Origin of the sequence: Butyricicoccus sp. OF27-2pH9A, assembly GCF_027693185.1 — a bacterium.
GTDB classification, from domain to species: domain Bacteria; phylum Bacillota; class Clostridia; order Oscillospirales; family Butyricicoccaceae; genus Agathobaculum; species Agathobaculum butyriciproducens.
Genome location: NZ_JAQEXK010000005.1, coordinates 1 through 114,694, shown reverse-complemented (window position 1 = coordinate 114,694; position 114,694 = coordinate 1). Strand labels below are relative to the sequence as shown.

The following is a 114,694-nucleotide window of genomic DNA, read 5'->3' as shown; positions in this document are numbered from 1 at the left end:
CCTCGTATGGTTATTCCGGCGATTCGTCGCGGTCGGGGAACAAAGTATCCGGCTACTGCACTTTCAATTATGCAGGCGGGAAAAAACTCACTATGTCTATAACCTGTGATAAGAACGGTAAAATCAGCTATGACTGATAAAAAGGAAACCATCCGCCCATTGGACGGATGGTTTTTCTAATATTAACAACTGATTTTCCAATTCCCCTCAACCTGCCGCAGATGCAACGTAAACTGCGACACCTGCGTCATACCCGTCCGCTGGTCAAGATACTGCACCGCCACATTCGCCGTCACAGCATCGCCGTTCTTGGTAAAGACCGGATTCACCAGCCCCGCAAACACATAGCTGTCGTTCCCAATCACCGGCAGCGCACCACCGCTGACATAATAAGAAAGCTCCTGTTCCGTCGCCGTTGGGTACAGCGTGAAAAACGTGGTCAAAAACTCTGTGATCTCCGTAGTTTCTTCCGCGGATACCGTACCGTCCGGCTCGGCAGTTTCAGGAACGTAGCCGGACTTTTGGGGCTTGCCCGTGATTGTAGGGCTCTGGATGATGACCATATCGCCCGCATCGTCCACATACACGGAAACCTCATAAACAGACGTTATAACACTGCTTTCCTCCCCGTTTATGACATTTTGCGACACAGAATAGACAATTTTATACACTTTATCCCCAATTTCTTCCACAGACCAAATCTGCACATCTTCCACTTTAGAAGATACCGGCACATCACTGCGCACCGTGTCCACGTTCAGGGTCAGCAGCTCGTCCGTGAGATAATATTTCAGATTTTCCGTGCGCTGCTCTATTGAAGCCGCAGACTGTTCCCATGAGTAATACACCTTGGCGAAATTGGTCACAAAGCTCTCTATTGCATTCGTGTCCGTGACTTCCTCCTGCACTACCGTCGTTTCATGGACGGTATGCGTATCCACCGCTGTAAAATCCTTATACACCGCGAAAGCAAACGCGCAGATAAGCAGCGCCCACAGCGCGATCACCACCGGCCGCCGCGTCCCAATGCTGAGGACACGCGGTTTTTTCTGTTTCTCCTGACTTTTGTTTCTATTCTGGAACATATCATTTTCCTGCCTTTCGTCATTCATTGTCCTACCCGTCCGGCACAGACCAGATGCGCCTGCCAATAGGCGCTGGTCAAATCTGCAAACCCGATCGGGTTTCCTGCGTGGTACATCCGGTTATCGCCCACATAAATCCCAACGTGCGTGATATAATCGCCGCAGTTATACGTCCCCTGAAAGAACACCAGATCGCCGGGCTGGGCGTCCCCGAACGGGATGTGCCGGGTCACGTCATACTGCGCCTGTGCGGTGCGCGGCAGCGTGATACCCGCCACGCCATAACACCATTGCGTCAGGCCGGAGCAGTCAAAGGATGTTGTCGGGGACGCACCGCCGTAGACATATTCCCAGCCCTGGTATTTCAGTGCTTCATTCATGATCGCATTTACGGTCTCGTTATCAAACTGTGCGGCATACAAATACTCCGATACCAGCCGGACATAGAACATATTGCCGTAGTTGTAGCGCCAGCCGCCGTTTTCCGCGATGGATATTTCATTCTTGTAGGTAACACGCACCCCGCCGGACTTTTCCTCTGCAAACGCCTGCGCCAGTTCGAAGCTGTACTTGCCGCCGTGCGACGCTACATAATCCAGAAACCCGCCGCCGTAGTTGTACGCCTGTATCACGCTGTCCAGATCGCAGCCGAGCCGGTCCGCCTTGGCAAGCAGCTCCGAGAAATACTCACAGCCCTGCCGGATTGAGCTTTCTGTATCCAGAGAATTTGGCGGCAGGCCCATAGATTCTGACGACTGCATCACGTCCTCCAGCGTACCGCCGGATTCCACCTGCATGATCGCAAGCAGGACATCGACGTACTCGGAAATGCCGTACTGCGCCGCGTACCGCTCCACCATCGGCCTGTGCGCCAGCACCTCGGCAGACAGGTTTGCGCCGCCATAGTAAATGCCGCCCCTGCCGCCGTCCTCGTCTGATGCAAACAGGAGGGCAACCAACAGGAGCAGGCAGAAAAAGGCGGCAAACAGCCCTGCAAGGGGCAGCGCAAGATATTTCAGTTTCATCTGCCGCCGCCCCCGTCCTTCGTGCTGTCTGTACGGCTGGTATTGCTATCCCCCCTGTTTTTCGGAGAGGAAGCATTTTTCCGCTGTGCCTTTCCCGCCTTCCCTTTTGCGGAAGCCCGCTTTGATACAACCGAACCCTTCACCGCAGGCCGCGAAACCGCCGGTTTGTCCTGTTCCCGCGCGGCATGGTTTTCCTGCATAGGCATAACAGGCTTGCCCTCTGCGTCCTGCCGCACAGCCGGACGGTTTACTGCATCCGTCCTCCGGATCCCGACATGGACGGGCTGCTTTGCCGCTTCTGTCTGCGGCGCGGCCTGTTGGACTGTACTTACCGGCTGTGCTGCCAGCGGACGCTTGTGCGGCGCTGGATTGCTTGACGCATTACCTGTAGATGATACGAGTTTCGGCGCTGCCACCGCTGCCGGACGCTCATGCGGCTGTGTCTCTGTACTGTGTACCGGGCTGACAGGGCGCTCCTGCTGTGGCGGGGCAGGCTGTTTTGCCGCTGTCCGCTGCCCTTCCTCCTGCACCGGCTTTGCCGCTGGAGCTGCTACGGCCGGCCTTGCGTGTATGGACGACTGCTCCGCCTGTTTCATATTTTTCCTATCCGAAATATCATAGTTGTGAGAAACCGGGACTGCCATCGGGCGCGCATTGCTTTCTGTCGCCCTGTGCGCACTGTCCGGCGCTGCACTATCCGAATCTGCTGCCTGCCGCGGCATATCCGTTTCGGACTGTCCGGATACTTGCCGCGCTGCGCCAAGCAGATAAACCGCAGGGGCATCCGGTCTGCGGTTCTCTGCATCAGCCGAAACGGCTTTATCCGCATAGCCCTCTGTATGGGATACCCCACCAGACGTAATCTCCTTTGCAGATGTTTCCGGTAAACTGTGTACAGCACCCGGCTGTGATGCCCCGCTGCTTCCACCGTTCGGCCGGTTACTGCGGTACCGGTATGCTCCCCCTGATGCGCTGCTGGAACGGCTGTTCTGCGCACTGCCGCCATCATTCGGTCTGCTGGCCGTCGCCGCGCGCATGGTACGGTTGAGCCTGTGAAGCTGATGGTGCAGGAACATCCGCGGGCGGTGCATGATATACCTGCCCATGCCGCGGGCACCGTCGTCATGGAGGGAGAATATGCTGAGCAGGTCGCCCAGCTTGAAATAGATCCCCGCGAACACGACCACCTGCAAAAACGCAATGATAAAAAACGGATAGCCGCTTGCAATGCGGTACAGCATCGTGGAAATGCTGAAAGCCACCGTGATGACAAGCGTAATACCCGCCCGCGCCAGGATCGTATTGAACAGCTTGATTACCGCGCGCCTGCTGCTGCCCTCGAACGTCGGCGCCATGCTGAGCACAAACGACACCGGCAGGAACATCGCATAGATGATGAAAAGCACCTGCGAGAAGATCATCATGCCGGTAAGCAGGAACACGAACACCGAAATGCCGATATTAAACAGGAACAGGAAAAACACTGTGCCGAGCCGGTTCACCGTTTTCGTAACCGTGAGGTTTGTATTCCCGTTGTCCTCGATCTCGGCCTTGACTGCGTTTTCCCGATCCTCGCCATTGTTTTCACTGGGGCTCGCGGATAGGATGTTATCAATGCGTTCTTCGCCTACCGCGTCCGTGTCCGTATCGCCGAATTGCAGAAGCAGCCACGGCTGCTTTACCTGGATGGAAAACAGGCTGTCCCGTATCAAATCCACACTGTCCGCGCCGCTGTTCTCCGCGTCCGGCAGGACGATCTTTGTCCCAACCGAAAGGCTCGCTGTGCTGACGTCCTCGGAAAACTCGTTCAGGCGCTTCACACAGTCCGGCGCATAGGCGATCAGCGCACCGGACAGCACGAAGATCATCACCATGTTCATCACCGCGCGTACGGCCTTTGTGGTTTCCCTTTTTATCAGACCAACATAAGCCACATACGCGCCAACAATCAGGATAATCAGCAGGAGGAATCCCGCATAAAACCCATCCGAAGAAAGTCCGCTGGGCGAAATGCCTGCGATAGACTGAATGTTCCGGCCGATCTCGTCCGCCGCATCTGAAATAAAATCCAGCCCGTATGCTTCCTGCACCAGATAGCCGGATGCGTTGGAAAGATACAGGTTGATCGTCCAGATAAAGTTGGTGATGCAGTACAGGCCGTACATGACCTGCTTGCCGATGCCGTCTATCCAGTTCCACGGCAGCCAATCCCACCCGTTGTCAACGTAGAAGTCAAGCTGGTAATTTTCCAGCGGGTAGCGGCTGTACTCGTGCGCCGCATCCACACTATCATCCACCAGCCCCACCGCGCCCGCAGACGGGCAAAAAGCAGTAAACAGCAAAACAGCGATTGCCGTTATCATCAGCAAGGCAACCGCTGTACGCTTTATCTGTCTGAAATTATATCTCCCGTACGTCATACTGCCACCCCGGCTTTCATCGGCGGCTTTGTGTCAAACCCATGCAGGAAATCCGCAAACACCGGATGGAACTGCACGACGCCCACATGCCCGTATAAGTCCTGCATCAGACATTGTCCGTTTTCGAGGTTCCGCAGCCGCTTCTGGTTACCCTCGTCCTCAGGGTCAAGGCCGAAAAATTCCAGCGTCTTTTTGATCTCCACAATGTCCGTACTGCGGAACGCGAATTTCAGACCGATATTGTTTTTCAGACTTTCGTCCGCGAGGTCTGCCGCGTTCTGCGTGACGAAATACACCGCTGCATTCATGGCGCGGCCTGCACGTACCAGCTTGTTTGCCAGCGTCTTGCCCTGCGCCACGTTCAGGAACGACCATGCTTCATCCAAATCCACGATCTTGAACACGCTCCTGTCCGTATGGATGAAATCCAGCGCAAAGGTGCTGATAACAATGAGCATGGCGACAGACAAAAGCTCCATCGTCGTAAATTCCTCAAACGAAGTACCCTTGTCCGGCAGCACCAGATCGGCCACCTGTATGATATTGAGCTGCTTTTCAAGGCTGATGGACTTTTTGATGTTCCCATCCGAAAACAGCAGGTGCGCAAAGTCGTAGTCCGTGAAGCTCTCAATATGGTCTGCGATACTCACCGCAAGCGGTGAACCCTCTTTGCGTAATTCCTCAATGACACAGAACAGGCCGCGCCGTTTGCTGTTCGTGACCGTGCGCACCGCCCGCCGCAGGATGGGGAAGTGGTTGCCATCCCGCGAGGAAATGCCGGTTAAAAACGTGAGAATATCTATCGCAAGACTTTCCGCGTCCTTGGGGCGGCGCATGATGACATAGGGGTCCAGCATCCCACGGTTGCGCTCGTCCGAGGTCAGGTTGACAATATTGATCTCGTCCGCGATCTCAGGGAAATCACGCTTCCAGTTCCCGCGCTCCGCTTTCGGGTCTACGATCAGCGCCCGCGCGCCGTACAGCACCGCGTAATACACCAGCAGGTTATTGGCAAAGCTCTTGCCGCCGCCGAGCGAGCCGAGGAACGCCGCAGACAGCGCGTTTGTGACCGAGCCTTTCACGCCCTGGCTGGCCAACGCGGGCTGCAAATACACATTCCGGCCGGTGTCCACGCCATAGGCAAGATAGATACCGTCCTTTTCCCCGAGCATCTGCGCCGCGCCGAAACCGAGACCCGCAAGGAAATCACTCGTAACATACTGGATATAGTCGTTCATATACCGCTTACTTGCCGGGATAAACTCATGGTGCAGGCCGATCATATCACCCACCGGGCGCACCAGCTTGACGTTCATATCGTCGTAGAAATCCCGTACCGCATTGCACCGCCGCTTGAGTTCTTCCTCGTCCGGCGCGGTGACGCGCACCACATAGGACAGCTTGTACATGGCTTCCTTGCTTTGCCCCAGTTCGGTTTCCAGCTCATTCACACTGTCCAGTGCTTCCGCAATTGATGTGCTGGTCTCGTCCCCGCTTTCCCACGCATGGTTGTCCAAATCCTTTAATTCCTTTTTCTTATTGCGGACAGTGGACAGGGCTTTCTTGTTGGTGATGATCTCAACATTCATGCTGGTATCGACGGGGAACGTGAATTGCTGCTGCTGATAATAGAAAATCTCGGACGACGGGAAATCCAGCTCCCCGACCACATCCGAGATCGTGAAATAAGCAGTATACGCCTCACAGTCATCATGCGATATGCGCAGGTACCGCCCGTATTCTTCCATCAGGCAGCGCGTGGGCTTGATCAGGTCGTACCGCTTGACAAGCGTTTCACCCTTTAATTTCTTTTTGGGCAAATGAAATTCATAGTCCTCATACGCGGTGCCGCTTTTCCCGTACAGGTGTTCCAGCAGATAGCCGAAATCATCCTTATCCAACCGCCGCACCTTAAACCGGCGCGAAATCTTGCTTTCCAGCAGCTTTTCCATCTTCTGATAGCGCAGTATTTCATCATTCGGCATGGATGCGAAATCACCCATCAGGGTATGGTTCACATCCCGCAGGAAACCGGAAAAGATATTTGCCGCCTGACGGCCGATATTCCCGCTGTCCTGCTCGTTCAGCAGCAGCTTGAAGCCGATATAGAACCGGTAGTCCACCTGATTTTCCCCGATCATGGAGACAAGGGCTTCCGTCTGTCCGTCTATGCGGCGCAGCGCCGCTTCCCGCAGGTTGCCGGAAGCATACGCCTTGGAACGCTCCTGCGCCGCACGGATGCTGGATTCCGTGCTGATCTGCAGGGCGTGTATCTTGCCGTCCCTGTTCTGGGCGATAAGCTGACGGAACGCATCGTGTACCGCTTCTTTCTGTTCCACACTTAAAAACGAGTAGTTGTATGGGATAAGCTCATAGTATGCGAAGCATTCCCCGTCATGGTTCCAGACAAGGTTGTTTTCGATATATTTAATCGGATACTGCATCTATTATCACGCTCCTAACCGCCGTAATGGGCTGTCCTGTTTTCTCCTTGCGGAATTTTACTGCCTTGCCTGCAAAGGTCTGTTTAGGGCGCAGCAGGTAGGCCGTATACGACTTGACAAAGCTGAACGGCTTCTTGCCGTCCCACGTTTTTTGGCTCATAAACCATGTGACGCCGACGGGGATACCGAAATACTTGAGCAGCGCACCGTCTATCATGGAGAGCGGCGGCAGTCCGCCCAGCGCCAGCACCGCAAACTCGCAGGCGACAAACCAAGCCATTTGCGAAAAGGTGATGGGGAACGGCAGGCGCATATCATTGATCGCGTATATGACTTTCTCAACAGACCAGATACTGCTGTAACTTCGTATTTTCTTCACATCATTGCACCTCTTTCTATTTCCGTCTGCGGTACTCATGCCAGCCGCAGGTATAGAATATTTCTTTGCGGTTTACCCAGCGGGCAAACCGCTTTTGTTCTGCTGTCGGCTCACACCCGCCGTCATAGTCCCGGTACGGCTGTGCGAATGGCTGGATGCCTAATGCTTTCAAGACAAGCGCGCGGTGATACGCTTCCTCTACATCCTGCACCAGCATATACGACCACAGGCGGTGTGTACCGATACCGGCTTCCCGCAGATAGGCGACGGCCTGCGCGATCACAGGCAGCATATCAGACGTATCACAGGACAGCCGCACATACTTCACCCAATGCAGCTTAGCGAGCATTGCGGCGATCTCCGGTGTAATAAGCCGGGTGTCTAACCCTTGGTTGAAATCCACTTTCACATCCGCATGGCCCATTTCCTCTATCTGTTGCAAACCGTGCTCGTGCGCCAGCACATTATTGTCCAAAAAAATGATCGTCCGGCTGTCCGGACGCTTGATCTCCTGCCATGTCGCGGCAGGGCGGATGCCGCCCTCTTTGCGCGGGACGATACACCACGGGCAGGAACGGATACAGCCGCGCGTAAGGAAACCGACAGCATACGGGTAACGCGGGTAAATCGAGTAGTCCGGCGGCATGGCTTCTATTTCCTCCGGCAGGCTGCCGTAATCCCTGTACCCGGTACCGCCCCTGATGATCTCATCCGACTGCATGACCGTATCGTTATCCGGTGAAAAGGTAAACACCTTGCTCATATAGATGCGGTCATAGGGCAGCATCCCGTCCCACCACTCGACCATATCACCCAGTGCCTTGTGCCATGCAGAAATCCGCATCAACGCAAGGTTCGGGAAACCGTTGTGCCCGTCCACATCGACAAGGCCGATACGGCGGGCATCTTTAGTATGATTCATTTGTTCTAACTCCTGTTTTCCAAAAATATATGGGTAAGGGGGCGAGGAACGAGGCCCACGCCGCCTGCGTCTTTCCTCGCCCCCTGCGCCCGGTTATGGATAACTGCCATGCAGTTACCCACAGCCGGACACACCCCCACACCATTCTCACAGCGGCGGGCGAAAGAGAAAACGGTTAAACTGCGATCTCAAACACACCATTCCGCGTTTCAACAAACGTACCCTCCATAGATAAGTCGCGCCCATACGCTTCATAGTCAAAGTAGTATATCAGGTGGTCTGGTACGGAGATATAACCTTCCTCCACCATTTGACGCGCTACATCCGCCATATCTTCGCAGCCGGGGTAATAGATAATGTCGTCCTGATGGTCGCACAAATCCTCAATACTGCTGAAATAGCCTTGCAGTTCACGTAAATTATCCTGGATATACTCCGGCAAATCCTCCACCATTTCACACAGGCGGTTGACTTCCTCAATAGGCGTGTACTCGTCTATCTCAAAGGGCAGCTCGTAGTCGTGGATGGCGTATTCCTCGTAAAATTCGTTCAGGCCGATGCGCTCCGCCATTTCGTCATAGTCTATGGGCGGTTCAAACCAGTCGCCGACAAGCTCGCCCTCGTTGTATTTGCCGAGGTTCGCTACATATACCCGCATTTCTTCCATAATCCATTCTCACCTCCACCATGCAGGCATAAAAACGGCCGGTCTCACATTGAAACCAGCCGTTACATCAAACTCAAAAGCCCATGAGATAAGGGACAGACACACCGAAATACACTGCGAGCCTGTCCCATACTTCCTGATCTCTCGGTATACTGCTTCCATTTTCATAGTTTGTAAGCATACTCTGTGATACGCCTACCAGTACCGCAAGTCGTTTTACTGTGATACCACGCGCCCTGCGCAGCATCTTGATACGGTTTTGACGATAGCGCACATCCACACCCCATTCCTTATGCGCCGATGATCTGATTGAACAGCGTGAGCAGAACGTCTTTCACGCCTGCCGCATTGAATACAAGGCCGACCGCGATCAGCGACACGACCAGAAAACCAATGAGCTTGGAAAACTCGCGCTTAAAGCCGAGATAAATACCAATCACCACGATCGCCATAAGCACAAGAGACTGGGCGTTCGTAAGAAACCAGTTGTAAAGGTTGACGCCGAAATTCATAGGCTAATATTCCTCCATTCCGCTTGTAATTAAACTTTTGCTTGCATTTTATTCTGTAATTACAACATCCCCGATTTCCTGAAGCTGCTGTTCAATGATCTTGCGGTGCTTATCTGCCAGCTCGGTTGCCGCAAGCATTTCTTCCATGATATTTGTCCCGCATTTGCGGTCTAACTCCAGCAGCATCTTCCACGACGGCGCGACCTGATGGGACAGCCAGTTCAGCGTTTTTTCAAGGCTGTACGGCTCAGGGTCAGTCGTCAGTTTGAGCCGGTCACGATGTTCCCCAATAAACACCGACCACATATGATTCAGCGGCCAATCTTCGGGCGGCTTACGGCTATCCCTATCCACGAACCGGACATACCGGTTGATGATGCCGAATGCAGTATCTTCGGGGCTTTCGTTAGACACCAGATCATAAACCGCATAGAAAGCACGGTCGTTTTTGAGCCGGATTTCAAACCGGTTTTTGACTTCCGCATCTTCAACGGGGATTCCTTTTTTCACAAGCTGTTCATATGCCTTTTCGTAAATGCAGAAATACAAGTCAGACTGCATCGAGCCGATATACAGCGTCGCACCCATGCTTTCCTTGTTTTCCTCCCGCAGATGTGCAAGCCCGCCCGTGCGGTACGCCTTGAAACTGCGGAATACCGAGATACATTCCCCGCGGTCGCATTTATCACACAGATAGGGGATATCCAAAATCCCCGCCCGATCATTGATTGCAAGGTCTATCCGCTTGAAAACCGCTTTTTCATCGAGAAACATCCGGAACAATTCAATCCAGCTTCTTTTCTGTCCATCCAGATAGGCTTCAAATTGGCGGCAGCCCTTGCCTTTAAGCTCAAGCAGCACACCTTTTTCCTCCATCGGTGAAGTCATGACCGCAATATCGCCCAGCACATACATACTGGAATAGGAATAAAGCCCGTGATCTTCCTGCGCCATATAGTTCATTTTGAGCCGCAGCACATCTTCAATAATATGCCTTGCGTCCATCGTAGGGAAGCGCACCCGCACATAGTCGATCATCAGGTTAAGCGGGTCTGGGTACAGGGTCTTGAGCGCCGCGGCGAGCCTTTTCCTTGTCTTGTCTGTCACCGGCAGCTTTCCGGTTTCCAGACGGCACAGGTATTCACGCGAAATACCTGCAACAGCGGCAACCGCCTTGCGCGAAATACCGTTGCGTTCCCGTTCTTCACGGAAATGCCAAATCCATTCGTTGTTTTCCATGAGATGGTCTCCTTTCTGCGTCATGTGACATTGACGCCCGTTTTTGACATAACCCTTAAAAGCCCAAAATCCAGACGGCATCAGGGTTTCTACTTTGTAAAGCGGCTGGCCATTGGCGATTTGTACCCCCCTGTTAGATACAGGGGGTTCAGGCACGCGGGCGCGGCTTCGCCGCGCCCGCCATCCGCCCTTGCCGCGCTGGCGGCTTTCGCGCTGCACACCGCGCGCGGCAGGGCGGGGCGTGCAGACAGAAATGCTATACATGGTATGTCACTTGCAGGAGTATGCCGGAAAAGGAAAGTTCGACATGCTCATCCGCTGGACGGTAACTGTCCTGCATACAGAACTCCCACACTGCCGCATCCTCAAACCCCAGCCAGACCATTTCGGAAACTTTTTTCTGCTCCGGATTATCCCGCATCTTCGCTTCAAGGAAACGCACAGCAGCGTCAATACTGCTTTCGACCTTCTGCATCCGTCCGTCTGCTTCCCGCATGACCTGATTAAATTCCGGTACGGTGAGATCAGATGCCGAACCTCCTACGAACTGCAATTCATCCAGCTCGTTTACATGAAACCATGTTGCTATCTTGTCCTCATTGTATGGAAACAGCACCATTCCCGTAATATTTTCGTCCCTATCCTTTGTTGTAACGAAGCGTTCTACTTTGTCATTCACTGCAAATCCTCCATTATATCCCTATCTGAACACACTTGCTTTAGTCCAGCCGCCAGTGTGCCGATCTCCCTTAGGAAGTCATACCCTTTGGGTACGACCGGCGTATAAAACTCGGTAATGACACCCTTACCGGTATCTGCATAGCCGCACCCCTTGACGTTCTTGAAGAAAAACTCTTTCTTCACTTCACCGAACATCATGCTGTATCCCAGCTCGGACATACGCCCCAGCGCGACACGGAAGTTAAACTGGTCACGGATACCGTCACCGAGATACTTTGCATCCGGGCGCTGGCAGGCGAGGATCAGGAAGAATCCCACCTGCCGTCCCAGCATGACAATCTGCTTGAGCTTGTTTAATACGTCCTCACGTTCGCGCGTGTTCAGCATTTCCATGAACGCGACGTATTCGTCGAATATCAAAAAGTGCGGTTCCAAGCTGAGATAGGCGTAGTTCTCGCCGGTCTTATAGCCCTGCATGGATTTCATGCTTTCGCTTCGCTGCATCATCCTGTCGCAAAACCGGCTGACACCGGCAGCAATATCCTCCTTGCGGTAATACACCTCCGGCATCACAGTAGACAGGTCTGCCAGATCAGCATTTTTCGGGTCTAAAATATGCAGCACAGCATCGGTCTGTAAAAGCGCCTGGATGATCGTCAGGATGAAATACGTCTTGCCGCCGCCCGTACCGCCTGCGATCAGCATGTGCGGGAGCGTGTCATACTCCCACCAGACGTTCTTCATCAGCCGTAGACGCCCGCCCTCGGCTTTCGCTTCGGCAATCGGGATACGGTTTGCCACCATGTCATAAAGCAGGGTATATTCCACATACCCGTCCCGCAGCTCGCGGCTGACCAGCTCGCAGTACAGGCCGCTTTCCAGCTTGGTTTCCAGATGAAGCAGCGGTTCCTGATATTTCCCCATCGTGATTTCCACTTGAAAATGCAAAAGCCCGTTTTCCATGCGGTAATACATCCGTGGAAAACGGGCTATCTTCGTTTTTGTATCCGGACTGGGTAAATCCTTGAAAAAGCCGTCCTGCTTTGTCCGTTCGGCCTGCTCGTACCACTGATTTTCGAGCACCATGCGCGCCAGCTTTTGACGGTGCATGAGCTGCCGCACGACATCCGGGAATAGACGGTACAGCAGGACAAGCACTGTCCCAGCAACCGCCGCCGACACAATACTACTGAGCAGCAGATACGGCATATGCCAACCAAAGCCGCCGACGCCCAGCATGAACAGCCTGCGCCAGTCTGTTTGCAGGATGGTTTTCAAGTTGAGTAAAGCGAAAGCCGCAAGGAACACCGGAAGCACCACACAACAGGCAGACCGGAACACCAAATCCCTATCTGCCGGACGGATACGCTTGCCGCGATACCGGAAAAGCTTCATATCACTTACGCTTTCTTCTCCGGCGGGTTGTCCTTGCGCGGCTGGGCGGGCTGCCCGCTGTTCGGCGCAGAAGCCGGTTCGGGCTTGACCAATACGATATCCTCCGCCTTGATATACCAGTCTACATCTGCGTTGTCGCCGAACGTCGCGTGCGCCACAGCGCCGAATTTCGCGCCCACGAGGTCTACCACCGCATTATACGGATAGTCCCGGACCGGGACGCTGGCCGGGATACTCACCTGGATCATGCGGCCCTGCGTTTTGCTTTTCAGATCGTAGGTACGTTCTTTTACCACATCCGACCGCGTACCGTCCTCATTCTGCACATAGACCTCACGGCGCATGGAAGAAAAGCGCAGCTCACCCAGCGTAGGGACATGTCTCCCTGTAAATCCATTTCCGAATCTTGCCATAAACAATACCCGTCCTTTCTTCCTTACGCCTTGATGATATCATCCGCGTGGATAATAAAATCTATATAACCATTCCCGTTGATCGCGTAACCTTCCGCCGTCACCCACGGGTTGACAAGCTGCACCGGCTCCATATAGTCAAAATGTTTTTCGCCCGCCTGCGCCGGGATCACGACTTCGATATCGTCCGCACGCTGTACATCCGAAAACAGCTTGTACCGCCGCTGGACAACAACTTCCTGCCGCCCGACACGCTTTTTATCTTCACGGCTGGCCTGTTCCGGCCCGCCAAATTCCAGATTGCCAAGGTCTTTTTCCTTGTCCGGGACTACAAACAGTAAATTCATAATGTTACCTCCAAACTGCTGTTATGGTTTATTCTGTCATTACTTCTGCGATACCCGCCATGATATACTCCGCGCAGGGCAGGGCGATCGCGTTGCCGAGCGCAAAGCAGCGGGCATGGTTGCTGATGGGTTCATCCTTGCAGCCGTATGCCGTCCAGCCCTCGGGCAGGCCCATGAGCCGTTCACATTCCAAGGGCGTAAGGTCACGGATAAAACCGTCCTGCTCTTTTCCCTCATACCAGAATGCGAAGGGCTGACCTACACTGGCAAGCAAAGTTGGGAAGGGTTCGCCGTTTCTGCCGAAACACGTGCGGAAACCTTTTTGATCGCCCTGCTTTGCCATTGACCGCATCCGCCGGAGCTGGAAGGGACGCACGACGGGTACCTGCCGCCCTGCTTGAGCAGCAGGTATTCGATCTCCGCGGGCGGCGGGCAGCCTGCTTTCGCCGCAAGGCGCAGGATACGGGAGCATACTGCGGGGCTTAAATAATACTTCTGCGGCACGTTCTCCTGCAAAATCCGCCACGACGAACACCCGCCGCCTACGCTGCGAAAGAGCGGGTTCTCCCCAATACTGGGCGTCCATGAGCCGCCAAGCGGTATCAGCCCGTCCCCCTCGCACCATTCCGGCGTGCGCCCAGATACCACTATCAGGCATTGGAATCTCGGTACCTGTGAATGCGTGGAGCACGGCTGCAAAATCCAGCCGGTCATTTGACACAAAAGCTCCCGCGACGTTCTCCCAGACAGCGAAAGCTGGATACCGGTTATCTGTTGCATTCCTCATTTCCTCAATAATACGCATGGCCTGATAGAACAGGCCGGATTTACTGCCTGCCAGACCGGTACGGTTGCCGATCTGCGACAGATTTTGGCACGGCGAGCCGAACGTGACCACATCCACGGGCGGTATTTTGCCGCCGTCTATCTGCGTAATATCGCCCAGATGCAGCATTTCAGGGAAATGCCGCTTGGTGATGGATACCGGCGCTCTGGCGATCTCGCTGGCCCACACGGGGACAATGCCACAGCGGGACGCGGCGAGAGGGAACACGCCGATGCCGTCAAAGAGACTGCCGAGTTTAAGTGCGGACACGGCCGGACCTCTTGCGCCCCCGCGCCCGCACGCCGTCCATGCTGTTCCACTTTGGGGATTTCCCACGGATGCGGGAGAAGCAGTCACAGCGTTCGTCCGGGTCCAAATTCGCCCCGCAGTAGGGGCAGGTGTGATAGTACATAAGCTGTCCTCCTTTTGATGGTTGGTTGATGGCCTGCACAGATCCCGGCGGCGGGCGGGCATGGTGAGTGACGATCTCAGGGCATAAAAATAACCGCCCGGACAGGGCGGTTCGGTGGATTGTTCGGTTGTTCATAAACTTATTCTTTCTACATAATATTTTTGTCACACATGATTCACCTTGACAAAAAAGGCAATCTAAGATATCCTTTTATTAGAAAAAGCAGAATACAGAATTTTAACATAATTTCTAACATCAAAAGATATTTCAAAGGAGATTTGCTACATGGGTATGATTATTGAGTTTAATTGGTTTATGGTTGTCGCTAATGAAAATAAAATACTTGAAGAGCAAGAAAACCTATTCTATACAATAAAGAGTGAAAAACGCATTTATCCAATAGGTTTCCAAATTCCATTAATCGTTAAAGAACAGGGTTGCATCGGCATGATAAAAGTTTTAAAAACTGTTATTAATGAAAAAGAAACAAGGATTTATTTCAATAAAACTGAGTCTTTTGATATGAAGAGTGCAGTAGCCACTCATTACTATGAAAGATATTTAGATTTCAAAAAACGTGAGAAAGAAATAAATCCTTGATTCATATCACCATAATTATTATATCTGTGGCACCCTAATCTAAGTTTTTATGGTATATCATTGAGCTATGATATAAATTCCATAAAATTGAAGATCGGGGTGTCGTATTTTTAGATATGATGATGGAGGTCATTATGCTAGGAATGCGAGGATTTTATATCACTAAGGCCGAATATGATTCAATACGAAAAAATCTGGTATCTAACAACAATCAACTGATAAAAATTGCATTACAGAATCTTATTACTAAGTTAGAATATGGTCAACGTATGAATAATGTCTGTTCAAAAGATTTATGTGCAGTACTATATGATGTTGTTCAGAACGATGATTATAAAATCAGGAAATGGGCATATCACCTCATTGTTTACAAACAAAATCGTGCATTGGTAAATCGTTGCATTCATAACTTGAAATCTGGATTCGAAAAAGATGCAGAAAATATTAGTTGGATATTGGCGATTGTGTCAAGATCTTATAACTCGGATATGCTTCACGAGTTATATAAAAAATGTCCAGATACAAAAATATCACAGCAAACATATACTTTATGCTCTACCTTGTTTTCTTCAAATTCAAATATGCTTAACGCTCAAGAAATCAATCATATTGTTGATGGGGAAGATTTTCTGTCTAAAATGTGGTTAACCAAAGTTTTTGGCTGTAATTATAATCGACAAAAAAAGAGAGATTATTCGAATTTGATCAACGCTAACGTGATGAATTCTTTGTTGCAAGATACCAGCATTCAAAGATATGCTTTATGGGCCTTTTCTACTTTAGAAAAAGTCAATGTAAAAGTAATTGAAATCAATCCATATGATGCAAAAAAATTACCATCTAAAAGTCTAGCATGGTACTATACAGGATTATTTAAAGATGAAAATTATATTCAAGAAAATGTGGATCATATTATAAATATTCTTGAAGACTTTCTGATTTACCCTCAAGTTGTGCAAATGGGTATATTAAGAGGCATTTGTAGTGCACATTATCCATTAGGGGAAATGTTATATCCAATAGCAAGTGCATTTTTAGAATTAGATGAGAACGATGATAAACAGTTACCCTTGGTGATACTATTTATTCAAATTCTAATTGATCATGAAAAAGAAAGCGGGGAAATCACCAAAATATTGAAAGATTATAGCGATTCAACAACTTGTGATGAATTGAGAAGATTATTATGGTATCGTGAAGGGATAATCACGGAGGAATCTAATATGGGAATAGTTATCAACGGGAATGTTGGAAATATTCAAAATAATGAAGGAATATCAATGGCAAACCAAAATAATATTTTATTTTATACAGAATCCGATTCGACATTAAATCCGCAGTCTATTCAGCAAGATGTAAATCAAATAAAAGAAAAAGTCGTTGCCGGTGAATTTGATGGATATTTTGAAGGCGAAAACGATGAGTTAGAGGCGCTTTTTGAAAAAGTGCAATATGGATTTAATTCGGCAAAACGTAGCAACGTAGTTAAGGAAAAAGAGGTTCTGGAACTACTATCTAAAGTAGAAGTCGATTTAAGAGAATTGGCACATGAAAGTAAAACGGACAAGAAAAAATCACGATTCTCTGATATGCTATCAAAGGTTTCACAAATTTGCTCGATATCCGTCAACGCACCAAAGCTGTGGCCCTTGTTAAAAGATGCAGTGGATTTTATCAAACAGTTTTTGCATATTTTGGAAATTTAATCAATTTTTACACAGGGAGACTAGAGCCTTAAATCTTTATTTTAATGCAAACTCGCCCATCCCCATCTTAGATATACGGACGAGATCATCTAAAAAATGACATCAATTTCGTTAAAATAGTGTCATTTCATGTTAGCTGCTGCTGCCACCTGGATTTTGACACCACAAATGACACCAGAGATTTCGGCTACTATAATTTTGAAACGGCCTGAAACGGTGCTTTTCGTAGATCCTTTACACTGCATTATTGAAACTTCTGATTTCAAAATTACAGACTGTAAGCATTTTAAAGGGGAAATGCTATACTTTTGTTCTACCTTTGAACTTTTCGTATAATTGAAGGGAAACTGCTTTTGAAAAACTGCGGTTTCCACCCTCTTATGAATCACCCCTTTCCCTTGGAGGGCACGGTGGTGATGGGAGAACTGAGACTATAAAGGAACGGCAGAGAATTTTTTCTACTGTAGGGGAGCACAGTGTGCTCCCATTTCTTTACCTATTCGCAGTGTCAGATACCGTTCTGCTACACATAAGATTAAGTCCACGCAGAGGGCGGCATGACAGTGCCGCCCAATTTTTTTTGTGCGTTATACCGCCCGGCACCTGCGAAGATAAATTGTATCGAACGCTTAATCCGCAGGTGCCGTACGTTACAACATGCCAAAGTGTTGCGCGACACTGTTATGTCGCGCCTGCGTTGACTTAATCTTATGTGTAGCAGAACGGTATCTGATACTGCGAACAGGTTACGAAAAACATGGAAGAAAAAATCCTCTGCCGTACTCCTTTTCGGAGCGATCACATGTCGGCAATCTGCGCCAGGCTATCCAAGGGAAAGGTAGGAGTCCAAAGAGGAAGGAAAACCGCAGGTTGTCCTTCCTTTTTGCCCCCGCGGCGGGCGCCGCGACGCTCCCGCCGTCCGCAGACGGCGAATCCCCCGCTGAGGTTCAGCGAAAAACTCCCCGCCCGTCAGGGGCGAACCCGCCTGCGGCAGTTCGCGTGCCCCGGTCAGCCGATGCAGAAAAAGAGCCGCCCGTCAGGGTCGAACCCGCCTGCGGCAGTTCGCGTGCCCCGCTCAGCCGATGCAGAAAAAGGAGCTGCCCGTCAGGGGCGAACCCGCCTGCGGCAGTTCGTGTGCCCTGGTCACCTTGTGTCGAGAAAAGAAAAGCACCGCAGAATTGCTTCCACAGTGCTCAAAGTATGCACTTTTACTCAAATCGCAGCAGCGTATCGACATCCTTACGCGCCGGCGCCTGCGGTTCCTGTGCCGGATGACCGAGTGCGATGAGCGCGGCCACTTCCTGACCCTCGGGGATTTCCACGACCTTGGCAACCTCAGCGGGATCGTAAACGCCCATGATGACCGTGCCGAGACCGAGCGCATGCGCGGACAGGCAGAAGGTCTGTGCGGCGATGCCCGCATCAAAGGACTGCCAGTGAGTGGCAAGCGGGGTACTGAACGAGCCGTCGCGCTCGTAGCCGGAGCGACCCTTGATCATGGTCAGCACGACCAGTGCCGGTGCACCGTGCGTGGTCTTCTGGTTGAAGGCGAAGTCCAGCATGCAGTCGTCCGCCAGCTTGTCCTTCTTTTCCTTGTCGGTCACAACGATGTAGCGCGCGATCTGCGTATTCTTCCAGCTCGGCGCAAAGGCAGCAGCTTCAACGACCTGACGAACCTCGTCCTCGGTCACAGGTTGCTCGGTGAACTTGCGGATGCTTCGGCGGGTTTTGATACATTCCAGTGCTTCCATGAGAATATCTTCCTTTTTAGAGTATGTTTGACTTTATTATAGCAGAGCGGAAAAGCAAGTGCAAGTTAATTATCCGCCATTACCTTAATATAGTAGCGGCGATGGCGCGGACCGTCGAACTCGCAGAAATACACGCCCTGCCAGATGCCGAGGATGGGCTTGCCGTCCTCGATGAGCACGGTCTGGCTCGGGCCGACATAGCTGCACTTGAGGTGCGCGGTCGAATTGCCCTCGGCATGCCGGAACTCGCGCCGGTCGGGAAACGCCTCGCGCAGACCGAGCAGCAGATCGTGCTGCACATCCGGGTCGGCGTTTTCGTTGATGGTGATACCGGCGGTCGTATGCGGGCAGTACACCACGGCAAGGCCGCTCTGCACGCCGCTTTCGCGGATGACTTCACGCAATCTGGCGGTGATATTGTACATGCCCTCGTGATCGGTCGAGATGGAAAATTCTCTGGTTTTCATGCTCATTCTCCTCGGCTTTCGTGCAGATAGGTCGCTTCCAGATCGGAAAGGTGCAGCTTTACGGCAAGCGGGTACTTCTCGAACGCATGCGCGAGTGCGAAGCTGCCGCCCTTGACCGACTCGTCAAAGCCGCCCATGTGCCAGCGCACGGCGATCGCTTCCTCGGTGCGCAGCCGCATGAACCGCTCGATCAGGAATACGGATTTTTCGCCGTGACCATACGGAAACTGGTCGTCTACTGCGTAAACCGGCACCTTTTCCCACTCGCCGCGGTCGTTTTTGCGGTTGCGGAGCTCGGTCTTGTAGAAACCGGCCTTGCACAGATCGTGCAGGAGCGAAACGATGGTGTAGCTTTCCAGATCGTCGGTTTCGGGATTGAAATGCTTGGAGATCAGCACGTTGTACACGTTGAGCGAGTGGTCGAGCAGACCGCCCTCATACGCAGCATGGAATCGCGTGGACGCGGGAGCCGTGAAGAAATCCGTGCCCTCAAGCCACGCAAGCAGCTTTTCCGCGCCCGGACGATGGATGTTTTTGTTGTAGGTTTCGATGAAAATCTCTTTATTTGACATGTTGTTCCTCCATTCGGGTGCGGGCAAGCCGCAGAAGCATATCCCGTCGATTGTCGGTCTGACCGTCTATCACGGCATCCAGCAGGGCGTGCAGCATTTCACCGACCGGTCTGCCGCGCAGACCGAGCGCCTGTAAATCGGCTCCGTTTACGGCAAGCTGCCGCAGCGAGAAGCATTGCTCCTGCGCGAGCACGCGGTTCAGCAGCGCTTCGGTCTCAAACAGCTGCGCCACATAGTCGCGGCTGGTGCCCTGACCGACCGCATCGCCTTTTTTGATCGCCAGCAGGTCGCGGAACCGCGCCTCTCCGATGCGCGACAGGCTGCGCCGCACCAGCTTTTCGTTGTCACCGAGCGGTGTGTCGTGCCGCTCGACCAGCAGGAGAATGCGCTCGCTGTCCTCGGTCGAAAACCGCAGGCGCGGCAAGAGCTCGCGCGACAGCGCAAGGCTCGCCCTGGGATGTCCCCGGAAATGCCCGATGCCTTGCTCGTCCACGGTCTTGCAGGCGGGCTTTCCGCTGTCGTGCAGCAGCATCGCCCACCGGAGCACCGGCTCGGCCGGCACCTGACCGACCGCGCGCACGGTGTGCTCCCACACATCGTACAGGTGGTGCGGATTCTGCTGCTGACAGCCCAGCATGGGCGCGAGCTCGGGCAGGGCAGAGGTGATAAGGTCGGCGTAAGTCATCAGTGTGCGCTGCACATAGCGGCCGCACAGCAGACCGGTCAGCTCCTCGCGGATGCGCTCGGCGGCAATGCAGTGCAGGCGATGCACCTGCCGCCGCATGGCAGCGGCGGTTTCCGGCTCGATGGCAAAACCCAGCTTGGACGCGAACCGCAGTCCGCGCAGGATGCGCAGCACGTCCTCCTGAAATCGGGTGTCTGCATCACCGACAGCACGTAGAATGCCGTTTTTGAGGTCGGTTTGCCCGCCAAACGGGTCGCACAGACCGCGTTCCGGGTGCCACGCCATTGCACCGACTGTAAAATCCCGGCGTGCCAGATCCTCACGGATGTCGGTGACAAAGCGCACGCCGTCCGGATGCCGTCCGTCCGAGTAGCCGCCCTCCGTGCGGTAGGTGGTAATCTCGAGCGGGCCGCCGTCCGTGAGCACGGTCAGCGTGCCGTGCCTGAGTCCGGTGGTGAGCACACGCGCGTCCGCGAACACAGCCTGCATCTGAGCCGGAGACGCGGACGTACACAAGTCCCAGTCGTGCGGCTCTGCGCCGCGCAGGCTGTCGCGCACGCAGCCGCCGACCGCCCACGCCTCAAATCCGGCACGCTCTAATTGCCGGATGGCGTGCGCCGCGTGTTCGGGCAGCTGCATCACTTTTTGTCCTGCTTTAGCTTGTACGAGCTGCCGTCCGGATTGATAACCACTGTGTTATCCAGCTGTGCCTTCAGGCTCTTGCGGAAATCGGCAACGTACTCCGCGCGGAGCTCCTGCTGCTCCTTCTTTTCTGCGTCGGTCAGTCCTTCGGTCTTGGCCTTTTTGGCAAGCGCGTTGATGCGTGCAATTTTTTCGTCAGTCATATTGCAAAATCTCCTTGATTATCCTTGTGCTATCTTTATATTATATCAAATTTCTATCCGGAATTAAAGTCTTTTGCGCACCCGCAGCAGGCGTTTCCGGTTATACCGCTGAATCCATGCGAACGGCAGGTTCGCCAGCTGAATCGCAAGCGCAATGACCGCATACCGGATGAGCCACGCCGTCCGGTCGGCGCTCAGCAGACAAAACCCGAGCGATACCCAGCCGAGCACACCGATCACATAATGAATCACCTCCGCGCGGCAGGTGATGAACAGAAAACGGTCGAGGTATGCCGTATCCCGCCCGGATTTGAGGTGCCGCTTGTCAAATTCGGGATTGAACTGCGGCAGCCGGTCCTTCCATTTCGGCAGACCGATTTTGCGGAAAACCCGCATTTCCCAGTCGGAAACCGTGAAAAAGCGCCGGTTCGGGTCGAACCACCGTGTCTGCACGTCCTTCGGCAGAGCGCACACTGCGCCAGCCGTACCGAAATGCAGTCCGACCCAGAACGCTGTATTCAGCAGGGTAATGAGCAGATCCTTCATGCGGTTTGCCTCCCTTCGTACTGCCTCTATCATACCATGATACCGCCGTTTGTTCAACCGAACCGCCTTGACCGACAGGCTTCTGCATGCTACAATAAGTGGAGATTCTTCTACGTTAAATCATAGTAAAGAGGTAGTCTATATGAAAATCGAAACAAAATGCCTGCATGAAGGCTACAAGCCGGAAAACGGCGGTCCGGGCGTCATGCCGATCGTGCAGTCCACCACTTACCGCTTTGACTCGACCGCAAAGATCGCGTCCCTGTTCGATATGCCGACAGAGTGCATCTACTCGCGCTTTGCCAACCCGACCTGCGATGCGGTAGAGAAGAAGATCGCATCCCTCGAGGGCGGCGTCGGCGCGATGCTGACTTCCTCGGGTCAGGCGGCATCCCTGCTGTCCATCCTCAATCTGTGCTCGGCAGGCGACAGCTTCATCGCGGCTTCCACCATCTACGGCGGCACGATCAACCTGTTCGGCGTAACGCTCAAAAAGCTCGGCATCGAGTGCATCTGGGCGGACGCAGAGGCGAGCGAGGAGGAAGTGCAGAAGCTGTTCAAGCCCAACACCAAGGCGGTGTTCGGTGAGACGCTTGCAAATCCGGCTCTGACCGTGTTCGACATTGAAAAGTGGGCGAACATCGCGCACAAGAACAACGTGCCGCTCATCGTGGACAACACGTTCGCAACGCCGGTGCTGTGCCGACCGATCGAATGGGGCGCGGATATTGTCATCCACTCCACCACCAAGTACATGGACGGCCATGCCGTACAGGGCGGCGGCGTGATCGTGGACGGCGGCAAGTTTGACTGGGCGGCATCGGGCAAGTTCCCGGATTTCACCGAGCCGGACGAAAGCTACCACGGCGTGGTCTACACCCGCGAGTTCGGCGCGATGGCGTACATCATCAAGGCGCGTATGCAGCTGATGCGCGACTTCGGCTGCTATCCGGCGGCGCACTCGGCGTTCCTGCTCAACCTCGGTCTGGAGACCCTTCCGGTGCGTATGCGTCAGTACTGCGAGAACGCGCTGACCGTTGCCAAGTTCCTCGAGTCGAGCGACAAGATCGCATCCGTCCGCTATCCGGCACTGCCGGGCAACGAGCACTACGAGCGTGCGCAGAAGTACCTGCCGATGGGCACCTCGGGCGTTATGTCCATCGACATCAAGGGCGGTCGCGCTCCGGCGATGAAGTTCATGGACAGCCTCAAGCTGGCGTGCAATGAGGTTCATGTTGCCGACATCCGCACCTGCGTGCTGCATCCGGCGTCCGAAACCCACCGTCAGCTGACCGACGAGCAGCTGGTTGCCGCAGGCATTGAGCCGGGCATGGTGCGTATTTCGGTCGGTCTGGAGAATGTTGAGGACATTATCGCTGACCTCAAGCAGGCGCTCGACACCCTCGATTAAGACGATTTCATCGTCTTAATCGAAGAGAACGTACCGAACACGTTCGGATACGTCCCATACGAACATCGGCGCGTCGCACGGCGGCACACCGATGTTCTTTCTTGTATAAAAAGTCAGGCGCATGTCCTGACTTTTTATGAATTTCTGCGAAATTCTATTAAATGCGCGCTACGCGCAAAAAGAAAGGTTAAACTATGCGTATTCGCTCTATTGAGGCATCCGACCGCGAATTTTTTATCGACCGCTGCCATGCGTTCTATAAAACGCCTGCCTGCGACCACGAAATCCCGCAGCAGAACGCCGAACGCACGTTTGAGCTGCTCCTGCACGGCACGCCGTATGCGGACTGCCTGATTGCCGAGGACGAGAACGGACAGCCGTGCGCGTACTGTCTGCTGGCGCTCACCTGGTCGAATGAGGCGGGCGGTCTGTGCGTCTGGCTGGAGGAAATCATGGTGGATGACGAGCAGCGCGGCAAGGGCATCGGCAGCAGGATTATTGCCGCGGTGCACGAAAAGTACAACACAGCCGCGCGTTATCGTCTGGAGGTAACGGAAAGCAACGTGCGGGCAAGTGCCCTCTATCACATGCTCGGCTTTGAGGATTTGGAGTACAGGCAGATGATACTGGACACGCCGCCGCTCGGCTAAGCAGATCGTTGGTATTTTTGTCACAAACTTGTTACAAATTACCTCTTGATTTTGTGCACTAAGCGCACTATAATAAAGACATCAAAAGGAAGGAAGGTGGGTCCGATGGACAGTGAAATCCAGCAGTACGCGGGAGATATCCTTGCACATCCGCGTTTTCAGCAGCTTCGCACGTTCTGTCACCACGGACTGGACAACTCTGTGTATGACCATTCCGTTGCGGTAGCGGAAGCAGCCTGTCAGATCGCCCGCCTGATGCGTCTGTCGGAGAGCGAAACGACTTCGGTTGTCCGTGCCGCGCTGCTGCATGACTTTTTCGGCTATGACTGGCACGGCGAGCGCTTTCGTCGTTATCTGAGCCATTTTTCCGGCGTGCACCGCATTGCCCACATGCACGGGTTCATTCACGGCCACATCGCAGCCGACCGCGCCAAGCATACCTTCGGTCTGTCCGAGCGGGAGTGCGAAGCCATCGCACGGCACATGTTTCCGCTGGCGGCCATGCCGCGCACAAGAATCGCGTGGATCGTCACCGTGGCGGATAAAGCCGTGGCATCCAAGGAAATGACCGCCGCTGTCGGTGGTTACGTCTCGCACGCGTACCATAAAATTTTCGCATAAAAAAGCACCCGATCTCCATTGTGTCTGTTGGAGATCGGGTTTTTGTTATTCGTAGATGGAGTCGATCATTTCCTTTACCTCATCTACCGAAAGCGGTGCAGAAATCAGCACTTCATATTGGTCAATCATGGCAACCGCGTTGATTTGTTCCAGATTGTGCATGATGTACCATGTGGCGTTTGGTTTTTTATATTCGATAACCGGACGGCTATCCTTTTCGATGCCACCGGCACTGCCGTTTAGTGGAACTTCAATGAGTACCAAAATATTAGGACCGTTAGGGTCGGTGGGTTTTGTATAAGAACCGACAAAAGTTACTCGATCGGAGAGATAATCTTTTGTGATTTGAATTTGGGGTATGGAATACGCAGAAGGAATTTTAGTAGGTGCCATTTTCTGTTTTACACCGAATTCCGCTAAAGCGGTTTTCAAATCCGCATTGGTGATATCGAAATACTCCATAACGTGCATTTCATTCCAAGTGGACTCGGTTTTCTCTAAGTTGGTATCGGACAAATCCGTATCCGGTAAATCTTCATATCCGGGTTCAGGTACCTGTGGGTCAGCAGGCAGAGGATTTGCCTCTGAGCCGAGCGGGGCATTCGGGTCGTATTCCACCGTGTCGGTCGCATGCTCATAATTCACCGATGTACCATCCGGAAAATGCGTATAGCCATCCTCGGTGGTCTCAAAATCGTCATGTCCACTCTGGAAAAAGCCGAACGTCTCGGAATCCCACATCGCCGCATAGTCGAACGGATTGTGTCCGGTAGCCAGTGCAAATACGGTTCCTGCGGCGAAAACAGCCGCCGCGACAACAAAAACGCGGTAGCACAGCCGCCGCCCGCGGTGCGGCTTGACGAAAAATTCCTTATGGTCGGCCTTGAACTTTTTGAGTGACGCTTCTGTGTCGATTTCCGGCGCGTCCGTCTGCGTCTGCAAATACTGCTCGAGTGCAGGCAGAGCCGCATCACCGTTTTCGCAAACCGCGTCCATCAGCCGGAACAGCTCGTCAATCTGCTTAGAATCCTGCATTGTCGTCACTCCTTTCCATAAGTTCGGCGCAGTGCCGCCGTGCGCGGCTGTACTGGCTGCGGCAGGCGGTCTCGGAAATGCCGAGTTTTTCCGAAATGGTGGAATAGTCCATGTCCTCAGCGAGCCGCAGGGTAAGAATGCGCTGTTCGGACGCGGATAAGCCCTTTGGCAGCATACCGGAAAACGGTATCAGCTCGGGTTCGGCGGTACGCAGAATGTTTTCCTCAAGCGGCGTGGCCGCGTGTCTGCACTGCATGCGGTATTCACTGATGGCATTGTTTTTCAGCACGCGGAACAGCCATTTGACCGGCTGCTCGTGCTCCATCACGCTGTTTATCCTTGCCAGCAGGATGAAAAAGGTGTCGGCCACAATGTCCTCGGCAATATCGCGGCTACCGACAATGGGCAGAACGGTCTGCACCATCATCGAGTAATATTTTGTATATAATTCCTCGAAAAAGAGGATTTGCTTCTGTGTCAATTTGGTTCCCCCTCGGGTTGGAAATGATACCATTCAATTATACAACGCCTGAGCGGGATTTTCTGTGGCAAATTTTTTGAAAAAAATTCGTAGCGGTTTGTTGTCACAAAACGGCGCTCCCGGTCGTTATAATAGTATCAGGAAAATAGATTGACAGAATATGATTTTTGTTGTATACCATAGGTATGGATAGAAAAAACTGTATTTTATTATGTGGAGGGGCAATTATGACTAAGTTCAAGAAAATCGTAAGCGGCACACTCGCGGGCTGCCTGATGGCGTCCGCACTGATGATGAGCGCAGGCGCAGCAAATGTGCAGACCTATATACCGTCGGGTACGGTGCAGGCAGCTGCACAGAATACGGCGCAGACCCGCACCGCCGTAAAAATCAATCCGCAGAGCGCGGACATCTATGTAGAGGGCATTCCGGCTGCTTTCCCGAGCGAGGACGGCAAGACGGTTTACACGGCGCTGAGCTACAACGGCTCGACCTATATGCCGCTGCGCACGGTTGGCCGCTGGATGGGCAAAAATATCTCGTGGGACAGTGCATCGCGCACGGTATTCCTGTCGGGTACTACGGAAAAGTCGTATCCGTGTGCGGATGATGACGCGTACCACAAAGAAGACGTGAAATATGTCGGTGCGACCGGCACGGCTACGCTCGATAAGGGCGTGAAGGTGCTCGTGGACGGCAAACAGCAGACCTTCAAAAACCAGAAGGGCGAGACGATTTATCCGCTCTTCTACGCAAACTCCATCTATCTGCCGCTGCGCAACATCGGTGAGCTGACCGGCATGGATGTAACGTGGTACAGCGCCAAGGCGGAGAACGACGTGAATGCCATCTTCCTGCGCATGCCGCTTTCGGACAGCAAACGCGCCGAAATGGAAGCCTACGCGACGAACCTCATGAAGCAGCTGCTCGATATGCGAACGGATACGCAAAAGTTCGAGAATTGCGATTCTGCGGTGAAAAACGGCAGTTATACCGACTATGTGATTACCGATAAGGCGGCTGCTATGGCGGCTCTGGATTCCATCAAGCGCAAGGCGCAGACCATCCGCAGCGGCATGACCGAGCAGGCCAACCCGATTCGCTACTACAACAGCAGCCTGATGAACGAACTGGATTTCCTCATCAATAACGCGGATACCGTAATGGATCGTGTAAAGAACGGTCGGGTCGTGGTCGGCAGCAGCAATCCGGATACGAGCGTAGTCGATCAGACCGCCGTTATGTTCGGCGCGGATGATACCATGCTCGACTGCGAACGTATGGTTCGCATGCTGCGGCAGAATATGGACAGATTATTCTAACAGGCAAACAATAACAGGCAAACAAAAGAAGCTGAGACAAAATCTCAGCTTCTTTTTCATGTTATCCGCCGCAGACCGAGCAGGCCGTGTAACCCTGCCGCTTGGCCTCGGAAAGCGACATTGGAATCTGGCTTTTCTTCAAATACCGGCAGCCGGCGCTGTGATATTTAGAGCCGGTGTTCGTGACGTAAACCGTTTCGCTCTGGTCGTCCGAGCTGCTGTAAGCTGCCGGGACGGACGAACTGTCACTCGAGGAACCGCCGGAGGACGAACCGCTCGATGCACCTGCTTTGAGCGTATCCACCTGTTTCTGTAAATCCGCCTTCTGGCTCGTGAGCGTGTCCACCTGACTTTGCAGGCCGTTCTTCTCCTCGGTGAGCGAAGCCACCTGCGCTTTCAAACCGTCAATGGTCGGCTGGGATTCGTCCGCCTGCGCCTGCAGGTCGGAGACCGAGCCTTCCAGATGGATTACCTGCGACTGCAGGGAAGCGGTCTCGTTCATCTGCTCCGCCAGATGATGATAATAGGTGTACGATGCACCGCCTAAAACACAGTTCAGCAGCAGAGAAGCCGCGATTACAAGTGTTTTCAGCGTGTTTTTGTCAAATTTTTTGCCATCCATGGATGTCCTCGCTCCTTTCAGTCCGGTTTCATTGTATCGCCTAAAATCTGGCTGTGTAAATGCGACAGAGCGAATTGTCGATATCTGTCGAACTTATGGCAGCACTTTTGCGGCGATGTTTGTATAATTTTCGTGTCTAACATTGAAAAACAGTCGGGAAGTGTGTATAATGAAACTAACTGAAAGTATCTGAGGATATGCAAAGTTATTTCTCATTTTGGAGCGTAAAAATTTATGGCATATGAAAAAAACAGACGCCGTCCTCCGGTCGAGGATGACGGCACGCTGATCGAGGGACGCAACGCCGTCCTCGAAACGCTGCGCGCAGGCCGTGCAGTGGATAAGGTGTTTGTGGCCGAAGGCGCACACATCGGTGATGTGGCGGCAGAAGCGCGCAGGCATCGCGTTCCGGTCGTCACCTGCGACCGGCGCAAGCTGGACGGCATGAGCCCGACCGGCAACCATCAGGGCGTTATCGCACAGGCGGCGGCACAGGAGTACGTCTCGCTCGACGATATTTTCCGCGTCGCCGAGGAGCGCAGTGAGGTGCCGCTCATCGTTGTCTGCGACGGCATCGAGGACCCGCATAATCTGGGTGCGATCATCCGTTCGGCAGAGACCGCAGGTGCACACGGCGTTATCATCCCGAAGCGCAGAGCTGTCGGTCTGACCGCGGCTGTCGCTCGTTCGGCAGCGGGTGCACTCGCGTATGTCGGCGTACATAAGGCAAACAACCTTGCGTCCACGCTCGATGAACTCAAGGAACGCGGTGTATGGCTGTTCGGCGCGGAGGCTGACGGTACGGTCGGCCTGTATGACGCACCGTTTGACCGCCCGACCGCCATCATCATCGGCTCGGAAGGACAGGGGCTCAGCCGCCTGACCCGCGACAAGTGCGACTACATCGTCAGCATCCCGATGAGAGGCCGTGTCAATTCGCTGAACGCATCCAACGCGGCGGCTGTGCTGCTGTTTGAGGCGCTTCGCCGACGTACACAGGGCAATTAAGGGGGGAAGTGAACATGGATAGAAAAGACGATATGGATCTGGAATCGCTGAAAAATATGCTCAGCGACGTACCGGATACCGATGAATTTGATCTGGATTCCATCATCGCCGAGGTGTCCGGTCAGGCGCCCGCAAAGGCGGCAGAGCCAATGCCTAAGGCATCGGCAGAGCCGGAAAAGCCGGTCGAGCCGCAGCCCGCACCGGCGGCAGAGACCAAGGCAGAGGAGCCGCAGACGGCTCCCAGAAATAAGAAGGATAAAACGGCAAAGAAGGCCGCAGAGACCGCCGCCGCAGCCGCCGAACACGAGTCCGTTGAAGAAGCGCGCGAAGCGCGCATCGCGGCGCGCGAGCAGAAAATGGAAGAGCGTGAGCGCAGGACCGCGCAGAAGATCGCAGAGCGGCAGGCACGCCGCGAGGCCAAGCTGGCAGAAAAGGAAGCTGCCGAGAAGGCTGCCGAGCAGCAGGAGATCGTGGAAGAAGCTGCTGCCGAGGAAGCAAGCCGCAAGGCAAGCATCTCGCGCAAGCAGGCAAGAGCGGCACGCATTGCCGCCGATCAGGCCGAGGAAGAGGAAGATATCAAGCTGGTCGATCCCGAGGTAGCTATGCACGCGGCACGCCGCCGTTCGGGCATTCTGTCGTTCCGGTCGCTGCTGGTGCTGATCCTTGCCGCAGCTGCCGCGTATCTCAGCTTTGCACCGAGCTTTAAGGCACTGCCGCTTCCGGTCGTGCTCGATATTCTGCAGAATCCGACCATCGGCATCGGCGCACTGGCTGCTCTGCAGATCCTGGCGCTGCTGATCGGTATTGACGTGTTCGGCAACGGCTTTTCCTCGCTGCTGCATGGCCGTCCGGCACGCGGCACGCTCGTGTCGTTCGCGGCGCTGGCATCGCTGCTGCACTGTGCCTCTCTGCTGGTATTTCCGGATCAGGGCGGCGTCGCCGTACCGTACACGGCGGTTTCCATCCTTCTGCTTTACGCCGAAATGCGTGAGGCACGCGGCCGCAGTCTGGCGCAGGCGCGTTCCTATCGTGCCGTCTGCGAGGCAGAGCAGCCGCTGGCGGTTTACAGCCACTACGACAGCGATATTGACGCGTGCAATGCCGTCAAGTGCCCGCTGTACGACGCAAGCTCGTTCCTGACCGAGATCGAGCGCCCGGACACGGTTGACCGCTTCTCGCTCATCTATACGCCGATTGCACTGGCGCTCGCAATCATCCTGTCGCTGGTCGCTTCGTTCAACTGCGGCGAGCCGGTGCGCTTCTTCTGGGCGTTCTCGGCAATCCTGTCGGTGTCCGCGCCGATCGGTCTGCTGTGCGCGTTCGGCGCAAGCTACAAGAACACCGCAAGCCGCCTGCTGCGCTCGGGTGCAGCCATTGCGGGTGCGCGTCAGGCTAACCTGCTGCGCGGCACGGAGAAGGTCATGCTGCTCGAGAACGATCTGTTCCCGACCGGCTCGATCGAGCTTGAGGCCATCGACAATCTGGGCCGTATCACGGACGAGCAGATTCTCGGCTGTGCAGCCGCGCTGACCGAATCCGCCGGTCTGGAGCTGGGCCGCGTGCTGACCGATACCACGAAAGAGCGCTTCGGCATCACCTTCACCGCGCGTGACGTGCGTCTGGTCGAGGGCGGTGTAACCGGCGCTGTCGGCACCAGCCGCATCGTGCTCGGCACGGCAGCGCTCATGGTCAAGATGGGCGTTCCGATCGAATCCGGCCATAAGGGTCAGATCAACATGTATCTGGTTGTGGATAACGCGCTCGCAGGCGTGCTGACCATGCGTTACCAGACCACCAAGAATACCTATAAGGCGATGCGCCTCATGCGCCGCATGCACATGAATGCGGTCCTCGCTGTTCGTGATTTCAATATCTCTCCGGCGATGATTGAGGAGGAGTTTGACCTTCGACGCGGCTTTGCCGACCAGCCGGACCCGGCAGGCGTGGATCGTCTGCTGAATCCGAATTACGCCAAGGGCGATGCACCGGCAGCTATCCTCACCCGCGAGGGTGCCGGTCCGTTCATGCAGGTGCTCCGCGGCGCGGATAAGCTGGCGGGCGCCGTCCGTTCGGCGCTGACGCTCGGCACGTTCGCTGGCCTGCTTGGTATGCTGATCGTGTTCTACCTGCTGTACCAGAACGCCGCAGACGCGCTTCCGGTGATGAATATCCTGCTGTATCAGCTTATTTGGTACATTCCGGTGTTTATTATCACCCAGCAGACGAGATAAGACATAGAAAAAACCTCCGTATGGTTCATACGGAGGTTTTTGCGTTTTCTGGCAGTAATTAGGCGGGGGACACGAGCGGCATCAGCGGGTTTGCCCTGTCCGGGCGGCAGCCTTTTTCTCTGCACCGGCTGAGCGGGGTGCGCGAACTGCCGCAGGCGGGTTCGCCCCTGACGGGCGGCAGCCTTTTTTCAGCACCGGCTGACTGGGGTGCGCGAACTGCCGCAGGCGTGTTCGTCCCTAACGGGCGGGGAGTTTTTCGCTGAGATTCAGCGAGGGGATTCGCCGTCTGCGGACGGCGGGAACGTGCCGCTCCCCGCGGCGGGGCAAGAGGGTAGACACCAAGGTTTCTACCCTCTTAACTCCCACTTCCTTTTATTTCTTAGCCTGGCGCAGATTGCCGATATGCGACCGCTTCGAAAATAGGGGAACGGCAGTCGGGTTACCACAGCGTGTCTTTCGTGAAATATTCGCAGTTCACAGACAGCGTACTGCTACACAGACCGGAAAGTCTTCGCAGGCGCGGCATAGCAGTGCCGCGCAATTCTTTAGCGCGTTATGATAGACAGCACCTACGAGGATAAATTGTACCGAACGCTTAATCCGTAGGTGCTGTCCGCAAACTCCAGACTTACGACTTGCGCGGCACTGCTATGCCGCGCCTGCGCAGATTTAACCGTATGTGTAGCAGAACACTATCTGACCCTGCGAATAGGTTAAGAAAAACACGGAAGAAAAAATCCTCTGCCGTACCCCTTTTCGCAGCGGTCACATGTAGGCAATCTGCGCCAGACCCTCCAAGGGAAAGGTAGGAGTTCAAAGAGGAAGGAAAACCGCAGGTTGTCCTTCCTTTTTGCCCCTGCCGCGGGGCGCGGCACGTTCCCGCCGTCCGCAGACGGCGAATCCCTGCTGAGGTTCAGCGGAAAACTCTCCGCCCGTTAGGGGCGAACCCGCTAACGCAGTTCGCGTGCCCCGCTCAGCCGGTGCAGAGAAAGGAGCCGCCCCGTTAGGGCGAACCTGCTGACGCAGTTCGAGCACCCCGCTCAGCCAGTGCAGAAAACAAGTCTCGTGTTTAAGTTAAACTGTTTTTCCGATAATGCGACGGCGAAACGCCATACACAAGCCGAAACCGCTTGATAAAGTAGCTGAAATTATCAAATCCAACGCGAAACCCGACCTCCATGACCGGCAGATCGGTCTCACGGAGCAGACGCGCCGCCTGCTCGATTCGCAGGGAATTGATATGCTGGGTGAAGGTCCTTCCGAAATTATCCCGGAAAAAGGTGCTGAAATACTGCGGCGACAATCCAAACTCCGCTGCAACCGCCGACAGCGAGAGCGGTTCGGTGAAATGCTCACCGAGGTAGCCGACGATCTCCTTGAGCTGCTGCGCCTTATAGTCCGCGCCCGGGCGCATTTGATGTCCGATGAGTCTGTCGTACTGCGCGCACACCGCCACAATGCCGAGCAGCGCGGCTTTCACGGCAAGCTGACAGCCGGGCGCCTGCACCTGCCACGCGCGCACGATCTGTGCGAGCAGCGTACGGATTTCGTTCTGCCCGGGTTCACCGGCGCGAATACAGGTGCCGAATCGCAGCCGTCCCTCGGCGAGCGGCGACAGCAGCGCGAATTCGCTCTGGTCGGCGCGCGAAAACTGAAGGAAATCCGCCGCAAACACGAACGAGCGGAACTGATTTTCCCGTCCGGCGGCACGAATTTCGTGCAATTCCTCACCGGCGGCGAAGAACACATCGCCGTGCGTGCCCTCGTAGGTGTGGTCAGCGATGGTGAGCGAAACGTGGCCCGCGTCCACCGTGATGATTTCCAGCTCCGGGTGCCAGTGATAGGGGATGAAATCGCTGTCATCGGCCTCGCTGCCGTCCAGCGCGGGGTAGATCTGGAACGGAAACGCAAGTGTGCCGTGCTCTTTTTTCTCTCGGCGGGCTGCATCCATGGCGAAAATCCTTTCTGATGCACACGCTGCGTGCATACCTTAAAATCGTGTTATTACTGCTGAAGAAATTGCAAGCAATCCTTTGAATATCTGCTATAATTATAGATGAAAAAGGAAGGGAAGGCAAGAGTGCGACATAAACCAATCGTATTTTTGTTGTATCATTTGCGAGAAAATCCGCTTGGATTTTTGTGCTGAATGCCAAAGCCTTTCCGCACCGCGCCGAATCCGTTCAATGAGTGGTTGAAACTGGCTGCTATGGCGTGGTATAATGATAACAGATAGGCTGTTTTACACAGCTGAATCTGCGTGATCGGGTGGGATATACCGGTCACCGCACCAAAAAATTATTTTTTGGAGGGAATTCCTATGTACATGGATAAGCAGGTCAAGCGCGGATACAACGAGTACATCCGTCTTGACGAAGGCATCGGCAAGGATGCCATGATGGACGTTGCTCTCCTCGTGATGGAAGACGGCGACACCTGGAGCTGCGAGGAGCCTGAAAAGGAAGTTGCAGCACTGGTATTCGACGGCAAGTGCACCATCAAGTGGGAGAATGAGTCCTACGACGTAGACCGTCCGAATCCGTTCGATTACAACCCGTCCTGCCTGCACGTTTGCAAGGGCGTAAAGTTCGAGATCATCGCGCACGGTCCGTGCAACATCTACATCCAGAAGACTTTGAACGAAAAGACCTTCCCGAGCAAGATGTACAAGCCGGAAGACACCGATACCTGGGCACGCGGCAACAAGGGCGAGCTGATGGGCTGCATCAAGCGTGATGTACGCACCTGCTTCGATCTGGACAACGCGCCGTACTCCAACATGGTACTGGGCGAGGTTGTCAACCTGCCGGGCAAGTGGTCCTCTTACCCGCCGCATCATCATCCGCAGCCGGAGTGCTACTTCTACCGCTTCGACAAGCCGATGGGCTTCGGCGCTGGCTGGGGCAACGGCGAGATTTACGAGACCCATCACAACGGCCTCGCTATCATCACCGACAAGATGCACTCTCAGGTAACCGCACCGGGCTACTCCTGCTGCTACGCATGGGGCATCCGTCATCTGCCGGGCAACCCGTGGGACAAGACCCGCATCGACGACGAGGAGCACCTGTGGCTGCTTGAGGACGATGCCAACGATCATATCTGGCACTGCCCGAGCGGCAACTAAAGCCTGCCGGAGTATAGGGGGGACGCTGTCCCCCCTATATACGAAAAAAGTTCCGTAGAAACTTTTTTCGATACCCCCCTCTCGTCCGCACGGCGGACGAGGCTCGGGACACGGTGTCCCGAGGCAGGGGTATCAAAGTCCGGCGGAGCTGGACTTTGATAAGGAACTGCATCTGCCGCGTGCGCGCGGCAGGCACGAGACCTGTCTCGTGCGTTTGGGAACCTATGGTTCCCTTGCCCCTCCTTTTGGAGAGGGAGGGTGCTAAGTCAAGGCTTGTTGGAGACTGGCTTTGATTCATTATTATTTGTATTCTATTTAGGAGGATTTCCAACATGATTCATATGGAAACCGTTCGTCTGACTGCGTCTCAGGCACTCGTTCGCTTCCTCGAGAACCAGTATATCAGCTACATTGATATGGATGGCAACGAGCAGGAGCACAAGTTCGTTAAGGGCATCTTCATGCTGCCGGGCCACGGCAACGTAGTTGGCTTCGCTAACGGCGTTGAGCAGGAGCTCAAGGACATGGTTGTTTACCAGGGCAAGAACGAGCAGGGCATGGCTCTGGCTGCAGTTGGCTACGCTAAGCAGATGCGCCGCAAGTCCATCTTCGCCTGCACCTCTTCCGTAGGCCCCGGCGCGTGCAACATGGTTACCGCTGCTGCAACCGCTACCGCTAACAACATTCCGGTCCTGATCCTGCCGGGCGACATCTACGCTTCCCGTCAGCCGGACCCGGTTCTCCAGCAGATGGAGCAGCCGCAGAACCTGTCCATCTCCGCTCATGATGCTTTCCAGGCTGTTACCAAGTACTGGGGCCGTATCAACCGTCCGGAGCAGGTTATGACCGACATGATCTCCGCTATGCGTGTTCTGACCGATACCGCTAACACCGGTGCTGTTGCAATTTCTCTGCCGCAGGACGTTCAGGCTGAAGCATACGATTACCCGGTTGACTTCTTCAAGAAGCGCGTATGGCGCGTTGACCGCCGTCCGATTACCAAGTACGCTCTGGACAAGGCTGTTGAGGTCATCAAGAACGCAAAGAAGCCGCTCCTGATCTGCGGCGGCGGCGTTCGTTATGCTGAGGCACACAAGGTATTCAAGAAGTTCGCTGAGGACTTCGGCATCGCATTCGGCGAGACCCAGGCCGGCAAGTCCGCTGTTGTTTGGGATCACGAGCTGAACCTCGGCGGTCTGGGCACCACCGGCGGCATCGCTGCAAACAAGCTGGCGCACGAGGCTGACGTTGTCATCGGCGTTGGCACCCGTTACACCGACTTCACCACCGCTTCCAAGTGGCTGTACCGCACCGACGCTAAGTTCGTCAACATCAACCCGTCCGAGTTCCAGGCTTACAAGATGGACGCTACTCCGGTCGTTGCTGACGCAAACGAGGCTCTGACCGCAATTGGTGAGGAGCTGGCTAAGATCGGCTACCACACCGATAAGGCTTACGCTGAGGAGGTTGCTGCTCTGCGCAAGGAGTGGTGGACTGAGGTTGAGCGTCTGGACAAGGTTGAGTACACCGATCCGGAGCACTTCACCCCGGAGTGCAACGACGACAACCGTGAGTGCGTTGAGAAGTACATCGAGGATACCGGCTGCAAGCTGTGCCAGACCACCGTTCTGGGCACCATCAACCACATGATCGATGACAACGCTATCGTATGTGCTGCAGCAGGCTCTCTGCCGGGCGACATGCAGGGTCTGTGGCGTGCCCGCAAGGAGAACACCTACCACATGGAGTACGGTTACTCCTGCATGGGTTACGAGGTTGCTTCTGCTCTGGGCGCTAAGATCGCTTGCCCGGATCAGGAAGTTTACGCTATGTGCGGCGACGGTTCCTTCGACATGCTGCACTCTGAGCTGATCACTTCGGTTCAGATGGGCCACAAGATCAACGTAATGCTGTTCGATAACGCTTCCTTCGGCTGCATCAACAACCTCGAGGTTTCCAACGGCAACGCTTCCATCTGCACCGAGAAGAACATGCTTGAGGAAGGCGTAACCAACGGCGTACACAAGGGCAAGGTAATCCAGGTAGATTACGCTGCAATCGGCGCTGCTTACGGCTGCAAGACCTACACCGTTAAGACTCTTGACGAGCTGAAGGCTGCAATCGAGGACGCTAAGAAGCAGACCGTTTCCACCCTGATTGACATGAAGGTTCTGCCGAAGACCATGTCCGCAGGTTACGAGGCTTGGTGGCGTGTAGGCGTAGCTGAGGTATCTCAGAAGGCTGAGGTTCAGGCTGCCCGCAAGCGCATCGAGGATCACCTGTTCGAGTCCCGCCACTATTAATAGCGCGCGATAAACTCGCTTTAGGTTTACGAAAGCTCCCAACCGTGAGGTTGGGAGCTTTTTTACGGTTTCAAGTATGCTGAATGGGAAATGGGAAATGGCGCTATCCTTGCGCTCAGCCCGCCCTGCAGTACCGATATAGAATAAAAGAACTCCTCCCATCGCTTCAGACGGGAGGAGTTCTTTTTTACAGCATCTGCAGCAGCTCGATCTGCTCACCGGACGGACCGGTAAAGAACCAGTTCTGCAGGCCGCCGAAGGTATTCGGCAGCACCTTCTTCTCCGGTGCGGTGAAGCTGATAACGCCTGCCGCCTTGAGGTCAGCCGCGGTCTTGTCGAGGTCGTCAACGTAGACTGCGAAGTGCGGGATGCTGCCCTCGCCGGACGGCACGAGCGTGCCTGCGGGCGGCTCGATCAGCTCGAGCAGGAAGCCGCCGAATTCAACGAGCGCCAGCTTCTTCAGGCCTTCCGGCGTCTCTACGCCGTCGCGCTTGAATACACTGCCGCCGATCATCTCGTAAAATGCAATGCTCTGGTCCATATCTACGGTGTAGATCGCAATATGGCCGATACCTTTATAGTGTTCCTTCATGGTGATTCCTCCTTGTGCGGGCGTTCTCGCCTTAGTATTAGCATAGCACGTTTTTGCGGATTTGCATAGGGGATAGGCATAAAAAAACGACCGTCGAAAGACGGTCGTTTTGAGTTGCATTACTGAACAGAATCGGAAACAGAAGCAGTGGTCTGATTCTCGAGGTAGTTCTGGTAGGTGGTCTTCTCGCTCTTGCCGAAGCCAAGGGGAGAGAAGATTACATAAGCCAGAACCATGATCAGCAGGGTAACGGTAGCCCAGATCTTGCCGTTCTTCCACGGGGTCAGATCTACAGCGCCTACGTCCTTCAGCTCGAAATCGGTTGCACGCGGATGCTTCTTAACGATTACCCACATCAGCAGCATGTCGAATACGAACAGGATCGCGGTGAAGTACAGGTAGTGGATGTTGTTCAGTGCCGGGATTACGTTGCGCAGACCGAACTGGAGAATGAAGTACAGAACAACGTGTACCGGGATGACGATCTTAGCAGCGATAGCCGGAACCTTCTTCCAGAAGAAGCCGCACAGCAGGCAAACAAAGATCGGGGTGTTGAACGCAGCGAAAGCAGAGTTTACGAAGCTCGTGATGCCGCCCATGTACAGCATGAACGGGGACATGATGGTGGAAACAACTGCTACTACAGTACCGAAGTTCTGACCGATCTTAACCATGCGGGCATCGGATGCGGTCGGGTTGAACAGCGGACGGTGAATGTCGAGTGCGTAGATGGTGGATGCGGAGTTCAGTACCGAGTTGAAGGAGGACAGGATCGCGCCGAACATTACAGCAGCGAAGAAGCCCAGGATCGGCTTCGGCATAACCTGTGCTACCAGCATCGGGTAAGCGGAGTCGCCGGAACCCCAGTCCATGCCCGGGTAAGCCAGTGCGCAGATAACGCCCGGAACAACGATGATCAGCGGAGTCATGATCTTGAGGAAGCCTGCAAATACGGCGCCCTTCTGTGCTTCCTTCAGGTTCTTAGCACCGAAGGTACGCTGGATGATGGACTGGTTGGTTGCCCAGTAGTACATGTTGTTGACCAGCAGACCGGTGAACAGCAGCGGCCACGGGAGCCACGGCTCCGGGGTGTTAATCTCGTTGATGGCGTTCAGGTAGGACGGATTGGTGTGCAGGAACTTGTCGAAGCCGTCCACGAAGGAGCCGTCGCCGCCGAGCTGGCCGGACAGGAACATGAAGCCGAATACCGGAACCAGCAGGCCGCCGACGATCAGGCCGAGGCCGTTGATGGAGTCGGACAGTGCGATTGCCTTCAGGCCGCCGAAGATGGCGTAGATAGAACCGATGATTGCGGTTGCAACACATACGATTGCGATTGCTGCGAAACGGGAAATACCAAACATCTTGTCAATGCCGAAGATGTTTACGAATACCTGTGCGCCTGCGTACAGGATGTTCGGCAGCATGATTACAACGTAGCTGAGCAGTACGATGATGGAAACCAGACGGCGGGTGCCTTCGTCGTAGCGCTGCTCAAAGAACTGCGGAACGGTGGTCAGACCGGTCTTCAGGTACTTCGGCATCAGTACGAATGCGAGGATTACCAGAGCGATTGCAGAGGTTACCTCCCAGCCCATGGTGGACATGCCGACGCGAACTGCCTGACCGTTGTTGCCAACGAGCTGTTCTGCGGAAAGGTTGGTCATCAGCAGAGAACCGGCGATGACCGGGCCGGTCAGGCTGCGGCCGCCGAGATAGTAGCCGTCCTGCGTGTCGAGGTTGTCACCACGGGTTTTCCACCACGAGATGAGTGCGACGAGTGCCGTGAACGCCACGAAGGTGATCGCGGTAAACGCCATGGAGTTTACGAAGTTCATCTTTTTCTCCCCTTGTAAAAATTTCGTGTCCCGGCGGAGATCCCTCAAAATCCACCGGAACTTCGTGAATGTACAGCACCGATTTGCGCTTGCGTGCGCGTGCCCGCAAGATCCCAAAAAACAAGACCGTCAATCGAAGGACTGAAGATCTGTTAAATGGGCAAACCGCGTTGCCGCTTGTCCGAAAGTTATTTTAACACTATATAAGAACTATAGCAAAGCATTTTTTTTACTTTTTTCGCACTTTGGATACTTGCACATAAACAAGAAGGTGTATTTGTGCATTTCGACGTTAACTGAACGCAGATTTACAAAGTGAACGTTAAAAAATTATCAGGAACAACAAAAAAATTCGTAAAACTGTATCTTTTTTACAAGGAAAAATCCCCACATAAAGTGGGGATTTTGCACGGAATTACGGTGTATACCATTCATCGCTGCGATTTTTTGCGTCAAAAATCTGCGCATATTCCGCATTGTGATAATCGTTCAGCAGGTCGTTTTCCGGCTGTTCGCTCTGCGGATACCAGGTGCCGTCCGGCAGGCGGTAGCCGTTGACGTTCATCACCGGAATCTGCTGCTGCAGGGCAAGGCGCATCTGGTCAAAGCCCGAGGTCGAGCAGCCGAGTGCGTTCAGCGCATACGCGGACAGATAGTTCGCGCTGATCTGCATGTTTGTCTGCTCCTTGATGTCGTAGTTCGCCCAGATGAAGAACGGCGTTACCATCTTTTTCTGGCGCAGCTCGGCATCCGAGAGATCGCCGCGCTGACTCTCGAGCAGGGTGTTGTAAAAGTCCTCCGGCAGATTGGGCTGGTGGTCGCCGAAGAACACGATTGCCGTCGGCTCATCCACCTTGGAGAAGTAGCTGATCAGCTCCTGCACGGCGTCGTCGCTGTACCGCACGAGAGACAGGTACTGGTCAACCGTCGGGTACTTGTCCTGCTCCTTACCGGTGAGGCAGATGCGCTTGTCGAAGTAACCGTCGCCGTCCCAGTCGTAGCCGCCGTGGTTCTGCATCGTTACGTTGAACACGAACAGCGGCGTGTTTTCCCTCTTGTTCTCGTACAGCTCGAAAATCTTCTTGTAGCTTGCGCTGTCGCTGATAAAATCGCGCACACGACTGGCGTCAGCGGCGAAATCGTCCTGATAATACTGCGCTTCAAAGCCGAAGAAGCGGTAGACGTTCGTGCGGTTCCACGAGGTGGACAGATAGGGATGAATCGCCGCCGTCTGGTAGCCGAGCGAATCCAGACCCGAGGTCAGATTGGGCATTTCGCTCTTGATGAACACCTGATACGCCGAGCAGTTGTACGGCAGGAACGCCATTGAATCGCCGGTGAGGAACTCCAGCTCGGTGTTGGCGGTGCCGCCGCCGAAGGTCGAAACGGTCAGCTGACCGCTGATGGTGTTCTCCTGCCCCTGCATCAGCTTGTGCACATACGGCATGGGGTCCTCGTTGGTCTCAAGCGTACCGACCGAGCCGAGATCCGAGAAGGATTCGTTCATAATCACGATCAGATTGGGCGTTTTCGTGCCCTGTTTGCCGGTAAATTCGCTCTGTGCGGCAGAAAGCGCGTCCGCGCTGTAACCCTCCGGCTGCTTGACAAACGAGCTGGTCGCGCAGCGCAGGAAGTAGAAAATCTCGCTGTACTGGCGGCTGGACTGCCAGAACGCCAGTCCGGTGCCGACCGTCTGGATGCCGGTGTAGGCGATGAACGCCAGCACGAGCACACACGGCAGCGAAAACAGTCTGCGGAAGTACCAGCGCTTGTGCACCTTGAAGCTGCGCTGCATCAGGCACACGCTCACGCAGAACAGCACAGCCGCCGCCGCGGCGCGGAGCACGGAAAGCTCTATCGGTGCAGAGTAGCCCTTGGACACGTTGGCTGCCGTGCCGATGGCGGCAATGTCGCTCAGCATGACAGGCGTGCCGCGGAACAGCATAACGTAGTGGTCGATCATGCCGTGGATCATCGAAATTGCCATGCCGAGGCATACGCCGATACGCACGTTGCCGCAGATCAGATACGCCGCGGCGTAAACCGCCACATAGCAGATCCAGCCCTGAAAAAACGACTGCTTGAGTGTGATGACGCAGCCCTTGACCATGTATTCCACCAGGATCAGGCTGACAGCCGCCGCAGACAGGAACAGCAGCACGTCATGCACGAGCAGAACCGCCGTGTACAGCCGCGTGTGATTTTCCGCAAACGGGTGGTTGCGGCGCCACGGACGCAGCACCAGCGGCACGAATGCGCCTGCGGTCAGCCAGTGCGAGATGGTCGGCTGATACATCAGCGAGCCCCTGCTCAGCAGGGGATGGAACAGCAGGAAAAACGCAACGAGCAGCAACACATTTGTGCCGATTCGGTACGGATTTCGTCCGGTTTCGTTTTGAACCTTATGTTCAATGCTCAAAAAAGTTGCTCCTTTCGCAGAAACGGAAAAGCCGCTGTGGTGTTTCCGCAGCGGCTTCTCAAGTCGTTAGGATTTATGCCTCAGGCGTTTCCTCTACGCGGGTAACTGCGATAGAGAGATCGTCCAGCTGCTTGTCGTCTACGATATCCGGGCAGTTCATCATCAGGTCGGACGCGTTCTGAACCTTCGGGAAGGCGATCACGTCGCGGATAGAATCCAGACCGGCGAGCAGCATGCACAGACGATCCAGACCGTAAGCCAGACCACCGTGCGGAGGTGCGCCGTAGGAGAACGCAGTGATCAGGTGACCGAACTGCTCCTTGGCCTTCTCCTCGGTGAAGCCGAGGGCCTCGAACATCTTGGTCTGCAGCTCGGGATCGTGGATACGAATGGAGCCGCCGCCCAGCTCACAGCCATTGAGGATAATGTCGTACGCCTTGGCACGAACCTTGGCCGGATCGGTGTCCAGCAGCGGGATATCCTCGTCCATCGGTGCGGTGAACGGATGGTGCATGGCTACGAGGCGGTTCTCCTCCTCGCTGTACTCGAACTGCGGGAACTCGGTGACCCACAGCAGCTTGAAGTCGTCCTTCTTGGCAAGGCCCAGACGCTTAGCCAGCTCGCAGCGCAGCGCGCCCAGAGCGACAGCAGCGGTCTGCCAGTTTGCGTCGGCAACAACGAACAGCAGGTCGTTCTCCTTGGCGCCTGCACGCTCCTTGATGGCCGCAATCTCGTCCTCGGACAGGAACTTGGCGAACGAAGAAGTCATGCTGCCGTCTGCGGCGAGCTTCATCCATGCAAGGCCCTTTGCGCGGTAGGTCTTGACGAACTCGCCGAGCTTGTCGATCTCCTTGCGCGGGAACTTGTCCGCGTAGCCGTTTACGTTGATAAGACGAACCGTGCCGCCGTTCGCTACGGTGTCCTTGAACACCTTGAACGAGCAGTCCTTGGCGATGTCGGAAATATCCTTGATCTCAAAGCCGAAGCGAACGTCCGGCTTGTCCGAGCCGTACTTGTCCATGGCGTCCTGCCAGGTCATGCGCGGCAGCGGCAGCTGAATGTCAACATCGAGCACTTCCTTGAATACGCGCTGGAGGAAACCCTCGTTGACGGCGATAACGTCATCCTGCTCCACGAACGACATCTCGAGGTCGATCTGGGTGAACTCCGGCTGACGGTCAGCACGCAGATCCTCATCGCGGAAGCAGCGGGTGATCTGAATGTAGCGGTCCATGCCGGACAGCATGAGCAGCTGCTTGTACTGCTGCGGGGACTGCGGCAGGGCGTAGAACTTGCCCGGATGTACGCGGGACGGCACGAGGTAGTCGCGCGCGCCCTCCGGCGTGGACTTGGTGAGCATCGGGGTTTCGATCTCGAGGAAGCCGTGCTCGTCGAAGTAGTTGCGGGCAACCTGCGTTACGCGGTGGCGCAGCATCAGGTTCTTCTGCATGGACGGACGGCGCAGGTCAAGGTAGCGGTACTTCAGACGGATCTGGTCACCGACCTCCTTGGTGTCGTCAATCTCGAACGGGGTGGTCTCAGCCTTGGACAGAATGCGAATGTCCTCGGCAATAATTTCGACCTCGCCGGTCGGCATCTTCTTGTTGATGGCTGCCTCATCGCGGGCCACCAGCTTGCCCTTTACCGCTACAACGAACTCGGTGCGGCAGGTGAAGGCAATGTCGAACAGGTCAGCATTGACCGACTTGTCGAACGTGCACTGTACAATGCCCGCACGGTCGCGCAGCAGCAGGAACAGAACGCCGCCGTTGTCACGCACGCGGTCAACCCAGCCGTTTACGGTAACGGTCTGACCGGCGTGCTCCAGGCGAAGATCGCCGCACATATGCGTGCGCTTCATGCCTGCAATAGATGTGTTATTCATGTTTATCAATCCTTATTACTAAGTATTTTGAACAATTTCTTTATTTATCGCCGGTTTCCTTGATTGTGGAGATCACATCTTCCACAGCGTCGGAACCCACAAGATAAGCGGCGATAAAGCCGATAATGAGGGACGCAATCGGCAGGATCATAAATCCGTTTGCCAGAAAAATCGCAGCGCACAGAAATCCTGTGCAGCGAATGATGGTCTTACGCAGTTTATCCATAAGACGGCCTCCTTACTCGGAATCCTTATCCTTCATCGCCGGACGAACGTGCTCATAATAGCCGAGAAAGACCATAATCGCAAATAAAATAATGCCAGCGAAGGCGATAAGAAACATAATGGAAGCGCCGTCGGCAATCGACGCGGAAAGCGCCAGAATAGCCGCAATGACACCGAGCATACCGGTTATCATGAGAATACCGCCGTAAACAAGCTGTTTCATAAACAATCCCTCCATATTTAGTTGAAAAATCCTATCCTTCTATTAACAGTCAGCAATCAATAATTACTAACTACTAATTCCTAATTACTAATTAGAATGAATTATTTGTCGCAAATGACCTTGCCAGCGTTTTTCTTCGCCAGACCGTCATGGATGAGCTTTGCTGCCTCGTCAAGCGAAACCTTGACCTGCTCGCCGCTCTCCATATCCTTGACAGCGACCATGCCCGCGTTAATTTCATCCTCGCCGAGGAAGATAACGAACGGAATGCCCAGCTTGTCGGCGTAGCCGATCTTGTGCTTGAACTTCTTCTGCTCGCTGTACAGCTGGGTGCGGATGCCCGACTCGCGCAGAGCGGTAGCGGTCTTGATAGCGGCGCCCATGTCGTCAGTCATCGGCAGGATGAGTACGTCCGCCGGTGCCTTGTTCATCTGGTCGTTCAGATAACCCTGCTCACCGAGAACGTAGAACAGACGGGTCAGACCGATGGAAATGCCAACGCCCGGCAACTGCTTGTCGGTGTAATACTCGGCAAGGTTGTCGTAGCGGCCGCCCGAGCAGATGGAACCGATTTCCGGATGGTCGAGCATAGCGGTCTCGTAAACGGTGCCGGTGTAGTAGTCCAGACCGCGGGCAATGGTCAGGTCGATCTCGAAGTGGTCAGCCGGAACGCCGAACGCCTGCATATAGGTTGCAACCGTTTTCAGCTCCTCTGCGCCGAGGTCGAATACCTCGTTCTTGCCCTTGTAGCCCTCCAGCGCCGCGAGGATACCCTCGGTGCCGCCCGGCGTCTCGATGAACTTCAGCAGTTCGTCAGCCGTAGCAGCTTCCACGCCGAAATCTTCGACCAGAATGGTCTTTACCTTCTCCGCGCCGATCTTCTCCAGCTTGTCGATGGTACGCATCACATCCCCGGCCTTTTCGGTCAGGCCGAGGATGGCAAAGAAGCCGTTGAGCACCTTGCGGTTGTTGATGCGGATCTTGAAGCGCTCGAGGCCCAGCGAAGTGAACGTCTTGTAGATGATGCTCGGCACCTCGGCCTCGTTGATGATGTCCAGCTTGCCGTCACCGATGACGTCGATGTCCGCCTGATAGAACTCGCGGAAACGGCCGCGCTGTGCGCGCTCACCGCGGTAAACCTTGCCGATCTGGAAACGGCGGAACGGGAAGGTCAGCTCGCCGTAGTGCTGGGCAACATACTTTGCCAGCGGTACGGTCAGATCGAATCGCAGGGACAGATCGCTGTCGCCCTTGGTGAAGCGGTAGATCTGCTTTTCGGTCTCGCCGCCGCCCTTGGCAAGCAGCACCTCGGAGGACTCGATCAGCGGGGTATCCAGCGGATAGAAGCCGTACAGCGCATAGGTTTCGCGCAGTACCTGCATGATGCGCTCCATCTGCACCTGCGGTGCCGGAAGCAGCTCCATAAAGCCGGATAAGGTTCTGGGTTTTACTTTTTCCATAACTATTTTGATTCTCCTCAAGACAGACGTATGCACCGAATTGGCGTACCCGATCCGGTGCAACGAATGCTATGTTTATTTTTTGTTCTTCGGGTTGACAATATTACGCCAATCCAGATCACCGCGATCCAGACCGAGGATGAGCATCTCGGCGGTTGCCGAGTTGGTTGCAATCGGGATATTGTGCATGTCACACAGGCGGGAAATCGCATGAACGTCCGGTTCGTACTGTGCGTTGGACATCGGATCACGGAAAAACAGCACGAGGTCGATCTCGTTGTAGGCTACGCGCGCGGAGATCTGCTCCTCGCCGCCCTGCATACCCGCAAGGCACTTGTCGATTTTCAGACCGGTAGCTTCTTCAACAAACTTGCCGGTGGTGCCGGTGGCACAGATATTATGCTTTGCAAGAATACCGCAGTATGCCATGCAAAACTGTACCATCAGTTCTTTTTTGCGGTCATGTGCGATCAGTGCTATATTCATCAGGAATAACCCCTTTCCTGTATATTCATTTTGAGATTACTTACAATTTAAGTGGAATACGCTCGCCGTTGAGCCGCCGGGCGATATTCATAAAGGCGCGAGCCGCGCCCGTGTGCTTGACGGCATGAATGCTCCTGCCGCTGTTGCTGCACGAAATGAGGTCCACATCCTCGGGCACGAGACCGAGCAGGGGAAGTCCTGCTTCGTCCATCGCGTCGTCGATGTTGCCGGATTTGCCGTGGCTGATGAGCTGCGGACGCACGCGGTTGAGCACCATGCGGATGCGCTGTATACAGTATTCCTCCTCCAGCTTGCGGGCGCAGCGTTCTGCGCCGCGGACACACACGCGGTCGGTCGAGGTGACGATGATCGCCTGCGTGGCAATATGCGCCAGAAAGGAAAGCTCAGCCGGCAGTCCGGCGGGACCGTCGATCAGCAGGTAGTCGAACCCGGCCTCCTCGGCCTGCACAGCCAGCTGCTCCATGCCGCGCTCGCTGAGAGCGGGAAGCGCCACCGGTGCAGTGAGTAAGTACAGCGTTTTCATATCCGGATGACACGCCATGGCATCCGTGAGGGGAACCGCGCCGCCTGCCACATCGGCAAACGAGTAGACCACCCGGTCGGACATGCCGAGCACGATATCCAGATTGCGCAGACCGCAGTCGCCGTCAATCAGCAGCACTTTGCTGCCAAGCTGCGCGAGAGCCGCGCCTACGCCCGCTGTAAGGGAAGTTTTTCCTGTGCCGCCCTTACCGGACGCAACAAGAATCACCTTCAACATACCGCCTCCGAAAGAAAACCTTATTTAAGGCAATACTGCATAAATCTGCAGATTCGCCTACAAGTGTATTATAAACTAACAGCGGGCGGTTTACAAGCGTTCATCGCGAATTTTTTGACGAAAACTTCAAATGGCACCGGGTTTGGAAAGAAAAAACCCGGCAAAATCACATTTGCCGGGCTTAAGCTGCCGCGAAACTGCAGTTTCGCTTACAATTGTTTTATCGAATCAGGGTGTTCTCCGCCTGACGGGAGGCTGCGCGGTCCGACTTGCCGACAGAGAAATACTCATCGAGCATATCACGCACGATCGGCGCAACGTAAGCGCCGTGGCCTGCGCCTTCACCGACCACGCAGATAACGATCTGCGGGTTGTCAAAGGGTGCAAACGCGATGAACAGACCGTTGTCGAATGACTCGCCGTTCTCGAACATCTCGGCCGTACCGGTCTTGCCGCCGACCTTGATGGGGTAGTCTGCGAAAACGCTGCCTGCGGTACCGCCCTCGTCGGTAACCTCGCTCATGCCCTGCATGACAAGCTCACGCGTGGCATCCGAAATGTCGATCTTGCCGCGCACCTCGGATTCATCGGTTTTCATGAAGCTGCTGTAATCGTAGCTTTTGATGCTTTTGACGAGCGTCGGCTTGTACAGCGTGCCGCCGTTTACGATAGCGGAAACATAGTTTGCCAGCTGCAGCGGCGTAAAGCCGTTATCCGACTGACCGATCGCTGCGTTCAGATCATCGCCGCCCTGCCACTCGCGGATCGCCGGGTCGGCCTTGCGCTGCTGCTCACGATAGGTCGGGCCTGCTGCCTGACCGGTGGCTTCGCCGACCTCGATGCCGGTCGCCGTGCCGAGACCGAACTTCTTAGTCCACTGCTCGAGGTGCTCACCGGTCAGCTTCTGACCGACCGTGTAGAAGAACGTATTGCACGAGTATTTGAGCGCATCCGTGACGTTGAGCGTCATGGGCGTGTCGTGGTTGTTGCAGCGGAAGGTCTGTCCGCCGTACTCGTAGGTGCCGGTACAGGTAACGTAGGTGTCGCCGGAGATGATGCCTTCCTCCAAACCCGCGATGGCGGTCACCATCTTAAAGGTGGAACCCGGCGGGTACACACCCGAGGTTGCACGGTTTACCTCCGGATGGCGGCTGTCCGCCTGGATGGAGGCGTAGTTTTTGTTGTAGTTTGCCAGATCGTAGGTCGGGTAGGACGCCATCGCGAGCACCTCGCCCGTGTTCGGGTCGAGCGCAACAGCCGCGCCGCCCTTGCCGTAGGCGGACAGATTGCTTTCCAGCGATTTCTCGGCGACTTCCTGCAGGTCAAGGTCAATCGTGGTGATAACATTGTCGCCCGGTTTGGGAGCCGTAGCGGTGGTCTGCTCTGCAATTGCCGAACCGCCAAGGTCGGTCTCCACCGTGCGGGAGCCTGCCGTGCCGTGCAGGTAGGACTCGAGCGCGCTCTCCAGACCGGACTTGCCGATGAGATCGCTCATCTGGTAGCCTGTCTTGTCCTTGTAAGGGCCGCCGTTTTTGTCGGAACTCCACTCGTCGGAGGTCAGGGAGCCGATCGTGCCGAGCAGGTGCGCGGCGGTGGCGGTGTCGTACTGGCGGACGGCTTCGCTCTGGATTTCAATGCCCTGAAAATCCGCGCTGTGCTCCTTAATATAGGCGATCAGGTCCATCGGCACATTGTCCGCGAGCGTGTAGGTCGCCTGATTGCTGAAGCCGACCGTGCGCATGCTGTAATAGATGCCGACCATCGTGCGGGCGTCCGCAAGCGAGAGATCGGTCGGCATGCCGAGGTTTTTCTCCATATAGGCGCGCATGGCATTGATAAACTCGGTCGGGGAGACCAGCTTGGTCGCATCCACCTGCGCTGCCTGATCAATGATGCTGCCGTTTTCGTCGGTCTTGGGGTCGGTCTCGCTCGCCTGCTTGGCAGCGTCTACGGCCGCCGTAACCGCATCCAGACCGAGCGACTTGGCGCTGTCCTTCATATAACCCGACAATTCGGTCAGCGATGAGCTGTTGTAGGTAAACGGCGCGGACTGCGTGATCGGCAGTCGGTCGTTGATGGACGGAATCGCCGCCGTGTCCGCAGAAACCGCCTGCGCGGTGTCGGTCGGGGTGTCTGAGGACGTATCCGTGCTGTCTGCGGCATCCGCAGAGGTGTCACTCGAGGTATCGGTGGCAGCAGCCGCCTTTGCGGCATTCTGCTTGGCGGTCGCGTCCACGGCTGCGGTTTGGATACGGTGCGTCAGATCGAGCAGGGTATCAAACCGCTTGTCGTTGCCGTCCCAGAAGGACGAGTAGATGAGCACGAGCGAAAAGCCGGTGTTGTTGGTGACGAGCGGCCTGCCGTAGCGGTCGAGAATCTCACCGCGGGCAGCGGAAACCGTAGATGTGGTGGTGAGAAACTCCGCCGAGCGGCGGACATACTTTTCGCCGCTCAAAATCTGCAGTTGGAATAACTGCGAGAGCGCCACACCGCTGCACAGCAGCAGCAGTCCGCACAGCGCGAGCAGACGGCGAAGCAGTTGAGGTTTATTTAACATGGGGAAGTGCTCCTTTCCGCAAAGGGTCAGCGGCTGCGCTTACGGGATTTTCCGCTGAGCCTGCGCAGCGGCAGGTAAACGACAAAGCAGAACAGGCAGGTCAGCACCGTACCGACGGCAAGCTGCCGCAGGACGATCAGGAAGGACGCGCCTGCATGCATCAGCGAGAAGAGATACCGCAGCAGACCGAGCAGCACACACTCAAACGCCGTGAGGATGAGCATGGAAATATAATTGCGGGTGAGCAGTCTCTGGCAGAGCTTTCCGGCGGCATAGCCGAACAGCAGGAAAAACAGGGGATAGAGACCGTCCACGCCGGTGAAGCTGAGGTCATAGCAGATGCCGACTGTCACGCCGGTAACAGCCGCCTCCGCCGGACCGCCGAGCAGCGCGGCTGCCGTGACGAGTGCGGGCAGCAGATCGACCGCAGAGCCGAAAATGCGCATGCCGTCGAACGTGCCGGTCTGCAGCGCGAAGATAATCACCGAAAACAGCACATACACGATCAGCTTCGGGATGGAAATATGTTCTCTCTGCATGGCTTACTCCGCTGTGTCCGTGTATTCGGTGATGATGGAAACCGAGGAAACGCTGTCCACGCTGACAAACGGCTTGATGACCGCGTAGTACGACAGGCCGCTTTCCTCCGGCTGTACGCTTTCCACCGTGCCGATGAGGATGCCCTTGGGGAATACACCGCCGCGTCCCGAGGTCTCGACCGTATCGCCGACAACCACCTTGGAGTCCTCGCGCAGATAGGACAGGCGAAGCGCACCGCGTGTCATCAGGTTATAGTCGCCCTCCGCGATGGCGGTCTCGCGCGTGCGGGTGACAAGCGCGCCGCACTGCATTTTCGGGTCGGTGATGGAAGTGACCTCGCAGGTGTTGTCGGTCACCTCGCTGACAAAGCCGAGCATGCCGTCCACGGTCGTTACGAGATCGTCCTTGTTGACGCCGCTCGAGCTGCCCTTGTCCAGCGTCAGCGTATCCGCCCAGTCGCCCGGACTGCGGGCGATGACCTCAGCGCTGACCGTCGTGGTGCTGCGGGTGCTTTCCGGCTGCCCAAGCTGAGAGCGGAGCAGGTTGTTTTCCTCGAGCGCGATCTGTGCGTCACGCACAAGCTGTGCATTGTCGCTGATCTGCTGCTTGAGCTGCTCATTCTCGGCCTTGAGTGCATCAAACTCGGTGAAATAATCCAGTCCCTTGCTGAAAAAGTGTCCGACACCGGTGCCGAACCGCTGAAACGGCCGGACAACCGCACCGGCGGCTCTCGTGATGGGCGAGGAATTGCCGCTGATGCCGCTGTACACTGCGGAGAGAATGCACAGCAGAATGACGACTGCCGCACCGATCAGGAGCGGAGAGCCGACTTTATGACGTCGTCGCAAAACGAATCTTCCTTTCATAATGTTGCACTGAAATGTGGAATTTCAGCAGGTAAATGCGGCTTATACCGCATGAATATCGCGCAGAATGGTATAAAGCGGAGCCACAGGCAGACCCATGACGCTGTAATAGTCGCCCTCGATACCCTTGATGAGCAGTGCGCCGTGGCCCTGAATGCCGTAGGCGCCGGCCTTGTCGAGCGGCTCTCCGGTGGCGAGGTAGGCGGCAAGCTCGTCCTCTGCAAAATCGCGGAAGGTGACGCGCGTGCAGGTGTGCAGCGTGTGCGCCCCGCCGTCCGGCGTGAGCACGGCAAGTCCGGTCAGCACCTCGTGGGTGCGTCCGCGCAGACGGCGGAGCATGGAAGCGGCCTCGTCCGCGTCCTTCGGCTTGCCGAGGCGCAGTCCGTCGATCGTGACCATGGTATCCGAGCCGATGCACACGGCGTTCGGGTGCTGCGCCTGCACAGCCTCGGCCTTCAGGCGGGAAAGACGGGTGACTTCCTCACCGAGCGGTGCATCACGCAGGGTTTCGTCCGCATCGGCAGGGCAGACCGTAAAGTGTTCGGTGATAAGCGACAGAAGCTCTTTGCGCCGCGGCGAAGCGGACGCTAAAACGATCTCCATTATTCGACTCCTCTTTTATATAATCCGTTGGTAAATTCGCCGTCCAGCGGTGCGCCGGACAGGAACGCGCGGGCAATCCGCACACATTCCTCGGGCGATTCGATGGTGAACTGCAGACGCGCGATCTGTACACCCAGGCGGGCAAAATCCTCACGCAGACACAGCGGACGGCTGTTCAGCAGCGTGTTGCGGCAGCCGAATTCGTTCAGCAGCGGGAAACGTTCCCGGCGCCGGTCGGTGAGGTACGTCACGCCGTTCTGGCACGAGCACTTGCCGCCGTGCTGACGGCGGATCGCGCAGTTTTCAAAGATCATCAGCGGCAGACGGCCGTAGACGATCAGGTCGGTCTCGAGCGGACCGCGCATATCTCGAATCTGCGCCAGACGAGCCTCGAACGAAAGCGTCTGGCGGGAAACGCCCATTTCAGCCAGCGCACTCAGCGTTTTGCTGTTGTAGGCGTTCAGACCGAAATCGCCGTGCACAGTAAAGCCAAGCCGCTTGGCAAGCGGGATGTGACCGATGTTTCCGGCGAGAACTGTGTCGGTTCCGCGGCTCATGGCTTCACCGAGCAGCATCTCGATTTGCGGCTGCTCATTGTCCGAGAACACGCGCGGCAGGATGGCGGGCAGTCCGGTCTGCGCTGCAACTTCAAGCGGGACGTAAACGGTCTCCAGACCAAGCTCGCGCAGCGCATCCGCCTGCGCCTTGGTGCGCACGGCTGCGGTGTAGCCGCGGAAGCCCTCGCGGGCAGCGGCCTCGTCGTCGCGCGGCAGCACGCTGCCGTGCAGCCAGTCGCGGGAGGGCGCAACGCCGCGTTTTGCCAGCAGAAGGTCGAGTGCGTCGCGGCGCATGCCGTTCATCACGGACGCCGGTATCATCAGACCGTCCTGCACCTCGATACGCATATTCTCAATATAAAACGGCGTGCCGCCGGTCTTTCTGAGCGATTTTTCGATCATCTCCGGTGTGGTCGGGCGGTTCTGCGCCTGCTCCACCGGCATGACGACCGAAACTCCGTCCGCACTGAGCACCGCGCCGGTGTCCTTGCGGGCGGTAAAGCAGAGCGAAACCGGCACGAGCGGCGCCTCCTTGCCTTCGGCAAAGCGGTGCGCGGCCTCGTCATAGAGTTTCTTTACCTCGTTCATCGGCACATCGGTCTTGGTGCCGAACATGCTGTCGCCCAGCTTGCCGGTGTAGTAGCCGTCGGTGAAGCCGTCGCGCGAGAATACGCGGCGCAGGATGTCGCGCTCCTCGGCGGTCGGTCTGCGGTGCTCGCGGAGCAGGTCAGAGTAGACCTTGGTTACAATAGCGGCGTACTCCGGACGCTTCATGCGGCCCTCGATCTTGAGCGAGGACACACCCCAGTCGGACAGCTCGGCAACATGTCCGGCGAGCATGAGATCCTTGAGCGACAGCGGATAGCCGCCGCTGTACGGCAGGCGGCACGGCTGTGCACACAGACCGCGGTTGCCCGAGCGCTGACCGATCACGGCGGACAGGTAGCACTGCCCCGAGTAGCACATGCACAGCGCACCGTGCACGAACACCTCGGTCTCGACACCGGCCTGCTCGGTGATGAGTTTGATCTCCTCACGGGAGCATTCCCGGCTGAGCACCACGCGCGAAAAGCCGATGTCGCGCGCCTGCTTTGCTGCGTCGAGCGTGTGAATGGTCATCTGCGTGGAGGCGTGCAGCGCGAAATCCGGCGCATGTGCGTGGATGAGCCGCGCCAGCCCCAGATCCTGAATGATGAGCGCGTCCGCGCCTGCTTCGTACAGGAATTTTGCGTCCTCGAGTGCGTCCTCAAGCTCGCGGTCGCCGGCAAGAATGTTGAGCGTGATATTGGTTTTTACGTCACGTGCGCGGCAGTAGGCGATGGCGTCCGCCATCTCGTCATGCGAAAAGCCCTGTGCGTTGCGGCGTGCGTTGAACATGCCGAAGCCCATATAGACTGCGCCAGCACCGGACTGCACAGCGGCGCGAATGCCCTCCGGTGAACCGGCGGGAGCAAGAAGTTCTACTTTATTCCTCATTTGCGGTTGTGATTCGGGTGCTTGCCGTTATTCTGCGCCTGCCGGTCGCGCAGTGCGGCAAGCTCGGCTTCGAGGGCACGGCATTTTGCCTCAGCGGCTTCGGCGGCAGACTTGGCCTTGATGTAATCATCCGCCAGCGTGATCGTTGCCAGTGCCAGCGCGCGTGTGGATGCGAACGACGGCGAGCCGCCGCAGTGCGCCACGGTCTGGCGTGCCAGCTCGGCTACCTCATTCATATAGTCCGCGCTCTCGTCGGAGACCAGATTGTATTTTTGACCGGCAATATGAAGAACCATGCGGTTTGCCATAACGGGTCCCTTCCTTTCATTATAATATATATGCGGACAGCGCCGCTGAAAAGCGGTACTGTCGAATTTGGGCATAAGAAGATAAGATATAGTATAGCACAATATGACGGGTTTTGAAATAAAAATTCTGTGCAAACGATAAAAATCTCCGTATAAAATTTTCACAATGTGTATAAAGTGTAAAAGATTTGCGTTCGGCTTGTCTCTCGCGTTTTAGTGTGATAAAATGTGTATATTGGCGGAAGTCCGGGAAAAGGCTTCCACGTTATCTTTTGGAGGTCATTTTTATGCTGAACATGAACGAGGTCCGGCGCATTGTCGTCAAGGTCGGCTCCTCGACGCTGACTTATGACAACGGCAAGCCGAATATCCGCCGTATCGAGCGTCTGGTACGCACGATCAGCGACCTGCAGAACCGCGGCTTCGAGATGGTGCTCGTATCCTCGGGTGCGGTGGCGGTCGGCACGGCAAAGCTCGGTCTGGCGGAGAGACCGAAGGAGCTGTCGGTCAAGCAGGCGGCAGCGGCTGTCGGGCAGTGCGAGTTGATGCACATTTACGACAAGATGTTTCTGGAATATGGCATTAACGTGGCGCAGATCCTGCTGACGCGCGAGAATATCGTCGATGACGACCAGCGCACCAACATCCATAACACGTTTACCGCGCTGACCAAGATCGGCGTTGTGCCCATCATCAACGAGAACGACACGGTTGCAACCGCCGAGCTGAAGCATATCGAGAACTTCGGCGATAACGATACGCTGTCCGCGGTTGTGGCACGCATGTGCGATGCCGATCTGCTGGTTATCTTCTCGGATATCGACGGTCTGTACGACTCCAACCCGCGCACCAACCCGCAGGCCAAGCTGATTAACCACGTCGGCAAGATCGACGCAAAAATCCGCCGTATGGCGGGCGGCGCCGGTTCCGCGCACGGCACGGGCGGCATGGCGACCAAAATCACCGCCGCAGAGCTTTGCATGGACGCAGGCATTCCAATGATGGTCGCCAACGGCGATAAGCAGGGACTTTTGTATGATATTGTGGACGGTAAGGAAGTCGGAACTTTGTTTCAACGCGAACGCTAACGTATACCGTAGGGCGCGACGACTCGGCGCGCCGTTTCTAACGAATTGCAGATGGTTTACAGCGGCGTGCCGAGGTCGTCACGCCCTACGAGATAAATTGTGCAGATTATGAGGTGAATATATAATGAGAACGCTTATGCAGATTGCCGAGGACGCTCGCCGCTCCAAGTACGCGGTGGCGAAGCTCGGCACGAACGACAAAAACCGCGGCATTCTCGCCATTGCGGATACGCTGATGGCACATGCGGACGAGATCATCGCGGCAAACAGGATTGATATTGAAAACGGCAGAGCGGCAGGCCTGAACGACGGCCTGATCGACCGTCTGATGCTGGACGAAAAGCGCATTGCGGGCATTGCTGAGGGCTGCCGTCAGGTGGCGGCGCTGCCCGACCCGGTCGGTGAGGTGCTTTGGATGCACAAGCGTCCGAACGGCCTGAACATCGGTCAGAAGCGCGTGCCGATGGGTGTGATCGGCATTATCTACGAGGCTCGTCCGAACGTTACCGTGGATGCGGCTGTGCTGTGCTTCAAGGCCGGTTCGGCGTGCATTCTGCGCGGCGGCAAGGAGGCGTTCCGGTCCTCCATGTGCCTGACCAGGCTGATGCGCGAGGCACTGGCGGCCGAGGGTCTGCCGGAGAACGCTATCAATCTGGTGGAGGACACCAGCCGCGATACCGCAACCCAGATGATGAAGCTCAACGGCTATCTCGATGTGCTGATTCCGCGCGGCGGCGCGGGACTGATCCGCTCGGTTGTCATGAACGCGACCGTGCCCGTCATCGAGACCGGCACGGGCAACTGCCACGTTTACGTTGATGCGGCTGCCGACCTTGAGATGGCGAAGAATATTCTCGTCAACGCCAAGTGCCAGCGCCCGAGCGTATGCAATGCGGCGGAAAGCCTGCTCGTCCACAAGGACGTTGCGGAGAAATTTCTGCCGATGGCAGCAGAGGGCCTTGCACCCGATCATGTGGCAATTCACGGCTGCCCGCGCACGATGGACATCCTCGGTGACAGTATTGCGCCCGCGACCGATGAGGATTACGGCAGAGAATACCTCGGCTACGAGATTTCGTGCAAGGTGGTCGATTCGCTCGACGAGGCCATCGAGCACATCAACCGCTTTAACACCGGTCACTCGGAGTGTATCGTCACCCGCGATTATGATGCGTCGCAGCGATTCCTTGAGGAAGTGGACGCGGCGGCTGTCTATGTCAATGCGTCTACGCGCTTTACCGACGGCTTTGAGTTCGGCTTCGGCGCTGAAATCGGCATTTCTACCCAGAAGCTGCACGCACGCGGCCCGATGGGTCTGACCGCGCTCACCACCACCAAGTATATCATTTACGGAAACGGACAGGTGCGATAATGGATAAAACGATGGAGAAGGAATACAAGTGGCGTGCCGACGAAAAGCTGCTCGGTCAGGCGCTGCTATGGGCTTCCTCGCGGATTGGCAGCCAGAGCCGAACCATCAACATGGAATCCAGCTACTATGACACGGCGGACGGACTGCTGAAGGAACATCAGGCGGCACTGCGTCTGCGCCGCGAGAACGACCGCAGCGTGTGCTGCATGAAGCTGCGCAACACGGATACGCCGGACGGCATGCGTGCCCACGAGGAGTACCAGTGCGAGGCGGTCTCTCTGCTTGACGGTCTGCGCCGACTGCCCGAACTTGGAGCACCGAACGACCTGTGCGAGCGGGCGCTGGCAGCCGACCTGCAGGAAATCTGCACGGTTTCGTTCCGCCGGTGTGCGGTTCTGCTGCAGGAGGGCGATACCGTGTGCGAAATGGCGCTTGACGAAGGCGAATTGCGTCATAACGGTAAATCGGCGCCGCTGTGCGAGATCGAACTTGAGTATGTCGCAGGCAGTGAGGATACCTTCCACGCGCTTGCCGCAGAGCTGGCACAGCAGCTTGACCTCGTGGTTGAGCCGACCAGCAAGCTGGCGAGAGCGATGGCGCTGTAATTTTCGCTTTACAAACCGGTTCCTATACAGTATAATGGGAACTGCAATAGGGGAATGAGGTTCTCCCTTGGACAAACGTCCTAAACCGCTTCGATTATTCAAAGCTGATGACTTCTGCGTTAAATTTACGCAGATGCCATCGGCTTTTCTGCGTTTCTGGGAGGAAAAACAATGTTAACTTCACTCGCGCTCGTATTTCTGCTCGGTCTGGCTGCGGCGGCACTATGCAGCCGGATCGGTCTGCCGCGCATCATCGGTATGCTGCTCACGGGCATTCTGATAGGGCCGTATGTGATGAACTGGCTGGACGATTCCATTTTGTCCATCTCGTCCGAGCTGCGGCAGATGGCACTTATCATCATCTTGATCAAGGCCGGTCTGTCGCTTAACCTGTCTGACCTGAAAAAAGTCGGCCGACCGGCTGTCATGATGGCGTGCGTGCCTGCAAGCTGTGAGATTCTGGCGTTTTTTCTGCTCGCGCCGCACATTCTGGGCATCAACCGGATAGAAGCGGCCGTCATGGGTGCTGTGCTCGGTGCGGTATCTCCGGCGGTGGTTGTGCCGAGAATGGTACAGCTGATGGAAGAAAAGCGGGGAACAGGGCAGGGCATTCCGCAGATGATACTGGCGGGCGCGTCCTGTGACGATATTTATGTGATCGTGCTGTTCTCGACCTTTGTCGGCATGGCACAGGGCGGCAGTGCCAACATGATGGATTTCGTGAACATCCCGGTTTCCATTGTGCTCGGCGTGGCGCTCGGTGCGGCTGTCGGTCTGCTGCTGCACCTGTTCCTTGAGACCGCTTATCGGCACGGCTGCTATGTCCGCAACAGCACGAAGGTTATTCTGATTCTCGGCCTGTCGTTCCTGCTGATGGCGGTGGAGACATGGCTCAAAGGCATCGTGTCCGTGTCCGGACTGCTGGCCGTTATGAGCATGGCGTGCGTGCTCAAGATCAAAAGTCCGGAGAAAGTCACCAAACGTCTGTCCGCCAAGTTCGGCAAGCTGTGGATCGCTGCCGAAGCGATTCTTTTCGTGCTGGTCGGCGCGGCTGTGGATATCCGCTGCGCAGTACAGGCCGGTGCCGCCGCTGTGCTCATGATCGCACTTGCGCTCGTGTTCCGCGCGGTCGGCGTGAGCATCTGTATGCTCGGTACCGGACTGAACCGAAAGGAGCGCCTGTTCTGTGTGATTGCCTATCTGCCGAAGGCAACCGTGCAGGCGGCCATCGGCTCGGTGCCGCTGTCGATGGGTCTGCCGTGCGGACAGCTGGTGCTTTCGGTGGCGGTGCTCGCCATCCTGATTACCGCGCCGCTCGGCGCCATTGGCATCGACCGTACCGCCGGACGCCTTCTCGTGCAGGAGAGCCCGTCTGATATTGCAGAATGAGGATATGTTGGGTGCGTTTGTGATAACTGCTGTCATTTTTCTTGGCAGAAAATTGTGCAAAGTGTATATTTTTCGCTAAAGATGCAATTTCCTTCGTGAAATCTTGCAAAATTGCACGTTTCCGTGTATAATTAAAGTGAAATTTTAGGAGGGTAAAACATATGACTTTCGACAGCATAATCACAATAGCGGCATTCTGCTGTTACCTGATCTTTATGCTCTGCATAGGTATGTATTTTGTCGGCAAAAACCGCACGACAAATGAGTATTTTCTGGGCGGCCGACAGCTTGGCTCGTGGGTAACCGGCCTGAGCGCACAGGCGTCCGACATGTCCGGATGGCTGCTGATGGGCCTGCCGGGTGCGGCGTACCTGTCCGGTATTTCCGCAGGCTGGATCGCCATTGGTCTGGCAATCGGCACTTACCTTAACTGGCTGTTTGTTGCCAAGCGTCTGCGCCAGTACACCAAGACCGCAGACGACGCGATTACGCTGCCGCAGTTCTTCAAAAACCGTTTTCACGATGAAAGCGGCTGGATTTCGGTTATTGCAGCGGTGTTCATTCTGGTGTTCTTCCTGTTCTACACCGCGTCCGGCTTTGTATCCTGCGCGAAGCTGTTCTCGTCCGTATTCGGCATCCCGTATCTGGTTTCGCTGGTGATCGGTGCGGTGGTCGTTATCTCGTATACGTTTGCGGGCGGCTTTTTCGCCGTTTGCTGGACCGACTTCTTCCAGGGCATTCTGATGTTTTTCTGCGTGCTCGCGGTTCCGACCATCGCTATCTTCTCGATGGGCGGCCCGACCGAGTTCTTCTCGCAGGTGGAAGCGTTCAATCCGAACTTCCTGAATATGTTCGTTGACGGTGCGACCGGCGTGCCGTATACTGCAATGGGCATCATCTCTCTGCTTGCATGGGGTCTCGGCTACTTCGGTCAGCCGCATATCCTTGTCCGTTTCATGGGTATTTCGTCCCCGCAGGCGATTAAGAAATCGCGCCGCATTGCAACCATCTGGGTGCTGATTTCCCTGACGGCTGCAATCATGATCGGCATTTCCGGCCGCATGTTCCTTGGTGACAGCATTGTCCTGACCGACGGCAACCAGGAGACCATCTATATCAGCATGGTAGCGAAGATCTTCCCGGTATTCATCGCCGGTATCTTCCTGTCGGCTATTCTGGCAGCCATCATGTCCACTGCGGACAGTCAGCTGCTGGTTACCGCATCTGCGCTGACCGAGGACTTCTACCACAACAAGGTTCACAAAAACGCAAGCGAGAAGGAGCTGATGTGGGTCTCCCGCGGCTGCGTTATGGCGGTAGCAATTATCGCTGTTCTGATCGCAACCAACCAGAACAGCACCATCCTTGGTCTGGTATCCTACGCATGGGGCGGCTTCGGCTCTGCCTTCGGTCCGCTGGTTCTGTGTTCGCTGTTCTGGAGACGCACGAACAAGCAGGGTGCGTATGCCGGCATTATCGTCGGCGGCGTGGTCGATCTGGTATGGGCGCAGCTGTCCGGCGGCATCTTCGATCTGTATGAGATCGTGCCGGGCTTTGTGTTCGGTCTGCTTGCTATCGTTGTTGTCAGCCTGCTGACGCCGGCACCGACCAAGGCAGTGACCGATGAGTTCGATTCCTACCATCACTGCGTAGAGTAATCTGCAAAAGCAGAAGTTAAGGCAGCACCGCAAAATTTATTCGCAAATCGCTCTTGTTTAATTATGCGATATTGCCTTAAGAGTAAGTAATGTAAGTAAAGGGAATACCCGATGTGGTACCGCCCGGAATCAATGAGGCGAGGAGGAGACTGCTATGACAAAGCAGACCGGAATTGTAGACCGTTTTGAAGGCGATTCCGTAGTCGTTGAAGTAAACGGCAAAATGGTGAATTTCGACCGTGCCGATGCACCGGCAATGCTGTGCGAGGGCATGGTGGTCATCATCAAGGACGACCGTATCGTTGATATCGACGAGATCGAGACCCAGCGCATGGAAAACGATATGCGCCGTCGATTTGAACGAATTCTCGGTAAGAATACTGATTGAATACCCCAGTAAAGGAAAGGCAAATACCAATGGAAAAGAAACCCTTTTTGACGCTCCAGCAAGTGCAGGAGATCACCAAAACCTATCCGACTCCGTTTCACATTTACGATGAGAAGGCGATCCGTGAGAACGCCCGCAAGGTAAAGGAAGCATTTGCGTGGAACCCGGGCTACAAGGAATACTTCGCTGTCAAGGCGACGCCGACCCCGCGTCTCATCCAGATTCTGCATGAGGAAGGCTTTGGCTGTGACTGCTCCAGCCTGCCTGAGCTGCAGCTCAGCGATGTGTGCGGCGTAAAGGAGCATGACATCATGTTCTCATCCAACGTCACGCCGGCAGAGGACTACAAGCTCGCATCCGACCTGAACACCATCATCAACTTCGATGATATTACCCACCTCGATTTCTATGACAAGGTAGTAGGCGACTGGAAGGAGACCATGTCCTGCCGCTTCAATCCGGGCGGTGACTTCGTGCTGAACAACTCCATCATGGATACCCCGCAGGAGGCCAAGTACGGCATGACCCGCGAGCAGCTGGTCGAAGCGTTCAAGTACATGAAGCAAAAGGGTGTTAAGCATTTCGGCATTCACGCATTCCTCGCCTCCAACACGGTTGCCAATGAGTACTATCCGGCGCTGGCACGCATCCTGTTCCAGCTGGCGGTTGACGTGCAGAAGGAGACCGGCGTGCATATCGCATTCATCAACCTGTCCGGCGGCGTAGGCATTCCGTACCGTCCGTCGCAGGAGCCGAACGACATCATGGCCATCGGTGAAGGCGTACATCAGGCTTACGACGAGGTTCTTGTTCCGGCTGGCATGGACGATGTTGCCATCTACACCGAGATGGGCCGCTTTATCCTTGGCCCTTACGGCGCTCTGGTTGCCCAGTGCATCCACCAGAAGCATACCTATAAGGAGTATGCCGGTCTGGACGCCTGCGCTGCGAACCTCATGCGTCCGGCGATGTATGGCGCATACCACCATATCACCGTGCTCGGCAAGGAAAACGCGCTGTGCGATCATACCTACGATGTGACCGGCGGTCTGTGCGAAAATAACGACAAGTTTGCCGTTGACCGCAATCTGCCGCAGATTGACATCGGCGATTACGTTTATATCCACGATACCGGCGCGCACGGCTTCTCGATGGGTTATAACTATAACGCAAAGCTGCGTTCCGCAGAGCTGCTGCTTTGCGAGGACGGCTCGGTAGAAATGATCCGCCGCGCAGAGACCCCGAAGGACTACTTTGCAACGTTTGATTTTACCGGACTGTTTGATAATATTAAGTAAGAGTCTTATGCACACAGAAAAGGACCCCTTTGGGGTCCTTTTTGCGTTCTGTGGAGTAATTGAGGATTGAAAATGGAGAATGGAAAATGAACGTACAGATGAAACAATGTCTCCGGTTGGGTTTAACATAAGGGGGTTATTGGGGAACGGCGGGGTGAGGTCACCCCGCCCTACGGATAGTTGTTAAATGATATTAATGGATTATATTCGTAGGTGCCGTCCGTAATAACGAGCCAACGAGTTGCGCGACACGGGTATCCTCCAGAGGACCTTCTCTTGCCCTTCGGGCAATTCACCTTGTGTCGCGCCTGCGTAGAGTAAACCATATGTGTAGCAGTAATGTATCTGGCATTGCATAGAGGCAGGAGAATGGGCGGACACATTGGTCCGCCTCTACGGAAGAAAAAATCCTCTGCCGTTCCTTTATAGTCTCAGTTCTGCAAATTTCGCCGTGCTATCCCAAAGGGAAAGGGGTGAAAATCAGAGGGTGGAAACCGCAGGTGTCTACCCTCTTGTGCCCCTGCCGGGTAGGCAAACCAATGTTAAATGTGTGTAAAGCCTGCGTATTAACGCAATTTTTATTGACAGTACCATGTAAAAACAATATAATTAAAATGTATGCGAATTGTGAAGAAATAATGAAAATGATTATGTAACAAAACGGGAGGAAGCATATGGATTTTGATGTGCTGTCAATCGTGCAGATGATCGGCGGTCTTGCGCTGTTCATCTACGGTATGACGACAATGGGAAAAGGTTTGGAGCGCGCAGCAGGCTCTAAACTGGAGAAAACGCTTGAAAAAATGACGGGCAATGTCGTTACTGCTCTGCTGATGGGCATGGTCGTTACCATGGTCATTCAATCTTCGTCCGCAACGACCGTTATGGTTGTCGGCTTTGTAAACGCCGGTATCATGACGCTCAAGCAGTCGGTCGGCGTTATCCTCGGTGCCAACATCGGTACCACGATTACCGCGCAGATCCTGCGTCTGTCCGGCGGCGAGGGCAGCGGCAGCCTGTTCATGGATCTGCTCAAGCCGAAGAATCTGGCATATATCATCGTACTTGTCGGCGTAATCATTATGATGATTGCAAAAAAGCGCCGTACCCGCGATATCGCGGATATCTTCACCGGCTTTGGTATTCTGTTCATCGGCATGTCGGTCATGGAGGGCGCGGTTGCACCGCTGGCTGATCTGCCGCAGTTCGCGGATCTGTTCGCTGCTATCTCCAATCCGGTGCTCGGCGTGCTGGTCGGCGCGGGCGTTACCGCGATCATCCAGTCGTCCTCCGCATCGGTTGGTATTCTGCAGGCGCTGTCCACCACGGGTGCGATCACCTATTCGGCTGCTATCCCGATCATCCTCGGTCAGAACATCGGTACCTGTATCACCGCATTCCTGTCCTCGGTGGGCGGCTCCAAGAATGCCCGCCGTACCGCGATGGTACACTTCTACTTCAACCTGATCGGCTCCATCCTGTTCCTGATCGGCATTTATGCGATTCAGTACACGGTTGGTTTCTCTTTCTGGGATAACGCAATCGACAAGGGCGGCATCGCAAACTTCCATACGCTGTTCAATCTCACCTGTACGGTGCTGTTCCTGCCGTTCACCGGTCTGCTGGTCAAGCTGGCAACGGCGAGCGTGCCCGCAGAGGAGACGCAGGAGGACCCGCTGGCAAAGCTGGAGCCTCGCTTCCTGACCACGCCGTCCCTGGCACTCGATCAGGCACAGCGCTGCATTGCTGACATGGGCGACACTGCCAAGCAGAATTTCCATCTGGCAACCGACCCGCTGTTCGGCGGCGCGGCTGCAAACGAGGAGATCTTCCACGAGCACGAGGCCTTCCTCGACCGTGCAGAGGTTGAGATTGGCCGTTACCTGACCACCATCCACAACATCCGTTCGGTCGATCAGCGCCGCCAGATGGCCGAGATGATGCACTCGCTGTCTGATTTTGAGAAGATCGGCGACTATGCGCAGAACATCTTCGAGCGTGCCGACGAGTTCCGTGAGGCCGGTCTGTCCTTCTCGCCGAGTGCGATGCAGGAGCTGCACACCATGTGCGAAGCGGTTGCCGAGGTGCTCGACATGACCGTTGACGGCTATGACAATCAGGCTGTTTCGACCGCCCGTATGGTCGAGCCGCTGGAAGAAGTCGTGGATACGATGAAGGAGCGTCTCAAGAGCCGCCACATCGAGCGTCTGGGTCGGAACGAGTGCACCATGCAGACCGGTATCCACTTCCTGGATATTGTGCATGACCTTGAGAAGATCAGCGACCACTGCTCGAATATCGCCATTTATACCATCCAGCTGGCCGAGGGCGCAGCCGAGTTTGATACGCACGCCTACGTCAAGCAGGCATATAAGGAGACCCCGCAGTTCGCGGAGAAGCTCAAATTCTATCAGAATAAGTACCTCACCAAGATTGATGAAGTCGAGGCGATGGAGTAATAAAAAAGAGAGATTGGGAAACCAATCTCTCTGAGGCTGTCGAAAAACTTTGTTTTCCGAACAGCCTCTCGCTCGAAACCACGCTTTCGAGCGAATCTCGAAGAAAAACCGCGTCCTGCGGACACATTTTTTCTTCCCTTGTATAAATTCCGAGGTACACGCCCCCGGAATTTATGAATTTGCAAAGCAAATTCGATTGAATGCGTGCTGCCGCACGAAGCATAAAAATCGAATATTGCTTTTTCGACAAGCTAAGAGAGATTGGAAAACCAATCTCTCTTTTTTAATTAGTAATTAGAAATTAGTAATGATTGCTGCATAGGATGAGGCTTTATTGCAGGGCGGGACAAGGTGAATTGCCCAAAGGGCAAGAGAAGGTGCTCTGGGGTATGACCTCATCCCGCCGTTGTAAGACAGAGCAGTTCGTGAAAAATGGCGGGCTGATATCAGCCCGCCCTACGGTTTACATGGTTACCAATTTGAGATGATTGCAAAATTATGACAGATTAACGTATTGCGTCGGATCTACTTTTTCATCATTGACATGCACCTCAAAATGCAGATGCGGGCCGGTGGAGTTGCCGGTATTGCCGGAAAGCGCGATTTTATCGCCCTTGCTGACCACATCGCCGACCGACACGAGCAGCTGTGAATTATGCCCGTACAGCGTCTTGAAGCCGTTCCGGTGGTCGAGGATGATATAGCTGCCGTAGCCGTTGCCGGAGTCCTCTGCAACGATGACCTTGCCGTTATCCGCGGCATAGACCGGCGTGCCTTCGTCCACGGCGAGGTCTACGCCGCCGTGCAGGCGGCCCCAGCGGTACTTGAACGCCGAGGTGAACGTGTAGCTGTTCAGCGGCACGGCAAATTCTCCGGTGCCGATGCCGACATTGCGCGTGCCGACCTCGACAATTTCGTCGGTGGCCTGCCGGAGCACGGTGCGCGCGAGGATGGTGCGCGTGCGCTCCTCACCGTCCACGGTTTCAATCTCGGCGGTGACCTGCGCTGTGCCTGCACAGCCCTGCCGAACGGTCTCGCGGTAGGTCTGGTCCTGATTTTTGTTCTCCTGCGTCACGGTATCGAACGGAATCTGCTCGGTGTAGGTGACGGCGCGGGTCGCAGTCACGTCAAGGCATTGCGACAGGGTATCATACAGCGCGGAATCGGTCTCTGCAAGCGCGGCTGGCGCAACGGCCTTGTCCACGCGGACGGTCTGCAGGAAGTGTACGTTTTCGTCTGCCGCTGTCGTGTACGCGGCCTTGATCTGGTCGAGCGCGGCCTGCGCGCCGTCCGTATCGGCGGCAATGGCGGTCTGTCTGCCGTCCACCGAAATAATGGCAAGCGTGTCCAGCTCGCCGCTGGCAGTAATGAGATTGCGTTCGAGTTCCTCCTGCGTCAGCAGCGGAGCAGCTGTCCGCACCGGTTTGGCCTGCAGGCGCAGCGGCAGGTAATAGTCCGTGCCGGAAACGGCAGACGCGCTGGATTCAACCGCGTTTACCGCGTTCAGCAGCGTTGCGCTGTCCTCGATAACACCGAGCGGCTGACCGTCCGCAAGCAGCAGCGTGCCCGGCCTGGTCAGCAGCAGAGCGGGCAGCAGGAACAGCAGTCCGAATACGCTCAGCGCACAGACCGAACGGCGACGGCCTGCCTGCCGCAGAACACCGGCGAACCGGCTCCAGACCGGCAGGTCGTATATGCGGCAGATCGTGCGGTCGAGCAGCAGGATGAGCCGCAGAAGCAGGTAGAGCAGGCGTGAAATCACGCCCAAAACAAAAGATAACAGGTTTCGCATGATGGTAGTATGGCGGAATGATGTGCGCCATATTCACTCCTTTCAATGGTTACAGTTTGGTAACAGCACCAAGAATACCCATTTCAGGGAGCGAAGTCATACGAAACCTGTCGCTAAGTTATCAAATTTTTATTTTTTGATGGGTGTGCCCGTAAAATCCGTGGGGAAAAAGCGCGGATCGAGCGGCTTCTGCTGATAATAGCGGTCGAGAGCGGCACGCTGCAGCGAGACCGCCAGCGGCACGGCGGCATCAAACAGATCGTAGAACGAATCCGTTCGCTCGCCGGTGCGGGATGTCCACGGACGGTGCTCCTGATTGGTGCAGTCCGCCGAGAGCGGCTCTGTCGGACGGATGAGCGAGGACGCAAAACCGGATTTGCCGATCAGGTGCTCGAACCGCTGCAGACGGCTGAGCGCAGAGGCACCCTGATGCGCGAGATGGTGCATGCGGCGCATATCGTTCATCGAGTGGTAGACGGCGGCAGGCGTGATGTGCACGCCATACGTCTCCCGCAGGGCCTGCGCCAGAATTTTCGCCGCGAGAGGGGACTCGGGCGCATCCGGCTCCAGCTGACGGTACGCTTCGTACTCGGCGGGCGTGTCCGAGACAAAATCCGCGATCATCACACCGTCGATGTCGCTCTCGACTAAATGGCGGCGTGCCTCGGCAGAGTAGCCCGGCATGAACTGCGACAGCCTGTCCGCCTGTGCGGAAACAAACGAATAGGTTACACGGCTGAGTGCATAGTGCGTGCAGAATCCGAATACATATGCGAGCGCAGCCGTGTTGTGCGACGCGACGGCGGCTTTGCACAGTGACTCGAACAGCGGCGCGGGCGGCTCGGTGCAGACGCGGTTCGCCAGTCTGCGCAGGGCGGACGGGAACGGCGCGTGATAGAGCGCCAGCGGGTCCGCTCCCTGCGAGCCCCATCGGTAGGCCGCCGGATAGGAGGACGCGATATGGGCGACCGAATCACTGGTTACGCGCTGTACGGTAGCCGCAAAAATATGGTAAGTGACATAAGAAGGCATGGCTTTTCACCTCTTGCAGACAAATTGGTATCTTTAGTATAGCGCAAAACATTGCAAAATTCCAGCGAAAGCGGTATACTATTTTTATGCAGAAAACGGGGAGCAGAAAATCCCCTTATAAAGTTGGAGGAATTACATTATGAAACTCGGCATCGTCGGACTGCCAAACGTCGGCAAGTCTACCTTGTTCAACGCAATTACGCAGGCAGGCGCGGAAAGCGCAAACTATCCGTTCTGCACCATCGACCCGAACGTCGGCATGGTTGCTGTACCGGATGAGCGTCTGCAGCCGCTGACCGATCTCTATCACGCAAAGAAGACCACGCCTGCTGTGGTCGAGTTCGTTGACATTGCCGGTCTGGTGCGCGGCGCAAGCAAGGGTGAGGGCCTTGGCAACAAGTTCCTGTCCCACATCCGCGAGGTTGACGCCATCGTTCACGTTGTCCGCTGCTTCGACAACGAGAACATCGTGCACGTTGAAGGCTCGGTCGATCCGGCCCGTGACATCGAGACCATCAACCTCGAGCTGATCCTTGCGGACATCGAGCACCTCGAGCGCCGTCTCGAGCGTACCCGCAAGGCTGCGAAGGCAGACAAGAAGCTGCTCCGTGACGTGGAGATCCTCGAGAACCTGAAGGCGCATCTGGAGGAGGGCAAGACCGCCCGCACCTTCGAGGGCTTTGGCGAGGACGAGGACATTGACCGCGTGATCGGCGAGAGCGACCTGCTGTCCGCGAAGAAGGTCATCTACGCAGCAAACATGGACGAGGAAGGCTTTACCGGCAACGATACCGAGAACGAGCGCCTCAAGGCGGTACAGGCCATCGCAGACGCAGAAGGCGCGATGGTTCTGCCGATCTGCGCAAAGCTGGAGGAGGATATCGCCGGCATGGACGCAGAGGAGAAGGAGATGTTCCTGTCCGAGCTCGGTCTGCACGAGTCCGGTCTGGATCGTCTGATCAAGGTCTGCTACGACCTGCTCGGCCTGATGAGCTACCTCACCGCCGGCGAGCAGGAGGTTCGCGCGTGGACCATCGAGAAGGGCACAAAGGCGCCGCAGGCTGCCGGCAAGATTCACACCGACTTCGAGCGCGGCTTCATTCGCGCTGAGGTTATCAACTATAAGGACCTCATCGAGCTTGGCTCGCTGGCTGCTGCCCGCGAAAAGGGTCTGGTTCGCTCCGAGGGCAAGGAGTATGTGATGCAGGACGGCGATGTTGTTCTGTTCCGCTTCAACGTCTGATTCAAACATTTTACGCAGACCACAGTCGTTTTGACTGTGGTTTTGCTTTGTAAAAGGAGAAATTTCGATTCCTGCAAGATGGTGTTTATCAGCAGATTTATTCGCAGGTGACAGGCGGTATAACGTGTTAAAAAGCTGCGCGGCACTGTTATCCCACAGGGGACGCTCTCTTGCCCGACGGGCAATTCGCCTTGTGTTGCGCCCGCGCGGTGTCAGCGCAAATTCCGTCCGCTTCGCAAGTGACCAATCCAAATTTGGCGACCACACCAAAATAATCCCTTGTTTTTTGTGCAGCTTTGCTGTATAATGGAGATGTGTTTTATAATACGGAACGAAGGGAAGCGTTTTCATGGCGGAGCAATCGACCGTTCAATCGCTCGACCGCGCATTCGATTTGCTGGAAACTCTGTGCCGCAGCCGCAACGGCATGAGCATTGGCGGTCTGTCTGCGGAAACCGGCCTGCACAAAAGCACGGTTCACCGTCTGCTGGCCAGCATGTGCGCGCGCGGCTATGTGCAGCGCGACGCGGAAACCAGCGTCTACCGCGCCGGTATGCGCCTGTGCGAGATGAGCAGCTATATTGTGGATAATCTGGATATTGTTGAGAGAGCACGCGCGTCGCTTGAACGGCTCGAGCAGTGCACGGATGAGACCGTTCACCTTGTCATGCGCGACGACAAGGACATTGTGTACATCCATAAAGTGGATAACGGCTCGTCTGCCATTCGTATGTTCTCGCGCATCGGCATGCGCCTGCCGCTGTACTGTACGGGCGTTGGAAAGGCAATTCTTGCCACATGGGACACCGCAGAGGTGCGCGACGTGTGGCAGCACAGCGATGTGCATGCGTGGACCGAGCACACCATCGTCGATGAGGACGCGTTTTTCCGTGAGATCGACAAGGTGCGTCAGCTTGGTTACGCGCTCGACAATGAGGAGAACGAGCTTGGCGTGCGCTGCATTGCGGCCGCCATTCCGGACTACCGCGGACGCGCGTCCTATGCGATTTCGCTGTCCGCGCCGGTCAGCCGCATGACCGACCAGCGCGTGGCAGAGCTGCGTGCGCCGCTCATGGCTGCGCGGGACGAAATCGCGCGCGCGCTTGGCGGCAGCCGCTTTTGAGGAGGGCAGAGCATGAACACACTTTCGGTTGTGCATGATGTGCTCCGGCGGCAGGTTCGGGAAGGCGATTTTTGTATTGATGCGACCGCGGGCAAGGGCAGAGACACAGCGCTGCTGTGCCGTCTGACAGGCGAAAACGGCCGTGTGCTGGCCTTTGATGTGCAGGAGGATGCCGTTCGGCAGACCTGCGAGCTGCTGGCGAAGGAGCATCTCAGCGCCGAGGTTTACCTCGACAGCCACGCTAACATGGCGCACTACGCCGAACCGGAGACCGTGGACTGCATCGTGTTCAATTTCGGCCGTCTGCCCGGCGGAGACCCGACAAAATTCACCACCGCAGAGACTTCACTGCCTGCTGTTGATGCGGGACTGAAGCTGCTCAAAAAAGGCGGATTGATGGCGCTTGCGCTCTATTACGGCAAGGAAAACGGCTATGAGGAGCGCGACGCGATTCTGGCTCACTTGCGGGAACTCGACGACCGAACCTATACCGTGCTCGGCTGTGAGTGGATGAACCGCAAAAATGATCCGCCGCTGCCGATTTTCATCTGGAAGGAGTAACGAATTATGCCTTGGTGCCCGAAATGCGGCGCGGAATACGTCGAGAATGTTCGTAAATGCAAGGATTGCGGCGTGGGGCTGCTCGACCATAAGCCGACATCGGACGAAATGCTGCCGCCCGACCCGAAGCCGACCGGCTGGCGGCGGTTTGTCACAAGAGAACGATTCCTGCGCGTGCTGAAAACGCTGATCGCCATTCTGCTGGCGCTGGCGGCTGCGCTGTCGCTGCAAGGATTACTGTAAACGTGTTGTAGATGTAAAAAGGAGAATGGAACGAATCCATTCTCCTTTTGTGCTGTCTGGGTTATTTTTGCTTGCGCAGGGCGCGGTGCATGATTTTGCCGGTCGCAGTGTGCGGCAGGGAATCAACGATGTTGTAGATGCGCGGCCACTTGTACGAGGACAGCATGGGACTGTTCGTGCAGTACTCCTTCAGCTCCTCAACGGTGAGGGAGGGATCGCTCGGCACAACATATGCCGCAACAACTTCGCCGCGCAGCTTGTCCGGCGCACCGATAACGGCGCTCTCTGCGACCTTGGGATGGTCGTTCAGCACGGCCTCAATCTGCGGCGGATAGATGTTCTCGCCTGCGGAAACGATCATATCGTCCTTGCGGCCGCGCACGGTGACGAACTCGTTCTCGTCCCATGTGCCGACGTCGCCGGTATACAGAAATCCCTTGTAGAACTTCTGCTCGGTCATTTCCGGGTTGTTGTAGTAGCAGAATGCGCTCTTTGCCGGAGAGGAGATGATGATCTCGCCCTCGGCCACGTTGTCGTGCGGGACCAGGTCGTCCGGCTCGGAATGGGAGCCGTCCTCGCGCAGCTTTACGATGCGGACCTCGTCGTCCGTACACGAGCGGCCGGCCGAGCCTGCGTTATCCGGCAGGTCGAACGGGCGCAGAAATGTGTTCCAGAAGGATTCCGTCGTGCCGTAGCCGTTGAAAATGTTCGGCGTGAGCAGCTTCATGTACTTCTCGCATGCGCTCTTTTCAAACGGCGCGCCCATGGTGACAATGCCGCGCAGCGCGGACAGGTCGTGCGGGGTGCGCTCCTGCGTGCGTGCGAGCATGGCAATGATGGTCGGTACACCGATCAGGAACGAGATGTTGTACTTCGCGGCATATTCCAGGCAGCGCTTCGGTGCAAAATCGCGCAGAATGACAACTTCGCCGCCCGCATAGAGGGTCGGGCACGGGCCGCCGGAGTGGATGCCGCCGCGGTGGAACCACGGGGTCATGTTCATCGTGCGGTCGGTCGGACCAAGAGGGAAGTGCATCATAACGTCATGCGCGGAAAGCACCTCGTTGATATTGTTGATCGGCACGCCCTTCGGACGGTTGGTTGTGCCGGAAGTGTACAGACGGGTGGTCTCGTCGTAGATGTGCGGGTCGAAGTCAATCGGCGGGTCGTTCTCCGGCTGATCGGCAACGTAATCCGCATAGCGCACCTGACCGGCAGGTACGGCATCGTCCGCGCCGACAACGATCTTGATGGCAGGCTTGCTCTCGCACAGGTCGAGCGCACCGCCGGACAGCTCGCCGAACTCGGCGTCGTAGATGAAAGCCTTGGGCGTGCTGTCGTCAATGACGAGTGCAATCTCGCCTGCGCCCTGCCGGTAGTTGACCGGACACGCGATCGCACCAATCTTGTGCGCCGCCAGATAACAGAAAACAAACTCCGGCGAGTTGAGCAGGGTGAACATGACAACGTCGTTCTTACCGACGCCATCCGCGCGCAGCGCATGCGCCAGACGGTTGGCTTCGGCGTTTAGTTCGCGGTAGGTCCAGCGGCGGCCGGAACGCGGGTCAAAGAGTGCCGGTCGGCTGCCGAAACGCGAAACATTGCGAAGAAAACCGTTCAGATAGGTGAAACGGGTTTCAAATGTGTCGCGGAACATGGAAATATCATAGGTGTATTCGTGACTCAAGGGATCACCTCGTAATAATTTGTATGGGGAATTAGCAATTCGTAATTACCTCAGGAAATGGGTTGTATGTAGAGTTAAAAACTACTTAACGAATATTATAATACCACACAATCATGGAATTGCAAGAAGAAAAATCTTACAGGGACACAGGCTGCATGCCGATGTCCCTGTTTGTTTATTTGTTTGACAGGAGGAGAATTGCTGCACAAGCTTCTCACTTCTACCGCCTCACTGTTTCTCGTATCGAGCAACAATCAGGCTGGAATTCTGTCCGCCGAAGCCGAGCGAATTGCTCATTGCGGCGTTGATTTCCGCCTTGCGCGCGGTATTCGGCACATAATCCAGATCGCATTCCGGATCGGGCTTTGCCAGGTGCAGGGTGGGCGGAAGAACGCCTTCCTCGATGGCCTTGATGCAGGCGATGGCTTCGGTCAGGCCGCCGGCGCCCATGAGGTGGCCGGTCGCGGACTTGGTGGAGCTCATCGGCGGTGCGCTTTCGCGGCCGCCGAACACGGTCTTGACCGCCAGCGTTTCGGCCTTGTCGCCGAGCGGCGTGGACGTGCCGTGCGCGTTGATATAGCCAATGTCGGACGGCTGCATGCCGGCCCTCTTGAGCGCCAGCTTCATGCAGCGGGAAGCGCCTTCGCCGTCCGGGCAGGGCGCGGTAACGTGGTGTGCATCCGAGGTGTTCGCGTAACCGGCGAGTACGGCGTGGATTTTTGCGCCGCGGGCGAGTGCATGCTCCTCGGTCTCGATCAGGAGAGCGCCGCCGCCCTCACCGATAACGAAGCCGTCGCGGTCAATGTCGAACGGGCGGCACGCCTGCTCGGGGTCGTCGTTTCGGCGGGAAAGCGCCTTGGCCTGCGACAGACCGGAAACGACGATCGGGCACAGAATGCTTTCGCCGCCGACTGCCAGAACCGCGTCTGCCTCGCCGGAGCGGAGCAGCATCGCTGCGGTCATGATGGCGTCGCCGCCTGCCGAGCATGCCGTGTTGAGCGTCAGGCTCGGGCCGTGAATGCCGTGTGCAATCGAGATCTGGGCAGCAGCGATGTTGCCGATGGTCATCGGCACAAAGCGAGGGCCGACGCGCTTGCCTGCGTCGAACGCAGCTTGCGTCTGTGCAACGGTGGTAACGCCGTCCATTGCAGTGCCCATGACGATGCCGATACGGTCGCTTTCGCTCTCGATGGACAGCTCACTGTCCTTGAGAGCCTCCTCGGCCGCAACAAAGGCAAACTGCATGAACGGGTCCATCGTGCGGGCCAGCGTTTTCGGCATGTAGGCAGCGGGATCGAAGTCCTTCAGCTCTGCCGCGATCTGCACGGGCAGCTCGGATGCATCAAAGCGGGTAATTTTTCCTACACCGCATTGTCCCTCCACCAGTGCGGACCAGTATGCGTCCACACCAATACCGATCGGCGTAACAGCGCCCATACCGGTGATGACCAATTTCTGTTCTTTCATGCTTGTTCCCCTACTTACTGAAATTTATGCGAAGGCCTGTCCGATAGTGATCAGGCAAATATATAATATGCGCTACTTAATAGCATTATAGCAGAAATGCACGGAAAAGAAAAGTCACTTTACACAGTAAAGTGTTCAAATTTGTTTTGCACAATACCCCAGATTGATACAGTATTTGCACAAAAAAGGAGACGGTCAGGGACCATCTCCTTGCAAATGCGTTATTTCTCTTTGGGCCGGATGTCGATGGACGGGTTGTAGGCGTAGTAATTCTTGGCATCCAGATTATCCTGCACAACGCGCAGTGCGTCACCGAACCGCTGGAAATGCACGACCTCCCGTTCCCGCAGGAATTTGAGCGGCTCACGAACATCCGGGTCGTCGATCAGGCGGAGAAGGTTGTCGTAAGTTGTTCTGGCTTTTTGCTCTGGTACGATGGGATAAGAACAACTTTTGAGGGGAATTTGTACAAGCCTTTTCATGCTGCGGTGTGACAAGAACAACAAAATTACCGTAAAATGACAAAAATAAAGCAGGACAAGCTGTTTCCTAAAATACAAACCATATTACGTCAAAAACTGGTAAAGCGAAAGCCGTTCTCAAAGAAGGACGGCTTTTTCATTACCCGAAAAAGGAGAAGATCATGCTTACTCAATATAAAATCTATTGTTTGTTTGCCAGACCGCCGCCGTTCAGCGTACAGATAGTATGACAATTCATGTAATAGCAGGAGGGATACTCATGTACTACAACACCTGTCCGCACTGCGGGGCACACTTGGACCCGGACGAGCATTGTGACTGCCTTGCCCGTGTGCGCGGTAAGAAAATCCGCACCGGCAACTGTCGTATCCATGGCACGATGGGCCGCACGAGGTATGCGCGTGACCGTACTTAAACTCGGCAGTCTGTTCGATGGAATCGGCGTGTTTCCGCTGGCGGCGGTACACTGCGGCATGGAACCTGTGTGGGCGAGCGAGATCGAAGCACGCCCGATCTCCATCACCAAACGGCATTTCCCGGATATGCTGCACCTGGGTGACATTACAAAAATCAGCGGCGCAGAGATACCGCCGGTCGATGTGATTACGTTCGGCTCGCCCTGTCAGGACTTGTCGCAGATTGGCACGAGAAACGGTTTTGCGGGCAAGAAATCCAGCCTGTTTTATCAGGCAATGCGAATTATCGAGGAGATGAGATATGCAACCAATGGTCGGTATCCAGCTTTCTGTATTTGGGAAAACGTTGCAGGAGCGTTTTCTTCAAATGACAGGCTGGATTTTGCAGCCATGCTCAGTGCGTTCACAGGTGCCGAGGTTTCAGTGCCTCCTCGTGGATGGGCACACGCCGGAATGGTGCGAGGGGGATGCGCTGATACCGCTTGGCGACTGCTGGACGCCCAGTATTGGGGAGAACCCGCCCTCGTACAGCGGCGCAAGCGCGTGTTCGTCGTGGCAGATTTTGCAGGCCAGCGTGCCGGAGAAGTATTATTTAAGCCCCGGACTGTGCTCCCGTTTTCTACGATTAGCGGTCCGGGCGGGTTGTCCGCCACCCAAAGAGGTGGAGTGCCTGTTGCTCAAACAGGGCGGCAGGTACCCATCGTTAGACCGTTTTCCCTTCGGCGGATGCGAACTATGGCACAGGTCGGAGATCAGAAAGGATTCTGCGCCAGCTTCGGACGAGGAGGAGAACCGTTCCCAACTCTGCTTGCCAGTGTAACAGCACCGTTTTCGTTTTGGTACGAGGGTGAGGAACGGGACGGATTCCTGCGCGTTCTGACACCGCTGGAATGTGAGCGGTTGATGGGTCTGCCTGAAAACTGGACAAAGTACGGCTGCAAGAATGAAGAAATCAGCGATCATGCCCGTTATCGCGCACTTGGCAACTCGATTGCTCTGCCGTGTGCAGAATATGTGATGGCGGGTATTGCGGAAGTAATGAATTAGAATTCGGAGGTCTTTTTATGGAACTGAAATTTGTTATCCCGAATATGGCGAAGTCGCTCGGCAATCTGGAATTTGGCGGTCCGGCCGAGGTGAAGCGCGGCGACACCCGCCGCAACGGCACCCAGACCAAGGTGCTGTACCGCCGCTACAAGCTGTTCAGCGATGTGCAGCGTGCGGATGATATTGAGGTCGTGATCGACGGCGCGGCTGGTCAGAAGCAGTTTTCGTACATGGAGCCGGTAAAGCTCAAGAATCCGTCTGTGACGGCTGAGGGCTACGTTATCAACGGCCGCGCGTTCGTGGACTACATTCTGCACGCGGAAGATATGGAAAAGGCGTAAACGAGAAAGGACGGTACGATTTATGAGATTCAGCAATGGTTTTTTTGGTGAAAATGAAGCAACGCTCGGCACGCTGCGTTTTTCGGCAATGCGCCGCGAGGTGTTCGAGGAGAACGCAGACGGCACGCCGTCCGAGGTGGTCAAGGAGCGCACCTACGATCTGAAAAGCGACAAGCAGGGCCGTATGATTCAGGTCAGTGTTCCGGCGAGCGTTCCGGTGCGCGATTTTGCGTACAACGCGGAAGTGAAGCTGGTCAACCCGATGTTCGGCGCCATCGCTCATGTGACGTTCGGCAACAGCGCCGAGGTGGACTGGTACATCAAGGCGGACGATCTGGTGCTCAAAACGCCCGCACAGAACAGCCAGCCGCACAAGGATATTCCAGCGGATAAGAAATCGTAATGCACAGGCTGTGTAGAAATCGCGGCAGGCGGATTCGCCCGAGCGATAAAGATTTGGTGTTCCGAACGGTGTTTTTCCTGCTGTTCGCGGTGTTTGCCGTGACATTTGTACTGCTGAATATCCGCACAGACTGGCGCAGTCCGTCCGTGGCTTACCTGCTGTTCAGCGCGGCCATGGGTGTAAAAGTGTGTACCGTGACGGCGTGGCTGCTGTACCGCCGGTTTCCGGACAAGCTGAATGAAATGCGCCATCGGCAAAAGCTGGCGCGCATGGTACTGGAAAACCAGTGGTATGAGCAGAGCGACACCAAACAGTCCGAGGGATTTTTTAAGGACCTGCCTGCAAGTTCAAAACCGAAGATTGCCCGTTTTCCGCGAATGTATTACCGCATGGAAAACGGGCTTTTGCATATCACGGCGGAAATTACGCTCGGAAAGTTTCAAGAACCGCTGCTGCATTTGGAAAATAAGCTGGAAAGCGGCCTGTATTGTGAACTTATCAGCAGGGAACTGCTGGACGGATTTGTGAAGTACACGCTGCTGTATGATATGATCGCAAACCGTATTCCAATCTCTGAGGTTCGCGTGGAGAATGGCAAAATGCGGCTTATGCAGAACACTTATTGGGAGTTTGACAGTCTGCCGCATATGCTGATCGCGGGCGGTACAGGCGGCGGCAAAACGTACTTTATCCTGACGTTGATTCGGGCATTGTTAGAAACTAATGCGGTTTTGTACATTCTTGACCCGAAAAACGCAGATTTAGCGGACTTATCCAGTGTCCTGCCGAATGTATACAGCAGCAAAGAGAAAATCGTGCAGAGTATTACCGATTTCTGCACGGCTATGCACGAACGCAGTGCGGATATGAAGCGCATGGAAAATTACAAAACCGGCGAAAACTATGCATATCTCGGACTTTCACCGCATTTTCTCGTGTTTGACGAGTACGTTGCGTTCATGGAAATGCTGATAAGCAGGGAGCGCGAAGATGTGCTCAACAAGCTGCGGCAGATCGTTATGCTGGGACGGCAGGCGGGATTCTTCTTGATTCTCGCTTGTCAGCGCCCGGATGCTAAATACCTCGGTGACGGTATCCGCGACCAGTTTAATTTCCGAGTTGCGCTCGGCAGAATGTCCGAACTTGGATACAGTATGATGTTTGGCGAAACGAAAAAGGAGTTCTTTTTCAAGAATATCAAGGGCAGAGGTTATGCCGATACCGGAAAGGGGGTGATTACGGAGTTTTATACTCCGATCGTGCCGAAAGGGTACGACTTTTTGCAGGAGATTGGGAGGTGTGCAAAATAATTATGTAGCAACAATGTAGCTACATAATTGACGCATAGAATACGATGTGTTATACTAAATTTGAAAAGGAGGTCTGCAAGATGGATAATGTTATTTCTTCTGCAAAAACAGATATGTTCCGTATTCGCATGAATCCTGAAATTCGTGAAGAATTGGAGCAGATTTATGCAAAAACGGGGTTGACACTCACGGACGCAATCAATGTGTTTTTTCAGCAGTCATTAAATGCAGGCGGTTTCCCCTTTGCAGTGACAGGAGATAATGCGGAAATTGTTAAGGCAAAGGCTCTGGCACGGTTGGTGAAAGAACTGAAAAAGGGCGATGATTGCACCGAAAGCTATTCTGCCGAGCAGGCCCGGGCTATGTTGGGTATTGCTGAATGAGAATTAAATTTAAGAAAACTGCTGTTGAAGATATGCGGGCAACGAAACGATATATTAGGGAGCAGCTTAACAATCCGTCAGCAGCAGCAAAATTAACTCGTCGGGTGTATGACGCGATTATGCTGTTAGAGGATAATCCGTTTATGGGCACAGAATTGTGCAGTCGCTATGCGGTAGATACGGACATTCGGTTTTTAGTAGTAGCAAAGCAGATTGTGTTCTATCGTGTTGTGGGCAACGAATATGTAGAAGTTACCCGTGTACTTGATGGGCGTCAGGATTATATGGCGCTGCTTTTTTGAAATTAAATATGTACACGCAAAACGCGCAGAGGAAAGAACTCTGCGCGTTTTTCTATGCCCTTGCGCCGTCCGTGCGGCGGCGTGCAGCGCGAAAGCCGACGGCACGGAACGGTGCGTTGGGCGCGGCGTCAGCCGCGCCCGAACGTCGGAACCCCCTTTCTCTAACAGGGGGGTACAAATCGGACAAGATAGGCGAACTGCGCAAAATTTTGAACAAAATCAACAGGAAACGGAGGTAAAATTGCAAAACAGAACTTGGATAACGGACTTTCGAGCAAAACGGATGCAAATCGGCATATCCGAACAGGATATGGCGCTGGAAGCCGGATTGACAACAAAGTATTACCGACGGTTGGAGCAGGAGAATCTGTCCGTGCCGCAAAAGGTACGCAGGCGGCTGAAAGACGCGCTCATTCGGCTGCACCCTGAGCCGCTGACACTGCTGTTCGACTATGTGCGTATCCGCTTTCCAACAATGGATGTGAAGCACATCATTGAAGATGTACTTCGGCTGAAAATGAAATATCTGGTGCAGGAGCCGCGTGGAATGTACGGCTACACGAGCACTTACCGGATTGGTGACGTGATGGTGCTGACCTCACCGCTGGAAGAAATGGGCGTGCTGCTCGAACTTCGCGGCAAAGGCTGTCGGCAGTTTGAAGCGTATCTGGACGGACAAAAGCAGACTTGGTACGAATTTTTCCGCAAGTGCATGAAAGAAAAGGCGGTGTTCAAACGGGTAGACCTCGCGGTGAATGACTTGGTGGGTATGCTGGATATTCCGCTGCTTATCAGCAAATGCCGCAAGGAGGAGTGCGTTTCGGTGTTCCGCAGTTTTCGGGCGTTTCGCTCGGGCGGGCTGGTAAGTCGGCAGGAGCAGGACAGCGCCCACATGGGCGCAACGCTGTACATCGGTTCGATGCAGTCGGACTTGTATTTTTGCCTGTATGAGAAAGCCTATGAGCAGCTTGTGAAAAACGGTACGCCGCTCGAACAGGCGGACATTCAGAACCGCTTTGAAATCCGGCTGAAAAATGAGCGGGCGGACAACGCCGTGTATGATCTCGTGTCGAACGAGAACCCGGAACAGACAGCGTTTGGCATTATCAACCGCTATGTGCGTTTTGTGGATAAGGAAAGCAGCAAACCGCGTGAGGAATGGCCGCTGAACCCCAAGTGGGAAACCTTTATCGGCAAGCACCGCAATACGCTCAAACTGACAACTGCACCCGAGCCGTACACGCTGGAACGGACGCTGAACTGGTTTTCGCATCAGGTGGCACCGACGGCGAAAATGCTCCTGTTGATCGACCAGAAGTGCGGGACGACCCATGTAAGGGATATTCTGGACAACACGGAACTGCGGGACAAGCACCGAAAAATCATTCAGCAGAAGATGAGAACGGTTAATGAAATGATTCAAATGGAGGAAAACGAATGAATTTTGGCGTAAATCTGTATAACTGGCTGCTGTCGAACGCCCAGCCGCTGGTGCTGGTTGCTATCGTGGTGATTGGCCTGTATCTCGGCTTCAAGCGCGAGTTTACCAAACTGATCGGCTTTCTCGTGGTGGCCATGCTGTCGGTTGGTCTGGTGTTCAATGCGGCAGGTGTTAAGGATGTTCTGCTGAATCTGTTCAATCAGATTCTCGGTGCGTAAGGCTGGCTGAAAAGTCAGCCTTTTCTTGTGGAATGAGGTGGAAATATGGAAGAAATGAGTGTTTATATTGCCAATCTCGGAAAATATAACGAGGGCGAACTCGTTGGCGCGTGGTTTGAACCTCCTATCGACATGGACGAAGTGAGAGAGCGTATCGGGCTGAACGACCAGTATGAGGAGTACGCCATCCACGATTTTGAACTGCCGTTCGAGATCGGCGAGTATACACCCATCGAGGAGATCAACCGCTTGTGTGAAATGGTGGAGGACCTGCCGGACTACATTCGGGATAACATGGGTTCGCTGCTCAGTTATTACAGCGGTGTGGAGGATTTCTGCGAGCACGCGGACGATATTATCCTGTGGAGCGGCTGTGACACAACAGCCGATGTAGCGGAACAGATGTTAGATGATGGTCTGATTTCAGATGAAACGCTGAGACGGTATTTTGACAGTGCACAGTACGGGCGCGATCTCTCGATGGAGGGCGATTTTGTGGAAACCAAAGACGGCGTATTTGAACTGATTCGATAAAAGGAGGGACGCTGCGAGAATGGTGAGGGGGGTGAAGCACGGCTGTGTGTAACTGCCGACAGGGAGTTATACATCAACCGTGCAGGGGGAGAGGAAAGACGCCTGCGGCTGGAACTCGTTCCTTTCCCTCTGACTCTCTATATCATGTAGAAAAGTGAAAAGGAGCTGCAATTTGAAAAAGCTAAGAAGTTACAGCAGTGTATGGAAAGTCGAACAGGTGATATACTCGTTCGGTGACGCAAAACTGCCGACACCTGTCACCGTGACCCAGCTACTTTGGCTGGTGGCAAGCGGCGCGCTGGTATTCGTGTTCCGTAAAGTGCCGCCGCTGGTGCTTATTCATAACCCGCTGATTTTGTGCGGTATTCCGTTCGGCGTGACGTGGTTTATGAGTAAAAAGACTTTTGACGGCAAGAAACCGTATAGTTTCGTGTGCTCGGTGATCGCCTATGCGCTGCGCTCGAAAGTCACCTTTACTGGAAAGTCTGTCCGGCTGAAAAAGCACCGCGAGAACGCGGATATTACCGTAGTGAGGAGTGAGATTATCCGTGCCGTACCCCATTAAATATATCGAAAATAACCTCGTTTGGAACATTGAGGGCGAGTGTTTTGCCTATTACGAACTGATTCCGTTCAACTACTCGTTCCTCTCGCTGGAACAGAAAGACGCGGTGCATGACGCTTTCCGGCAGTTGATCGCGCAGAACCGTGATGGCAAGATTCACGCTTTGCAGATTAGCACAGAAAGCAGTATCCGCGCCGCGCAGGAGCGTTCCAAGAAAAGTGTGACCGGGCGGCTGAAAGAGATCGCCTGCGCCGAGATTGACGAGCAGACGGAAAATCTCGTTGCTTCTCTCGGTGATACACAGGTCGATTACCGCTTCTTTCTCGGCTTTAAGCTGGTCGTGACGGATAAAGAACTCTCTGTCAAGGAAATGGGAAAGACCGCAAAGAACCTGCTGCATGACGCGGCAAATGCTATTGGTCATTCGTTCATGGGTGATTTTGTTTCCATGCCGAACGATGAAATTCGTCGGTATATCCGCATGGAAAAGTTGATGGAAAATAAGCTGTCGCGTCGTTTTAAGGTGCGTCGGCTAAATAAAAATGACTTCGGCTATCTGCTGGAGCATATCTACGGCAGGACCGGCACGGCCTATGAAGATTTTGCGTTTACGCTGCCACTTAAAAAACGCAAGCGTGATACACTGGTTAAAAAGTACGATCTTATCAAGCCTGCCCGTTGTCTGATTGAGGAAAAACAGCGGTATTTACACATGAAGTCCGAGGATTCGGAAAGCTACGTTGCGTACTTTACGATTTCGGATGTGGTCGGTGAACTGGATTTTCCATCCAGTGAGATTTTCTACTATCAGGAACAGCAGTTTGATTTTGCCATTGATACCAGCATGAATGTTGAGATTATCACAAACAAAGCTGCTTTGCATACGGTTCGCAACAAGAAAAAGGAGCTGAAAGACCTCGATAACCATGCGTGGGAAAACAACTCGGAAACCACCAATCAGGTGGCAGAAGCGCTGGACAGCGTAGACGAACTCGAAAGTGTTCTTGACCAGAGTAAAGAATCCATGTACAAGCTGTCCTATGTTGTGCGCGTTACCGCGCCGGACGTGGAAGAACTCAAACGCCGCTGCAATCAGGTACGCGACTTCTACGATGACGCAAGTATCAAGCTGGTTCGTCCCATCGGTGATATGATGGGACTGCATAACGAGTTTATCCCGTCCAGTAAGCGGTATATGAACGATTATGTGCAGTATGTCACCAGTGATTTCCTTGCCGGTCTGGGTTTCGGTGCAACGCAAATGCTCGGTGAGCGCGATGGTATCTATCTCGGCTACAATGTCGATACCGACCAGAATGTCTATGTTCAGCCTGCCAAAGCGGCACAAGGCGTTAAGGGTTCTGTGACCAATGCGCTGTCCGGTGCGTTCCTCGGCTCTCTGGGCGGCGGTAAATCGCTGTCGTTCAACCTGCTTACTTACTACGCTGTTCTGAATGGCGCGCAGGCTCTTATCCTTGACCCGAAATCTGAACGCGGGCTTTGGAAAGAGAAGTTGCCGGAGATTGCGGACGAGATCAATATTGTCAATCTGACCTCGGACGAGGAAAACAAGGGTATGCTTGACCCGTATATCATCATGCGGAAAACCAAGGACGCAGAAAGTCTTGCGCTGGATGTACTCACTTTCCTTACGGGCATTTCCTCGCGTGATGGCAAACTGTTTCCTGTCCTGCGCCGGGCGGTGCGTGCTGTCACAAACAGCGAAACACGCGGTCTGCTCCGCGTCATTGATGCGCTGCGGGACGATGGCTCGGAAACCGCGCTTGCGATTGCCGATCACATTGAATCGTTCACGGACTATGACTTTGCGCACCTGCTGTTCTCAAATGGCAAGGTGCAGCAGACGATCAGCCTTGAAAAGCAGCTGAATATCATTCAAGTTGCCGATCTGGTTCTGCCGGATAAGGATACCGCGCCTGCGGACTACACCACCATTGAAATGCTGTCTATCTCCATGCTGATCGTCATTTCCACCTTTGCGCTGGACTTCATCCATTCAGACCGCAGTATCTTCAAGATGGTTGGACTTGATGAAGCATGGGCGTTCCTCAATGTGGCACAGGGCAAAACGTTGGCAAACAAGCTGGTTCGCGCCGGTCGTTCGATGAATGCTGCCGTTTACTTTGTCACCCAGAACGCTGGTGATGTGGCAGACGAGAATATCAAGAACAACATCGGCATGAAGTTTGCGTTCCGCTCTACGGATATTAACGAGATCAAGAAAACGCTTGAATTTTTTGGTCTAGATTCCGAGGACGAAAACAATCAGAAGCGGCTTCGCAATCTGGAAAACGGTCAGTGTCTTTTCCAAGACCTGTACGGTCGTGTCGGCGTGGTCAAGTTCCATGTCATGTTCGATTACCTGTTCCATGCGTTCGATACGCGCCCGCCGGTTACAGGGAACGAGGTGTAATGTGTGACAAATGCCTTAAAAGTTCAGAAATTAGCCATTACAGCCTTTATTACGGTTGTGATGGCTTTTCTATTTCTCAATCTGTTCACCGTGCAGGCGCACGCCGCCGGACTGTTGGACGAAACCATCGATACGGCGCACGAGTTCAGCAGGTATCCGATTGATAACTACCAGCTTGACTTTTATGTTGATTCCTCGTGGGATTGGCTGCCGTGGAACTGGTTAGACGGCATCGGGAAAACGGCGCAGTACGCAATTTACCTGTTTACAAACTTCTTGTGGACGCTGAATTTGTACATTTCAAATGCCGTAGGATACCTGATTCAGCAGGCATATGACCTCGACTTCATCAGCAGCGCCGCAAGCGAAATCGGTAAAAACATTCAGTTGATTGCGGGCGTGTCGGCCAGCGGATTGGACAGCACGGGTCTGTTTCCCGGCATGGTGGCGATTGTCACGCTACTGGTCGGCGTGTACTGCACCTATGTTGGACTGGTCAAACGAGAAACGACGAAAGCGTTTCATGCGGCGTTGAACTTTGTGGTCGTGTTTGTGGTGTCGGTCGGGCTGATTGCCTACGCGCCGTCCGCGATTACCGGCGTCAACGAGTTTTCGAGCGACATCAGCAACGGCATTGTCGATGTGAGCGCGAAAATCCTTGCGCCGGACACGGCAGGCGAGAACACCGGTGTTTCTGCGATTCGGGATTGCCTGTTCGGTATCCAAGTTCAACAGCCGTGGCTTATCATGCAGTTTGGCGATTCAGATGTGGAGAATATCGGAGAAGAAAGGGTGAACAGCCTGCTCGGCACTTCTCCGGACGAAAACCGCGGCAAAGACCGAGAAGAAGCTGTAAAAACGGAGTTAGAGGACTACGATAACGGCAATCTGACCGTAACCGAGGTGACAAGCCGGTTCGGCCTATCCGTGTTCTTCCTGATTTTCAATCTGATTGTGTCGGCGTTTGCGATTATGCTCACAGGCAGTATGCTGTTGTCACAGATTTTGTTCATCATCAGCGCGATGTTCCTGCCGGTGAGCCTGCTAATTAGCATGATTCCGGCGTTTTCCGGTACGAGCAAGAGAGCGGTGATTTCGCTGTTCAATACAATTATGCTTCGCGTCGGTACAACGCTGCTGACCACGTTTGTGCTGGTGCTGTCCTCGCTGGCATACACGATTGCAAACGGCAAGCCGTTCGTGGTGGTCGTGTTGCTGCAGGTAATTGTGTTCGCGGGTGTGTACATGGAGCGCGACAAGCTGCTCGGCATGATCGGTCTGCGTGATGAGGGCACGGGTCGTGTCGGTCGAGCCATGACAAACCGGCCGCGTCGGACGATCTCTCGTGCTGTGAGAAAGGCACTGCCATTTGCGGCGGGTGTTGGAGTAGGAAAGCGCTCTGCACAGCGCCATGCCGTACAGAGTACCCAGAGGACGGTTTCGCCCTCTGCAAACCATGAAAGTGCAAGCCGTGAAACCGTTCAGCCGGAAAAGAAGAATCTCGGTCAGAGAGTAGGCGAAACGGCAGGCAAGATTGCAGATACGCCATCTCGTGTGCGGGATAAGGCGGTAGAAACCGTGCAAAAGGTCAAGGACGCACCGACTAATGCGGAATATGCTGTCCGCAGCAATGTGGAATTTGCACGGGAAAGTGTGCGGAAAACTATGCAGAAACGTCGAGAAGCGCGTGCTGCACAGATGGAATCTCGTAGAACTACCACGGCAAGCCGCCGGGAACAGTTATCTCAGCGCAGAAGAGAACGCAGTGAGGGAAATGCGGAGAAGCCAAGAACAGAAAGCACTCGTGTTGCACCAAAGGAGCGTACGACTGTCCTCAAACAGCAGAAAGCTGAACCGGAAAAGCAGATAAGCACACCTGTTGCACCGAAAACAGAACGGCCGGAACGTCCAACAACGACGAAACCGGCCAGACCCGAACAACACGAACCAGAAAAGCCATCTGCACCGCAGAATCGGCCACGGCCGGAACGGATTGAACCGACACCAAAACCGCGGGAAAATCGTCAGACAGTCAAGGACAAGCCGGACCGTCCGGCAGAACGTCCGATGGTGCCGGACAAGCCGAAAACACGATATACAATGCCGAAAGGACTGGACGAAGAAACCTTTGGTGCGGAGTTCAAGCAACGGAAAACCAGAAAAATCACGCGCAAACAGCGGCGTTCGGAGAGCCGAGGTGAGCGCAAGTGATGAAAAAGGCGGCAATGGCAGGTGCTATGGGCTTCGGACTGCTGATTGCTTTACTTCTGTCGATGTTCCTGATTATCGCTTCGGATGAGGATAGCGGCGGAAGTGGCTTGGGTTTGTACATCGGCGTGAATCTCTCAGCGGAAGTGCTCGCGCACCAATCTATGGTAGAGAAATATGCGCGGCAAAACGGTATCAGCGATTATGTCTATGTTCTCCTTGCCATTATTCAGGTGGAAAGCGAAGGCAAGCTGGAGGACGTTATGCAGTCCTCGGAATCTGCCGGATTGCCGGTGAATACGCTCGGCACAGAGGACAGTATCAAACAGGGCTGCAAGTATTTCGCCGAATTGGTGACAAAGGCGGACAAACTCGGCTGTGATATGGACGCTGTAATTCAAGCGTACAATTACGGCAGTGGCTTTCTGGACTTCGTTGCGAAAAACGGCAAGCGGTACACCTTTGAACTGGCACAGGAGTTTTCTCGTCAGCACTCCGGCGGCGTAAAAGTTACCTATAAAAACGAGATTTCCACGCCAATCAACGGCGGCTGGCGGTATAACTACGGCAATATGTTCTATGTCAAGCTGGTAAAGCAATATCTGACACTTACAGGCGGTGATGCGCTCGGAACGGACGCACAGAATCGCATTGTAGAGGTAGCGCGAAATTCAGCAAAGTATGGTATTTCTGCTGCTGGCGGATATTGTGAAACATGGGTGGAAGAAGTTTACCGCAAAGCGGGTGTATCCATCGACCGGCATTGTTGTGCGGGCAAAAATCGTGCGCTGTATACGGTCGGAAAGTCCAGCAAGAATATTCCGCTCGGTGCGATGGTTTACAATGACCCGGCGGTATACCAGTCCCGAACGAACGACACTTGCGGACGAAATGCGGGTCACGTCGGCATTTACATTGGCAACGGTCAGATTATTTCCAACATCGGCGGCACTACTATCGACACCGTAGAGGGTTGGACGGCGTACTATGGTTTCGGCGGCTGGGGCTGGGGCGGTGCTGTGGTTGCACAGAAATAAGACAAAGGAGAACAAATTATGTTTCAGAAAAAGACAGAAAAACAGCAGAAACCAAGGAAGTTGCGTATCTACACGGCAAACAGCCGCAAGCCGGCGGTGATTGCACTGTGGCTGCTGTTCGTCTGCGGATTTGCGTTTGCGGTATATAAGAATTTTACCGCAATCGACACACATACCGTTCACGAAAAGGAAATTGTTGAGCGCCGTGTGGAGGATACCAGCGGCGTAGAAGCGTTTGTGCGGAACTTTGCAAAAACGTACTATTCGTGGAGTGGTAACAAGGATTCCGTTACACAGCGTACCGATGCGTTGACTGGTTATCTGACCGAGGACCTGCAGCGTTTGACTGCCGATACTGTGAGAAGTGACGTTACAGTTTCTTCTTCTGTGCAGGACGTACAGATTTGGTCTGTAGAGCAGAACGTCGAAAACGATTTTGCGGTCGTGTTCACGGTAACGCAGACAATCTCGGACGGCAAGAAAAAAGACACTGTATCCAGCGTGTACAAAACGGCGGTTCACAAGGACGATAACGGCGATATGGTTATCACGCAAGCACCGACGATCACCGGAAAGCCTGCAAAATCTGCATATACGCCAAAAGCCGCAGAACCCGACGGAACGGTTTCTGCGGCCGAGAGCGAGGATATTACGGATTTTCTGACCACCTTTTTCACGCTGTATCCGACGGCTACGGAAAAAGAGCTGTCTTACTATGTCAGTGGTGGTTCTATGCCGTCGGTAAAGTGCGTGGACTATACGTTCAGCCAGCTTAAAAGCACGGTGCTGAACAAGGACGGCGATACCGTAACGGCAACTGTGGCGGTGGAATATCTGGACAGCGTTACGAAAATGACACAGATTTCGCAGTTTGAGCTTGTGCTGAAACTGGTGGATGGGAATTGGAAAATCGTCGGGTGATGTATGCGTTTGTACGGGGAAAAATAGCAAGTAACGAAGTGTGAAAATCGAATACCGAAGAGGAAAAAGGCTCGTCGCAGAATGTTTCGATTCTGAGACGAGCCTTCTATTCTCGCGGTGGCGAGCGCAGAAATTTTATGATTCACTTGATATTTTTATACATGGATACTTAGTTTCTTGCGTTTGTGTATTTGTTTCACACCAAACCAGATAATCTTCATCAAAAGGATATAATACATAATCAATTAACCCAGAAACATTTTCGGACAAATCCAATACTTTATTGGTTGTTATATCCCACACATAAAGTGCATTTCCAGTAATCGGACGCCATGTTATAAAATCGTTTGAAGATTGCAGTTCAGCAAATTCTAAGGTGCTGTCAATATTGTTTGGATATAATTTCGTGGTGGCGTCTATCTGTTTTGACCATTTCTTATGAGCGAAGTCATAACAGTATATCGATTCTGATTTTTGCGGCTGCCACTCCGAAACGCCTACGATAAAAGAGTTTGTGATGCATATTTCCTGCAACGGTTCGGGCGGCTCGATACACATACGTTTATGTTTTTCTATGTCATATGTCCAAAGGGAACTGCCATTAGAATCATATTTTAGATAAACAACATTTTTGTCATTCACAGATGGTGAACCAAAAGTGGTTTGCATGGAATCTGCTGTATCTGCAATTTCCAATTTATGATTGTTCAAATCATAAATTTTTATTGCAGGGTAAATACCATCTTCATTAGCTGTATAGCTGGCGTAAACAACAAAGCTGCCATTTACCGAAAGCGACCACGGGTGCGGGTCAAAATTCCGTGTTTTAGGGAAGAAATCGTTTTCGCCGTCTACGAATATGATTTCTCCTGTACGCAGGTCAGCCGCGTATACAGCCCAATTTTCACCAATAGAACTTCCTACACGCAGCTCGGCATCCTGGCTTTCGGACCAGACAAACCAATTATCCTTATAATCAAAGGTTGTCATGGTGCCGTTTGTTTGCGTGTCCAATTTAATAAGTTCCTGTTGCTCTTGGGTATTTAAGTCAACCGACCTGATATAGTTATCAGCGTAATTTTTATATAATATCTCATGGTCGGATTTGTGACCGATATAAATGCTTTTTTCAAAATCAATATAATCTGATAAGATTACTGCGGTTTCGGTGTATGGTTCAATGGAAGCAGGTAAACTTTTGGTTTCGCGCTCTTGATAAAAATACAGACTGAATATAGTTACTACAGCTAATAGAATACATGAAATGGCAAGGTTCTTTTTCATTACTTTTCTCCTGTAATAGCCATTATAATTTATCACAAATATAGCGGGTAAGACTATAAAATGCTTTACAGTTATTGTGAAAGATAATCGAGTATGTAAATTGTTTATTTCATATTTGCATTATACCATTAAAAGTGGAATTTGTACTGAAAATGCAGAGTTCAGTATGATTTTTGCAGTAAAATGCACAGATGACGAATGGCGTTTTGGAAAGCTGTTGTCTGTTGTTTTACATTTTTAAAATAATCGCTACGGTATATTGATTATTATTCGTTGCGTGTTATGGATTTCTTGATTATCTTTTTCATATTATAGCCGACGGCAACCTAAAGGACTATCTTACTATGTTAGCAATGATTCCATGCTTACATATATAGTCAGCCAGCTTAAAAGCATAGTGTTGAACAGGCATAGCGATACTGTAATGGTAACTGTGACAGTAGAATACTGGATAATGTTATGAAAATGACGCAAATTTCGCAGTTTGAACTTGCGCTGAAACTGGTAGATGGGAATTGGAAAATTGTCGGATAGATAAAAAGCTGAGGTAATCCTCAGCTTTTTATGGTCTTGGTTTGCATTAAAAAAGTCTATCCATGTTCTGCCGCAGCATACGAACCATGCGTTCGCAGTCCAGCATAGTATTATCAGCGCCGAACATGACAGCGGTCTGATCGACCACGCTCGTATCCGGATTGCTGCTGCCGAGCACGACCCGCCCGTTCTTCACGCGGTCCATCACGGCGTCCGCGTTATCGATGAGGAAATCCAGTTCGTTCATCAGGCTGCTGTTGTAGTAGCGGATCGGATTCTCCTGCTCGGTCATGCCGCTGCGGATGGTCTGCGCTTTGCGCTTGATGGAGTCCAGCGCCGCCATGGCGGTTGCCTTATCGGTAACTACATAGTCGGTATAGCCGCCGTTTTTCACCGCAGACGCACAATTCTTGATCTTCTGCGTATCCGTCCGCATATCAAGCAGCTGCTTCATGAGATTTGTCGCGTAGGTTTCCATTTCGGCACGCTTGCTGTCACTCAGCGGCATGCGCAGGAAGATGGCGTTCACGTCATTCTCCGCCTTGGCACTGTACCACGTTACGTCCATGCCGGTCAGCTCACCGATGTTGCGCAGCGGCAGATAGATGGAATTCTGGTAAAACAGCGGATAAATGGTCACGCCCTTCTGGTTTTTGAAGGTCTGCTGTTTGCCGTCCACGAGGACCTTTACGCCCTTATCGAGCGTAGCATGACCGGTCGCACCGACATATTTCACGCCTTCCTTGTGGTACGCATCGTCATCCGCACACGGATACGACTTTTCCGTAGTACCCGACAGGAACACCGTGCGCGATGCACCGTCCCACGAGATATTTTTGCCCATCCAGCGGCCAACCGTGCGCAGCGGCATGTAGGTCGAGCCGTTGTAGCTCAGCGCCGTGTAAACCGTCTTGCCGTCCTCGCTCGGGAAGGTGGCCGGAATGCCCTCTGCATAAATGTCCGCGCTCTGCGGATTGATTTTTACGGCGGTGCGGGGCTGTGTTGTAGTCTGTGTAGCTGCCTGTTCAGCAATTTGAGCTGTAGTGTGTGCCGGAATATTTGCGGCTTGCGCGCCAATACTTGCAGCCATTAGAGAGAAAACACAAACAATACTTCCTAATATGCGTTTCAGCTTCATACGATACACCCTTTCTCTGGTTACTATAATATTGCGTATAATATTACAACGAAGCACAACGGTTACTTTCATTGTACTTCGTTGATAGGGCGCTTAGTAGATGCCGTACAGTTCGGTAGTTACCTCACCAGAACCCGACACCGCGCTGCCAAAAGCTGTGATGTTATCGCCGGGGCTAATGATAAAATTATCTGCACCATACTGAATATCATCATAAAAGAGTACAGTGCATTCACTTTTCGTATTAACAACGCGTCTCAGCTGATAGCAGTTGCTCTGACCCATTGCAGAAGTCCAAACGCTGACGTTCATCTTAGTGATAGAACGATCAATATTATGCATATATACTGCCAAACCACTGTAGTCAACATTTCCGGCCAAGCCATCGGCTAATGTGACTCCCTGGTTGCCATCAACGTTTGTATATACTGTTGCGGTACGCGAATCGCCAAGACGACGGCCATTCGGTGCAGAGCGCGCAGCCTGAAGCATAATACCAGTAGAATCAGACGCCTGTACAGCTGCATTTACAATGATAGAACCCTGCTCATCGTTGGTCGTATCTTCGGGAATTGCTACTTCTACGGGAGTCTGCGTAGTGCTGCCATCAGCCTTGACATGAACGACATTGACAGTAACATTATCACCGGCAAATGCCGAAATCGACTGAGAATTTGCGAGTGCTGAGGACGGAACATCCTGCGAATTTACTGCGCCTGCGCTCATCATAAGAGCGGATGCGGCCATACAGCCTGCGAGCGTTGTGCTCATCATCTTCTTAAATTTGCTCATAGTGTTAATAATCCCTCCATATTCTGGTGTACTCTCGATGATTGCCATCGTATGGGTGCGACAATCATTCATGCTTTTATTGTAGAATAGTATTTGGTACATTAACAATGCGGTGTTGATCTGCATGATTGCAATTTACTTTTGATTGTTGCTCGGTGTAGCAATCTATGCAGATTTTTGTTAAACCATGGGAACCACTTCCATATGATAAAATGTGTATTAAAGAATTGTTTTTGATGTTTGCATTATAACATTTGAAGTAAAATTTTCAATAGATTTGCAGAGTTTGGTATGTCTGGTGCAGAAAGATGCAAAGGTTAGTAATTAAAGCAGGATTTGGTGGATGTATCTGATAATCAGCTAAGGATATGGCGAATAAATAATACATACTTAATAATCAATAGCTAAAAACATATGTGAACGCAAATATAAGCAGACACCAATGCGATTGGCATTGGTGTCTGCTTATGAGTGATATTGTAAGTTTCAGAGTATGCGTTGAGAATTTAGAAACCGCTTGCAAATTCATCAATCAAGAACTGACTGCCGGCCTTTTTTACATAAATCAAGCAGGTAGTACTGGTTTGATTGGGGTCATACACCGAGTTTGCGGCGGGTTTCATTGCAAAAGAACATTCAAAAACGAGTTCTTTGGCTCTTGCGGAATAATCACCGTTATAAGTGCAGGACTTTAGTTTTGCTTCTTTCATACCGAATACGCCAATGCTGTAGTCAAATCCTGCGGCATCGCCGGTGCACAGCGTATTCATCTTCTGATACTGCTGATTGCCGAACAGCGTAAAGAACTCACTGATTACATTTTTAGCAGATGAAACGTCGCTGTCAGAAAAGACAGAATCGTTGATAAGAACAGAACTGGTGCTGCCTTGCCATGTAACCGTTTTACCCAGCCATTCGCTGACAGCGCGTATCGGCACATAAGTCGTACCCTGATAGATCAACGGTTCTACTACCTTGCCGTTTACATCGGTAGCAACCTGTTTCTGGCCGTTCAGGTAAATGGTGATGCCGCCGTAGGTTGCAGTGATTTTGCGGCCATTGACTGCGAAAGCAATCGTACCCAGCAGCATACAGCAAATCAAGCCGATAATTGGGATGCGAAAACGCTTTTTCTTCATGTGCAATACCTCCCTGAATGATTATCGTTGTTACAGCAGGTATGCGTTAGTAGTTTTTGATTACATAGAAGCTGTAATTGCCGTTCAAATCTGCCGAGGAGAACGCAGCGTCTTTTCGATCGGTGGTGTGTGCTGTGTACGCGATTTTAGCACCATCATTGATGCTTACTAACACAATATGACCCGCACCGCTCGAAGTATAGGCAAAGCTGCCAGCCGTAGCATTGGTGTAGCTGGTTTTTGTTGCATAACCCTTGTTTACCATATACGAGGGTACTGCGGATGCACGAATCCACGAAACAGAATCGGCTTTCCAAGTTGCATCGGTGGGAATACCACCAGCATGGATACACTGAGAAACGAAATTAGCGCAGTCACCGCCGTTGCCCTTATAGCTGGTATATGCCGGATTGTAAGATGACCAATACTTGTATGCGTAGTCGCGGGCGGCAATGCGGTTATAGCTGTTGTAGTTATTGATCTTGGTTGCAACCCAAGTGGGGGAAACCATCATGCTCTGAACAGCAGCCTGCGCATCTTCTGCACCATTGCGGTAAATATCATCATACGACCGCAGCTCGTACTCGTTGATATTGACATCATTGTCGAACTCGTCAAGGCCGGTTAGTGTAATGTTGTCCGGCTCGGCAACGGGTGCAGAAATCTTGATGTGATAGGTAAAATCGCTGGTTTCACCAATGTATTCGTCGAACATCTCAACAGTTGCATCCATCGACTGAACGAATGTGTCAACAACATTCTGCTGGGCCGCTGTCAGAGTAACATCCTGATCTAAGCCGAAAGTGGATTTTGCCAACTCCGCCTTATCGGATGCGGCCATTGTGGCATACGAAGAAGCGCCGAGTTCATCCAGATAGCCAGCGATGTACGGCATTTCTTCAACGCTCTGTGCTTTAAGGCGTTCGCTGACAGTTACTGTGGTTTCGTACTGAACCAAGCCGTCGGACTGGGTTACTTCACTGTCATCGAAGCGGAAGCCAACAAGCGAATAGAGGTCTTCATCGCTCTCACGGAAAAAATGCTCAATCTCGTTTTGTGCGGTTGCCTTCAACTGATTGATCGTGGCATCATCGAGTGCGTTGGGTTCCAGTGCAGCGACACCTACGTTGAGACACGAGAGAACCATTACGGAAGAAAGACTGCCTGCAAGAAACTTTTTGATAGTCATACTGCTGTTCACCTCCATGTTAGCAGTTCGGCTTGGATGAAAACTCATTAACTGAACTTACTGCATTGGAGTCATTCCCTTCATTTGGTGTATTTGTATTATACAACATACAGTAAAATACACAATGAGATTGCAGAGTTTGGCAGGCCTGATGCAGTAAAATGTACAAATAAAGAGCGGTAGCTTTGAAGCTATCGCCCTTTATTTTACAAATTCAAAATAATCTCTACGGTATATAGATTATTCTCTTGGTTGATTTGCATCGTGCCGCCAATTTGTTCTACTGTGGAACTGACGTTTTTCAGCCCATAACCATGAATACCCTCGCGTTTCTTAGAAGAAAATTCTGGGTTATAGGGATTGGAAATGCGGTAATACAGAATACTGTCCTTTTGTCTTAAAGTTAAACTTACGATTTTAGGCGTATCGGCAGATACACCGCTGCACGCGCGAATTGCGTTATCCAATGTATTTCCGAGAATAACACTTAAAACCAGCGGGGACAGGGCAAGCTGAGGGGAAACAAAAACGTCGATTTTTAAAGTAATACCAGCAAGCGAGGATTTTCCCAGTGCATCATTCAAAATTGCGTTAATAACCGGATGGTCTACATCAACGATTTTGCTAAGCGAATTAAATGATTTGGTAATGGTTTCGAGATATAACTCTGCTTGTGATACATCACTGTCCTTGACTAATGCAGTAACAGCAGTTAATTGCTTTTTTATATCATGCCACAGGCTTCGCGTTTGCTCGTTAGCGGATTTCATCTGTTCGTAATAAGACAGCTGAGTTTCGAGTTGCTGTTCAGCCAAACGCCGCTGCTGCTCGTTTTCGTAATTTGTACGAATAGATCGCATATATACGAAGAATACAATGTTGATGTACAAAATTCCGGCAATAGAAAGTGTTAATAATATTAAAAGAAAGTGCGATACGGTTCCGACCAATTCCAATGATACAATGCAGATAAATACACTGACGAGCTGGCAGGTCGTGAGTGGGAGCAATTCTTTGAATGGAATATCAAGTAAACCTTTTTTGCCGAACAGTGTGACAATAAAAAGAATGAGCAGCAAGTTTATCAGCTTTGCAAAGATGATAAATATGCAGCGTGCTAACCCCTGTCCGAGGATAACCGTTCGTGAAATGCCGGAGAGATAAAAAGGATATTCACATATTACGTCAACCAACACACTGAGGGTTATAAATGCTGTTGAAGTTAAAAGTGCCTTGCGAACAGTGGATTCAAAAATCGCATATGTTGATACACTGATAATGCTCCAGCTCAGCACGATACGAAGTATGCCCGGCATATGGATACAGCTCATCACGATAATAAAAATACCCACAAGTAAGTATAAATGTCCTTTGTACTTAGTGCTGCGATATTTTGAGTAAAATCCGGATGCAAAAAGATAGAGTAGAAAAGTGTCTAATACACCACTGAGGGCTTCAATTAGCAAAGTCATATGTTTTCCCTCGCAAACTTTGTAAAAGCTGCAATGACATCTTTCTTTCGGTTTCTACTGATTTTGATGAGTTGATGGTCCTGCATTTCTATATCGTCTTTTGTTATGTGAATTACATGATGCAGATTGATTAAGAAACTGGCATGAATACGAAGAAAATTGGCTGATGATAATTGGGGTTCGACCTCTTTCAGGCTCAAGCGAGCTTTGTAAATCTGCTGCTGTGTATGAACGAAAAGCATATAATTACGAGACTCGAAATACAGAATTTCTTGTACAGGGATACGATACAATTCGCCGTTCGAGGAGAATGTAAAATACTGCGGAATAATCAGACGCAAAGCGCGCTTTAGAACTTCGTGGAACTTTGCCTCATTAAGAGGTTTTACAAGATAATGAAAAGCCACATCATAACCACGAATCGTATATTCGGTGCTCTTGGTTACAAAAACAATAAGCGGTTTTGCGCTTCCTGACATAAGTTCTTCTGCAGCATCAAAGCCATTTGTATCATCCATTTCAATATCCAGAAAAATCAATGGGAAAAATGTCGTCTTCGCTGCTGCCAGCAGTTCGTCTGCTGAGGAAAAAAGGACAATAGATAATTCGGGGGCATATCGCTTGACTAATGCTTCGATATTGAGCCGTTCCTGATCTTCATCATCACAAATTGCAATTCGCATAAATACTCCTGTTAAAAATCACATCTCGAAATAAGTTTTAACATTCCAAGGGCTAATTGTTGCTGTTTCTTTGAGAGTTTGGAATAGAGTTGTGCGTATTCTTGCTTCAGTTTTGCGCTTTCTTCGAGTGTTGATGTGCAGAATAAAGATTGTACATCAAGTTCTAATGTCTCAATCAACTGTAATAAAACCGGATAAGATGGATAACTGAGTCCGCGTTCAATTTGGCCGATATATCCGGCGGTTTTTCCGATTTTCTCAGCAAGACGCTCTTGCGTCAACCCTAACTCTTTTCGTTTGGCTTGAATAATTTCTCCAAGACCTGTCATTTATAATCACCTCAGGTATAGCGATACTATTATTCTAAGTAGTATGGATACCAATTAGAAGCGACTAATACTATTATTTTATAATAGTTATACTATCTTTTCAACTAATTACTGCAAAAACATGACTAAACTCTGCAAGGACATTGAAATACTTCAAGAGGTCGATATAATAGTGGGTATCAGGTATAGTAAAGTAAATAAGAGAGAATAGAGTATTTTATGAAGAAATTTGTCGATTCTTATTGTAACTATCTCCAAAAGAAGCGGATTATTGTATCAAATGAGCAATGGGAAATCTGTGCGTATGGCTTGGAATTGATTGTTTCTGCAGTTCTAAATATTGTAATTTTGGTAATGTGTTCATTTATACTACATGAAGAAAGGTATATTTTATTTTACTTTTTGGGATTTATTCCGTTGCGCTTGTTTGCAGGGGGATACCATGCGGATAATCATTTGAATTGCTGTATAATATTTGCAGGAATTTACTTGGTATCAGTTTTTCTGAGATGTATTGCTGAGCCTCCTTTAGTTCTTTGCTTCATTGTGATTGAAATAATATTGATTTTGCTGTTATCTCCGGTCGAATCAGCTAATAAACAGATTACATACAAACGTCGTAGAATTAGCAGAAATAGAAGTATATGGATATTGCTGGCGAATGTGGTTGTATGTATAGTATTTCTTTGGGTTCAGCCCAATAACAGTTATATAGAATACTATCTTATCAGTGGATTTTTAGCATCATCTACGATGATTGCTGGAAAAATAAAATTACATTTTGCAAGTCGTAAAAAGGAGGGTGCATCTTTATGAAAAAATTTATCAACTGGTGTATTGTGCATGGTGGTCAGATTATTACTGCACTGGCAATTGTTGCAGCAACCGCTTCTGTGGGCACTACTTGTCTGTTTGAATCGTATCAGCCGGAAGTTCCAGAATGCCTTCGTGAGCGATAATATGTGGGCGGATGTACAAATATTGAAGTAAAAAATTCAAATCTGTAAAATTTGATCAGAACGCTACTGCAATCCTAATCAAGGGTGTTGTCAGTAGCGTTTTGATTTGTAAAATGTTTTATGAAGCAAAGCCATTTGTATAGCTTAATAGCTGTGCGAAAGGCTTTATTTTTTTGCCCTAAAATCAAAAAGTGCAGGGTATTTCGCTCTTTTATAGATTCCTGGCAAGCCTGTATTGCCCGCTATCCATAATCTCCAATCTCAAACAAAAACTTTGAGATTGGAGCTTGAAAATGAAAAAGTGGCAGAAAAACCGCAACTACAAGCGGATTAAAGATAAGGACGGCAACGTGGTTGCAAACATCATCACTGTGTTCGGACAGGATGTAGAGGTTTCGGACGAGATATTTGATACATACTCGCAGATGGACCGGCGTGCAAGATATATCGGAGAGGATATTCCCGCAGAGAGCGAAATATCGCTGGAACGCACGATTGAGGATGGTATACATATCAAAACGTTGGAAAACGCAGAACTGAGTGCGGAGGAATATTGCTTGCTTGAGGAAGAAGCAGAACATGAAGCAAAAATGCTGGATGAGTTGCCTAAAGTTATTGAATCACTGCCGGAAAGTGACAAAAAGCTGATTAAAGCGCTGTACTATGACGGCTATTCGACCCGAGAATATGCACAAAAATTGGGTATTACGCAGGCTGCAATGCTTAAGCGCCGAAATCGTATTTTGAAGTATCTGAAAAAATATTTTGAAAAATTCTGATTTTCAGGGTGTTCAGTAGGCGTTTTTCTTGGGGGTACAGTGAGGGGATAAATATTCTCTCACTGCTCCTTGGCAACTGAACATCAAACATCAGGTACAAATTCTGTGCGGAGAGCTGCGGCGCAAAGCCGCGAACTGTCGGGCGGCTCCCGACAAGGCGATGACCCGCATAGATGATAATGATACTCCCGATCAGTCACCGTCCGAGCGTTGAAAGCGTCGCAGGCTATGAGATCGGACAACGAGATAGGTGCAATGCCTGTGAGGTCGGTACGCTGCTGACCGCCTGATGTTTCCCGGCAGCCGGGGGTGAGGACGAATAGGCTGACAGAGAAATGCGAGGTGATGATATATATGATAGTGTAAAAATCCAGACAACAGAATAATCACAAACCGGAAGAACCGCATGGATTCCTCCGGTTTTGCTTTTACAGAGAGGTTTATCTATGGAATGGAAAAACGCAAATAAGATACTGCCGGAACGCGGTCATCGGGTTCTGTGCCTGTATCCGAACGGCAAAATGGACGTACAGCTTTACTTAGGCCGTGAGAGTTTCGTTCACGATCTGTACGGACGCTGTATTTTCTGGACGGAACTGCCGAAACGCCCGAAAGCCTATTTTAAGCTGATGGGACGCAATGAATAAAGAACAGCAGGCAATCGCTCGTCTGCGGCTGGCCGCTGAAATGAGCGAAACCTACTACCATGCACCGCTCGTTATAACCACCTCGGGCGGCAAGGACAGCGATGTGTGTCTTGCGCTGGCGCGGGCGGCCGGTATCCGGTACGAAGTCCAGCATAACCATACCTCGGTTGACGCGCCGGAAACCGTCTACCATGTGCGCGAAACTTTCCATCGGCTGGAAAACAAGAGTATCAAGTGTACCGTCAACCTGCCAATGTTCAAGGGTGCTCGCGTGACAATGTGGAGCCTGATACCGCAAAAACTCATGCCGCCAACGCGCGTTGTGCGATACTGCTGTTCCGTGCTGAAAGAGCAGGGCGGCAAGGGACGCATGATAACAACAGGCGTTCGCTGGGCAGAAAGCGCCAAGCGCCGCAAGAACCGCGGTATATATGAGAAGCAATCCGCAGACATAAGCCGCAGAATCACGATCAGCAACGATAACGACGATACACGGCGGCTGTTCGAGAACTGCCGCTTGCAGGCAAAGCGCATTTGCAATCCAATCGTGGACTGGACGGACAGAGAAGTGTGGGACTACATTCGTTCCGAGCATATCCCGGTCAATCCGCTGTACGAGCGCGGCTTTCATCGTGTCGGCTGTATCGGTTGTCCGTTGGCGGGCCGTGCCGGACGGCAGTTTGAGTTTGGTCGGTATCCAACCTATGAGCGGGCGTACCTGCACGCATTTGAACGGATGCTTGAGGAACGCCGTAGCAGGAACCTGCCTGCCGTCTGGCAGAGCGGGGAAGAAGTGCTGCACTGGTGGCTGCAGGACGGCGTGCTGCCGGGGCAGTTGAGCATTTCAGATTACTTAACAGAAACGGAGTGAAACAATGTCAATTATAAAGCGAATCACCTCAGCAGGACTGTCGCTGACGATGGCGGCAACGATTATCCCTAATTCGTTTGCTGTCAGTACGCAGTCTGCAAGCACGCTATCCTCGGTGACGGCAAAATATCTTGACGCAGAAAACGGCAAGGAGATTGCCAAACAGCAGACATACAGCGTCACGCACGAGGAAAAGTCCCCGCAGACGATCACAAACTACACCTACACGGACTATACCGAAAGCGTGGAGTATGTTTACTCTCACAAAGACCTCACCTATATCATCGGCTATCCGGATAAGGGCGTTCACCCGAACGGCGATCTGACCCGCGCCGAAGCCGCAATGATCTTCTACCGCCTGTACGACGGTGATTATCCCAGCTTCACGCGCCGGATGTCAAACGGCACTTTCAAAGATGTAGGCGTAAAGAACTGGTTCTATGAGCCGGTTGAAACGCTGTACAATATTGGACTGCTGGAAGGCAAGTCCAAGGACAGCTTTGCGCCGAACGCGCCCATTAGTCGTGCGGAGTTTGCTGTACTGGCGGCGCGTTTCCAGAACCTCAAATACACCAGCGGCAAGGTTTTCTCGGATGTGGAGAAAGGTCACTGGGCGTACAGCTATATCAATGCTGCCAGCGAAGCAGGCTGGATTCAGGGCTACCCGGACGGCACTTTCCGTCCCGACAAGGAGATTACCCGAACCGAAACCGTAACACTGGTAAACAGCATGATCAACCGCACGGTTACCCGCGAAAAGCTAAAGGCACTGAATGTGCGAAATCCGTACAACGATCTTGCAGAATCGTTCTGGGGCTATACAGACCTCATGGAAGCTACGGTATCCCATACCGCCGAGGAATGGCATGACGCGAAGTATAATGACGGCAAGTACAACATTATTGTTGAGAAATTCGTAGACACGAGCGACAAGGAGATCGCAAAGTCTGTCACTACGGCGGGCAAGGCAGAATCCGCGCCCAAGTCCATTCCGGCGTATGAGTATCGCGGCTATATTCGCACGATCACTTATAAGTACAGCACTGGTGATGCGCTCCCGTCCATCGAAAAGACGGCAAGCGTCAAGGACGCTAAGGTAGGTGACGAGATCACCTGCACGATCAAGCTGGCGAACGATAAGAAAGCAAGTTCCGCATGGAAAAGCGTCGTGCTGACCGATAAAATCCCGTCTGGCATGACCTTTATTGAGGGCAGCGTTTATGTGAACAATGTAGCTGCTACCCACACCGTAAAGAACGGTACGCTGACCGTAAACCTCGGTGATATTGCTGCTGGCAAGACCGTAACCGTCACTTTCAAGGCAAAGATCAACGGCGATATGTACAATCAGACGATCTACAACACCGCTGTTGCCAAGGGTACGAACGGTTATGTAACCGCTGCGGACGGCAAGAAAACCAACATTTACGAGGACAAGGACGATGGCGTGTATGTCAAGAAAGGCGATACCGCGCCGTATGTAACCAAGACTGCGGATAAGGATAACGCAAATGTCGGTGACAAGATCACCTACACTGTCAAGGTCGGCAACAGTGTAGGCGCTGTTTACGAGATCGAAAACGCCGAAATGGCAGATACCATTCCGACTGAATTTGACTTCGTAGACGGCAGCGTGCAGGTGGATGGCAAGTCCTATCCGTACAGCTACGACAACGCAAGCCGCAAGCTGTCTGTGTTTATCGGCAATCTGAAGCCGAACGCTGCCCGCACCGTAACTTTCGCTGTGACCGTCAATAAGTCGGCTTACGGCAAGACCGTACACAACACCGCTGTCCTCTCCGGCGATAACATCAAGGACACCGAGGGCAAGGACAAGGGTGTTGAGATTGGTGACGGCAAGACCAAGCCGGAAGTTACCAAGACTGCGGACAAGTCCACTGCCAATGTTGGCGATAAGGTAACTTACACAATCAAGCTGGAAAATGGCGAGTTCGCAAGCGTAGCGATCAAGGATGCTGTGCTGACCGATACCATTCCCAACGGATTGGATATGCAGTACGGCTCGGTTACGCTGAACGGCAAGCTGACCAACGATTACAGCTATGACGAAGCGTCCCGCGTGCTGACCGTCAAGGTTGGTGATCTCGGCGTGGAAGAAAGTGCAACGGTAACTTTCGTCGCAGTAGTCAACACCGCCGCTTATGGCAAGACCATTTACAACACCGCTGTTATGAAGTCCGACAACACGCCGGACACCAGCGGCAAGGACAACGGCGTAACCGTTGGTGACGGCAAGGCAAAGCCGCAGATCGACAAGTCTGCGAACAAGTCCTCTGCCCGCGTAGGCGATAAGATCGCGTACACGCTGACCGTAAAGAACGACGATACCGCAACTGTTCCGGTTGAGAACGGCGTTATCACCGATGTTCTTCCGGCTGGACTGACTTTTGAATATGGTTCTGTCACGCTGAACGGCAAGAACACCAACGATTACACCTACGATGAAAACACCCGCCTGCTGACCGTTAATGTCGGTACGATTGAGCCGGATGCAAAGCAGATCATCGGCTTTACCACAACGGTGAACGAATCCGCGTACAACACCACCATTCAGAACCTTGCAACGCTGACCTCTGACAATGCAGACCCGGTGCAGGACAAGGACGATGGCGTAGTAATCGCGGACGGTGACGCTCTGCTGACCGTTTCCAAGTCCGCAGACAAAACCACCGCCAAGGTTGGCGATACGATCACCTACACCGTAAACGCAGCGAATGCGACCGGTGCGGATGTGAACATTCGTGACGCAGTTATGACCGATACCATTCCGAACGGACTGACTTTCCGCGGCAATGTAACCGTAGACGGCTACTCCGCAGAATATCAGTACGACAATACCGGCAAGACCCTGATCGTATCGCTCGGTGAGATCGCGCCGAATCAGACCAAGGCTATCCGCTTTGATGTAACTGTGAACAGCGATGCTTACGGTATGCACATTGAAAATACCGCCCTCGTCAGCGGCAGCAATACGCCGGACAAGAGAGGTACGGATAACGGTGTGGATATTGAGGATGGTATGGCAGACGGTCATGCGGGCAATAAGACCGCAAACAAGACCACCGCAGCAGTTGGCGATACGATCACCTACTCCATTCGCCTTTCCAATGGTGCAGCAGCTACCGCTGATTGGGAAAACATGAAAGTGATTGACGTTCTGCCTGACGGCGTAAGTTTTGCAGGAAACGTGCAGGAGAATGGTTCGGCAACGGTCAATTATTCGTACAATGCTACGATGAAAACAATTACGTTCACGCCGGATGCTATCGCAGCAGGCGCACAGACCGTTCTTAGCTTCGATGTAACCGTAGATGATGGTTCGCAGGGCAAGTTCATTGTCAATACCGCTATCCTCGATGATAACGGCAAGGAAACGCCCATGCCGGACGGCGGTGTACAGATTGACGAGGGCAACGCTGCTCCCATCGTAAAGAAGTCTGCAAGCGTCACCACTGCCAATGTAGGCGATACCTTCACCTACACGATCACTGCAAAGAACGGCAACAAGGCAACTGCCGCATGGAAGAATGTCGTAATGACCGATACGCTCCCGACCGGCGTGAAGCTGGTGGGCGGCGTGTATCTCAACAATGAGTTTGCGCTTTACAATCTCAGCGGCAATGCGCTGTCTGTACTTGTAGGCAATCTTGAACCGGGTGAATCGGTTGAAATCACTTTTGATGTGCAGGTGCTTGAAAGTGCGGCTGGTACAACGATTACCAACACTGCTTCGCTTGATGGCGATAACGGTCACGGCACTGCAACGGATAAGGGCGTAACGATTCCAGACACGGCAGAACAGCCGGACGTTAACACAAATTTTTATGTAACCAAAGAGGTTGATAAAACTGTGGTGAATGTGGGTTCTGGCGTTTCGGCAGACCGCAAACGTGCCACTTTTACCATCACGGTTGGCAACGATTCTAACCAGACATGGAAACGGGTTATCCTCAAAGATACGCTGGACACTACGCTGGTAACGCCGGTTTTGAAGAACAACGTCTATGTGGATGGCGTTCTGAACAGCAAGTGGAGTTTTCGGAGCAAAGTGTTTACTCTGGAGCTCGGTGACATTGGTTCGAATGAAAAGCGCGTGGTGAAAATCACGGTTGAGTTTAAGACCGATGCGGGCGGCAAGACGTACACCAATCTTGCCGCGGCTGCGGGTGACAACGGTTCGGCTTCGGGCCGTTCGCCGGAGATTGAAGTCGTTTCGTCTGGTTCGTCCGGTACGCCGGTGCTGACGGATATTCACTATCAGCTGTTCGGTGGTTACGCGGACGGTCTGTGGCGGCCGAATGATCGCGTATCCCTGCAGGAAGCCTGCACGGTTGTATATCGTCTGATTGCTAACGGCGGCAACACATGGCTGCCGCGCGGCACGACTACCGTTCCGAAATACCAGTACGATATTCCGGAAGAAGCAAAGTATTTCGTTTCCATCGGCGTTCTGCCTGCATCCGCGTTTGATACCACTCGCATGGACGAGGGTGACGATTACGAGATCAACTACACAATCTCGAAGAACGGCTACCTGCGTATCTGGGCTGGGTCTGGTCAACTGAACTCGCTGGTGGCCTACGCGGCGCGAACGAATATCGGTCTCAGCGGTGATGTATCCCGTCTGACGTTCGCAAAGGCAATCTGCCAGATTACCGGACGTGATACCTCGCCGGATGTTTCCGGTTACAGCGGCAATCTCCGCACATGGGCGGACGCGCCCTCGTCTGTTGTGACCGAGGTTTCGCACGAACATGATTTCATCATGGACAGCGACCGCAACGAATACTGGATTTGAGAGTAGAATGAGAAAACCCGCCTGTTTTGCAGCAGGCGGGTTTTACATTAGCAGAGAGCAACATAGGCTATTCTGAAAGGAAGGGTGAAGCCGTATGGCAAAACAGCAGATCAAAGCGGTTTGCACACATGTTTTTCAGAATGGAGGGGAAACCTGCGACCGGAAACGATTTACAGAGAAATGGGTAGAGATGATCAATCGTATCGAACGGACAGAAACGAAAATTACGGAGAAAAGGCAATGACAAAAGTGCAGTTATGCGTTACAATAAAAGTAGGAAACAGCTTGTTCTTATCTGAATGAGGGATAGAACATGAAAAAAGCAGCAATTTATTGCCGTTTATCCGAGGAAGATAAAAACAAGCTATGTGCGACCGATGATTCGGGCAGCATTCAGAATCAGAAAGCAATGCTGGTGCAGTATGCAGAAGAACAGGGGTGGGAAGTTTATCAGATTTACAGTGATGATGATTATACTGGTGCAGACAGGCGGCGGCCGCAGTTTAAGCGGCTGCTGAAAGACGCAGAACAGCACAAGTTCGATATTATCCTCTGCAAAACACAGTCACGTTTTACCCGTGAATTGGAACTGGTGGAAAAGTATATCCACGGTCTGTTTCCCATCTGGGGTATCCGTTTTGTCAGCATTGTAGATAATGCGGATACGGACAATAAGGGCAACAAGAAATCACGTCAGATCAACGGTCTTGTAAACGAATGGTATCTGGAAGATATGTCGGATAACATTCGCAGCGTACTGACCAACCGCCGTGTCAACGGTTTGCATATCGGTGCGTTTGCACTGTACGGCTACCGCAAAGACCCTGACCGCAAAGGGCATTTGCTGATAGACGAAGAAGCGGCAGCAGTAGTCCGTGAGGTGTTCAATCTATTTGCACAGGGATATGGGAAAACTTCGATCGCCCGTATTTTGAACACACGCGGGATTCCCAATCCCACCGAGTACAAACGACAGCATGGCTTACGCTACAAGCAGGCGGTGAGCAAAAACAGCACCTTGTGGAAATACTTTGCGATTGCGGATATGCTGGAAAATGAAATTTACATCGGCAATATGGTGCAGGGCAAGTATGGCAGTGTGTCGTATAAAACCAAGCAGTGTAAGCCGCGTCCGAAAGATCAGTGGTATGTTGTGCGTGGTACGCACGAGCCGATTATTGACCAGGAATTGTGGGACAAGGTATGTCGGCGGCGAGCAGAGCGCAGCAGACCGTTCAGTGATGGAAAAATTGGTATTTTCGCACGCAAAGCACGGTGCGCATATTGCGGCTATACGCTTCGGTCCTCCAAGACGCAGGACCGGCACTATCTGCAATGTCCGAATCGGCATATCTCTGTGGAAGCCTGTCCCGGTGCGTTTATTGCGGTCAGCCATTTGGAGGAAGCTGTACTGGAAGAGCTGAACCGGATGGCGCAGGAATTTCTCGATAAGGATGAAGCGGCCGAGAGCGTAGCGTTCTGCAAGGATTTGCAGAAACAGAAGAAATGCCTGCAAAAGGAGATCAACACCTATCGTCAGAAGCAGGAGGAATATACAACAGGCATTCGCAATCTGTACCTCGACAAGGTAAAGGGACTGCTGACAGAGCAGGACTATCTTGCTATGTCGAAAGATTTTGCCGGAGAGCGTGATCGGTTGGAGCATGTGATCGAGGATGGCGAAAAGCAGATGCGAGAACTTGAGGAGCGAATCGCTATCGGAGATAACCGCCGTGCGCTGGTCGAGAAGTACATGAACATTGAGCACCTGAATCGTGAGATGGTCGATACGCTGATTGACTATGTGACTGTCGGTCGGCGCGCAAAGGGCACGAAAACGGTTCCCATAGAGATTCATTGGAATTTTTGATCAATTATCGTTCAATGAGTATACCGCGTATGATAATATACAGAAATGTGGCGATATATACACTAAAATGGTGCGAAAAGCCTAAAGGATTGTTCTTGTAAAGGTGTAGCTTCTGCTGCCATATCCTCAAACAGATCAGTGATCGGGTCGCCTTTGGACTGGAACGTTGCGGCGCTCCACGGCACACCGGAGGCCGACTGCGGGTAAATGCCGGTCGTGTGATCGACAAAGTAGGCGTCAAAGCCGCCCTCCTTGATCTGCTCGGGCGTGAGATTGCGCGTCAGCTGGTACACGATGGCGGAGATCATCTCCATGTGCGCAAGTTCTTCCGTGCCGATGTCCGTCAAAATGCCCTTGCATTCCTTATACGGCATGGCGTACCGCTGGTTGAGATAGCGCATGGACGCACCCAGCTCGCCGTCCGGGCCGCCAAGCTGAGAGATAACAATTTTGGCGGTCTGCGGATTCGGATTCTTGATCTTCACCGGAAACTGCAATCGTTTATCGTATGACCACATCAGTCCTCAGCTCCTTCCCACGGCCACGGATCGTCGATCCACGTCCAGTGTCCGCTGCGGGTATTCACCTCGCGGGCGGTCAGCGGACCGAATGCGTCCTCGTACTCAGCGGCGGCCTTGTCAAACGCCGTGCGCATTTCGTTGTAGTATTTGAGCGCGGCAGCGTTGTCCGGATGGCCGTCGAGGTACTCGATCACCTCAACGAGCGCGAAATCGTACATGCGCACGCGCCCGAGCAGCTTCTCCTTGTCGGTCATTGCGGCACTGCCTCCTCTCCGAGAAACGGCTTGTCGAGTGCCGGAAAGATCGTGCCGCGCGAGAAGGCCAGCACCGGATCATACGGCGTATCAAATTCCTGCGTCGGCACAAAGGCCATCGCAAGCGAAAGCAGACCGGCAGGGATACTCTCCTTGGTCTGTAAATGATTCTGCATGGTTATGCTCCCTTCGTATAAGGTAGGAGTTAGGAGTGGATAATGATTCACCCCGCCCTGCAATATCATCACGATACCTCCTAACTCCTCACTCTCAACATACGCCGTTGGGTCTTAACAAGTTCCGACATTTATGTTATACTAATAGTACTCTTATAAGGGGAGGCATGAAAAATGGAGCTTTCTGAAATCAGAGAACAAAGTGCAAAGGCGGCAGAGCAGGTTTGCGAGGCAGCCAAGCTGAAGATCGGTGACCTGTTTGTGGTCGGCTGCTCGTCAAGTGAGATTCTGGGCGAGAAGATCGGCACGCATTCCAGTGTAGAGGTAGCCGAAGCGGTATTCGAGGGCATTCACAGCGTACTGCATGAGCACGGCGTGGAACTGGCGGCACAGTGCTGCGAGCACCTCAACCGTGCGCTGATCGTGGAGCGTGCTGTGGCAGAGCAGTTCGGTCTGGAGGAGGTCAACGTCGTTCCGCAGCCCAAGGCAGGCGGTTCGTTCGGCACGACCGCGTACAAGCGCTTTGATGATCCGGTGGCGGTTGAGTCGCTCAAGCAGAGCGCCTCTGCGGGCATGGACATCGGCGGAACGCTGATCGGAATGCACATCAAGCCGGTGGTCGTACCGCTGCGCATTGAAACCAAGAAGATCGGCGAAGCCGTTCTGCTGTGCGCACGCCGCCGTCCGAAGTTTGTAGGCGGCAGCCGCGCAGTCTATAACGAAAAACTTTTGTGAGGATTTTATGGGATTAAAAGCAGTTTTTTTCGATCTGGATGACACGTTATACACCAGCTTTCAGGCCGGGGACGCCTACGCCTACGAAAAGCTGGAGGAGTGGGCCATCAGCACGTTTGGAGACAAAGGCAAGGGGTTCGCGGACGCATTCCGCGTCAACCGCAAGCGTCTGGCACGGCAGCAGCCTGCCATGCCGCCTACGCATGACCGTGTGCTGTTTGCACAGGGTGCGCTCGAGCGCATGGGCCTGAACGCCGTTCGCTATTCGCGCGAGGCATTCCGCGTGTACTGGAATGCGGTGTTCGCTAAGATGACCTTGCGCCCGGGCGTGGCTGAGTTTTTGGACGAGCTGCGTGCGGCGGGCGTTAAGGTGGCCATCTGCACCAACATGCTGGCGGATATCCAGATGGAAAAGCTGGAGTACCTCGGCATTGCCGACAAGGTGGACTGCCTTGTTACGAGTGAGGAAGCCGGTGTGGATAAGCCGGGTTCGGCGATCTTCTGGCTGGCGATGCACAAATGCCGCTGTCTGCCGGAGGAGACCGTCATGGTTGGTGACAACTTCACACACGATATTCAGGGCGCGCTCGACGTCGGCATTGACGGCGTGTGGCTCAACTGGACGGACAAGCCGAAACCGGTCGGTGAGCTGTCCTATACCGAGGTACGCACATTCGAGCAGGCAGCGGCGCATATCCGCACCCTGCTCTGATAAGTTAGGGAGGACAAGGAAAGACATGCAGCATTTTGATTACAAGCCGCACGGCGTATGTCCGATGAATATTTCGTTCGATCTGGACGGCGATACCGTGCACAACGTATCCTTCAAGGGCGGCTGCAACGGCAATCTGCAGGCAATCAGCCGCGTGGTCGAGGGCATGACCGTGGAGCAGATTGAAGGCTACTTCAAGGGTATTTCATGCAACGGACGCGGCACAAGCTGCTCGGATCAGCTGGCGACAGCGGTTCGCAAGGCGAAAGACGCGGAATAACATAAAAAGAACCGATATCCTGCGATATCGGTTCTTTTTTACGCTTTACTCGGCGAAAATATTCCGCGGAACGGTCAGTTTGGGCGCTTCTGCGCCGGTTTCGCGCACGCATACGCCGAGCCTGTAGGCGGGATCGGGAAAATCCGGCACAAAGAGGGAGCAGGGTGCGCCGACAGTGATTGTCGGCGGCTGACAGGCGATATCTACGCAGAACTGCCGCAGCAGCCGCAGACCGCGACCGTCGGCCTTGACGTAGCTTTCCTTGAGCGCCCACAGCGTGTAGAACGCGTTTTCGCGCTCGGCAGGCGAGAGCGAGGACAGGTACTGCACCTCATCGGGGTGGAAGAAGCGGTCGGCAATATTGGGTTTGAAGGAGCGGCACTGCTGAATGTCTACGCCGACCGGGTGGTCGCTCACCGCACAGACTGCCCATGCGGCGGAATGCGACAGGCTGAAATGAACATCCGGCGCGGCGGTCAGATACGGCTTGCCGTTCTCGTTCGCGGCAATGTCGAGCGGGCGCGGCACGGACGGACAGCAAAGGCGGATTGCCTCATCCAGCAGCAGGGAAGCGGTGAAGCTCTGCTGACGGGAGGTGCCGTGCAGGCTGTCGATATACGTCAGCCGCGCGGCGGACAGGCGGGAACGAAGCGAAATGCTCATAATATCAGTGGCCGCTGCGGACAGGGCAAAAAGATGGGTCAAAGTAATGCTCCTCTTGTAACATTCATGTAATTCGCTGTCTGATTAACGAATAAATGCATCAGTTCGGTATTTATAATACCGGTTTGCGTCTGGTTTCTGTGTAAACCAATATACATCCAACCGGTTTTGCTGTCAACAAGTTTCGGCGTTACTTTGTATCGCGTCCGCCTTTTCGTCATCCAGTCCGACCAGCAGAGCAATGCCAAGACTGCCGTGATGGATTCCCTCGTTTTTGAATACCTGAAAGGCTTTGTAGAGGATGGTACACCGCCTTGCATTACAGTTCATGATGGCAGTAAAGCGAGCGCTTTCTCAATCTTTTCAATCAGCCCTGAATCAGCCGGCAGCCAATCCACGCTTTTCAGTGTGTCCTTGGTCAGCCATCGCGCTTCGGCGGCCTCTAACAGTTCAAGATTACCGCGAATCAGCTGACACCAGAAGCAATCCATCGAAAGGTGAAAGGTCGGATAATCAAATTCAACGGTATCAATCAACTCGCCAACCGAAATCTCGGAGGCAAGTTCTTCACGGATTTCTCTTTTTAAGGCCTCCTGCGGCGTTTCGCCAGACTCGATTTTTCCGCCGGGAAACTCCCACAGTCCCTTAAAGTCACCGTAGCCGCGCATGGTGGCAAAGATTTTTTCGCCATCACGAATGACTGCGGCGACCACTCGGATTGTTTTCATAAAATACCTTCCTTATCCGACGACCAGCTTGTTCGTCTTGCGAAGATACTTCGCCGGAATCGGCTGGTCCAGATGCCATGTAATATTCATTGGCTTGCTGCCGGTGTGCTTCACATAGGCTGCCGTTCCAAGACAGGTATACGGTGCAGCGCCAATGCTGTCCTGCTTGAACTCCCGCACGAAGAGAACGACCTTGCTGCCGCGCTGCCGGTGGTTAATATAACGCTGACCGGTGCTTGCCGTGTCGGAGGTGGTGCTCTGACTTTGCCAATGGAACAGGCTTTCGTTGATTGAATAGTCGTTGTACATGGTAGTCGGTGAGTAGTCCTTGTCCGCCTTGTTGAGCGTGATAAAGAACACATCGACCTGCTTGTCCGGCAGCCACTTGACACCCTCCCGCACATTTTTCGGCGTCCTGTAGTCCATGGCAATCAGAATTTGATCTCTGGTATAGGTGCAATGCAGGTCCAGCGGACAATCAAAGCCAAGCGGGACAGGCTGATCGATAAAGTCAATACGTTCCAGATTGAGCGCCAGAAGCTCATACAGTTCGTGCATCATAATCGGGCTGTCCGCGAGCAGCTGCATGTTGGCTTGCGTAGTATGGGAACGCCAGTCTGCCGCCTCCTGAAATACGGTGATGTAGAACATTTGCAGCATGCGCTTTTCAAAATCGGAAAGCGAAGCCGCAAGTTCACAGGAGAAGCGCGGAAGAATATCCGTCAGGAACTTAATCCAGCGCCGGGAATCCGCGGCAACCAGCTTGCTGAATGCCTTTGTCAGAATGCTTTCGGCAGGTTCGATAAAATCATCGCGGACGCCTGCATCTGCACAGAGACGGGAGAAGGAGAATTTACCGTAGATTGACCGCGGGTCGAGGTGATAGTAGCCGATGAAATTCTTCAAGGAAAGGGGAAGGCCGCTGTCCTGTGTGAAGGTTTCGATACGCGCAATCAGACCGGCACGGTCACCGAAGGAGCGGCGAATATTCGCCAGAATGACTTCGGAAGCCTTCTTTTCCAGCTGGATATAGCAGCCCTTCGGCAGTGATACAAAGCCCTTTTTCACCTCGTACTGCATGCTGTGATTGCTGTGAGAGAGCAGTGCAGCAAACTTTTCTTCAAAATTGTATTTCTTGTTTGCCTGACCGATGAAATCCAAAACGGTCAGGCAGTCTTTTCCTTCCGAGAGACGCAGACCGCGGCCGAGCTGCTGTAGGAAAATCGTGAGCGACTCGGTAGGGCGCAGAAAGAGAATGGTGTCAATTTCGGGAATATCAACGCCCTCGTTATACAAATCTACAACAAAGATAAAGCGGATTTCACCGGAGACCAGACGCTGTCTGGCTTCAGTTCGTTCCTTATCGCTGGAAGTACCGGTAAGGGACATGCAGGGGATACCCTTCGATGAGAAATATTCCTCCATGAATTCAGCATGCTCGACAGAGACACAAAACCCAAGACCGCGAACCGTATTGATGTCGGTTACATACCGATAGAGAGAATTGACAATATGGCCGGCGCGCTTTTCGGCGACAGCACGGTTCAGAGAAAATACGTTGTTAAGCTCAGCTTTATCATAACCGCCGCGCGTCCAGCGAATATTGGACAGGTCAACATCATCGGAAACGCCGAAATATTGAAATGGGCAGAGCAGCTTGCGCTCGATCGCCTCCGGCAGTCGGATTTCAGATGCAATGCGGCCATTGAAGTAATCCAGAACGTTTTTTCCATCCATGCGTTCCGGCGTTGCGGTCAGACCCAATAAGATTTTCGGCTTGAAGTGGTTCAGCAGTCCTTGATAGGTGGGCGCTGCTGCGTGATGGAACTCGTCCACAATGATGAAATCGTAATAGTCCTCAGGGAGAACATCATACAGCTTCTGGGAGGCTAATGTCTGCACCGAAATAAATAGATGCTCCAGGCTGCTCGGCTTGAAGCTGCCCACAAAAAGCTCTCCGAAATTGGGATCTTTCAACACAGCACGGAAAGCACTTCGGCTCTGTTTCAGAATTTCCTCTCGATGAACGACAAACAGCAGACGGGGCTTCGAACCGGAAAAGGCTTTGCAGAACCGTCGGTAATCAAAGGCAGAGATTAAGGTTTTGCCGGTGCCGGTTGCCGCAACGACAAGATTGCGGTAATAGCCGCGAACTTCGCGCTCTGCCTGCAGGCGATCCAAAATCTCCTGCTGGTATGGGTAGGGTTGAATATCGAAAACGAACTGCATCTCGCTTGTCGGATTGGCCTTGCCGTTTGTTGACAGTGCACGCTCCAGTCTTTCCCTGCACCCGTCCTTATAGACTTCAAAGCTGGCGGTGTTCCAATAACTATCGAAGGTTGCTTCCATCTTCTGAATGGTCGGCAGCATATCCTTGGTTGTCAGCTTAACATTCCATTCCAGTCCGCTGGACATAGCCGGATTGGAGAGGTTGGAAGAACCGACATACGCCGTGGTAAAGCCGGTTTCACGATAGAACATATACGCCTTTGCATGAAGTCTGGTACGCTCGGTATCGTAAGATACACGGATTTCTGTGTTGGGGAGCTTGCGAAGCGCTTCCACCGCTTTCACGTCCGTTGCGCCCATGTATGTTGTCGTAATAACGCGGAGCCTGCCGCCACGGTCCGCAAAATGCTGAAGATCATCGATGATTAAACGAAGACCGCTCCATTTGACAAACGAAACCAGCATATCAATGCGGTCTGCGGAGGCGATTTCTTTCTTCAGCTCGGAAAACATCTGCGGCTCATGAACTGCTCCGGTAAATAAGCTGCTTTGCGCAATCGATGTTTCGGGGCGGGGGAGGTCCTTTGCTTTTTTCTGGCCGATGCGCATCATAGAATCATCGCGGGACAGCAATGCGAATAACTGCTCGCCCTCATCGTCCACAGTAAAATCGCGCAGGTCGTCCTGCGCTGTCTCCTGCGAAATCAGATCAACAATTTTGTTGACTAGATTTAACTGCGCAGAAATATCGTCACCGGCAATGCGGTCAAGACCTTTGTGAACGACTTCGGACAGGTACTGCGTTAAGACCGCGGAGGACTCGGCAGCATCGATTTTCTCGACGTGCTTGCTGCCTTCCGGAAGCTGACGCAGCTCATCTTTGATTTCGGTATTCACTACTTGCTCGTAAAGGCCTTGTTCAAGCATGAAAGAAGTCTCCTGTGCGATAGCGTAATTCGTAATAGGTGTTATTCCTTGAACTGTTTTGAGTAATTTCGACAATTTTATTGTACTCTAAACCGCCAGGAAAATCAATCCATTCATCAGCGTCCAACCTTCAAGCTCTCTGTGGCAGCACTGTGTTCGCTGACACGGTGTTCCAAATCTTCAAGGGAGTAAATGCCGTTTGCCCGGAGATAATTGAAAGTATCGTTCATCTCCTTTAGGTTGCTGATTTTGCCTTTCTGGGAATACGCCCCGGCTTTGCGCTGGGTGTAATAGGCGTTCAGCAGAGAAACAAGGTCGGGTGCCTGCGGCTTGGCAAGCTCCGCTTTTGCTTCGGCAATCCAATCAAACAGGAGAGCGATTTTCTTCTTGAGGTCCCGGATCACGGCATTGGTTGCCTTGATCCAGCGGTTGAACTCGCCTTTCTCGGTGCGGATACCTTTCTTCTCCATTGCCCGGATGGTTGCGCCTTCATGGACGGTGGGAAGAAGCTCCACGCCTTGCTGACCGTAAAAATAATCAAAACTCACACGACTTCACCACCTTCTTTCTGCGGAACACTTTCTGTTGTCGGCGGAATGCTGCGGAAAGTCGTATCCGTCTTTTCGTAAGGACATCGGGCAAAATGGCAGAAGCGGTATTCCTGTTCATACGCATCCATATCAACGAAGCCCCACTTCACGCATAACCTTCTTCGTACACCAACCAATGCACGGGTGATCTCGCCCATAGGGACAGCCATCACATTCCGACTTGGGCTTCGGTGGCAAAGAGATTAAGTAGTAGCAATTATTTCTACCCAGACGGCAACCCTTTCTGCCATTCGTCCAGAAGTAGCGGTAATGGCAATCGCTCGGCTTGTCTGCGGCATAAACAGGCTTGCTCAAATAAAACACCTCCAATCTCTTGTATTTGCCCATGGTTTTGGACAAAAAAGAGCGCCTATCTATCCCCGATGCGGGGCAAATAGACGCTCTATGTACATAAGGAATTCAATTTTATCCGCTATAACAGCATGGTACTCAAAACATCCGCCTTTTTGATTAGCAGGTTTTTTAGCACGATTTTTGGTCTGATTAGCAGGAAGGGCATTTTCATTAGCAAGAACAGCCCGTTTTCTGCTAATAATTAGCTGGCAATTTTGTCTTATAACAACCGTTCGATTCTGGAGGGGTTGTCAAAAATCAAATTTTAGAGTAGAGATTTTATCTCATACAGTGAAAGAGTTTTTTCACAGTTTTTTATATAAGAAACGCCGAAAACCCTTGAAAACAAAGGATTTCGGCGTTGTTAGCTGGCGTCCCAGAGAGGATTTGAACCTCCGACCCCACGCTTAGGAGTATGGCTTACCATGTGATACACGGTTCGGATGTAACTTCCAATATCATCCCTTACGCAGAATGACTTGTAGTAAACGAACTTTATGGTGCAAAACACCTATTCTGACGCAGTTTTATGTGTCCGTTGGGTGGTTCTATTAGCAAATTCTTAGCAAGAGGATACCCAGCCAAAGCCGATTGCTACTGCCATTCTTCACTCTCTTAGTCAAAATGACAAGGCAAATACATGGAGGTTACTATGGACAAGAAAGAGAAAAAGTCACTGCCGGAACCGCGCACATACACCGTGGAACAGATTGCAGCCATGCTCAACATTGGCCGCACAACCGCATATCAGCTCGTCAAGCAGGAGGAGTTCAGGATCGTCCGCATAGGAAATGCAATCCGCGTTTCCAAGAAATCTTTTGACGAGTGGCTGGAAAGTTTGGAATTGTGAATATCGCAAGAAACGCCGTAGGCTCAAAAAACCTATGGCGTTTCTATGTTACAAGCCTCGCTTTAGCTGATTGGATAAGGCAGAGTGTGTATAAGCGCCATTGGATTTTTCACAAGTTCTCCGACTCCATCCCAAACTTTGTGTAAACCTCCAACAA

Annotated in this window: 111 protein-coding genes, 2 pseudogenes and 1 riboswitch (1 of these 114 cut by a window edge); of the genes and pseudogenes, 50 read left to right on the top strand and 63 right to left on the bottom strand. The window is 53.2% G+C overall.

From position 1 onward, the window contains the following. On the top strand, positions 1–137 hold the end of the coding sequence (locus PG722_RS06175; RefSeq protein WP_110436182.1) for a hypothetical protein. The gene continues 304 nt to the left of window position 1, outside the view; only the last 137 of its 441 coding nucleotides appear in the window; the start codon falls outside the window, past its left edge; the stop codon is at positions 135–137. A 45-nt stretch (positions 138–182) separates the two neighbouring features. On the opposite strand, the gene PG722_RS06170 is transcribed toward PG722_RS06175, so the two are convergent. From PG722_RS06170 to PG722_RS06100, 16 genes are all read right to left on the bottom strand, one after another. After that, entirely contained in the window at positions 183–1,085 is a 903-nt protein-coding gene (locus tag PG722_RS06170; protein WP_117492395.1) for a conjugal transfer protein, read from the bottom strand. A gap of 23 nt (positions 1,086–1,108) precedes the next feature. Continuing rightward, the gene (locus tag PG722_RS06165) at positions 1,109–2,110 is read right to left on the bottom strand and encodes a bifunctional lytic transglycosylase/C40 family peptidase (protein WP_117492370.1); all 1,002 of its coding nucleotides are present in this window, start codon (positions 2,108–2,110) and stop codon (positions 1,109–1,111) included. Next, the gene (locus PG722_RS14160; RefSeq protein WP_181969001.1) at positions 2,107–4,473 is read right to left on the bottom strand and encodes a CD3337/EF1877 family mobilome membrane protein; all 2,367 of its coding nucleotides are present in this window, start codon (positions 4,471–4,473) and stop codon (positions 2,107–2,109) included. Before PG722_RS14160 ends, PG722_RS06165 begins: the two co-directional genes overlap by 4 nt. A gap of 53 nt (positions 4,474–4,526) precedes the next feature. Then, entirely contained in the window at positions 4,527–6,974 is a 2,448-nt protein-coding gene (locus PG722_RS06155; protein WP_117492372.1) for an ATP-binding protein, read from the bottom strand. Next, entirely contained in the window at positions 6,958–7,353 is a 396-nt protein-coding gene (locus PG722_RS06150; RefSeq protein WP_117492374.1) for a conjugal transfer protein, read from the bottom strand. Before PG722_RS06150 ends, PG722_RS06155 begins: the two co-directional genes overlap by 17 nt. A 16-nt stretch (positions 7,354–7,369) precedes the next feature. Then, positions 7,370–8,275, bottom strand: a complete 906-nt coding sequence (locus PG722_RS06145) for a radical SAM protein (RefSeq protein WP_117492376.1) — start codon at positions 8,273–8,275, stop codon at positions 7,370–7,372. 175 nt (positions 8,276–8,450) lie between these two features. Then, positions 8,451–8,945: an antirestriction protein ArdA gene (locus PG722_RS06140; RefSeq protein WP_442861144.1), complete on the bottom strand. Its 495-nt coding sequence runs from the start codon at positions 8,943–8,945 to the stop codon at positions 8,451–8,453. 70 nt (positions 8,946–9,015) lie between these two features. Then, positions 9,016–9,189, bottom strand: coding sequence for a helix-turn-helix domain-containing protein (locus tag PG722_RS14155; protein WP_382737162.1), 174 nt, complete (start codon positions 9,187–9,189; stop codon positions 9,016–9,018). Between the two features lie 43 nt (positions 9,190–9,232). Further along, positions 9,233–9,454: a hypothetical protein gene (locus tag PG722_RS06135; protein ID WP_110436175.1), complete on the bottom strand. Its 222-nt coding sequence runs from the start codon at positions 9,452–9,454 to the stop codon at positions 9,233–9,235. 48 nt (positions 9,455–9,502) lie between these two features. After that, the gene (locus PG722_RS06130) at positions 9,503–10,693 is read right to left on the bottom strand and encodes an XRE family transcriptional regulator (RefSeq protein ID WP_117492378.1); all 1,191 of its coding nucleotides are present in this window, start codon (positions 10,691–10,693) and stop codon (positions 9,503–9,505) included. Positions 10,694–10,949: 256 nt separating this feature from the next. Next, entirely contained in the window at positions 10,950–11,372 is a 423-nt protein-coding gene (locus tag PG722_RS06125) for a hypothetical protein (protein WP_117492380.1), read from the bottom strand. Next, positions 11,369–12,769 carry an FtsK/SpoIIIE domain-containing protein gene (locus tag PG722_RS06120; protein ID WP_117492382.1) on the bottom strand — a complete coding sequence of 467 codons (1,401 nt, stop codon included), beginning with the start codon at positions 12,767–12,769 and terminating at the stop codon, positions 11,369–11,371. Before PG722_RS06120 ends, PG722_RS06125 begins: the two co-directional genes overlap by 4 nt. 5 nt (positions 12,770–12,774) lie before the next feature. Then, the gene (locus PG722_RS06115; protein WP_117492384.1) at positions 12,775–13,182 is read right to left on the bottom strand and encodes a YdcP family protein; all 408 of its coding nucleotides are present in this window, start codon (positions 13,180–13,182) and stop codon (positions 12,775–12,777) included. A gap of 23 nt (positions 13,183–13,205) precedes the next feature. Continuing rightward, on the bottom strand, positions 13,206–13,529 hold the full coding sequence (locus tag PG722_RS06110) for a YdcP family protein (protein WP_117492386.1): 324 nt from the start codon (positions 13,527–13,529) through the stop codon (positions 13,206–13,208). Positions 13,530–13,557: 28 nt separating this feature from the next. Then, entirely contained in the window at positions 13,558–14,625 is a 1,068-nt protein-coding gene (locus PG722_RS06105) for a DNA cytosine methyltransferase (protein ID WP_117492388.1), read from the bottom strand. Continuing rightward, positions 14,612–14,767 (bottom strand): hypothetical protein, encoded by a 156-nt coding sequence (locus tag PG722_RS06100; protein ID WP_158557260.1) that lies wholly within the window; start codon positions 14,765–14,767, stop codon positions 14,612–14,614. The genes PG722_RS06105 and PG722_RS06100 overlap by 14 nt, the downstream gene beginning before the upstream one ends. 285 nt (positions 14,768–15,052) lie before the next feature. Between PG722_RS06100 and PG722_RS06095 the strand changes: the two genes are divergently transcribed. After that, a complete protein-coding gene (locus PG722_RS06095; RefSeq protein ID WP_117492390.1) occupies positions 15,053–15,367 on the top strand; it encodes a DUF2584 family protein in 315 nt (104 codons plus the stop codon). A gap of 116 nt (positions 15,368–15,483) precedes the next feature. Beyond that, on the top strand, positions 15,484–17,073 hold the full coding sequence (locus PG722_RS06090) for a hypothetical protein (protein WP_147357798.1): 1,590 nt from the start codon (positions 15,484–15,486) through the stop codon (positions 17,071–17,073). 1,208 nt (positions 17,074–18,281) lie between these two features. Here the strand turns inward: PG722_RS06090 and PG722_RS06085 are convergent. The 6 genes from PG722_RS06085 to PG722_RS06060 all read right to left on the bottom strand — a co-directional run bounded on the left by PG722_RS06085 (position 18,282) and on the right by PG722_RS06060 (position 21,939). Further along, a complete protein-coding gene (locus PG722_RS06085) occupies positions 18,282–18,824 on the bottom strand; it encodes a nitroreductase family protein (RefSeq protein ID WP_270579970.1) in 543 nt (180 codons plus the stop codon). A 65-nt stretch (positions 18,825–18,889) separates the two neighbouring features. Beyond that, complete coding sequence (locus tag PG722_RS06080) at positions 18,890–19,291, bottom strand: secondary thiamine-phosphate synthase enzyme YjbQ (protein ID WP_110437318.1); 402 nt, start codon at positions 19,289–19,291, stop codon at positions 18,890–18,892. Between the two features lie 2 nt (positions 19,292–19,293). Continuing rightward, positions 19,294–19,863, bottom strand: coding sequence for a hydrolase (locus PG722_RS06075; RefSeq protein ID WP_110437317.1), 570 nt, complete (start codon positions 19,861–19,863; stop codon positions 19,294–19,296). Then, positions 19,853–21,187, bottom strand: a complete 1,335-nt coding sequence (locus tag PG722_RS06070; protein WP_270579969.1) for a CCA tRNA nucleotidyltransferase — start codon at positions 21,185–21,187, stop codon at positions 19,853–19,855. The genes PG722_RS06075 and PG722_RS06070 overlap by 11 nt, the downstream gene beginning before the upstream one ends. Continuing rightward, a complete protein-coding gene (locus tag PG722_RS06065; protein WP_116704796.1) occupies positions 21,187–21,393 on the bottom strand; it encodes a DUF896 domain-containing protein in 207 nt (68 codons plus the stop codon). The genes PG722_RS06070 and PG722_RS06065 overlap by 1 nt, the downstream gene beginning before the upstream one ends. A 63-nt stretch (positions 21,394–21,456) precedes the next feature. Next, positions 21,457–21,939: a hypothetical protein gene (locus PG722_RS06060; RefSeq protein WP_270579967.1), complete on the bottom strand. Its 483-nt coding sequence runs from the start codon at positions 21,937–21,939 to the stop codon at positions 21,457–21,459. Between the two features lie 142 nt (positions 21,940–22,081). On the opposite strand from PG722_RS06060, the gene PG722_RS06055 reads away from it, so the two are divergent. The 3 genes from PG722_RS06055 to PG722_RS06045 all read left to right on the top strand — a co-directional run bounded on the left by PG722_RS06055 (position 22,082) and on the right by PG722_RS06045 (position 24,621). Then, positions 22,082–23,350 (top strand): O-acetylhomoserine aminocarboxypropyltransferase/cysteine synthase family protein, encoded by a 1,269-nt coding sequence (locus PG722_RS06055; protein WP_195386709.1) that lies wholly within the window; start codon positions 22,082–22,084, stop codon positions 23,348–23,350. A gap of 194 nt (positions 23,351–23,544) precedes the next feature. Continuing rightward, positions 23,545–24,000 carry a GNAT family N-acetyltransferase gene (locus tag PG722_RS06050; protein ID WP_118285100.1) on the top strand — a complete coding sequence of 152 codons (456 nt, stop codon included), beginning with the start codon at positions 23,545–23,547 and terminating at the stop codon, positions 23,998–24,000. Positions 24,001–24,105: 105 nt separating this feature from the next. Next, positions 24,106–24,621: an HD domain-containing protein gene (locus PG722_RS06045; RefSeq protein WP_110437311.1), complete on the top strand. Its 516-nt coding sequence runs from the start codon at positions 24,106–24,108 to the stop codon at positions 24,619–24,621. A gap of 45 nt (positions 24,622–24,666) precedes the next feature. On the opposite strand, the gene PG722_RS06040 is transcribed toward PG722_RS06045, so the two are convergent. Both PG722_RS06040 and PG722_RS06035 read right to left on the bottom strand, forming a co-directional pair. Continuing rightward, positions 24,667–25,656 carry a hypothetical protein gene (locus tag PG722_RS06040; RefSeq protein ID WP_270579966.1) on the bottom strand — a complete coding sequence of 330 codons (990 nt, stop codon included), beginning with the start codon at positions 25,654–25,656 and terminating at the stop codon, positions 24,667–24,669. Beyond that, positions 25,643–26,137, bottom strand: a complete 495-nt coding sequence (locus tag PG722_RS06035; RefSeq protein ID WP_270579965.1) for an RNA polymerase sigma factor — start codon at positions 26,135–26,137, stop codon at positions 25,643–25,645. Before PG722_RS06035 ends, PG722_RS06040 begins: the two co-directional genes overlap by 14 nt. Positions 26,138–26,364: 227 nt before the next feature. Here PG722_RS06035 and PG722_RS06030 point away from each other — a divergent pair, with 227 nt between their 5' ends. After that, complete coding sequence (locus PG722_RS06030; RefSeq protein WP_270579964.1) at positions 26,365–27,459, top strand: stalk domain-containing protein; 1,095 nt, start codon at positions 26,365–26,367, stop codon at positions 27,457–27,459. 61 nt (positions 27,460–27,520) lie between these two features. Here the strand turns inward: PG722_RS06030 and PG722_RS06025 are convergent, their stop codons facing one another. Next, a complete protein-coding gene (locus PG722_RS06025) occupies positions 27,521–28,081 on the bottom strand; it encodes a hypothetical protein (protein ID WP_270579963.1) in 561 nt (186 codons plus the stop codon). Positions 28,082–28,315: 234 nt separating this feature from the next. Here PG722_RS06025 and rlmB point away from each other — a divergent pair, with 234 nt between their 5' ends. Continuing rightward, positions 28,316–29,089: a 23S rRNA (guanosine(2251)-2'-O)-methyltransferase RlmB gene (gene rlmB / locus PG722_RS06020; RefSeq protein WP_110437307.1), complete on the top strand. Its 774-nt coding sequence runs from the start codon at positions 28,316–28,318 to the stop codon at positions 29,087–29,089. A 14-nt stretch (positions 29,090–29,103) separates the two neighbouring features. After that, a complete protein-coding gene (locus tag PG722_RS06015) occupies positions 29,104–31,320 on the top strand; it encodes a hypothetical protein (protein ID WP_270579962.1) in 2,217 nt (738 codons plus the stop codon). 1,069 nt (positions 31,321–32,389) lie between these two features. Here PG722_RS06015 and PG722_RS06010 read toward each other — a convergent pair. Further along, positions 32,390–33,271 carry a helix-turn-helix transcriptional regulator gene (locus PG722_RS06010; RefSeq protein WP_270579961.1) on the bottom strand — a complete coding sequence of 294 codons (882 nt, stop codon included), beginning with the start codon at positions 33,269–33,271 and terminating at the stop codon, positions 32,390–32,392. A gap of 369 nt (positions 33,272–33,640) precedes the next feature. Between PG722_RS06010 and PG722_RS06005 the strand changes: the two genes are divergently transcribed. Together PG722_RS06005 and iolD are read left to right on the top strand one after the other, a co-directional pair. After that, positions 33,641–34,447 carry a 5-deoxy-glucuronate isomerase gene (locus PG722_RS06005; RefSeq protein WP_110437304.1) on the top strand — a complete coding sequence of 269 codons (807 nt, stop codon included), beginning with the start codon at positions 33,641–33,643 and terminating at the stop codon, positions 34,445–34,447. A gap of 341 nt (positions 34,448–34,788) precedes the next feature. Next, positions 34,789–36,750, top strand: a complete 1,962-nt coding sequence (iolD, locus tag PG722_RS06000; RefSeq protein WP_270579980.1) for a 3D-(3,5/4)-trihydroxycyclohexane-1,2-dione acylhydrolase (decyclizing) — start codon at positions 34,789–34,791, stop codon at positions 36,748–36,750. A gap of 187 nt (positions 36,751–36,937) precedes the next feature. On the opposite strand, the gene PG722_RS05995 is transcribed toward iolD, so the two are convergent. The 15 genes from PG722_RS05995 to PG722_RS05925 all read right to left on the bottom strand — a co-directional run bounded on the left by PG722_RS05995 (position 36,938) and on the right by PG722_RS05925 (position 53,566). Further along, positions 36,938–37,342: a VOC family protein gene (locus tag PG722_RS05995; protein ID WP_118285092.1), complete on the bottom strand. Its 405-nt coding sequence runs from the start codon at positions 37,340–37,342 to the stop codon at positions 36,938–36,940. A 119-nt stretch (positions 37,343–37,461) separates the two neighbouring features. Further along, complete coding sequence (locus PG722_RS05990; RefSeq protein WP_270579960.1) at positions 37,462–39,180, bottom strand: solute:sodium symporter family transporter; 1,719 nt, start codon at positions 39,178–39,180, stop codon at positions 37,462–37,464. Positions 39,181–39,595: 415 nt separating this feature from the next. Further along, the gene (locus PG722_RS05985; protein ID WP_270579959.1) at positions 39,596–41,599 is read right to left on the bottom strand and encodes an LTA synthase family protein; all 2,004 of its coding nucleotides are present in this window, start codon (positions 41,597–41,599) and stop codon (positions 39,596–39,598) included. A 73-nt stretch (positions 41,600–41,672) separates the two neighbouring features. Further along, a complete protein-coding gene (gene aspS / locus PG722_RS05980; RefSeq protein ID WP_161274072.1) occupies positions 41,673–43,484 on the bottom strand; it encodes an aspartate--tRNA ligase in 1,812 nt (603 codons plus the stop codon). A 40-nt stretch (positions 43,485–43,524) separates the two neighbouring features. Next, positions 43,525–43,710, bottom strand: coding sequence for a hypothetical protein (locus PG722_RS05975; RefSeq protein ID WP_117491003.1), 186 nt, complete (start codon positions 43,708–43,710; stop codon positions 43,525–43,527). 12 nt (positions 43,711–43,722) lie between these two features. Further along, positions 43,723–43,932 carry a hypothetical protein gene (locus tag PG722_RS05970; protein WP_270579958.1) on the bottom strand — a complete coding sequence of 70 codons (210 nt, stop codon included), beginning with the start codon at positions 43,930–43,932 and terminating at the stop codon, positions 43,723–43,725. Positions 43,933–44,033: 101 nt separating this feature from the next. Then, complete coding sequence (hisS, locus tag PG722_RS05965) at positions 44,034–45,392, bottom strand: histidine--tRNA ligase (protein ID WP_270579957.1); 1,359 nt, start codon at positions 45,390–45,392, stop codon at positions 44,034–44,036. Positions 45,393–45,467: 75 nt separating this feature from the next. Continuing rightward, on the bottom strand, positions 45,468–45,878 hold the full coding sequence (locus PG722_RS05960) for a methylglyoxal synthase (RefSeq protein ID WP_110437294.1): 411 nt from the start codon (positions 45,876–45,878) through the stop codon (positions 45,468–45,470). Positions 45,879–45,918: 40 nt separating this feature from the next. Then, complete coding sequence (locus PG722_RS05955; protein ID WP_270579956.1) at positions 45,919–46,659, bottom strand: nucleotide-binding protein; 741 nt, start codon at positions 46,657–46,659, stop codon at positions 45,919–45,921. 220 nt (positions 46,660–46,879) lie between these two features. Beyond that, positions 46,880–49,216 carry a penicillin-binding transpeptidase domain-containing protein gene (locus PG722_RS05950; protein ID WP_270579955.1) on the bottom strand — a complete coding sequence of 779 codons (2,337 nt, stop codon included), beginning with the start codon at positions 49,214–49,216 and terminating at the stop codon, positions 46,880–46,882. Between the two features lie 26 nt (positions 49,217–49,242). Next, complete coding sequence (gene mreD, locus PG722_RS05945; protein WP_270579954.1) at positions 49,243–49,755, bottom strand: rod shape-determining protein MreD; 513 nt, start codon at positions 49,753–49,755, stop codon at positions 49,243–49,245. A gap of 3 nt (positions 49,756–49,758) precedes the next feature. After that, a complete protein-coding gene (gene mreC, locus PG722_RS05940) occupies positions 49,759–50,604 on the bottom strand; it encodes a rod shape-determining protein MreC (protein ID WP_158575586.1) in 846 nt (281 codons plus the stop codon). A 60-nt stretch (positions 50,605–50,664) separates the two neighbouring features. Beyond that, positions 50,665–51,225, bottom strand: a complete 561-nt coding sequence (locus PG722_RS05935) for a Maf family protein (RefSeq protein ID WP_270418638.1) — start codon at positions 51,223–51,225, stop codon at positions 50,665–50,667. Continuing rightward, a complete protein-coding gene (locus PG722_RS05930; RefSeq protein ID WP_270579953.1) occupies positions 51,225–53,258 on the bottom strand; it encodes a U32 family peptidase in 2,034 nt (677 codons plus the stop codon). The genes PG722_RS05935 and PG722_RS05930 overlap by 1 nt, the downstream gene beginning before the upstream one ends. Next, the gene (locus tag PG722_RS05925; RefSeq protein WP_158574630.1) at positions 53,255–53,566 is read right to left on the bottom strand and encodes a cell division protein ZapA; all 312 of its coding nucleotides are present in this window, start codon (positions 53,564–53,566) and stop codon (positions 53,255–53,257) included. The genes PG722_RS05930 and PG722_RS05925 overlap by 4 nt, the downstream gene beginning before the upstream one ends. Positions 53,567–53,853: 287 nt before the next feature. On the opposite strand from PG722_RS05925, the gene proB reads away from it, so the two are divergent. From proB to PG722_RS05885, 8 genes are all read left to right on the top strand, one after another. Beyond that, positions 53,854–54,654 carry a glutamate 5-kinase gene (gene proB / locus PG722_RS05920; RefSeq protein ID WP_118563969.1) on the top strand — a complete coding sequence of 267 codons (801 nt, stop codon included), beginning with the start codon at positions 53,854–53,856 and terminating at the stop codon, positions 54,652–54,654. 124 nt (positions 54,655–54,778) lie between these two features. Beyond that, complete coding sequence (locus PG722_RS05915; RefSeq protein WP_270579951.1) at positions 54,779–56,026, top strand: glutamate-5-semialdehyde dehydrogenase; 1,248 nt, start codon at positions 54,779–54,781, stop codon at positions 56,024–56,026. After that, complete coding sequence (locus PG722_RS05910; protein ID WP_118285079.1) at positions 56,026–56,631, top strand: CYTH domain-containing protein; 606 nt, start codon at positions 56,026–56,028, stop codon at positions 56,629–56,631. The genes PG722_RS05915 and PG722_RS05910 overlap by 1 nt, the downstream gene beginning before the upstream one ends. A gap of 41 nt (positions 56,632–56,672) precedes the next feature. Beyond that, positions 56,673–56,755: riboswitch (Fluoride riboswitch) on the top strand. Between the two features lie 47 nt (positions 56,756–56,802). Next, complete coding sequence (locus PG722_RS05905; protein ID WP_270579950.1) at positions 56,803–58,020, top strand: cation:proton antiporter; 1,218 nt, start codon at positions 56,803–56,805, stop codon at positions 58,018–58,020. Between the two features lie 161 nt (positions 58,021–58,181). Further along, positions 58,182–59,678, top strand: a complete 1,497-nt coding sequence (putP, locus tag PG722_RS05900) for a sodium/proline symporter PutP (RefSeq protein WP_118360204.1) — start codon at positions 58,182–58,184, stop codon at positions 59,676–59,678. A 154-nt stretch (positions 59,679–59,832) separates the two neighbouring features. Then, positions 59,833–60,066, top strand: a complete 234-nt coding sequence (locus PG722_RS05895; RefSeq protein WP_118647270.1) for a DUF3006 domain-containing protein — start codon at positions 59,833–59,835, stop codon at positions 60,064–60,066. A 29-nt stretch (positions 60,067–60,095) separates the two neighbouring features. Next, positions 60,096–61,364, top strand: coding sequence for a diaminopimelate decarboxylase (locus PG722_RS05890; RefSeq protein ID WP_118760924.1), 1,269 nt, complete (start codon positions 60,096–60,098; stop codon positions 61,362–61,364). Positions 61,365–62,038: 674 nt separating this feature from the next. Continuing rightward, positions 62,039–63,823 (top strand): Na/Pi cotransporter family protein, encoded by a 1,785-nt coding sequence (locus PG722_RS05885; RefSeq protein WP_270579949.1) that lies wholly within the window; start codon positions 62,039–62,041, stop codon positions 63,821–63,823. A 496-nt stretch (positions 63,824–64,319) separates the two neighbouring features. On the opposite strand, the gene PG722_RS05880 is transcribed toward PG722_RS05885, so the two are convergent. Further along, on the bottom strand, positions 64,320–65,615 hold the full coding sequence (locus PG722_RS05880) for a M23 family metallopeptidase (RefSeq protein WP_270579948.1): 1,296 nt from the start codon (positions 65,613–65,615) through the stop codon (positions 64,320–64,322). Between the two features lie 129 nt (positions 65,616–65,744). Continuing rightward, positions 65,745–66,647, bottom strand: coding sequence for a hypothetical protein (locus PG722_RS05875; protein WP_116704816.1), 903 nt, complete (start codon positions 66,645–66,647; stop codon positions 65,745–65,747). A gap of 139 nt (positions 66,648–66,786) precedes the next feature. On the opposite strand from PG722_RS05875, the gene ychF reads away from it, so the two are divergent. The 4 genes from ychF (at position 66,787) to PG722_RS05855 (ending at position 69,817) form a co-directional block, all read left to right on the top strand. Further along, positions 66,787–67,890, top strand: a complete 1,104-nt coding sequence (gene ychF / locus PG722_RS05870; protein WP_116704817.1) for a redox-regulated ATPase YchF — start codon at positions 66,787–66,789, stop codon at positions 67,888–67,890. Between the two features lie 349 nt (positions 67,891–68,239). Continuing rightward, positions 68,240–69,013, top strand: a complete 774-nt coding sequence (locus PG722_RS05865; protein WP_227110228.1) for an IclR family transcriptional regulator — start codon at positions 68,240–68,242, stop codon at positions 69,011–69,013. A gap of 12 nt (positions 69,014–69,025) precedes the next feature. Then, positions 69,026–69,574 (top strand): tRNA (mnm(5)s(2)U34)-methyltransferase, encoded by a 549-nt coding sequence (locus PG722_RS05860; RefSeq protein ID WP_270579946.1) that lies wholly within the window; start codon positions 69,026–69,028, stop codon positions 69,572–69,574. Positions 69,575–69,580: 6 nt separating this feature from the next. Beyond that, positions 69,581–69,817 (top strand): hypothetical protein, encoded by a 237-nt coding sequence (locus PG722_RS05855; RefSeq protein WP_270579945.1) that lies wholly within the window; start codon positions 69,581–69,583, stop codon positions 69,815–69,817. A gap of 61 nt (positions 69,818–69,878) precedes the next feature. On the opposite strand, the gene PG722_RS05850 is transcribed toward PG722_RS05855, so the two are convergent. The 3 genes from PG722_RS05850 to PG722_RS05840 form a co-directional block, all read right to left on the bottom strand. Continuing rightward, a complete protein-coding gene (locus PG722_RS05850; protein ID WP_270579944.1) occupies positions 69,879–71,504 on the bottom strand; it encodes a class I adenylate-forming enzyme family protein in 1,626 nt (541 codons plus the stop codon). A 228-nt stretch (positions 71,505–71,732) separates the two neighbouring features. Next, positions 71,733–72,971 carry a beta-ketoacyl-ACP synthase II gene (gene fabF / locus PG722_RS05845; RefSeq protein WP_270576054.1) on the bottom strand — a complete coding sequence of 413 codons (1,239 nt, stop codon included), beginning with the start codon at positions 72,969–72,971 and terminating at the stop codon, positions 71,733–71,735. A 221-nt stretch (positions 72,972–73,192) separates the two neighbouring features. Beyond that, positions 73,193–73,453 (bottom strand): manganese catalase family protein, encoded by a 261-nt coding sequence (locus PG722_RS05840; RefSeq protein ID WP_367399550.1) that lies wholly within the window; start codon positions 73,451–73,453, stop codon positions 73,193–73,195. Between the two features lie 259 nt (positions 73,454–73,712). Here PG722_RS05840 and PG722_RS05835 point away from each other — a divergent pair, with 259 nt between their 5' ends. The 15 genes from PG722_RS05835 to PG722_RS05765 all read left to right on the top strand — a co-directional run bounded on the left by PG722_RS05835 (position 73,713) and on the right by PG722_RS05765 (position 87,013). Then, a complete protein-coding gene (locus PG722_RS05835; protein ID WP_158557278.1) occupies positions 73,713–73,868 on the top strand; it encodes a hypothetical protein in 156 nt (51 codons plus the stop codon). Further along, positions 73,825–74,916: a DNA cytosine methyltransferase gene (locus tag PG722_RS05830; RefSeq protein ID WP_442867834.1), complete on the top strand. Its 1,092-nt coding sequence runs from the start codon at positions 73,825–73,827 to the stop codon at positions 74,914–74,916. The genes PG722_RS05835 and PG722_RS05830 overlap by 44 nt, the downstream gene beginning before the upstream one ends. A gap of 17 nt (positions 74,917–74,933) precedes the next feature. Beyond that, positions 74,934–75,257 carry a YdcP family protein gene (locus PG722_RS05825; RefSeq protein WP_110437270.1) on the top strand — a complete coding sequence of 108 codons (324 nt, stop codon included), beginning with the start codon at positions 74,934–74,936 and terminating at the stop codon, positions 75,255–75,257. A gap of 22 nt (positions 75,258–75,279) precedes the next feature. Next, complete coding sequence (locus PG722_RS05820) at positions 75,280–75,660, top strand: YdcP family protein (protein WP_110437269.1); 381 nt, start codon at positions 75,280–75,282, stop codon at positions 75,658–75,660. Beyond that, positions 75,660–76,970, top strand: coding sequence for an FtsK/SpoIIIE domain-containing protein (locus PG722_RS05815; protein WP_270579942.1), 1,311 nt, complete (start codon positions 75,660–75,662; stop codon positions 76,968–76,970). Before PG722_RS05820 ends, PG722_RS05815 begins: the two co-directional genes overlap by 1 nt. An 80-nt stretch (positions 76,971–77,050) precedes the next feature. Then, complete coding sequence (locus PG722_RS05810; protein ID WP_110437267.1) at positions 77,051–77,353, top strand: type II toxin-antitoxin system RelB/DinJ family antitoxin; 303 nt, start codon at positions 77,051–77,053, stop codon at positions 77,351–77,353. After that, entirely contained in the window at positions 77,350–77,655 is a 306-nt protein-coding gene (locus PG722_RS05805; protein ID WP_116704823.1) for a type II toxin-antitoxin system RelE/ParE family toxin, read from the top strand. Before PG722_RS05810 ends, PG722_RS05805 begins: the two co-directional genes overlap by 4 nt. A gap of 283 nt (positions 77,656–77,938) precedes the next feature. Beyond that, the gene (locus PG722_RS05800; RefSeq protein ID WP_270579941.1) at positions 77,939–79,096 is read left to right on the top strand and encodes a replication initiation factor domain-containing protein; all 1,158 of its coding nucleotides are present in this window, start codon (positions 77,939–77,941) and stop codon (positions 79,094–79,096) included. Beyond that, complete coding sequence (locus PG722_RS05795) at positions 79,093–79,314, top strand: hypothetical protein (protein WP_110437264.1); 222 nt, start codon at positions 79,093–79,095, stop codon at positions 79,312–79,314. The genes PG722_RS05800 and PG722_RS05795 overlap by 4 nt, the downstream gene beginning before the upstream one ends. 45 nt (positions 79,315–79,359) lie before the next feature. Then, entirely contained in the window at positions 79,360–79,848 is a 489-nt protein-coding gene (locus PG722_RS05790; RefSeq protein ID WP_270579940.1) for an antirestriction protein ArdA, read from the top strand. A 172-nt stretch (positions 79,849–80,020) separates the two neighbouring features. Further along, positions 80,021–80,413 carry a conjugal transfer protein gene (locus PG722_RS05785; protein WP_270579939.1) on the top strand — a complete coding sequence of 131 codons (393 nt, stop codon included), beginning with the start codon at positions 80,021–80,023 and terminating at the stop codon, positions 80,411–80,413. Beyond that, complete coding sequence (locus PG722_RS05780; RefSeq protein WP_270579937.1) at positions 80,397–82,847, top strand: ATP-binding protein; 2,451 nt, start codon at positions 80,397–80,399, stop codon at positions 82,845–82,847. Before PG722_RS05785 ends, PG722_RS05780 begins: the two co-directional genes overlap by 17 nt. 3 nt (positions 82,848–82,850) lie before the next feature. Further along, the gene (locus tag PG722_RS05775; RefSeq protein ID WP_442867832.1) at positions 82,851–85,058 is read left to right on the top strand and encodes a CD3337/EF1877 family mobilome membrane protein; all 2,208 of its coding nucleotides are present in this window, start codon (positions 82,851–82,853) and stop codon (positions 85,056–85,058) included. Then, positions 85,058–86,092: a lysozyme family protein gene (locus PG722_RS14045; protein WP_330674658.1), complete on the top strand. Its 1,035-nt coding sequence runs from the start codon at positions 85,058–85,060 to the stop codon at positions 86,090–86,092. Before PG722_RS05775 ends, PG722_RS14045 begins: the two co-directional genes overlap by 1 nt. Positions 86,093–86,110: 18 nt before the next feature. Further along, positions 86,111–87,013: a conjugal transfer protein gene (locus PG722_RS05765; RefSeq protein ID WP_270579935.1), complete on the top strand. Its 903-nt coding sequence runs from the start codon at positions 86,111–86,113 to the stop codon at positions 87,011–87,013. 135 nt (positions 87,014–87,148) lie between these two features. On the opposite strand, the gene PG722_RS05760 is transcribed toward PG722_RS05765, so the two are convergent. The 8 genes from PG722_RS05760 to PG722_RS05725 form a co-directional block, all read right to left on the bottom strand. After that, on the bottom strand, positions 87,149–88,297 hold the full coding sequence (locus tag PG722_RS05760; protein ID WP_270579934.1) for a hypothetical protein: 1,149 nt from the start codon (positions 88,295–88,297) through the stop codon (positions 87,149–87,151). Positions 88,298–88,877: 580 nt separating this feature from the next. After that, positions 88,878–89,921, bottom strand: coding sequence for a stalk domain-containing protein (locus PG722_RS05755; protein ID WP_158579335.1), 1,044 nt, complete (start codon positions 89,919–89,921; stop codon positions 88,878–88,880). 141 nt (positions 89,922–90,062) lie between these two features. Next, positions 90,063–90,887, bottom strand: coding sequence for a hypothetical protein (locus PG722_RS05750; protein ID WP_270579932.1), 825 nt, complete (start codon positions 90,885–90,887; stop codon positions 90,063–90,065). Between the two features lie 380 nt (positions 90,888–91,267). Beyond that, positions 91,268–91,900 (bottom strand): copper amine oxidase N-terminal domain-containing protein, encoded by a 633-nt coding sequence (locus PG722_RS05745; RefSeq protein WP_270579930.1) that lies wholly within the window; start codon positions 91,898–91,900, stop codon positions 91,268–91,270. 46 nt (positions 91,901–91,946) lie between these two features. Then, positions 91,947–93,089, bottom strand: a complete 1,143-nt coding sequence (locus tag PG722_RS05740; RefSeq protein ID WP_270579929.1) for an amidase domain-containing protein — start codon at positions 93,087–93,089, stop codon at positions 91,947–91,949. Between the two features lie 206 nt (positions 93,090–93,295). Then, complete coding sequence (locus PG722_RS05735; protein ID WP_270579927.1) at positions 93,296–94,561, bottom strand: sensor histidine kinase; 1,266 nt, start codon at positions 94,559–94,561, stop codon at positions 93,296–93,298. After that, positions 94,558–95,244, bottom strand: coding sequence for a LytR/AlgR family response regulator transcription factor (locus PG722_RS05730; protein WP_118667910.1), 687 nt, complete (start codon positions 95,242–95,244; stop codon positions 94,558–94,560). Before PG722_RS05730 ends, PG722_RS05735 begins: the two co-directional genes overlap by 4 nt. A gap of 11 nt (positions 95,245–95,255) precedes the next feature. Then, on the bottom strand, positions 95,256–95,573 hold the full coding sequence (locus PG722_RS05725) for a helix-turn-helix domain-containing protein (protein ID WP_117491601.1): 318 nt from the start codon (positions 95,571–95,573) through the stop codon (positions 95,256–95,258). 219 nt (positions 95,574–95,792) lie between these two features. On the opposite strand from PG722_RS05725, the gene PG722_RS05720 reads away from it, so the two are divergent. The 8 genes from PG722_RS05720 to PG722_RS05685 all read left to right on the top strand — a co-directional run bounded on the left by PG722_RS05720 (position 95,793) and on the right by PG722_RS05685 (position 105,518). Continuing rightward, complete coding sequence (locus PG722_RS05720; protein ID WP_270579926.1) at positions 95,793–96,389, top strand: accessory gene regulator B family protein; 597 nt, start codon at positions 95,793–95,795, stop codon at positions 96,387–96,389. Further along, entirely contained in the window at positions 96,386–96,532 is a 147-nt protein-coding gene (locus tag PG722_RS05715) for a cyclic lactone autoinducer peptide (RefSeq protein ID WP_117491597.1), read from the top strand. The genes PG722_RS05720 and PG722_RS05715 overlap by 4 nt, the downstream gene beginning before the upstream one ends. 350 nt (positions 96,533–96,882) lie before the next feature. After that, positions 96,883–97,311, top strand: coding sequence for a sigma-70 family RNA polymerase sigma factor (locus tag PG722_RS05710; protein ID WP_158578159.1), 429 nt, complete (start codon positions 96,883–96,885; stop codon positions 97,309–97,311). Positions 97,312–97,757: 446 nt separating this feature from the next. After that, on the top strand, positions 97,758–97,958 hold the full coding sequence (locus PG722_RS05705; protein WP_110437253.1) for a hypothetical protein: 201 nt from the start codon (positions 97,758–97,760) through the stop codon (positions 97,956–97,958). Continuing rightward, entirely contained in the window at positions 97,951–98,829 is an 879-nt protein-coding gene (locus tag PG722_RS05700) for a phosphoadenosine phosphosulfate reductase family protein (RefSeq protein WP_270579925.1), read from the top strand. Before PG722_RS05705 ends, PG722_RS05700 begins: the two co-directional genes overlap by 8 nt. 4 nt (positions 98,830–98,833) lie before the next feature. Next, complete coding sequence (locus PG722_RS05695) at positions 98,834–103,648, top strand: isopeptide-forming domain-containing fimbrial protein (protein ID WP_270579924.1); 4,815 nt, start codon at positions 98,834–98,836, stop codon at positions 103,646–103,648. A 94-nt stretch (positions 103,649–103,742) separates the two neighbouring features. Then, positions 103,743–103,892: a hypothetical protein gene (locus PG722_RS05690; RefSeq protein ID WP_188885711.1), complete on the top strand. Its 150-nt coding sequence runs from the start codon at positions 103,743–103,745 to the stop codon at positions 103,890–103,892. Between the two features lie 69 nt (positions 103,893–103,961). Beyond that, on the top strand, positions 103,962–105,518 hold the full coding sequence (locus PG722_RS05685; RefSeq protein WP_118285051.1) for a recombinase family protein: 1,557 nt from the start codon (positions 103,962–103,964) through the stop codon (positions 105,516–105,518). A 110-nt stretch (positions 105,519–105,628) separates the two neighbouring features. Here the strand turns inward: PG722_RS05685 and PG722_RS05680 are convergent. The 3 genes and pseudogenes from PG722_RS05680 to PG722_RS05670 form a co-directional block, all read right to left on the bottom strand. Continuing rightward, a pseudogene (locus tag PG722_RS05680) lies at positions 105,629–106,036 on the bottom strand (manganese catalase family protein); the annotation flags it as partial. After that, positions 106,036–106,293, bottom strand: a complete 258-nt coding sequence (locus tag PG722_RS05675; RefSeq protein WP_270579923.1) for a spore coat protein CotJB — start codon at positions 106,291–106,293, stop codon at positions 106,036–106,038. The pseudogene PG722_RS05680 and the gene PG722_RS05675, both read right to left, overlap by 1 nt. Further along, positions 106,290–106,469 carry a spore coat associated protein CotJA gene (locus tag PG722_RS05670; protein ID WP_117491585.1) on the bottom strand — a complete coding sequence of 60 codons (180 nt, stop codon included), beginning with the start codon at positions 106,467–106,469 and terminating at the stop codon, positions 106,290–106,292. Before PG722_RS05670 ends, PG722_RS05675 begins: the two co-directional genes overlap by 4 nt. A gap of 174 nt (positions 106,470–106,643) precedes the next feature. Here PG722_RS05670 and PG722_RS05665 point away from each other — a divergent pair, with 174 nt between their 5' ends. From PG722_RS05665 to PG722_RS05655, 3 genes are read left to right on the top strand one after another with little or no spacing between them, the layout of a single operon-like run. Further along, positions 106,644–107,204, top strand: a complete 561-nt coding sequence (locus PG722_RS05665; protein ID WP_117491574.1) for a TIGR01440 family protein — start codon at positions 106,644–106,646, stop codon at positions 107,202–107,204. A 7-nt stretch (positions 107,205–107,211) separates the two neighbouring features. Continuing rightward, positions 107,212–107,916: an HAD family hydrolase gene (locus PG722_RS05660; RefSeq protein ID WP_270579922.1), complete on the top strand. Its 705-nt coding sequence runs from the start codon at positions 107,212–107,214 to the stop codon at positions 107,914–107,916. A gap of 25 nt (positions 107,917–107,941) precedes the next feature. After that, a complete protein-coding gene (locus PG722_RS05655; RefSeq protein WP_118729724.1) occupies positions 107,942–108,196 on the top strand; it encodes a TIGR03905 family TSCPD domain-containing protein in 255 nt (84 codons plus the stop codon). Between the two features lie 45 nt (positions 108,197–108,241). Here the strand turns inward: PG722_RS05655 and PG722_RS05650 are convergent, their stop codons facing one another. The 6 genes and pseudogenes from PG722_RS05650 to PG722_RS05625 all read right to left on the bottom strand — a co-directional run bounded on the left by PG722_RS05650 (position 108,242) and on the right by PG722_RS05625 (position 113,491). Continuing rightward, positions 108,242–108,901, bottom strand: a complete 660-nt coding sequence (locus PG722_RS05650) for a 4'-phosphopantetheinyl transferase family protein (protein ID WP_270579921.1) — start codon at positions 108,899–108,901, stop codon at positions 108,242–108,244. 132 nt (positions 108,902–109,033) lie between these two features. After that, positions 109,034–109,189 (bottom strand): hypothetical protein, encoded by a 156-nt coding sequence (locus PG722_RS05645; RefSeq protein WP_188885759.1) that lies wholly within the window; start codon positions 109,187–109,189, stop codon positions 109,034–109,036. Then, positions 109,186–109,587 carry a (deoxy)nucleoside triphosphate pyrophosphohydrolase gene (locus tag PG722_RS05640; RefSeq protein ID WP_270579920.1) on the bottom strand — a complete coding sequence of 134 codons (402 nt, stop codon included), beginning with the start codon at positions 109,585–109,587 and terminating at the stop codon, positions 109,186–109,188. The genes PG722_RS05645 and PG722_RS05640 overlap by 4 nt, the downstream gene beginning before the upstream one ends. A 12-nt stretch (positions 109,588–109,599) precedes the next feature. After that, positions 109,600–112,743: a DEAD/DEAH box helicase gene (locus tag PG722_RS05635; RefSeq protein ID WP_270579919.1), complete on the bottom strand. Its 3,144-nt coding sequence runs from the start codon at positions 112,741–112,743 to the stop codon at positions 109,600–109,602. 128 nt (positions 112,744–112,871) lie between these two features. Then, positions 112,872–113,273: pseudogene (locus PG722_RS05630) on the bottom strand (MobQ family relaxase); the annotation flags it as partial. Between the two features lie 14 nt (positions 113,274–113,287). Continuing rightward, a complete protein-coding gene (locus PG722_RS05625) occupies positions 113,288–113,491 on the bottom strand; it encodes a hypothetical protein (protein WP_270579918.1) in 204 nt (67 codons plus the stop codon). Positions 113,492–114,339: 848 nt separating this feature from the next. Here PG722_RS05625 and PG722_RS05620 point away from each other — a divergent pair. Continuing rightward, positions 114,340–114,537 carry a helix-turn-helix domain-containing protein gene (locus PG722_RS05620; protein WP_114000934.1) on the top strand — a complete coding sequence of 66 codons (198 nt, stop codon included), beginning with the start codon at positions 114,340–114,342 and terminating at the stop codon, positions 114,535–114,537. The last annotated feature ends 157 nt before the right edge of the window (positions 114,538–114,694 follow it).

What these genes read in the sequence shown, in the direction of transcription:
- PG722_RS06170 (WP_117492395.1), bottom strand. Translation starts at nt 1,085, where the DNA reads ATGTTCCAGAATAGAAACAAAAGTCAGGAGAAACAGAAAAAACCGCGT.
- PG722_RS06165 (WP_117492370.1), bottom strand. Translation starts at nt 2,110, where the DNA reads ATGAAACTGAAATATCTTGCGCTGCCCCTTGCAGGGCTGTTTGCCGCC.
- PG722_RS14160 (WP_181969001.1), bottom strand. Translation starts at nt 4,473, where the DNA reads ATGATAACGGCAATCGCTGTTTTGCTGTTTACTGCTTTTTGCCCGTCT.
- PG722_RS06155 (WP_117492372.1), bottom strand. Translation starts at nt 6,974, where the DNA reads ATGCAGTATCCGATTAAATATATCGAAAACAACCTTGTCTGGAACCAT.
- PG722_RS06145 (WP_117492376.1), bottom strand. Translation starts at nt 8,275, where the DNA reads ATGAATCATACTAAAGATGCCCGCCGTATCGGCCTTGTCGATGTGGAC.
- PG722_RS14155 (WP_382737162.1), bottom strand. Translation starts at nt 9,189, where the DNA reads ATGCTGCGCAGGGCGCGTGGTATCACAGTAAAACGACTTGCGGTACTG.
- PG722_RS06135 (WP_110436175.1), bottom strand. Translation starts at nt 9,454, where the DNA reads ATGAATTTCGGCGTCAACCTTTACAACTGGTTTCTTACGAACGCCCAG.
- PG722_RS06130 (WP_117492378.1), bottom strand. Translation starts at nt 10,693, where the DNA reads ATGGAAAACAACGAATGGATTTGGCATTTCCGTGAAGAACGGGAACGC.
- PG722_RS06120 (WP_117492382.1), bottom strand. Translation starts at nt 12,769, where the DNA reads ATGAAGCTTTTCCGGTATCGCGGCAAGCGTATCCGTCCGGCAGATAGG.
- PG722_RS06115 (WP_117492384.1), bottom strand. Translation starts at nt 13,182, where the DNA reads ATGGCAAGATTCGGAAATGGATTTACAGGGAGACATGTCCCTACGCTG.
- PG722_RS06110 (WP_117492386.1), bottom strand. Translation starts at nt 13,529, where the DNA reads ATGAATTTACTGTTTGTAGTCCCGGACAAGGAAAAAGACCTTGGCAAT.
- PG722_RS06100 (WP_158557260.1), bottom strand. Translation starts at nt 14,767, where the DNA reads ATGTACTATCACACCTGCCCCTACTGCGGGGCGAATTTGGACCCGGAC.
- PG722_RS06095 (WP_117492390.1), top strand. Translation starts at nt 15,053, where the DNA reads ATGGGTATGATTATTGAGTTTAATTGGTTTATGGTTGTCGCTAATGAA.
- PG722_RS06090 (WP_147357798.1), top strand. Translation starts at nt 15,484, where the DNA reads ATGATGATGGAGGTCATTATGCTAGGAATGCGAGGATTTTATATCACT.
- PG722_RS06085 (WP_270579970.1), bottom strand. Translation starts at nt 18,824, where the DNA reads ATGGAAGCACTGGAATGTATCAAAACCCGCCGAAGCATCCGCAAGTTC.
- PG722_RS06080 (WP_110437318.1), bottom strand. Translation starts at nt 19,291, where the DNA reads ATGAAAACCAGAGAATTTTCCATCTCGACCGATCACGAGGGCATGTAC.
- PG722_RS06075 (WP_110437317.1), bottom strand. Translation starts at nt 19,863, where the DNA reads ATGTCAAATAAAGAGATTTTCATCGAAACCTACAACAAAAACATCCAT.
- PG722_RS06070 (WP_270579969.1), bottom strand. Translation starts at nt 21,187, where the DNA reads ATGCAGCTGCCCGAACACGCGGCGCACGCCATCCGGCAATTAGAGCGT.
- PG722_RS06065 (WP_116704796.1), bottom strand. Translation starts at nt 21,393, where the DNA reads ATGACTGACGAAAAAATTGCACGCATCAACGCGCTTGCCAAAAAGGCC.
- PG722_RS06060 (WP_270579967.1), bottom strand. Translation starts at nt 21,939, where the DNA reads ATGAAGGATCTGCTCATTACCCTGCTGAATACAGCGTTCTGGGTCGGA.
- PG722_RS06055 (WP_195386709.1), top strand. Translation starts at nt 22,082, where the DNA reads ATGAAAATCGAAACAAAATGCCTGCATGAAGGCTACAAGCCGGAAAAC.
- PG722_RS06050 (WP_118285100.1), top strand. Translation starts at nt 23,545, where the DNA reads ATGCGTATTCGCTCTATTGAGGCATCCGACCGCGAATTTTTTATCGAC.
- PG722_RS06045 (WP_110437311.1), top strand. Translation starts at nt 24,106, where the DNA reads ATGGACAGTGAAATCCAGCAGTACGCGGGAGATATCCTTGCACATCCG.
- PG722_RS06040 (WP_270579966.1), bottom strand. Translation starts at nt 25,656, where the DNA reads ATGCAGGATTCTAAGCAGATTGACGAGCTGTTCCGGCTGATGGACGCG.
- PG722_RS06030 (WP_270579964.1), top strand. Translation starts at nt 26,365, where the DNA reads ATGACTAAGTTCAAGAAAATCGTAAGCGGCACACTCGCGGGCTGCCTG.
- PG722_RS06025 (WP_270579963.1), bottom strand. Translation starts at nt 28,081, where the DNA reads ATGGATGGCAAAAAATTTGACAAAAACACGCTGAAAACACTTGTAATC.
- rlmB (WP_110437307.1), top strand. Translation starts at nt 28,316, where the DNA reads ATGGCATATGAAAAAAACAGACGCCGTCCTCCGGTCGAGGATGACGGC.
- PG722_RS06015 (WP_270579962.1), top strand. Translation starts at nt 29,104, where the DNA reads ATGGATAGAAAAGACGATATGGATCTGGAATCGCTGAAAAATATGCTC.
- PG722_RS06010 (WP_270579961.1), bottom strand. Translation starts at nt 33,271, where the DNA reads ATGGATGCAGCCCGCCGAGAGAAAAAAGAGCACGGCACACTTGCGTTT.
- PG722_RS06005 (WP_110437304.1), top strand. Translation starts at nt 33,641, where the DNA reads ATGTACATGGATAAGCAGGTCAAGCGCGGATACAACGAGTACATCCGT.
- iolD (WP_270579980.1), top strand. Translation starts at nt 34,789, where the DNA reads ATGGAAACCGTTCGTCTGACTGCGTCTCAGGCACTCGTTCGCTTCCTC.
- PG722_RS05995 (WP_118285092.1), bottom strand. Translation starts at nt 37,342, where the DNA reads ATGAAGGAACACTATAAAGGTATCGGCCATATTGCGATCTACACCGTA.
- PG722_RS05990 (WP_270579960.1), bottom strand. Translation starts at nt 39,180, where the DNA reads ATGAACTTCGTAAACTCCATGGCGTTTACCGCGATCACCTTCGTGGCG.
- aspS (WP_161274072.1), bottom strand. Translation starts at nt 43,484, where the DNA reads ATGAATAACACATCTATTGCAGGCATGAAGCGCACGCATATGTGCGGC.
- PG722_RS05975 (WP_117491003.1), bottom strand. Translation starts at nt 43,710, where the DNA reads ATGGATAAACTGCGTAAGACCATCATTCGCTGCACAGGATTTCTGTGC.
- PG722_RS05970 (WP_270579958.1), bottom strand. Translation starts at nt 43,932, where the DNA reads ATGAAACAGCTTGTTTACGGCGGTATTCTCATGATAACCGGTATGCTC.
- hisS (WP_270579957.1), bottom strand. Translation starts at nt 45,392, where the DNA reads ATGGAAAAAGTAAAACCCAGAACCTTATCCGGCTTTATGGAGCTGCTT.
- PG722_RS05960 (WP_110437294.1), bottom strand. Translation starts at nt 45,878, where the DNA reads ATGAATATAGCACTGATCGCACATGACCGCAAAAAAGAACTGATGGTA.
- PG722_RS05955 (WP_270579956.1), bottom strand. Translation starts at nt 46,659, where the DNA reads ATGTTGAAGGTGATTCTTGTTGCGTCCGGTAAGGGCGGCACAGGAAAA.
- PG722_RS05950 (WP_270579955.1), bottom strand. Translation starts at nt 49,216, where the DNA reads ATGTTAAATAAACCTCAACTGCTTCGCCGTCTGCTCGCGCTGTGCGGA.
- mreD (WP_270579954.1), bottom strand. Translation starts at nt 49,755, where the DNA reads ATGCAGAGAGAACATATTTCCATCCCGAAGCTGATCGTGTATGTGCTG.
- PG722_RS05935 (WP_270418638.1), bottom strand. Translation starts at nt 51,225, where the DNA reads ATGGAGATCGTTTTAGCGTCCGCTTCGCCGCGGCGCAAAGAGCTTCTG.
- PG722_RS05930 (WP_270579953.1), bottom strand. Translation starts at nt 53,258, where the DNA reads ATGAGGAATAAAGTAGAACTTCTTGCTCCCGCCGGTTCACCGGAGGGC.
- PG722_RS05925 (WP_158574630.1), bottom strand. Translation starts at nt 53,566, where the DNA reads ATGGCAAACCGCATGGTTCTTCATATTGCCGGTCAAAAATACAATCTG.
- proB (WP_118563969.1), top strand. Translation starts at nt 53,854, where the DNA reads ATGCTGAACATGAACGAGGTCCGGCGCATTGTCGTCAAGGTCGGCTCC.
- PG722_RS05915 (WP_270579951.1), top strand. Translation starts at nt 54,779, where the DNA reads ATGAGAACGCTTATGCAGATTGCCGAGGACGCTCGCCGCTCCAAGTAC.
- PG722_RS05910 (WP_118285079.1), top strand. Translation starts at nt 56,026, where the DNA reads ATGGATAAAACGATGGAGAAGGAATACAAGTGGCGTGCCGACGAAAAG.
- PG722_RS05905 (WP_270579950.1), top strand. Translation starts at nt 56,803, where the DNA reads ATGTTAACTTCACTCGCGCTCGTATTTCTGCTCGGTCTGGCTGCGGCG.
- putP (WP_118360204.1), top strand. Translation starts at nt 58,182, where the DNA reads ATGACTTTCGACAGCATAATCACAATAGCGGCATTCTGCTGTTACCTG.
- PG722_RS05895 (WP_118647270.1), top strand. Translation starts at nt 59,833, where the DNA reads ATGACAAAGCAGACCGGAATTGTAGACCGTTTTGAAGGCGATTCCGTA.
- PG722_RS05890 (WP_118760924.1), top strand. Translation starts at nt 60,096, where the DNA reads ATGGAAAAGAAACCCTTTTTGACGCTCCAGCAAGTGCAGGAGATCACC.
- PG722_RS05885 (WP_270579949.1), top strand. Translation starts at nt 62,039, where the DNA reads ATGGATTTTGATGTGCTGTCAATCGTGCAGATGATCGGCGGTCTTGCG.
- PG722_RS05880 (WP_270579948.1), bottom strand. Translation starts at nt 65,615, where the DNA reads ATGCGAAACCTGTTATCTTTTGTTTTGGGCGTGATTTCACGCCTGCTC.
- PG722_RS05875 (WP_116704816.1), bottom strand. Translation starts at nt 66,647, where the DNA reads ATGCCTTCTTATGTCACTTACCATATTTTTGCGGCTACCGTACAGCGC.
- ychF (WP_116704817.1), top strand. Translation starts at nt 66,787, where the DNA reads ATGAAACTCGGCATCGTCGGACTGCCAAACGTCGGCAAGTCTACCTTG.
- PG722_RS05865 (WP_227110228.1), top strand. Translation starts at nt 68,240, where the DNA reads ATGGCGGAGCAATCGACCGTTCAATCGCTCGACCGCGCATTCGATTTG.
- PG722_RS05860 (WP_270579946.1), top strand. Translation starts at nt 69,026, where the DNA reads ATGAACACACTTTCGGTTGTGCATGATGTGCTCCGGCGGCAGGTTCGG.
- PG722_RS05855 (WP_270579945.1), top strand. Translation starts at nt 69,581, where the DNA reads ATGCCTTGGTGCCCGAAATGCGGCGCGGAATACGTCGAGAATGTTCGT.
- fabF (WP_270576054.1), bottom strand. Translation starts at nt 72,971, where the DNA reads ATGAAAGAACAGAAATTGGTCATCACCGGTATGGGCGCTGTTACGCCG.
- PG722_RS05840 (WP_367399550.1), bottom strand. Translation starts at nt 73,453, where the DNA reads ATGAAAAGGCTTGTACAAATTCCCCTCAAAAGTTGTTCTTATCCCATC.
- PG722_RS05835 (WP_158557278.1), top strand. Translation starts at nt 73,713, where the DNA reads ATGTACTACAACACCTGTCCGCACTGCGGGGCACACTTGGACCCGGAC.
- PG722_RS05830 (WP_442867834.1), top strand. Translation starts at nt 73,825, where the DNA reads ATGGCACGATGGGCCGCACGAGGTATGCGCGTGACCGTACTTAAACTC.
- PG722_RS05825 (WP_110437270.1), top strand. Translation starts at nt 74,934, where the DNA reads ATGGAACTGAAATTTGTTATCCCGAATATGGCGAAGTCGCTCGGCAAT.
- PG722_RS05820 (WP_110437269.1), top strand. Translation starts at nt 75,280, where the DNA reads ATGAGATTCAGCAATGGTTTTTTTGGTGAAAATGAAGCAACGCTCGGC.
- PG722_RS05815 (WP_270579942.1), top strand. Translation starts at nt 75,660, where the DNA reads ATGCACAGGCTGTGTAGAAATCGCGGCAGGCGGATTCGCCCGAGCGAT.
- PG722_RS05810 (WP_110437267.1), top strand. Translation starts at nt 77,051, where the DNA reads ATGGATAATGTTATTTCTTCTGCAAAAACAGATATGTTCCGTATTCGC.
- PG722_RS05805 (WP_116704823.1), top strand. Translation starts at nt 77,350, where the DNA reads ATGAGAATTAAATTTAAGAAAACTGCTGTTGAAGATATGCGGGCAACG.
- PG722_RS05800 (WP_270579941.1), top strand. Translation starts at nt 77,939, where the DNA reads ATGCAAATCGGCATATCCGAACAGGATATGGCGCTGGAAGCCGGATTG.
- PG722_RS05795 (WP_110437264.1), top strand. Translation starts at nt 79,093, where the DNA reads ATGAATTTTGGCGTAAATCTGTATAACTGGCTGCTGTCGAACGCCCAG.
- PG722_RS05790 (WP_270579940.1), top strand. Translation starts at nt 79,360, where the DNA reads ATGGAAGAAATGAGTGTTTATATTGCCAATCTCGGAAAATATAACGAG.
- PG722_RS14045 (WP_330674658.1), top strand. Translation starts at nt 85,058, where the DNA reads ATGAAAAAGGCGGCAATGGCAGGTGCTATGGGCTTCGGACTGCTGATT.
- PG722_RS05765 (WP_270579935.1), top strand. Translation starts at nt 86,111, where the DNA reads ATGTTTCAGAAAAAGACAGAAAAACAGCAGAAACCAAGGAAGTTGCGT.
- PG722_RS05760 (WP_270579934.1), bottom strand. Translation starts at nt 88,297, where the DNA reads ATGAAAAAGAACCTTGCCATTTCATGTATTCTATTAGCTGTAGTAACT.
- PG722_RS05755 (WP_158579335.1), bottom strand. Translation starts at nt 89,921, where the DNA reads ATGGCTGCAAGTATTGGCGCGCAAGCCGCAAATATTCCGGCACACACT.
- PG722_RS05750 (WP_270579932.1), bottom strand. Translation starts at nt 90,887, where the DNA reads ATGCAGATCAACACCGCATTGTTAATGTACCAAATACTATTCTACAAT.
- PG722_RS05745 (WP_270579930.1), bottom strand. Translation starts at nt 91,900, where the DNA reads ATGAAGAAAAAGCGTTTTCGCATCCCAATTATCGGCTTGATTTGCTGT.
- PG722_RS05740 (WP_270579929.1), bottom strand. Translation starts at nt 93,089, where the DNA reads ATGACTATCAAAAAGTTTCTTGCAGGCAGTCTTTCTTCCGTAATGGTT.
- PG722_RS05735 (WP_270579927.1), bottom strand. Translation starts at nt 94,561, where the DNA reads ATGACTTTGCTAATTGAAGCCCTCAGTGGTGTATTAGACACTTTTCTA.
- PG722_RS05730 (WP_118667910.1), bottom strand. Translation starts at nt 95,244, where the DNA reads ATGCGAATTGCAATTTGTGATGATGAAGATCAGGAACGGCTCAATATC.
- PG722_RS05725 (WP_117491601.1), bottom strand. Translation starts at nt 95,573, where the DNA reads ATGACAGGTCTTGGAGAAATTATTCAAGCCAAACGAAAAGAGTTAGGG.
- PG722_RS05720 (WP_270579926.1), top strand. Translation starts at nt 95,793, where the DNA reads ATGAAGAAATTTGTCGATTCTTATTGTAACTATCTCCAAAAGAAGCGG.
- PG722_RS05715 (WP_117491597.1), top strand. Translation starts at nt 96,386, where the DNA reads ATGAAAAAATTTATCAACTGGTGTATTGTGCATGGTGGTCAGATTATT.
- PG722_RS05705 (WP_110437253.1), top strand. Translation starts at nt 97,758, where the DNA reads ATGGAATGGAAAAACGCAAATAAGATACTGCCGGAACGCGGTCATCGG.
- PG722_RS05700 (WP_270579925.1), top strand. Translation starts at nt 97,951, where the DNA reads ATGAATAAAGAACAGCAGGCAATCGCTCGTCTGCGGCTGGCCGCTGAA.
- PG722_RS05695 (WP_270579924.1), top strand. Translation starts at nt 98,834, where the DNA reads ATGTCAATTATAAAGCGAATCACCTCAGCAGGACTGTCGCTGACGATG.
- PG722_RS05690 (WP_188885711.1), top strand. Translation starts at nt 103,743, where the DNA reads ATGGCAAAACAGCAGATCAAAGCGGTTTGCACACATGTTTTTCAGAAT.
- PG722_RS05685 (WP_118285051.1), top strand. Translation starts at nt 103,962, where the DNA reads ATGAAAAAAGCAGCAATTTATTGCCGTTTATCCGAGGAAGATAAAAAC.
- PG722_RS05675 (WP_270579923.1), bottom strand. Translation starts at nt 106,293, where the DNA reads ATGACCGACAAGGAGAAGCTGCTCGGGCGCGTGCGCATGTACGATTTC.
- PG722_RS05670 (WP_117491585.1), bottom strand. Translation starts at nt 106,469, where the DNA reads ATGCAGAATCATTTACAGACCAAGGAGAGTATCCCTGCCGGTCTGCTT.
- PG722_RS05665 (WP_117491574.1), top strand. Translation starts at nt 106,644, where the DNA reads ATGGAGCTTTCTGAAATCAGAGAACAAAGTGCAAAGGCGGCAGAGCAG.
- PG722_RS05660 (WP_270579922.1), top strand. Translation starts at nt 107,212, where the DNA reads ATGGGATTAAAAGCAGTTTTTTTCGATCTGGATGACACGTTATACACC.
- PG722_RS05655 (WP_118729724.1), top strand. Translation starts at nt 107,942, where the DNA reads ATGCAGCATTTTGATTACAAGCCGCACGGCGTATGTCCGATGAATATT.
- PG722_RS05645 (WP_188885759.1), bottom strand. Translation starts at nt 109,189, where the DNA reads ATGAACTGTAATGCAAGGCGGTGTACCATCCTCTACAAAGCCTTTCAG.
- PG722_RS05640 (WP_270579920.1), bottom strand. Translation starts at nt 109,587, where the DNA reads ATGAAAACAATCCGAGTGGTCGCCGCAGTCATTCGTGATGGCGAAAAA.
- PG722_RS05635 (WP_270579919.1), bottom strand. Translation starts at nt 112,743, where the DNA reads ATGCTTGAACAAGGCCTTTACGAGCAAGTAGTGAATACCGAAATCAAA.
- PG722_RS05625 (WP_270579918.1), bottom strand. Translation starts at nt 113,491, where the DNA reads ATGGGCGAGATCACCCGTGCATTGGTTGGTGTACGAAGAAGGTTATGC.
- PG722_RS05620 (WP_114000934.1), top strand. Translation starts at nt 114,340, where the DNA reads ATGGACAAGAAAGAGAAAAAGTCACTGCCGGAACCGCGCACATACACC.